At 65.9% G+C, this 115343-nt stretch carries 83 protein-coding genes, 1 pseudogene and 1 riboswitch (1 of these 85 running past the window's edge); of the genes and pseudogenes, 52 read left to right on the top strand and 32 right to left on the bottom strand.

Going from position 1 to position 115343, the window contains the following annotated elements; all coding sequences use genetic code 11:
* Positions 1 to 829 (bottom strand): annotated as a pseudogene (locus ACFPME_RS05420) (hypothetical protein); the annotation flags it as partial.
* The gene (locus ACFPME_RS05425) at positions 798 to 2315 is read right to left on the bottom strand and encodes an IPT/TIG domain-containing protein (RefSeq protein WP_465269168.1); all 1518 of its coding nucleotides are present in this window, start codon (positions 2313 to 2315) and stop codon (positions 798 to 800) included. The gene ACFPME_RS05425 and the pseudogene ACFPME_RS05420, both read right to left, overlap by 32 nt.
* Positions 2316 to 2596: 281 nt before the next feature.
* Between ACFPME_RS05425 and ACFPME_RS05430 the strand changes: the two genes are divergently transcribed.
* From ACFPME_RS05430 to ACFPME_RS05510, 17 genes are all read left to right on the top strand, one after another.
* Positions 2597 to 3070 carry a hypothetical protein gene (locus ACFPME_RS05430; RefSeq protein WP_377302891.1) on the top strand — a complete coding sequence of 158 codons (474 nt, stop codon included), beginning with the start codon at positions 2597 to 2599 and terminating at the stop codon, positions 3068 to 3070.
* Positions 3071 to 3075: 5 nt separating this feature from the next.
* The gene (locus ACFPME_RS05435; protein WP_377302893.1) at positions 3076 to 4194 is read left to right on the top strand and encodes a cytochrome-c peroxidase; all 1119 of its coding nucleotides are present in this window, start codon (positions 3076 to 3078) and stop codon (positions 4192 to 4194) included.
* A gap of 448 nt (positions 4195 to 4642) precedes the next feature.
* Positions 4643 to 5278 (top strand): LysE family translocator, encoded by a 636-nt coding sequence (locus ACFPME_RS05440; protein WP_377302895.1) that lies wholly within the window; start codon positions 4643 to 4645, stop codon positions 5276 to 5278.
* A gap of 804 nt (positions 5279 to 6082) precedes the next feature.
* Complete coding sequence (locus tag ACFPME_RS05445) at positions 6083 to 7039, top strand: hypothetical protein (RefSeq protein WP_377302897.1); 957 nt, start codon at positions 6083 to 6085, stop codon at positions 7037 to 7039.
* A 55-nt stretch (positions 7040 to 7094) separates the two neighbouring features.
* Complete coding sequence (istA, locus tag ACFPME_RS05450; RefSeq protein WP_377302899.1) at positions 7095 to 8636, top strand: IS21 family transposase; 1542 nt, start codon at positions 7095 to 7097, stop codon at positions 8634 to 8636.
* Positions 8637 to 8651: 15 nt separating this feature from the next.
* Positions 8652 to 9392 (top strand): IS21-like element helper ATPase IstB, encoded by a 741-nt coding sequence (istB, locus tag ACFPME_RS05455; protein ID WP_377302901.1) that lies wholly within the window; start codon positions 8652 to 8654, stop codon positions 9390 to 9392.
* Between the two features lie 968 nt (positions 9393 to 10360).
* Complete coding sequence (locus tag ACFPME_RS05460; protein WP_377302903.1) at positions 10361 to 14440, top strand: RHS repeat-associated core domain-containing protein; 4080 nt, start codon at positions 10361 to 10363, stop codon at positions 14438 to 14440.
* 1 nt (position 14441) lies between these two features.
* On the top strand, positions 14442 to 14894 hold the full coding sequence (locus ACFPME_RS05465; protein ID WP_377302905.1) for a hypothetical protein: 453 nt from the start codon (positions 14442 to 14444) through the stop codon (positions 14892 to 14894).
* Between the two features lie 276 nt (positions 14895 to 15170).
* Positions 15171 to 15293, top strand: coding sequence for a hypothetical protein (locus ACFPME_RS05470; RefSeq protein WP_377302907.1), 123 nt, complete (start codon positions 15171 to 15173; stop codon positions 15291 to 15293).
* Between the two features lie 490 nt (positions 15294 to 15783).
* Positions 15784 to 15963, top strand: a complete 180-nt coding sequence (locus ACFPME_RS05475) for a hypothetical protein (protein WP_377302909.1) — start codon at positions 15784 to 15786, stop codon at positions 15961 to 15963.
* Between the two features lie 969 nt (positions 15964 to 16932).
* Positions 16933 to 17940 (top strand): glucokinase, encoded by a 1008-nt coding sequence (locus ACFPME_RS05480; protein ID WP_377302911.1) that lies wholly within the window; start codon positions 16933 to 16935, stop codon positions 17938 to 17940.
* 34 nt (positions 17941 to 17974) lie between these two features.
* Positions 17975 to 21181, top strand: a complete 3207-nt coding sequence (locus tag ACFPME_RS05485) for a TonB-dependent receptor (protein ID WP_377302913.1) — start codon at positions 17975 to 17977, stop codon at positions 21179 to 21181.
* Positions 21182 to 21378: 197 nt separating this feature from the next.
* Positions 21379 to 22764, top strand: a complete 1386-nt coding sequence (locus tag ACFPME_RS05490) for an APC family permease (protein ID WP_377302915.1) — start codon at positions 21379 to 21381, stop codon at positions 22762 to 22764.
* A gap of 4 nt (positions 22765 to 22768) precedes the next feature.
* Positions 22769 to 25489: a glycosyl hydrolase 2 galactose-binding domain-containing protein gene (locus ACFPME_RS05495; protein ID WP_377302917.1), complete on the top strand. Its 2721-nt coding sequence runs from the start codon at positions 22769 to 22771 to the stop codon at positions 25487 to 25489.
* Between the two features lie 16 nt (positions 25490 to 25505).
* Positions 25506 to 26516: a LacI family DNA-binding transcriptional regulator gene (locus ACFPME_RS05500; RefSeq protein ID WP_377302919.1), complete on the top strand. Its 1011-nt coding sequence runs from the start codon at positions 25506 to 25508 to the stop codon at positions 26514 to 26516.
* Between the two features lie 77 nt (positions 26517 to 26593).
* Positions 26594 to 27439, top strand: a complete 846-nt coding sequence (locus ACFPME_RS05505; RefSeq protein ID WP_377302921.1) for a sulfotransferase family protein — start codon at positions 26594 to 26596, stop codon at positions 27437 to 27439.
* A 428-nt stretch (positions 27440 to 27867) separates the two neighbouring features.
* A complete protein-coding gene (locus tag ACFPME_RS05510) occupies positions 27868 to 28404 on the top strand; it encodes a hypothetical protein (RefSeq protein WP_377302923.1) in 537 nt (178 codons plus the stop codon).
* A 501-nt stretch (positions 28405 to 28905) separates the two neighbouring features.
* Here the strand turns inward: ACFPME_RS05510 and ACFPME_RS05515 are convergent.
* From ACFPME_RS05515 to ACFPME_RS05525, 3 genes are all read right to left on the bottom strand, one after another.
* On the bottom strand, positions 28906 to 29730 hold the full coding sequence (locus ACFPME_RS05515) for a DUF6988 family protein (protein WP_377302925.1): 825 nt from the start codon (positions 29728 to 29730) through the stop codon (positions 28906 to 28908).
* A gap of 585 nt (positions 29731 to 30315) precedes the next feature.
* Positions 30316 to 31731 carry a nitrilase-related carbon-nitrogen hydrolase gene (locus ACFPME_RS05520; RefSeq protein WP_377302928.1) on the bottom strand — a complete coding sequence of 472 codons (1416 nt, stop codon included), beginning with the start codon at positions 31729 to 31731 and terminating at the stop codon, positions 30316 to 30318.
* Positions 31728 to 32390, bottom strand: a complete 663-nt coding sequence (locus ACFPME_RS05525) for a TetR/AcrR family transcriptional regulator (RefSeq protein WP_377302930.1) — start codon at positions 32388 to 32390, stop codon at positions 31728 to 31730. The genes ACFPME_RS05520 and ACFPME_RS05525 overlap by 4 nt, the downstream gene beginning before the upstream one ends.
* A gap of 215 nt (positions 32391 to 32605) precedes the next feature.
* Here ACFPME_RS05525 and ACFPME_RS05530 point away from each other — a divergent pair, with 215 nt between their 5' ends.
* The 4 genes from ACFPME_RS05530 to ACFPME_RS05545 all read left to right on the top strand — a co-directional run bounded on the left by ACFPME_RS05530 (position 32606) and on the right by ACFPME_RS05545 (position 37513).
* Positions 32606 to 34471 carry a tetratricopeptide repeat protein gene (locus tag ACFPME_RS05530; protein ID WP_377302932.1) on the top strand — a complete coding sequence of 622 codons (1866 nt, stop codon included), beginning with the start codon at positions 32606 to 32608 and terminating at the stop codon, positions 34469 to 34471.
* A gap of 907 nt (positions 34472 to 35378) precedes the next feature.
* Positions 35379 to 36047: an XAC0095 family protein gene (locus ACFPME_RS05535; protein WP_377302934.1), complete on the top strand. Its 669-nt coding sequence runs from the start codon at positions 35379 to 35381 to the stop codon at positions 36045 to 36047.
* Positions 36048 to 36078: 31 nt separating this feature from the next.
* Complete coding sequence (locus ACFPME_RS05540; protein WP_377302936.1) at positions 36079 to 36249, top strand: hypothetical protein; 171 nt, start codon at positions 36079 to 36081, stop codon at positions 36247 to 36249.
* A gap of 988 nt (positions 36250 to 37237) precedes the next feature.
* Entirely contained in the window at positions 37238 to 37513 is a 276-nt protein-coding gene (locus ACFPME_RS05545) for a hypothetical protein (RefSeq protein WP_377302938.1), read from the top strand.
* 221 nt (positions 37514 to 37734) lie between these two features.
* On the opposite strand, the gene ACFPME_RS05550 is transcribed toward ACFPME_RS05545, so the two are convergent.
* Together ACFPME_RS05550 and glnA are read right to left on the bottom strand one after the other, a co-directional pair.
* Positions 37735 to 39954, bottom strand: coding sequence for a glycoside hydrolase family 20 protein (locus ACFPME_RS05550; RefSeq protein ID WP_377302940.1), 2220 nt, complete (start codon positions 39952 to 39954; stop codon positions 37735 to 37737).
* Between the two features lie 255 nt (positions 39955 to 40209).
* Complete coding sequence (gene glnA / locus ACFPME_RS05555) at positions 40210 to 41619, bottom strand: type I glutamate--ammonia ligase (RefSeq protein WP_377302942.1); 1410 nt, start codon at positions 41617 to 41619, stop codon at positions 40210 to 40212.
* A 262-nt stretch (positions 41620 to 41881) separates the two neighbouring features.
* Here glnA and ACFPME_RS05560 point away from each other — a divergent pair, with 262 nt between their 5' ends.
* A complete protein-coding gene (locus ACFPME_RS05560) occupies positions 41882 to 42679 on the top strand; it encodes an undecaprenyl-diphosphate phosphatase (RefSeq protein ID WP_377302944.1) in 798 nt (265 codons plus the stop codon).
* 56 nt (positions 42680 to 42735) lie between these two features.
* Positions 42736 to 44313, top strand: coding sequence for a winged helix-turn-helix domain-containing protein (locus ACFPME_RS05565; RefSeq protein WP_377302946.1), 1578 nt, complete (start codon positions 42736 to 42738; stop codon positions 44311 to 44313).
* Positions 44314 to 44316: 3 nt separating this feature from the next.
* Here ACFPME_RS05565 and ACFPME_RS05570 read toward each other — a convergent pair whose 3' ends face one another.
* Both ACFPME_RS05570 and ACFPME_RS05575 read right to left on the bottom strand, forming a co-directional pair.
* Complete coding sequence (locus ACFPME_RS05570; protein ID WP_377302948.1) at positions 44317 to 45441, bottom strand: serine hydrolase domain-containing protein; 1125 nt, start codon at positions 45439 to 45441, stop codon at positions 44317 to 44319.
* A 151-nt stretch (positions 45442 to 45592) separates the two neighbouring features.
* The gene (locus ACFPME_RS05575) at positions 45593 to 46564 is read right to left on the bottom strand and encodes a LysR family transcriptional regulator (protein WP_377302950.1); all 972 of its coding nucleotides are present in this window, start codon (positions 46562 to 46564) and stop codon (positions 45593 to 45595) included.
* Between the two features lie 143 nt (positions 46565 to 46707).
* Between ACFPME_RS05575 and ACFPME_RS05580 the strand changes: the two genes are divergently transcribed.
* The 5 genes from ACFPME_RS05580 (at position 46708) to ACFPME_RS05600 (ending at position 54576) form a co-directional block, all read left to right on the top strand.
* Positions 46708 to 47958: an efflux RND transporter periplasmic adaptor subunit gene (locus tag ACFPME_RS05580; RefSeq protein WP_377303643.1), complete on the top strand. Its 1251-nt coding sequence runs from the start codon at positions 46708 to 46710 to the stop codon at positions 47956 to 47958.
* Between the two features lie 167 nt (positions 47959 to 48125).
* A complete protein-coding gene (locus ACFPME_RS05585) occupies positions 48126 to 51317 on the top strand; it encodes an efflux RND transporter permease subunit (RefSeq protein ID WP_377302952.1) in 3192 nt (1063 codons plus the stop codon).
* Complete coding sequence (locus ACFPME_RS05590) at positions 51317 to 52765, top strand: efflux transporter outer membrane subunit (RefSeq protein ID WP_377302954.1); 1449 nt, start codon at positions 51317 to 51319, stop codon at positions 52763 to 52765. The genes ACFPME_RS05585 and ACFPME_RS05590 overlap by 1 nt, the downstream gene beginning before the upstream one ends.
* Entirely contained in the window at positions 52762 to 53499 is a 738-nt protein-coding gene (locus ACFPME_RS05595; protein ID WP_377302956.1) for an SDR family NAD(P)-dependent oxidoreductase, read from the top strand. The genes ACFPME_RS05590 and ACFPME_RS05595 overlap by 4 nt, the downstream gene beginning before the upstream one ends.
* A gap of 42 nt (positions 53500 to 53541) precedes the next feature.
* Complete coding sequence (locus tag ACFPME_RS05600) at positions 53542 to 54576, top strand: NADP-dependent oxidoreductase (RefSeq protein WP_377302958.1); 1035 nt, start codon at positions 53542 to 53544, stop codon at positions 54574 to 54576.
* Between the two features lie 30 nt (positions 54577 to 54606).
* Here the strand turns inward: ACFPME_RS05600 and ACFPME_RS05605 are convergent, their stop codons facing one another.
* The gene (locus ACFPME_RS05605; protein WP_377302960.1) at positions 54607 to 55038 is read right to left on the bottom strand and encodes a nuclear transport factor 2 family protein; all 432 of its coding nucleotides are present in this window, start codon (positions 55036 to 55038) and stop codon (positions 54607 to 54609) included.
* A gap of 427 nt (positions 55039 to 55465) precedes the next feature.
* Between ACFPME_RS05605 and ACFPME_RS05610 the strand changes: the two genes are divergently transcribed.
* From ACFPME_RS05610 to ACFPME_RS05625, 4 genes are all read left to right on the top strand, one after another.
* Complete coding sequence (locus ACFPME_RS05610; protein WP_377302962.1) at positions 55466 to 56419, top strand: TolB family protein; 954 nt, start codon at positions 55466 to 55468, stop codon at positions 56417 to 56419.
* Between the two features lie 179 nt (positions 56420 to 56598).
* Positions 56599 to 58386: a TolB-like translocation protein gene (locus ACFPME_RS05615; RefSeq protein ID WP_377302964.1), complete on the top strand. Its 1788-nt coding sequence runs from the start codon at positions 56599 to 56601 to the stop codon at positions 58384 to 58386.
* 120 nt (positions 58387 to 58506) lie between these two features.
* A complete protein-coding gene (locus ACFPME_RS05620) occupies positions 58507 to 59637 on the top strand; it encodes a sensor histidine kinase (RefSeq protein ID WP_377302965.1) in 1131 nt (376 codons plus the stop codon).
* A complete protein-coding gene (locus ACFPME_RS05625; protein ID WP_377302967.1) occupies positions 59634 to 60389 on the top strand; it encodes a LytR/AlgR family response regulator transcription factor in 756 nt (251 codons plus the stop codon). Before ACFPME_RS05620 ends, ACFPME_RS05625 begins: the two co-directional genes overlap by 4 nt.
* Before the next feature lie 219 nt (positions 60390 to 60608).
* Here the strand turns inward: ACFPME_RS05625 and ACFPME_RS05630 are convergent, their stop codons facing one another.
* Positions 60609 to 61721, bottom strand: coding sequence for an ABC transporter substrate-binding protein (locus tag ACFPME_RS05630; RefSeq protein WP_377302969.1), 1113 nt, complete (start codon positions 61719 to 61721; stop codon positions 60609 to 60611).
* A 299-nt stretch (positions 61722 to 62020) separates the two neighbouring features.
* On the opposite strand from ACFPME_RS05630, the gene ACFPME_RS05635 reads away from it, so the two are divergent.
* From ACFPME_RS05635 to ACFPME_RS05650, 4 genes are all read left to right on the top strand, one after another.
* Positions 62021 to 62392, top strand: a complete 372-nt coding sequence (locus tag ACFPME_RS05635) for a YciI family protein (RefSeq protein WP_377302971.1) — start codon at positions 62021 to 62023, stop codon at positions 62390 to 62392.
* A gap of 498 nt (positions 62393 to 62890) precedes the next feature.
* The gene (locus ACFPME_RS05640; protein ID WP_377302973.1) at positions 62891 to 63850 is read left to right on the top strand and encodes a TolB family protein; all 960 of its coding nucleotides are present in this window, start codon (positions 62891 to 62893) and stop codon (positions 63848 to 63850) included.
* A gap of 51 nt (positions 63851 to 63901) precedes the next feature.
* Positions 63902 to 64897, top strand: a complete 996-nt coding sequence (locus tag ACFPME_RS05645) for a TolB family protein (protein ID WP_377302975.1) — start codon at positions 63902 to 63904, stop codon at positions 64895 to 64897.
* A gap of 32 nt (positions 64898 to 64929) precedes the next feature.
* Positions 64930 to 65715, top strand: coding sequence for a hypothetical protein (locus tag ACFPME_RS05650; protein ID WP_377302977.1), 786 nt, complete (start codon positions 64930 to 64932; stop codon positions 65713 to 65715).
* A gap of 23 nt (positions 65716 to 65738) precedes the next feature.
* Here ACFPME_RS05650 and ACFPME_RS05655 read toward each other — a convergent pair whose 3' ends face one another.
* On the bottom strand, positions 65739 to 69626 hold the full coding sequence (locus tag ACFPME_RS05655; RefSeq protein WP_377302979.1) for a GH36-type glycosyl hydrolase domain-containing protein: 3888 nt from the start codon (positions 69624 to 69626) through the stop codon (positions 65739 to 65741).
* 215 nt (positions 69627 to 69841) lie between these two features.
* Here ACFPME_RS05655 and ACFPME_RS05660 point away from each other — a divergent pair, with 215 nt between their 5' ends.
* The 3 genes from ACFPME_RS05660 to gnd all read left to right on the top strand — a co-directional run bounded on the left by ACFPME_RS05660 (position 69842) and on the right by gnd (position 73694).
* Positions 69842 to 71161, top strand: coding sequence for a glucoamylase family protein (locus tag ACFPME_RS05660; protein WP_377302981.1), 1320 nt, complete (start codon positions 69842 to 69844; stop codon positions 71159 to 71161).
* The gene (locus ACFPME_RS05665) at positions 71161 to 72681 is read left to right on the top strand and encodes a mercuric reductase (protein WP_377302983.1); all 1521 of its coding nucleotides are present in this window, start codon (positions 71161 to 71163) and stop codon (positions 72679 to 72681) included. Before ACFPME_RS05660 ends, ACFPME_RS05665 begins: the two co-directional genes overlap by 1 nt.
* 107 nt (positions 72682 to 72788) lie before the next feature.
* Complete coding sequence (gene gnd, locus ACFPME_RS05670; protein ID WP_377302985.1) at positions 72789 to 73694, top strand: phosphogluconate dehydrogenase (NAD(+)-dependent, decarboxylating); 906 nt, start codon at positions 72789 to 72791, stop codon at positions 73692 to 73694.
* Positions 73695 to 73838: 144 nt separating this feature from the next.
* Here the strand turns inward: gnd and ACFPME_RS05675 are convergent, their stop codons facing one another.
* From ACFPME_RS05675 to ACFPME_RS05695, 5 genes are all read right to left on the bottom strand, one after another.
* Positions 73839 to 74399: a DUF488 domain-containing protein gene (locus tag ACFPME_RS05675; RefSeq protein ID WP_377302987.1), complete on the bottom strand. Its 561-nt coding sequence runs from the start codon at positions 74397 to 74399 to the stop codon at positions 73839 to 73841.
* A 3-nt stretch (positions 74400 to 74402) separates the two neighbouring features.
* Positions 74403 to 74615, bottom strand: a complete 213-nt coding sequence (locus tag ACFPME_RS05680) for a hypervirulence associated TUDOR domain-containing protein (RefSeq protein WP_377302989.1) — start codon at positions 74613 to 74615, stop codon at positions 74403 to 74405.
* A gap of 93 nt (positions 74616 to 74708) precedes the next feature.
* Positions 74709 to 75413: a LytR/AlgR family response regulator transcription factor gene (locus ACFPME_RS05685; RefSeq protein ID WP_377302991.1), complete on the bottom strand. Its 705-nt coding sequence runs from the start codon at positions 75411 to 75413 to the stop codon at positions 74709 to 74711.
* Positions 75413 to 76465, bottom strand: coding sequence for a sensor histidine kinase (locus tag ACFPME_RS05690; RefSeq protein ID WP_377302993.1), 1053 nt, complete (start codon positions 76463 to 76465; stop codon positions 75413 to 75415). The genes ACFPME_RS05685 and ACFPME_RS05690 overlap by 1 nt, the downstream gene beginning before the upstream one ends.
* Before the next feature lie 31 nt (positions 76466 to 76496).
* The gene (locus tag ACFPME_RS05695) at positions 76497 to 77159 is read right to left on the bottom strand and encodes an alpha/beta hydrolase (RefSeq protein ID WP_377302995.1); all 663 of its coding nucleotides are present in this window, start codon (positions 77157 to 77159) and stop codon (positions 76497 to 76499) included.
* 168 nt (positions 77160 to 77327) lie between these two features.
* Here ACFPME_RS05695 and ACFPME_RS05700 point away from each other — a divergent pair, with 168 nt between their 5' ends.
* On the top strand, positions 77328 to 77816 hold the full coding sequence (locus ACFPME_RS05700; RefSeq protein WP_417715022.1) for an REP-associated tyrosine transposase: 489 nt from the start codon (positions 77328 to 77330) through the stop codon (positions 77814 to 77816).
* 83 nt (positions 77817 to 77899) lie between these two features.
* Here the strand turns inward: ACFPME_RS05700 and ACFPME_RS05705 are convergent, their stop codons facing one another.
* Complete coding sequence (locus ACFPME_RS05705; protein ID WP_377302997.1) at positions 77900 to 80062, bottom strand: prolyl oligopeptidase family serine peptidase; 2163 nt, start codon at positions 80060 to 80062, stop codon at positions 77900 to 77902.
* 149 nt (positions 80063 to 80211) lie between these two features.
* Between ACFPME_RS05705 and ACFPME_RS05710 the strand changes: the two genes are divergently transcribed.
* The 3 genes from ACFPME_RS05710 to ACFPME_RS05720 all read left to right on the top strand — a co-directional run bounded on the left by ACFPME_RS05710 (position 80212) and on the right by ACFPME_RS05720 (position 83759).
* Positions 80212 to 82656 carry a S9 family peptidase gene (locus ACFPME_RS05710; protein ID WP_377302999.1) on the top strand — a complete coding sequence of 815 codons (2445 nt, stop codon included), beginning with the start codon at positions 80212 to 80214 and terminating at the stop codon, positions 82654 to 82656.
* Positions 82657 to 82772: 116 nt separating this feature from the next.
* Positions 82773 to 83315, top strand: a complete 543-nt coding sequence (locus ACFPME_RS05715) for a hypothetical protein (protein WP_377303001.1) — start codon at positions 82773 to 82775, stop codon at positions 83313 to 83315.
* A 102-nt stretch (positions 83316 to 83417) separates the two neighbouring features.
* Complete coding sequence (locus ACFPME_RS05720; protein ID WP_377303003.1) at positions 83418 to 83759, top strand: hypothetical protein; 342 nt, start codon at positions 83418 to 83420, stop codon at positions 83757 to 83759.
* 79 nt (positions 83760 to 83838) lie between these two features.
* Here the strand turns inward: ACFPME_RS05720 and ACFPME_RS05725 are convergent, their stop codons facing one another.
* The gene (locus tag ACFPME_RS05725; protein ID WP_377303005.1) at positions 83839 to 84195 is read right to left on the bottom strand and encodes a cupredoxin domain-containing protein; all 357 of its coding nucleotides are present in this window, start codon (positions 84193 to 84195) and stop codon (positions 83839 to 83841) included.
* 10 nt (positions 84196 to 84205) lie between these two features.
* Positions 84206 to 84736 carry a DUF4142 domain-containing protein gene (locus tag ACFPME_RS05730; RefSeq protein WP_377303008.1) on the bottom strand — a complete coding sequence of 177 codons (531 nt, stop codon included), beginning with the start codon at positions 84734 to 84736 and terminating at the stop codon, positions 84206 to 84208.
* A 161-nt stretch (positions 84737 to 84897) separates the two neighbouring features.
* On the opposite strand from ACFPME_RS05730, the gene folE reads away from it, so the two are divergent.
* Complete coding sequence (gene folE, locus ACFPME_RS05735) at positions 84898 to 85521, top strand: GTP cyclohydrolase I (protein ID WP_377303010.1); 624 nt, start codon at positions 84898 to 84900, stop codon at positions 85519 to 85521.
* A 55-nt stretch (positions 85522 to 85576) separates the two neighbouring features.
* Positions 85577 to 86278: an RNA polymerase sigma factor gene (locus ACFPME_RS05740; protein WP_377303012.1), complete on the top strand. Its 702-nt coding sequence runs from the start codon at positions 85577 to 85579 to the stop codon at positions 86276 to 86278.
* 7 nt (positions 86279 to 86285) lie between these two features.
* Here the strand turns inward: ACFPME_RS05740 and ACFPME_RS05745 are convergent, their stop codons facing one another.
* The 6 genes from ACFPME_RS05745 to zwf all read right to left on the bottom strand — a co-directional run bounded on the left by ACFPME_RS05745 (position 86286) and on the right by zwf (position 92905).
* The gene (locus tag ACFPME_RS05745; protein WP_377303014.1) at positions 86286 to 86921 is read right to left on the bottom strand and encodes a DUF998 domain-containing protein; all 636 of its coding nucleotides are present in this window, start codon (positions 86919 to 86921) and stop codon (positions 86286 to 86288) included.
* Positions 86922 to 87006: 85 nt separating this feature from the next.
* Positions 87007 to 87828 (bottom strand): redoxin family protein, encoded by an 822-nt coding sequence (locus tag ACFPME_RS05750; protein WP_377303016.1) that lies wholly within the window; start codon positions 87826 to 87828, stop codon positions 87007 to 87009.
* A gap of 100 nt (positions 87829 to 87928) precedes the next feature.
* A complete protein-coding gene (gene eda, locus ACFPME_RS05755; RefSeq protein ID WP_377303018.1) occupies positions 87929 to 88582 on the bottom strand; it encodes a bifunctional 4-hydroxy-2-oxoglutarate aldolase/2-dehydro-3-deoxy-phosphogluconate aldolase in 654 nt (217 codons plus the stop codon).
* 144 nt (positions 88583 to 88726) lie between these two features.
* The gene (edd, locus tag ACFPME_RS05760) at positions 88727 to 90544 is read right to left on the bottom strand and encodes a phosphogluconate dehydratase (RefSeq protein ID WP_377303020.1); all 1818 of its coding nucleotides are present in this window, start codon (positions 90542 to 90544) and stop codon (positions 88727 to 88729) included.
* Between the two features lie 70 nt (positions 90545 to 90614).
* Positions 90615 to 91328 carry a 6-phosphogluconolactonase gene (pgl, locus tag ACFPME_RS05765; RefSeq protein ID WP_377303022.1) on the bottom strand — a complete coding sequence of 238 codons (714 nt, stop codon included), beginning with the start codon at positions 91326 to 91328 and terminating at the stop codon, positions 90615 to 90617.
* Positions 91329 to 91441: 113 nt separating this feature from the next.
* Complete coding sequence (gene zwf, locus ACFPME_RS05770) at positions 91442 to 92905, bottom strand: glucose-6-phosphate dehydrogenase (protein ID WP_377303024.1); 1464 nt, start codon at positions 92903 to 92905, stop codon at positions 91442 to 91444.
* Positions 92906 to 93209: 304 nt separating this feature from the next.
* Here zwf and ACFPME_RS05775 point away from each other — a divergent pair, with 304 nt between their 5' ends.
* From ACFPME_RS05775 to nagA, 3 genes are read left to right on the top strand one after another with little or no spacing between them, the layout of a single operon-like run.
* A complete protein-coding gene (locus tag ACFPME_RS05775; RefSeq protein ID WP_377303026.1) occupies positions 93210 to 93962 on the top strand; it encodes a GntR family transcriptional regulator in 753 nt (250 codons plus the stop codon).
* A gap of 8 nt (positions 93963 to 93970) precedes the next feature.
* Positions 93971 to 95002 (top strand): SIS domain-containing protein, encoded by a 1032-nt coding sequence (locus ACFPME_RS05780; protein WP_377303029.1) that lies wholly within the window; start codon positions 93971 to 93973, stop codon positions 95000 to 95002.
* Between the two features lie 40 nt (positions 95003 to 95042).
* Positions 95043 to 96179, top strand: a complete 1137-nt coding sequence (gene nagA, locus ACFPME_RS05785) for an N-acetylglucosamine-6-phosphate deacetylase (protein ID WP_377303031.1) — start codon at positions 95043 to 95045, stop codon at positions 96177 to 96179.
* Positions 96180 to 96429: 250 nt separating this feature from the next.
* Here nagA and ACFPME_RS05790 read toward each other — a convergent pair whose 3' ends face one another.
* The 4 genes from ACFPME_RS05790 to ACFPME_RS05805 form a co-directional block, all read right to left on the bottom strand.
* Positions 96430 to 98049 carry a tetratricopeptide repeat-containing sulfotransferase family protein gene (locus ACFPME_RS05790; RefSeq protein WP_377303033.1) on the bottom strand — a complete coding sequence of 540 codons (1620 nt, stop codon included), beginning with the start codon at positions 98047 to 98049 and terminating at the stop codon, positions 96430 to 96432.
* A 36-nt stretch (positions 98050 to 98085) separates the two neighbouring features.
* Entirely contained in the window at positions 98086 to 99531 is a 1446-nt protein-coding gene (locus ACFPME_RS05795; RefSeq protein WP_377303035.1) for a tetratricopeptide repeat-containing sulfotransferase family protein, read from the bottom strand.
* A 310-nt stretch (positions 99532 to 99841) separates the two neighbouring features.
* Positions 99842 to 102898, bottom strand: a complete 3057-nt coding sequence (locus tag ACFPME_RS05800; RefSeq protein ID WP_377303037.1) for a TonB-dependent receptor — start codon at positions 102896 to 102898, stop codon at positions 99842 to 99844.
* 170 nt (positions 102899 to 103068) lie between these two features.
* Positions 103069 to 103344: a hypothetical protein gene (locus ACFPME_RS05805; RefSeq protein WP_377303039.1), complete on the bottom strand. Its 276-nt coding sequence runs from the start codon at positions 103342 to 103344 to the stop codon at positions 103069 to 103071.
* A gap of 24 nt (positions 103345 to 103368) precedes the next feature.
* A riboswitch (cobalamin riboswitch) is annotated at positions 103369 to 103598 on the top strand.
* 128 nt (positions 103599 to 103726) lie between these two features.
* Between ACFPME_RS05805 and btuB the strand changes: the two genes are divergently transcribed.
* The 3 genes from btuB (at position 103727) to ACFPME_RS05820 (ending at position 112363) form a co-directional block, all read left to right on the top strand.
* Positions 103727 to 105577, top strand: a complete 1851-nt coding sequence (btuB, locus tag ACFPME_RS05810; protein ID WP_377303041.1) for a TonB-dependent vitamin B12 receptor — start codon at positions 103727 to 103729, stop codon at positions 105575 to 105577.
* A 242-nt stretch (positions 105578 to 105819) separates the two neighbouring features.
* Positions 105820 to 109005, top strand: a complete 3186-nt coding sequence (locus ACFPME_RS05815) for an efflux RND transporter permease subunit (RefSeq protein ID WP_377303043.1) — start codon at positions 105820 to 105822, stop codon at positions 109003 to 109005.
* Positions 109006 to 109195: 190 nt separating this feature from the next.
* Positions 109196 to 112363 carry an efflux RND transporter permease subunit gene (locus ACFPME_RS05820; protein ID WP_377303045.1) on the top strand — a complete coding sequence of 1056 codons (3168 nt, stop codon included), beginning with the start codon at positions 109196 to 109198 and terminating at the stop codon, positions 112361 to 112363.
* A 128-nt stretch (positions 112364 to 112491) separates the two neighbouring features.
* On the opposite strand, the gene ACFPME_RS05825 is transcribed toward ACFPME_RS05820, so the two are convergent.
* Both ACFPME_RS05825 and ACFPME_RS05830 read right to left on the bottom strand, forming a co-directional pair.
* Complete coding sequence (locus ACFPME_RS05825) at positions 112492 to 113781, bottom strand: MFS transporter (protein WP_377303048.1); 1290 nt, start codon at positions 113779 to 113781, stop codon at positions 112492 to 112494.
* Positions 113782 to 113860: 79 nt separating this feature from the next.
* Entirely contained in the window at positions 113861 to 114445 is a 585-nt protein-coding gene (locus ACFPME_RS05830; protein WP_377303050.1) for a DUF2239 family protein, read from the bottom strand.
* A 156-nt stretch (positions 114446 to 114601) separates the two neighbouring features.
* Between ACFPME_RS05830 and ACFPME_RS05835 the strand changes: the two genes are divergently transcribed.
* On the top strand, positions 114602 to 115343 hold the 5' portion of the coding sequence (locus tag ACFPME_RS05835; protein WP_377303052.1) for a M16 family metallopeptidase. Its footprint extends 635 nt past the window's final position; 742 of the gene's 1377 nt are visible here — the first part of the coding sequence; its start codon is at positions 114602 to 114604; its stop codon lies beyond the right edge, outside the window.

The following is a 115343-nucleotide window of genomic DNA, read 5'->3' on the forward strand; positions in this document are numbered from 1 at the left end:
CCAGGTTCCACAGCGCAATCCGACAGCTCGGTCCGGCCGTGGCGTAACAAACGACACCGCCGGCCATATCGCCGCCCGTCGCATTGTAGACATTGACCCTTACGTAATAGGATCCCGCCACCGCCACGTTGCTCAACGTCAACTCCAGGTTGTCGCCCGTGTTCGCGTTGAAGGTGAGGGTCACGCTCTGGCCTGCCCCTGAGGCAACATGACTTTGAGATGATCCATCGGTCGGCAGCGTCCCCGTCCCGTAGCTCGGTGGAGGCCCGGCTGTATCCGACACCACGCTAAACTGCGCACTGGCCGGCAAGCCGTAGCTCGGTGCCACGATCACCGTGTAGTCGCCGCTCACCGGCAGGTCCGACAAGTTCACCGTCTGCGCCGAGAGCGGCCCGAACGAGGTGTACGCCGGCGTGTTTACTGTGATCGCGCCCGCATCCGGTCGATACACCAGGAACGCCACACCCTGACCGGCCGGTGTCGTCGTCACTCCCGCCACTTGCAGTGCCACCGTATCGCCCACGTTCGCATGGAACGTCAGTCGCTCCACCTGGCCCGCACCTAGCGCGATGCTCGTCGTGCCGTTCGTGGCTACCGCCGGGCCGGCTATGTCCGGCTGCAGCAATGCGTTGAAACTGGGTTTACCGCCCCAGACCGGCACCGCCACCACCGAGTACGTTCCCGCGGCCAGGTACCACAGATGTTGCGTGCAGCTCGCGCCTGGATTGGCGGCATAGCAAGTGAAGTTCGCGACCTGAGCCCCTGCCGCGTTGCCGATCCAGACATTGAATGCGTTATTACTGGATCCGACCGCACTCACGCCGTTCAACGTCAGCTCCAGGCTCTGCCCCTGTGTCGCCGTGAACGACAGGTACACGTTCTGGCCCGCNGATCCCCGGTAGCATTTCCACCTGCATCGCTCCGGTCACCCCAGTTCCCGGTGCGATCACGATCTGATAGATCCCCGCGGTCGGCAAGTTACCCAGATTGATCAATCCGGCGCCAGCCGTCGTACCCGAGGTATAACCTGCTCCATTCGGGCTGTAAACCGTATAGGTCACGGCGTGGCCGGAAGGTACCGTCGTCGCGCCCAGGATGTTGAAGGCGAGCGTCTGGCCAACCGTCGCCGGGAACAACACCCGCCTGCTTTGCCCCGGCGTGGTGGTGGTCACTGTGGTCGGCACGCTGGTCATGAGCGTGGCGTTCGACTGCACACCTACAGTCAGCTGGGCGCCAGCGGTGTTGGGTTGAAAGACTGCTATATACGTGCCGCTGACCGGAAGCCGAGGCAAATGGATAGACGGAGACGCCGCCGACACCGCGCCTTGCGCGATCAGCCGATTGCCTGGCGCATAAACGCTGTAGCTGATCGTACTTGCTGTTGTCGTGATGGCGCTGGCTTGCAGACTTAGCCAACTGCCACTAGTTGCATCGAATAGGACCGCACCGAATTGCCCAGCCACCCCAATGTTCAGGGTGGTCGAAGACTGATCAACGGTTGCATACCCGGAGCTGGTCACGTTGGCCGCAGCAATACCGTTGGGTAAAACCCAGACGGATTGCGCGCTTATGGCTTGACCGTAAGGGGTCTGTACGGCGACGTGACCGCTGGTCGCTGTACTGGTAACAGTGAATTGGAGTTGAGCGTCGGTGACAGCCGACGGCTGAACCGTACGGCCGCCTAAATAGACGTTCGTTTTGTCCGGCAAAGGTTTCAAATGCATGCCGGTCACCGCCACGGTATCGCCTACCGCTGCGACGGTGGGACTGACACTGCCGATAAGCGGCGGCAAGCCAGTACCGTCGACGACAAAAGGCGAGGAACTCGTGGCGGTTTGACCACCCACAGTTAACTCGATAGGTCCGGTACTCGTGCCAGGAGGCACCATAGTCACGAGTTGGGTGGTCGTGGCTGACGTTACGGTCGCCGCCGTGCCATTGAAACTGACCGCATCAGAGGCCAGCGTACTGCTGAAGCCCTGTCCGTTGAGAGTGACCGATGTGCCGGCCGTACCATGCGTGGGTGTAAAGGAAAAGATCGACAGCTTTCCCGTCGGAACTTGGCTCACCTGAAGCAGGTTGCCCATCGCATCGTAGGTGTATTGCGCGCTGGATCCATTGGTCTGAGTGACGGCGACCACACGACCGTTGGCGTCATAGACGTAACTGGTGGCTTGGGCTACACCGAGACTTAGCAATGCGCCCCAGAACAAGTAGCGTACAGTCATATGCCAGCGCGACGTGTTGGCGCGGGTCTGTGTTTTGGCTTGTCCCGTTATGCCCGCGCCTGTGGCGCGACTCCCCCGCGACTCCATACGCACATCCCCTTGTGTTGATCCCGCGACCAACCCGTCCCTACCCACCTTCTGTCCCAATAAGGAACAGAACCACCTATCGATCACTATACGTTACGTAATTTCCGTTTTTGCAACCAGCATCACAAAAGAAGACATATCGACGCGCTTGACTTCAATGCGAAATCCACGCGACCCCAACGGACTCGTTCGGATTGTGACCTGCTTGCAATTGAAGTAATTTGTAAAAGTAGACTCATTAAAGGGAAGCCATTGTGACCAAATCTGGATTCGTGTTGTGGGTGAGCATCATGGGCGCCGCGGTTGCTGGCTGCAGTCACCCGACCTCAAGTGCACCTCCAGCTGCCGCGGCGCGTGCCACAGGACCGCTCAAGCCAGCGGCGACGGCAGATGACAACGCGTGGCGAACCTATCTTTCCGAGCAGGGCAAAGTGCATGGCAAGGATGTCCAGGGTCATCCCTATATTTATCTGATCCCTGGCGGGGAAAGTGCCGCCGCGACGGCGCAACGCAAGAATGAAGTCCAGTCCGTTGCGTTCGCGGTCGGTCCAATCGTGATTTCCGGATCACTGCTCGTGATGGGAGGGCCGGATGCTCAACAGACCAACCAGTTCGCCATGACGCTGTCCAAGACGCTCAAAGCCCATGTACTCCGAGGCGTCGTTGTCTTGATCGTGAGCGATGCAACACAAGAAAAGGCTCTCACAAAGGCGTTTGAGCCTACTGATGCCGCGCTTCGGGTTGTCACGATGTAAGGCCGATGTCGCTGACAGGGCTCGAACGACTTCACGCAGCAACAGTGCGCGTAAAGATGCCCGTGCAAATCTTTCAATGGTGCGCGCGGCAGTGGCCGTTTGTGATCTTGGCGTTGGGGGTGCCATTAGCGGGCTCCACCAATGCCGTGCCCCCAAAAGCCCAAGCAGCGGTGCAGACGCCATCTGCTCCATCTTCTCTCATGGCACTAGGCCAGGAGCTTTTCAACGATACGCGACTGAGTTCGGACGGAACGGTCAGTTGCGCCTCCTGCCATATCCCTGCGAAGAATTTTTCGGATGGGCGACGTGTCGCCATCGGTGTGGGTGGAAGAGCTGGTACACGCAATACACCGAGTTTGTCCAGTAGTAGCCTTTCAGCCGGCTCAACATTTTTCTGGGATGGACGTCGCAACCGTCTTGACCAAGCAGTCATGGACCCCTTCACCAATCCCGTGGAAATGGGATTGGACGACCCTCGGATATTGCTGGATAAGATGGGACAGATTCCTGTCTATCGAAATTATTTCAAGGATGCAGCGCCTCGTGATGGGGGATCTCAGGAACTGGCGGAGATCGCGCTGGCTCTGTCTGCCTACGTGCAGTCGGTGGATCGTCCCATCAGCCCCTTTGATCGCTATGCAAGCGGACGCGACCCCACCGCGCTGAGTGCTCAGTCGCAACGGGGACTGGCGATATTCAGCAATAAAGGGCGATGTTCGCAGTGCCATCTACTGAATGGCACCTCAGCCCTGACCGACCACACCTTTCATCGCACGGGTGTTGGGTTCAGTGACGTTCAGTACGACCTGCCCAAGCTCACTTCTGGCGTCATCGAACGCTCGTTGCATGGCGCGGTCCTTGGCAATCGCGTGGCAACTCATGCCGAAGAAGCGCAGCTGGGCCGTTTCAATGTGACACACGAGGTGTCCGATATCGCGAAGTTTCGGACACCGTCACTGCGTGGTGTAGCACTTACAGCTCCGTACATGCACGATGGCAGCGTCAAGACCCTCGGCGAAGCCATCGATCGGGAGGTTTACTACCGGAGCTTGGATAGTGGTCGGCCCGTGGGTCTGACCATCGAGGAAAGGAACGATCTACTGGCATTCCTCAAGACGCTGTGACTTGGTGTCGATTCTTTTGCGCCGAGCTTCATCTTCCTGCGTAGCCGGCCTTGCTCGTTTCTTTGGTACAGAGCGAGCGTGCATACCCCCTCGGCATTCGATTGCACGCACTATGGGGCTGTATCGGGTAGTTTTTCCGAATTTACGCTAGGCGTAACCCATTGACTCAAAATCATATGCACAGACTATGCGTCCTGGCAGAACGCATAGTCTGTGGCCGCGTCCTGTCCAAGGCACAGACTATGGAGGCGTTAATCGGTACGGACTATGGAGTTCTGTCCAGTCGTGCACAAAACGCCACGAGCTTGAGTATCTTCCGGTCCACCCCGTAGAACTTGGGCCGTTCTGTCGGCGTTCCCTCGCCGATTACGGAACGAAAACAGGGCCAGCCCGCTGCCTGCTCGAATGAATCTGCGAAACTATCGCCCCCTTCCATCGAGCCACACCGATGCCTACGGCCCACGCCACGCTAGCGTTCGCCCTGCTTTGCCTGGGACTGGCGGTCACGCCTGGTCCGAACATGATCTACCTCGTCTCGCGCTCGATCAGCCAGGGAGCGTCCGCCGGACTCACCTCGTTGTCGGGCACCGCGCTCGGCTTCGTCGTGTACGCGTTGTGTTCGGCGCTGGGCTTGACCGCGCTGCTGTTCACGGTGCCGATCGCCTACGACGCGTTGCGGTTCGGCGGTGCGCTGTACCTGGCCTACCTGGCCTGGCAGGCGCTGAAGCCGGGCGGTCGTTCGCCCTTTGCGGTACGCGAGCTGCCGCAGGATTCGCCGCGCAAGCTGGTCGCGATGGGCTTCATGACCAACCTGCTCAATCCGAAGGCCGCCTTGTTGTACCTGTCGCTGCTGCCGCAGTTCATTGATCTGGCCGCCGGCCGGGTGCTGACGCAGTCGCTGGTGCTGTGCGCGATCCAGATCTGCATCAGCATGTTGGTCAACGGCGCGGCGATCCTGCTGGCCGGATCGATGGCGGGTTTCCTCGCCAGCCGGCCGCGCTGGTTGCTGCTGCAGCGATGGTTCATGGGCACGGTGCTCGCCGGGCTAGCCGTGCACCTGGTGGCGCAGGCGCGCAGCCGCTAGCGCCCGGTGTCATGGGCAGGGCGTTTTCATGCGTGCGCCGACAGCTTTCCGAGCTCCTTCCATGGCCCTGTCCAGCCACCCACGCGGTGCCAAGCCGCAGCTGAGCCGTAGATAGTCGACGCCATCGCCACAGCTGAAAAGTGCCCCAGTTAAATCCGAATCCAAGAACCTTCCGGCGCAGATAGCGATCCTGAACAACCGTGAGCGGCCGTACTGCGACCACCAAGTGACGGCGTAGCCCATGGCTCGCAGAGAACCCCGCACAAGTTCTCTCCTACGGTCTGCTGGCCGACCTGGCGGCCATGTGCCGTGCCGCCGGATCAGGTGCGCAACGTGTTCGGCGGGGCCTGCCAAAAGCACGGTCACGCTCGAAGGCACGGCCGGTGCGCTTGCTCATCTGAAGGCCCGGTGCGGTATCGCGATCGGCAGCTTTGTTTGATATGCGCGAGCTATGAGTGTGGGAACTGTGTATTCCGCTCAAACCCGCCACCGATTCCACTCTCAAGCCGGCCACCCGAAATGCTCTCAAGCCGGCCATCTGTAACACTCTCAAACCCGCCACCCAGAATGCTCTCAAGTCGACCACCAGAAATGTCCTCAAGCCGGCCGGTCACCGCGACCGCAGACAGTCTCTCTGATGTCAAATCTGTAATGCTGGAAGCGATGGGATGATGCTCATACTCTCGATGCTCACGGTGCAGGATGGTGCAGGATGGTGCATCGCCTGTTCTGACATGGCAGCTCTCGACGGTAGGTAGTCTAGCGAACATTGCTAACCTCCGCTAGAGTTAGTATTCTGCTGACATGTCCCCTGCTACCCAGATTCCGAGACCCACCGCCCCAGCCTCTATCGAAGGCAGCCTGAACACGTGGGGGCAGCTGGCTGCCTATCTGCTGGACGTCAAAGCGCGACAGACGTGGATCACTGAGGCGGCATCCTTTACCGAATGGGTAAAGCAGTGTGCCAAGCGTCTTTCTCGGACGGAGGCATCGTTGTGGCGATGTATTTCATCCGGGCGGTTTTATCGAGTTCGAGCCGCCTCCTTGGTGAAAAGGGGCATTGCATTGCCCGACCTACCACAGCTGCCACCCGCAGTCTCTTCAGAGTCGCTGGAGTTGCTGGCGAAGATCTGCCGCATTGCTCCGCCCGAACTCATTGAGGACATCGAGTTCAAGGCGCTGGAGGGCAAGATTGCCCGCGGTGACTTGCGGGCGATTTGGGAGACGTATCGGCCCGTGTTGAAAGGTCGGACGGCACGAGGCCGCAACGCAGAAGCGCCGTGTTTCGATGAGCGCGATCCTGGTCAGCGCGATGGCCGGGCAGAAGCGGACAGCATCATGGCGCTTCGCAAAGCGGGTCCAGCATGGACGGGACACCCTGATGCCAGCTACTACGGAGTCTTTCCAATGGATCATCCCTTACTACCGGCTCATTTCCGGGACATCGGCCTTGATGCGGTGGTGTTTGTAAAGCCGAAGAAGATGGATGTTCCGGAGCTTCACGGTGTGACTCATCGATCGTTGGATCAACTGCCGCGACCTTTTCATGCACAGTTGGCGCAAGCCGTTGATCGAGCCTGGGTTGTTATCCTTGGCGCGGAGAAGCCTGAAGTGACATCTGTACCGCAGGAACTGGGCGTTCTCTCCACTGAGTCAGGGGCGGTCCGGGTTGGCCGGGAACCGATTTCGTCCGAACACGAGCCGACTGTCGTGCGCGATCACCTGATAAGGGCGCTTCTTCTGCGCACCTTGACCGCCTGACCCATTTGATCCGTATAGTCTAGCGGATACTAGTATGTGCAATCGGAGAATGGCCATGCGTAATGTTCGCGAGGTACTTCGCCTCGCCTACGAGTTCAAGTACAGCCTGCGGGAAATTGCCCGTCGGACCGATGTCTCACGTGATTCCGTCAGTGCCTATCTGGCACGGGCGAAGCTGGCGAATCTGACATGGCCCTTGCCAGAGGATTGGGACGACGCGGTTCTCGAGACGCATCTCTTTCCGGAAAAGCGCCCGGATCAGGCGCGCAGGAAATTGGCCGAGCCGGACTGGGCCTATATCGAGAAGGAGTTGCGGCGAAAAGGGGCCACGCTCAAACAGCTGCATCTGGAGTATCTCGAAGAACATCCCGAGGGTATGGCCTACAGCCTGTTTTGTCAGCGTCACCGGGAGTACGCCAAAACGCTCGATCGTTCGATGCGTCAACGGTACGAGGGTGGTGATCGTGTCTTCGTGGATTTTGCCGGGGCTACCGTCCAGATCCATGATCTCAAAACAGGCGAGAAGCGCTCAGCCCAGATCTTTGTTGGATGTCTCGGTGCCTCCGGTTACGTCTATGCCGAGGCCATCCCCAGTCAAAAGGTCGAGGACTGGATCGCGGTCAACGTGCGGATGTTCGAGTTTTTCGGCGGCGTGCCTCGCGTGGTCGTCTGCGACAACCTGAAATCGGCGGTGGTGCATGCTGATCGCTACGAGCCGGAGCTGCACGAAGCCTATGCCAGCATGGCTCGCCACTACGGGACGATGATCATTCCTGCCCGGGCACGCAAGCCCAAGGACAAGCCGAAAGCGGAAGGCTCGGTCAACCACATCACGCGCTCGATCCTTTTCCCATTGCGCAACATCGTCTTCACGAGTTTTGATGAGCTAAACCGGGCCATCCAGAACCACCTCAAGCGCGTGAATGACACGAAGTATCAGAAACTCGACGTTTCACGGCGTGAATTGTTCGAAACCGTGGACCGCCCAGCCCTCCATCCGCTGCCCACCAGACATTTCGAACACGAGCAGTATTTCAAGCGCCGCGTCGGCCCCGATTACCACGTAGAGGTACACCGCCACGGTTACAGCGTGCCGCATACGCTGGTCGGGGAAGAGGTCGAGATCGTCCTGACCGCGGCAATGGTCGAGGTGAATCACCGCAACCGTCGCGTCGCCAGTCATATCCGCAGCCATGTCGTGGGCGGGTTCACCACCGAACCGGCCCATCGTGACCCGAAGCATGCTCACCTTCAGGACTTCTCCGCGGAGGCGTCCCTTGATTGGGCGCGGAGTGTGCACCCCGATGTGGCGGCGTTCCTCGCCACAGGGCTCGAGAAAGTCGCCGATCGACAGCTTCGCTATCGGTTCTGCATGGGCCTGAAAAAAATGGCCAGCAGCTACGAGACCCACCGGCTTGCCTTGGCGTGCGGGCGGGCAATACGCGTCAAAGCCTATGAACTGCGCTTCCTGCGCAACGTGTTGAAAGCCAACCTTGAGGGCGTCCCCGACGAGCCGATCTCGCCCTCGAAGGTAAGTCCCATCGGGGACCACGAAAACACGCGCGGTCCGCGCTACTACAGCAAGCAAACACCATAAGAAGGCCTCTTTAATATGCAAACAACCCAGACCACCCAGAAACTTTTCCAGTTGAAATTGCATGGCATGGCCCAGGCCTTCGAAGACCAGCTCGCCAGCGCCCACGCCCAGTCCCTCGGCTTTGAAGAACGCTTCGGCATGGTGGTAGATGCTGAGACCACCTACCGGGATAACGCCCGGCTGCAACGACTCCTTCGCCAAGCCAAGTTCCATGTTCCGGCCAGCGTCGATCAAGTCATCCAGTCGCCCGAGCGCAACCTCAAGTCCTCGACGGTGGAAAACCTTCGCACGTGTACCTGGATTGCCAAAGGTCAGAACCTGGTCATGACCGGTGCAACGGGCACCGGCAAAACCTGGCTGGCATGCGCGTTCGGTCACCAAGCGTGTCGGAAAGGTTACTCCGTGTTGTTCCAGCGTCTGAGTATGATGCTGGAGGACCTGAAGATCGCCCGAGCGGATGGAAGCTTCAAGCGCAAGATTGCCGCGCTGGCACGTTATGACCTGTTGATCCTTGATGACCTTGGCTCATCCGACACGTTCCTACCCGAATATCGCGAGTATCTACTCGAAGTGGTGGACGCACGGATCGGCATTCACTCGACGGTGATGACCAGCCAATATCCCGTGAGTCGTTGGCACGACTATCTGAGTGGCGGGAATCCCACCGTAGCCGATGCGATTCTTGATCGCCTGCTGAGTGGTGCCATTATAGTTGAACTGAAGGGTGACTCGCTCCGAAGCAAGCGTGTCGAGTAAACCGCCACCGGCGAGGCATGCACTCTCCAGCAGAATGCGATGGCGTATTCCGACCTCTTTGATCACACGCTCTGCGGCTACCGACCGCCGCCACGCCCGCGCTCCAGGCTGACCCAACGCGGTACAACGCTTTTCTGCGCAATGAGCTCGTGCGGGTCAAGGCACTCGCCTACAGCACCGACGCCGGGCCAAGCGCTCCTTCCAGGCGGATGTCTTTGCCTTTTGGGATGATCCTGAAGAACGTTGGCCATCGCTGGAATGACTGCGAATAGCGATCTCACGATCTGCCGTAGGAAAACCCTTACGGCACAGGTCGCAGCAAGCGTCACCAGGATTTGCTATAACGCATGACGTTGGGGCAGTTTCGATTGCGGGGAATCATTCCATCCACGCAGCAATCCACGTCACAGGGGAATCAAATGGACTTCGTTCGGTGCGTGTTGCTGGTGTTGTGCATCAGCGTATGTGGTGTTGCGTCAGCTTTTCCGACGAGCAGCCCGCCCGCCGCCGGACTGCGAGTGCCAAAACTGAAAGCAAGTGCGAACAATTCGAGTGGACCTTGGTACGGCGCACCTTTCTATACCTACAATCAATGGGAAGGTATCCTTTTGGATACTTCCGTCAGTGCCGCAGCTGCAGATTTCTTTGGGCATTGGGCGCCGAAGATGGCGCCAGGCTACCCACAACCATGCTCTTATTCAGTAACGATAGTAGGTAACGGCTCCCCAACTAATCTTATTGCTGTAGTACATGTAAGGCCATTGCTTACTATATGCGGCGATGATGAACCCATCTACGCTTGGACGGAGTATTTGTATGATCCAGCTAGAAATGTCGGTGATGGTGCCGGAAATGATGGAGGTGAAGGTTACGCGGGAGGCGGTGGCGGAAGTGGATCGGGAGGAACTGCCGCTTCGTCCGATTGCGCATGTGACGCAAATCTGGCGCCAAGCAATCAGGGTACTCCCATGGCGGGCGACCCCATCAATACGTCTACAGGGAACAAATTTCTCCAGGAAGACGACTACCCCAGCGGCGGTTGGCTGACATTCCGTCGGTTTTATAACAGTGCAGGAAGTGTCACATCCACATCTGTAGGGTCATTGTGGAGGCATAGCTTTGATCGTACGCTACAACTGTCGAACGCAAGTTCCACGCCAGAGACACCGCTTCAACCCAACCTGGCGGTGCTGTTCCGCCCCGACGGGAAGCAAGAAACATTTACCAAGTCCAGCGGTGTTTGGAGCACCGACCCGGACATTTCCGACACGCTGCTAGAAACCGACAATGCCCAAGGGGTGGCGACCGGCTACACGGTGTTCATCGCCGCGTTGCGTCACTTCGAGACCTATGACGCCAGCGGTTTGCTGCAGACTGTGACGGACGAAACAGGCGTGGGCATCACGCTGACCTACAGCACCACCTTGACCGCTCCTGCTGTTGCGCCTTCACCGGGCCTGCTGCTCACAGTCACCGACCCCAAGGGTCGGCAGCTCAACTTTACTTACGACAGCACCGGACATGTGCATCAGGTTACCTCGCCCGACGGCGGCACGCTGAACTACGCTTACGATACGACGGGCAATCTGCTTTCGGTCCAATACCCTGACACCAAGACGCGCCAGTACATTTACAACGAATCCTCGCTGACCGGTGGTGCAAATCTGCCCAATGCGATGACCGGCGTCGTGGACGAGGCAGGCGTACGCTACGAGAACACCACCTACGACAGCGCCGGTCGCGCGACGTCGTCCAGTTTTGCCAGCGGCGTGGGTACCACCCAGATCACCTACAACAGCAACGGTACGTCGACCGTGCAATACCCGCTCGGCCACAGCGCCACGATGGGTTTCACCACGGTGAACGGGCTGATTCGGGGCAGCACTCTCGATCAACCGTGTGGCCCGCAGTGTGAGCAGCCGTGGAAGACGCGCACCTATGATGCCAACGGCTACCCCGCTTCAGCGACCGACTTCAACAACAACCTCAACACGACACAATACGATACCAACGGCCTGCTGGATCAGCAGGTCGTTGGTTCGGGAAGCGCTGATCAGCGCACAACGAACACCACCTGGAACACCACGCTGCGCGTCCCACTGACGAGAACGGTGCTCGATGCCAGCGGCCACACGATCGCCAAGACCGCCTGGGTCTACAACACCATCGGTCAGCCGCTGGCACGTTGCGAGATCGATCCGGCGATAGCCGCCGCCGCGTCCTACACCTGCGCTGCTACCGGCACCGTGCCTGCTGGCGTACGTCGCTGGACGTACACCTACTGCACCGCCGTCAATGGCACCCAGTGTCCGATTGTCGGTGTGCCGCTGACCGTCAAAGGCCCGCGCACTGACCTCACGCAGACCACCACGTACAGCTACTACCTCACCAGCAGTGCCACCGGCTGCGGCACGCCCGGCTCGGCCTGCCACCAGGCCGGCGACCTCTATCGGATCAAGGATGCGCTGGGTCACCTCACGACCTACACCTCTTATGATGCCGCTGGCCGTGTGACGCGGATCACCGACGCCAACGGCGTCAACACCGACATGACCTATACGCCGCGCGGCTGGCTCGCCACGCGCATCGAGGGCGGTGCAACCACCACGTTCGGCTACGACGCGATGGGCGACGTGACCTCCGTCAAAGACCCCAGTGGGATCACCACTACCTTCACCTACGATGCCGCCCATCGTCTGACCGATATCACCGATGCGCAGGGCAACGTCATTCACTACACTCTAGATGCCGCCGGCAACAAGACCAGTGAACAGACGCGCACGGCGACCGGCACCGTGGTGCGCAGTCTGTCGCGTAGTTACAACGCGCTGGGCCAGATCACGGCCATCGTCGACGGTCTCAGCCATACCATGTTCAACGGCGGCTACAGCGACAGTTACGATGGAAACGGGAATCTCGTGCATAGTGCCGATGCGCTGGGTTTCCAGCATCAGCTGAGCTTCGATGCCCTGAACCGGCTGAACAGCACGATCGCCAATTACAACGGCGCCGACCCGGCGACCCAGAACACGCAGACCGCGTTCGACCATGACGCGCTGGATCGTCTGGACGGTGTAGCGGACGGCAGCGGGCTCAACACGCTCTATACCTACGATGGGTTGAGCAATCGCACGGAGCTGCAAAGCCCCGACACCGGCACCAGCAGCGATACCTACGATGCGGCCGGCAATCGGCTCACCCACACGGATGCGAAGGGAATCGTCAGCACGTCGACCTATGACGCGCTCAATCGTCGCCGCACCACCAGTTACGCCGACACCACGCTCAACGTCGCCTACACCTACGACGAAGCCAATACGGTCACCGGCTGCACCAGCTCCAAGCCGAAGGACCGGCTGACCCGCGTGGTCGAAAGCGGCGTCACCACGGTGTTCTGCTATGACAGCCGCGGCAACGTGATCCAGAAACAGCAAGTCACGCCGAGCCAGACTGATACCACCAAGTACACCTACACGGTCGCCGACCGACTGAGCACGGTAAGCGCGCCGGATCACACGCTCACCACGTATGCGTACAACAGTGATGGTCTGGTCAGCAGTGTCAAGGTCACGCCCAGCGGCACCACTTCCGCCTCGCCCACCGTGGTCAGCGCCATCACCTGGCTGCCGTTCGGGCCAATCAGCAGCTACAAGCTGGGCAACGGTCAGACAGTGACGCGCATCTATGACGCCAACTATCGCGTGACCGATCTCACCAGCCCGGCACTCAACCTGCATTTTGCTCGTGACGCCATGGGCAATATCATCGCGTTGGGCAATGCTCCCAGCGCCAATCCGGCCACCGAGACCTACAGCTACGATCCGCTGAATCGACTCAACGGCATCAGCGATGCCGGCACTGCATTGGAAAGCTACACCTACAATCCGACCGGCGACCGGCTCAGCAAGACGGCACCGGGCCTAGCCACGGGCGCATATCTCTACACCACCGGGACGCACCAGCTCGCCAGCGTTGGCAACGCCCCGCGCGCCAATGACGCCAACGGCAACACCACCGGAAGCGTGATCGGTGGCGAGACCTTCGGCTTCGGCTACAACGGACGCAACCGGCTGACCGTAGCGCAGCGCAACGGCCAGACCGTGGGTACCTATACCTACAACGCCCTCGGGCAGCGCATCGGCAAGGTGGCCACCTTCCCACAGGCAGTCACCGAGCGTTACGCCTACAACGAAGCGAGTCAGCTGATCGGCGAGTACGGCACCAGCAACCGTGACTACATCTGGCTGGGTGACATCCCTGTCGCGGTGATCGACAACACGATCAATGGCAGCGTTACGACCAGTACGGTCAACCACGTGACGGCCGATCAGCTGGATACGCCGCGGGTGGTGACCGACGGCACCGGCGCGGTGATCTGGTCGTGGGCCTATGCGGGGAATGCGTTTGAAGAACTGCAGCCCACGTCGTCGACAGGTTATGTGCTGAATCTACGATCCGCTGGCGAGTACTACGACGCTGAGACAGGGTTGAACAGCAACGGCTATCGCACCCGCGAGCCGAACACGTGGCGTTTCTTGCAAAGCGATCCGATCGGTCTAGCCGGGGGTATCAGCACGTATGCGGCGGTCGGAAACAATCCGCTGAGCTATGTCGATTCACTTGGTCTTCAAGAGGATGATATTGCTGAGATAAGCGACTATGAGCGGAATCGCTTGCAGGAAGCGTTTGCACCCAAGCTTATGCCTCAGCCTCAGTGGGTTCCTGCCACGGAACAAGAGCAGGAGGCTGCTGAAGGCACCTGTCCGGTCAATCCAAAGAGCTGGAGCACGGCAAGACGCGCATATTGGCGGAATGAGGCCAGCAATAACCCTTACAAATATAGCCAAGCAAACCTTGATCGCATGTGGCGCGGATTGCCGCCATTACATGATGAATTGAATGTTCAAATGGAATTGCATCACGTGATCCCTCAGCGTGATGGGGGTACGCATGATCCCAGTAACTTGCAGCCGCTTTGGCCATGGGAACACGCAGAGGTTGATCCATATAGGTACTACAACGGTCCGACACCTAGTGCGGGGAAGTAAAATGCCAATTGGCCAGAACCAGTTTCAGTTTCCTGCGACGCCGCTGAAGAGCAAATATTTCAGTGAAGCCGGTGACTCCGAAGTGGTGAAGTGGGACGTCATTCCTGTGGATGACGGTGAAAAGATAACGATCGTCTTTGAGTCTGTGTCGTCACCGTTCCGGCAGGGCATTTGGCTTAGGTGCGATGAAGGCATCGAAATCGATGGTGTCGTCTACCCACAGGCCACACTTTGGGCGGACACCGCGCCACCGCAAACAAAGTTTATCTGTCGCTCCAAAGAAGGTCGGCTGCACGTTTACAACGTGTGGGATGAAGGCCGAGGCCGTGAGTCCCAAACATGGAAGTCCGGCATGCGAATCGAAATGATCGATGATGGCTATCGCTACCACTGCACTGATGCGGGACGCGAAATCAATTTCAATACGTTGGTTTTCACGCTTACACGCGGCTAAGGTCACCTTCGGCATATAGAGTGACGAGTAACTACAACAGCGATGAAGTGCGGGCCGCCTGCAAAGGCGGCCTTTTCATTTGGTGGCCATGTTTCGGTAGCTATTTGATGATCGGTAAGCGTCCAACTGTGTAACTGCGGTTGAAGGAAGTGGGTCATGCGTCGACAGGCACGCGCTCCTCGCCGAAAAGGATCTGGAAGGTCTGCATGGCCTCCTTCCAGTGATGATCTTTCTGACCACCACCGCCATCGAGATCGACGAAGAACTGTTGAATCGTTGCTCGTGCTGATCGTGGACGAGGGGCACGAACAGACGCAGGCGATCCATCATCGCAAGCGCACCCGGCGCGCGCTCGATGGCCTGCTGACCCGTGAAGAACGCGAGCAAGGGCTTGTCTGACTGAGCGACTGGCTGGCGGTTTGCAGCATGCCTTGACCGCTTTCGGCATCGCCGGCTGTCAGGCTGTCACAAGTGGCCGGTTTGAGAGCATTTCCGGTGGCGGGTTTGGATCGTTAGGGGTGGCCGGTTTCGAGTGGAATATGCAGGAACGCATCCGGATAGGCAAGGACACCCGGTGCAAGCAGATAACCGGCTGGGACACCGCGCCGACATATCTGGGCGCGCATTCATCGCCGGCAATGGAGCGGTATAGGAAATCCCCTACACGCGCCGGCGCTTGCCGCCGATGTAGCACGTGGCTGCCGCTCGTACAAACTATGGGTGCCCCGTGAGTCAGGAACAAACCGACCGGACGTCTGGCATTGCCGACATCACAAGGTCAGGCGGAACCGATGAACCGGGGCGTTCTTCATGGTGGGGCTTTCATCCCCCGAAAGCTTCAACCCTTCGCGCCTGATATTCAGGCGCTGCTTTTTTTGGAGCGGCGGCCATGCTCGAAGTCCATCCCGCGCCCGACGGTTTCACGGTGTATGACACCGACGCCGGCGAAGCCGTGATCAAGTTCGCCAGCCGCGCGGAAGCGGACGAGATGATCGCCACGCTTCAAATTGCGGAGGTGCATGCCAAGCTGCAAAGGTGGGCACCTGACGCAGTGCCGCTGACATATTGACTTAGGGCGATCAGATCCGGCCGCGCAGCCGCGGCCTACGCGATCGGCCGCCGTTGCCGCACCAGCATTGCGGCGTGATGCTCTGTCCTTAAACCAGTTCGTGCTACTCGGATTGGGCGAGACGTCGAATAAAAGAATGGGAGCTGCGGGCTCTCCCTCAGGAGCCGCCCATCCCAATGTCGGGCAGCTACCGACCCGGATCGATCCAGCGCTTTCGTCCAGACATACGCGGCGTCCTAATCTGGGATTGGGGTGGTGCGTCGAATGCCTGATCGTCAAGCTGGATGTTCTTACATGCCGCTGCCATCCGCACGTAGCCCCTCACCATGGATTCGCGAAACCGGTGGAGTTTGCGCTCTGATGTGGATTCGAGGACACATGCGTATGGCGCGGTTCGCAGCTTGCGAAGTTCCGCTTCGAATCTAGTTCTGTCGAGCATCGGAACATTAAGGGTGTCGCAGATCTGCGAGTAGGAGCGCCATATCCCGGTGGCGGTTCGCTCCAGGTCGAAAGCATCGAACAGGCTATGAGTTCATGCGTCGAGCAAAGTCTGTATCGGAGAGCAATCAAAGAAACAAACTATGGTCTGCCAAAGCGAACAAACCTCGCTGTTCTGACCCCAATGTCGCTCGTGGAACGCGCGGGTGCACTCTTGGCGCCAGGGGCCATCGGCCGGCCGACAAATCGGCACCGGTGCGATTACCCAGTGCGATAGGCGGGCAGCGGGCGGAAAGGGGGAAAGCGTCTGCCCGCGTTCATTCGTGATGATTGGTGTCGCAGACCGGAATATTGCGACGCAGCGTAGTCCGCCAGGGCATTGCCGGACTTCGAATAAATACATCCTGCATATCAAATGATTACAGCACGCCGTTCTCAATAAGACGCGTGCCGCTTTGCAAGTTGACACCGGTGACAATGACTCGCAATCTGAGACCCGTTCCGGTGCGGGGAGACACAGTGAACCCGGCGATGCCCCATCCCGATCTACCAGTGCGCGTCCCGGCGATGCCGTTTCTGGCGGCGGATGTTGGCGGCACGTTTGCCCGCGTCGCGCTGATGCAGGCGTGCCATGACGAGGGGCGCCAGGTCGAAGTGCTCGCCTATCGCAAGCTCCCGTGTGCAGAGTTCGAAGGGCTGGCGGAGCTGCTGCAATCATTCGTCGACAGCGAGGTGCGGACCAGCGTGCGGCACGGCGTACTCGCCTGCGCCGGTCATGTGAAAGGCGACGAGGTGTTGAACGACAACTCCCCCTGGCCGATCCATCTGGCGCAGCTGCGCCATGCGATGGGGTGGGACGACGTTGCCGTCCTCAATGACTTCGAGGCATTGGGATACGCCCTCGGCAACGGGTCTGTTGGCGCATCCCGCCTGCTGTGCGGACCGGCGGCTCAGGCCGAAGGCCCGGTGTTGGTGATCGGACCGGGAACCGGCCTCGGCGCGGCCGTGCGTTTGCCCATCGCTGCAGGCGGCCACGTGCTGGCGACGGAAGCCGGCCAGATGGATTTCGCCCCCGGTTCGATTCGCGAACGCGAGGTTCTGGCCCACCTGGCGCCGCACGGCGGCTATGTGGCGTACGAACGCATCGTGTCGGGCCCCGGCCTGCTGACCTTGTATGCAGCGCTGTGCGCCTTGCACGGTGAAACGCCGGAGCTCGCAACGCCCGAGGCGATCACCGTCGCGGCAGCGGCCTGCAGCGACCCGCGGGCCGTGGAAGCCATGGAGATTTTTTGCGGGTCGCTCGGGAGTTTCGCCGGCAGCCTCGCGATGATCTTCATGACCACAGGCGGCGTGTATCTGGCGGGTGGCTTCCTGCATTCCATGTTCACGTTGCTCGAGCGCAGCGCTTTCGAAAAGCGGTTCCTGCACGGACGCAGCGTGCACGCATTCCTTTCGCGGGTTCCGGTGTGGGTCACCGAACACGGGCGCAACGGCGTGCTCGGCGCGGCCCAGTGGTATCTCAGGCGTGGCGTGCCTTGAGGGCGCGGCAGGCATCAACCAAGAGGTAAAGCTCATGTCCACCAAACATCGCAGGCATCCGTTGTCGTTGGCCATATCGATGTCCCTGTTCGCCGCCGTGGCGACATCGGCCATGGCGTCGCCGCAGACGGGCACCCCGGTGGACGCTGCGGGGACGCAAGCCACCGCTCCCCAGGACGCCTCCGCGACGCCTTCGCCCGAGGCAAAGCAGGCGGCTTCCCGCAATCAGAAAGACAAGCAGGCCAGGGATGCCGTCAACCTGTCGACCATCAACGTCGTCGGCGTGCGTGCCTCGCAGATGCGCGCGATCGAACTGAAGCGCCTGGCCCCGAACATCCAGGACAGCATCACCGCCGAGAGCATCGGCCAGCTTCCCGACGTGACCATCACCGACGCCCTGCAGCGCGTCACCGGCGTGCAGATCAACCGGGATGCGGGCGTGGGTACCACGGTGGACGTCCGCGGCCTGCCCCAGGTGGGCACCATGCTCAACGGCGAAGCTTTCATCACCGCCGACCAGATCGACTCGCAACAGCCCGACTTCGCCATGCTGCCGGCCACGCTGTTCCACGGCGTGGACGTGATCAAGTCGCCCACCGCCAGCACCACCGACGGCGGCATCAGCGGCGCGCTCGATCTGCATACGTATCGCCCGTGGGACCTGCCCAGCGGCTTCACCTACAGCTACTCCGCCGACAGCGAGCGCGGACGCAGCAGCAGCAAGTGGGGGCCTGAAGCCAACGGTCTGATCTCGTTCAACGACGAGGGGCGCTGGGGGCTGCTGGTTTCCGCCGACTATTCCGACACCACGCGTTCCAACTCCAACGAAGGCCTCGACCAGTACGGCGTGGTCCTGAACGGCGAGAACGCGGCCAGCGCCGGCGGCTACAACGGCTTTCTGACGCCGTGGAACGGCGCGCCGATTCCGCCGCAGATCGTGCAGAACGCCGATGGCAGCGTCGACGTCAACGGCGACGGGAAATCCAACGGCGTGTTCATGGGCAGCCAGAACATCGGCCTGTACGACACCACCACCCAGCGCAAGCGCAAGTCCGGCAACGCCTCGTTCCAGATGGATCTCGGCAGCGGCTTCACCCTCACCAGCGACTACTTCTACGCGCACCAGAACGAGTTCAACCGCACCGCCGGCATCCAGATCAATTCCACCAACTGGCAGGGCGCGACCTACGTGCCGCTGCAGTCGCGCGACACCGGCCGTCCGGTTGCCGGCTCCTACGGCACGCCCGAGCCGGGCTGGGACGGCACGCACCTGTACACCACCAGCGTCTACCAGAAGTGGCCGGGCGACGTCGAATCGTTCTCGCAGGTCATCCGCAAGGATTCCACCGCGAAGAACTTCAACATGCAGCTGGACTTCGACAACGGCGGCCCATTCACCGCCAGCGTGCGCGGCATCCACGACACTGCGCGCCAGTCGAACGCCGAGACCGACCTCAACATCTCCAATTCCAATGGCGAGCTCTGGGGCAACGTGCTCAAGGACGGCGTGCCCGAGGACGCCGTGCCGCCCGGCACCTATATCTATCCCGACGAACTGGGCGGCAACCGCGTCTTCAACGCCAACGGACTCGTGCAGAACACGGTGCCGGTCGTCGCCGACCTGCGCGGGCGGTATATCTCGGTCGGCATGCCGGCGTCGCTGGCCAGCCAGTTCGCCGATCCCAATGGCTGGACGATGAAGACGCTGGAATCGGCCGGCGACTACGACCGCAAGGTCGCGCTCAATATTTTCCGCTTCGACGGCCACTACGACTTCGGCAACGGCTTCAGGCTCGACTTCGGCGCGCGCAACAGCATCCGCCACGCCGACAACGTCGGCTACACCCTGGTCACACCGGTGTATGCCGGCATGGGTGCCAGCGATCCGAACGGATGCCTGGTGCGCTACGTGGCCGCCGACGTGGTCCTGAACAGTGGATCGTGCACCGCGGGCAATGCATTGGGGTACTACCGGGCCGGAGCGTTGTCCGCGTTGCCGATGCCCAGCACCGCCGCGCCGCTGTCCGGCAACTGGAAGCAGTACACCAACCTGCTCGGATCGGGCATCACCTTCTGGGCGGTCGATCCGAAGGCCATGGACAACCCCGAGGCGTACTGGAAGTCGCTCTATCCGAACACCATCCGGCAGGGCGAGCCGGGCACCACCTGGGCCGTGGGCCTCAAGGAAACCAGCGCCTACGTGCAGGCCAACCTGGACGGCACCATCGGCAGCATGCCGTACAGCGGCAACATCGGCTTGCGCGTGATCCGCACCAACCTGGGCGTGACCCAGCACCTGTCCGGCGAGCCGGGTGCCTATGGCACGGAGCCGGCCGATGCCGGCACCGCAGTGACCCTGCGCCACTACAAGGACTACCTGCCATCGGCGAACTTCGCGCTGGACGTCACCGACGACCTGAAGTTCCGGCTGGCGTTTTCCAAGAACATGATGCCGCTCGACCTCAGCACCTGGGGCGGCGGCCTGGAGCTCAACTATTCGCTGGTCGAAACGCCGCAAGGGCCGCTGTTCCGCGTCGCGGCAGGCAACTCCAACGGCAACCCGAATCTCGATCCGTGGCGCTCGAAGAACTACAACGCCTCGCTCGAGTACTACATCAACCCGACCAGCATGATCAGCCTGGCGCTGTTCCGCATCAACGTGCAGAGCTTCATCAAGAGCGGCAGCACCATCGACTGTACGCTGCCGGACGAAGATGGCGTCGTGCGCAATCATTGCGTCACGATCACCGAACCGGTGCAGGGCACCGGCAACAGCATCCACGGCCTGGAGTTCGACTACCGTCAGGGGTTCACCTTCCTGCCTGGCTTCCTGTCCAAGACCGGCATGGAGATCAACGCCACGTACGCGCCGAGCGATTCCGGGGCCACCGACCTGGCTGGGCACAAGATCCCGTTCCAGGACAACTCGACCAAGTCCGGCAACTTCATCCTGTGGTACCAGGACGACCGCTTCCAGGCCCGCGTCGCGTACAACTACCGTTCGCGCCGGGCTGTGTCGGAGGACGTCGGCGGGATCACCGGCATGGAGATGTACGAGGCGCCGCAGAAGTACCTGGATGCGTCGATTTCGTACAAGCTGGCCAAGTCCGCCGAGCTGTTCGTGGACGGCACCAACCTCACCAACGAGTACCAGCGCTATTACCTCGTGTGGCCCGACCAGCCGGCGCACTCCAATTTTTCGGAACGCATGTTCATGGTCGGCATCCGCGGGCAGTGGTGACGGAAAGAGGCGTTGAAGCCCGTCGCGTGCGACACGCGCGACGGGCGTGCGGATGAGCGCCTCCGCTTCCGCCGTTGCTTCGAATCCGCCACGGGTCGAGGCTGATGCGTGCCGCGCATGCCCAGCGGCCCTCAGGCAGGCCAGCCTCCACGCATTTCCCCCATCCGTTCCGACCGCGTCCTACGACGAAGGCTGACATGCAGGATCAAACCCGACCATCCACGCGCAGCAGCAGCTTCCATCGCTCCATCGGCCTGTTCACCGGCACCGCGATCAACATGACCCAGATGTGCGGCATCGGGCCGTTCATCACCATCCCGATCATGGTCGCCACGATGGGCGGGCCGCAGGCGGTGATCGGCTGGATCGTCGGCGCCATTCTCGCGGTGGCCGACGGCATGGTCTGGGCGGAACTGGGCGCCGCCATGCCCGGCTCCGGCGGAACCTATGTCTATCTGCGCGAAGCCTTCCAGTACCGCACCGGCAAGCTGATGCCGTTCCTGTTCATCTGGACGGTGCTGCTGACGATCCCCCTGCTGATGTCCACCGGCATCATCGGCATGGTCGAATACCTGGGGTTCTTCTTTCCGCACCTGGGCTGGTGGCCGGTGCATCTGACCAGCCTGCTGGCGACCGGCCTGGTCACCCTGCTGCTGTACCGGAGGATCGAATCGATCCGCGTGATCACCATCGCGCTGTGGGTGATCATGCTGCTCTCGGTCGTCGGCGTGTCGGCGGCCGGCTTCTCCGATTTCCACTCGAGCTTCGCCTTCAGCTACCCGCACGGCATGTTCGGCGGTCAGTTCTTCGTGGGCCTCGGCGCCGGGCTGATCATCGGCATCTACGACTACCTCGGCTACTTCACCACCGCGTACATGGGCGACGAGCTGCGCGACCCGGGCCGCACCATGCCCGGCTCCATCATCATCTCGGTGATCGCGATGATGTTCGTCTACCTCATTCTCAACATCAGCGTGCTCGGCGTGGCGCCGTGGCAGGAGATCGCGCAATCCAAATCCATTGCCTCGCTGGTGGTGGAGCACAGCTGGGGACATACCGCGGCCGCGGTCATGACCATCCTCATCATCGTGACGGCGTTCGCTTCGGTGTTCGCTGGCCTGCTCGGCGGCTCACGCGTACCGTTCCAGGCGGCGCACGAAAAGGTGTTCCTGTCCGTGTTCGGCAGGCTGCACGCGAAGCACGGCTTTCCGCACGTGGCCTTGTTGACGATGGGCGTGATCACGGCCATCGGCACCTTCTTCGACCTGGCCGAAGTCATCAACATGCTGCTGGCCGCGACCATCATCGTGCAGTTCATCGCGCAGATCGCCGCGCTGGTGGTGCTGCGCAAACGCCAGCCGGAGCTCCACCGGCCCTATAAGCAATGGCTGTACCCGGTGCCGTGCGTGATCGCGCTGGTGGGCTGGATCTATGTCTACGTATCGGCGTCGACGTTGTCGCTGATCCTGTCCGGCATCTGGATCATCGCCGGCCTGGTGGTGTTCGCGATCTGGGCCAGGGTGAATCACTCCTGGCCGTTCGCCGCCGTGGAAATCCACGAAACCTATCTTGAGAAGGACTGACGCCATGCGCATCCTGGCCGCCTCCGTGTTCTTGTCGATGATGGCATTGGCCGCATCGGCGGCCGCGCCGCCCGCTCGTACCGGAGCCGCCTCCACGCCCACGCGAGTGGACGGTGACGTCGGCTCCACGACCGCCGTGGCCGGCTGGCAGATCCAGTCCAGCGACAAGGCGCAGGAAGGCGGTGCCGAGATTTCCAGCGCCGGGTTCTCCACCCGCGGCTGGTACCCGGTGAGCGGCCGCGCCACCGTGATGGCGGGGCTGCTGGAGAACGGCACGTACAAGGACGTGTTCTACAGCGACAACCTGCGCGCAGTGAAGTCGCCCGATGCCAGCGGTACCGTGTTCGTGAACCCGTGGTGGTACCGCACCGAGTTCCTCCTCGCCGAAAGCGCGCCCGGACGGCACACCTTGCTGCGCACCAACGGCATGATCGCGAGCGCCGATGTGTGGGTGAACGGGCACCTGGTGGTCGACCACGCGACTCTCGCCGGCGCGTATCCCGTGCACGAGCTCGACGTGACGACGTGGGTGCATGCAGGCAGCAACATCCTCGCGCTGCGCGTACATCCCGACGATCCGCGCCGCAGCCTGTCGATCGGCTGGGTCGACTGGAACCCGACCCCGCCGGACAACAACATGGGCCCGTGGCGGGGCGTGGACATCGTGCAGACCGGCCCGATCCAGCTGCGCTTTGCGCATGTCACGCCGACGCTGTCGCTGCCCGGTCTCGCGCATGCCGCGCTGACCGTGAAGGTGGAGGCGCGCAACCTCGATGCAGAGGCGCACGAGGCAACGATCACCGGCGCGGTCGCCGGAGTGTCGCTGCGGCGGACGATCCACCTCGCCGCCGGCGAAACGCAGACCGTATCGTTCACCCCCAAGACCGATCCCGGCCTCGACCTCAGCTATCCAAACGTCTGGTGGCCCGCCGGCATGGGCGGGCAGCCGCTGTATGCGTTGCAGCTGGCCGCCACCGTCGATGGCGCGACCTCCGACAAGGCCGCCGCGACGTTCGGCATACGCAGCGTCAGCTCGACGCTGACCAGGCAGGGCTATCGCCAGTTCTTCGTCAACGGCAAGCCGGTGCTGATCCGCGGCGCCGGCTGGGCGCCGGACATGTTCCTGCGCGACGACCCCGCGCGCATGGAGGCCGAGTTCAGCTACGTCCGCAACCTCGGGCTCAACACCATCCGCAGCGAAGGCAAGCTGGAAAACGCGCGCTTCTACGAGCTGGCCGACCGCGACGGCATCATGATCCTGGCCGGCTGGGAATGCTGCGACAAATGGGAATCGGCGGCCAAGACCGGCGGCGCACCGTGGGATGCGGCGGACATGAAGGTGGCGCAGGCCTCGATGGCGAGCGAAGCGCGCCTGCTGCGCAACCATCCGTCCGTGATCGGCTTCCTGATCGGCAGCGACAATCCGCCGCCGCCGCCCATCGCCAAGATGTATGTCGATACCCTGCACGCCGAAGACTGGGCGATGCCCATCATCGCGGTGGCCACCGACCAGGGCACGGCCGAGACCGGTCTTTCCGGCATGAAGATGACCGGACCCTATGCCTGGGTGCCGCCGTCGTACTGGTACGCCGACCAGCTCGGCGGCGCGTTCGGCTTCAATTCCGAAACCAGTGCGGGCGCCGACATCCCGCGGCTGGAAGACCTCACCCGCATGCTGTCGCCGCTGGAGCTGGAGACGCTGTGGCGGCACCCGCAGCTGCGCCAGTTCCACGCCGCCGCGGACTGGTCCACGTTCGCCAGCATCGAGCCGTTCGACACGGCGCTGGCCAAACGCTACGGCGCACCGAAGAGCCTCGCCGACTACGTGGCCAAGGCGCAACTGGAGAATTACGACAATGTGCGCGCGCAGTTCGAGGCATACAACGCGCACCGGGATGCGGCCAACCCCTCGACCGGCGTGATCTACTGGATGCTCAACAACGCCTGGCCCTCGTTGCACTGGCATCTGTACGGCTACTACATGAATCCGGCCGGCGCCTACTTCGGCGCCAAGAAGGCCAACGAGCCGGTGCACATCCAGTACTCGTACGACACGCGCGACGTGGTGCTGGTCAACCAGACGCTCACCGACGAGCACGGCCTGCAGGCACGCCTCCGCGTGCGCAACCTGGACGGCAGCGTGCGCCACGAGCGGCGGGTGCAGAACATCGACCTGCCCGGCAACGGCACGCGCCAGGTGGCGACCCTGCCGGCGCCGGCCGGCCTGTCGCCGACGTACTTCATCGAGCTCGAACTGGCGACCGCCGATGGCCGCCCGATCAGCCGCAACGTGTACTGGCTCCCGACGCAACCGGACCAACTCGACTGGGCGCATTCGAACTGGTACCTCACGCCGGTGACGCGCTACGCCGACCTCACCGCGTTGCAGTCGCTGCCGGCGGCGACCAGCGAGGTCCGGGCCACGATGCAGCACAGCGGAGCGGAAGACGTGGTCACCGTCACCCTGGCGGTTCCCGCCTCGTCCCACGCCGTGGCGCTGTTCCAGCACGTGTCGATCAAGCGGTCCGCGGATAATGAACCCGTGCTGCCGATCCTGTGGAGCGACAACGGCGTGACGCTGTGGCCCGGCGAATCGATTACCCTGACCGCGCGCTACGCGGGGCAGGGCACGGCGGCACCGGTCGTCGAAGTGAGCGGATGGAACGTACCCGCCCGGCGCTTCCCGGTCGCCCGCCGGAACGCTTCGCAGGAACACAGCCATTGAACAAGGCCAGACTTTCATGACGCGCGTGACCATCACCGACGTCGCCCGTGCCGTCGGAACCTCGAAGAAAACCATCTCGCGGGTGCTCAACAACGATCCGAACGTGAGCCAGTCCATGCGCCAGCGCGTGACGGACGCCGTGGCCGCGCTCAACTACCGGCCGCTCACCTCGGCGCGCAGCCTCGCGGCCAATCGCTCCTTCATGATCGGCCTGCTGTACGACAACCGTTCGCCCAGCTACATCATGGAAGTGCAGGCCGGCGTGCTGGAAGCGTGCGAGGCGCAGCACTACAGCATGATGGTGCAGCCGCTGGTCTCCACCGCGCCGGATTTCGTCGAGCGCGTCGAGGACATCCTGTCGCGGCACCGGCCCGACGGGCTGATCCTCACGCCGCCGCTCACCGACCACCCGCAGCTGCTCGAGTGCCTGCAACGACAGGGTGTGCCGTTCGCCTCGATCGCGCCGCGCCATCGTCCCGAGGATTGCATCGGCGTGATGCTGCGCGAGCGCGAAGCCGCCGCGGCGATGGTGGATCACCTGGTATCGCTGGGTCATCGGCGCATCGCCCACATCATCGGCGACCTCGAACACGGCGCCGGCGTCTGGCGCCTGGCCGGCTACCGCGACGGCCTCGCGCGCGCCGGGCTGGAGGAGGACCCGGCGTACATGGTGCAGGGACGGTTCTCGTTCGAGTCGGGCGTGGCAGCGATGCGCCAGCTGCTGGCGCTGCCGGGTCGGCCCACCGCGGTCTTCGCAGGCGACGACGACATGGCCGTCGGCGCGATCTGGGCCGCCGCGGAAGCAGGCGTGTCGATTCCCCGCGACATGTCGATCTGCGGCTTCGACGACACCACCATCGCGACGCAGGTGTGGCCGCCGCTGACCACCATCCATCAACCCGTGCGCGAGATGGGCCGCCGCGCGACCCAGGAACTGCTGCTTCGCGTACTCAACAAAGGCGAGGCCAGGATGGTCGAGGTCGACTACCAGATGCGCATCCGCGCCTCGACGGCGCGCATCGCCTAGCCGATCGCCTTACCATCGGGCGGAGCCCGCCGGGCGTCTTTCCGTAATCCACGCCACCGCCAGAGGAGAGTGCCCGCATGCCTGCCGCACACGACGCCGCCAAGCCGGCCCGGACGTTCCATTTCATCTCCGGCCTGCCACGCTCGGGCAGCACGCTGCTGGCCGCCATCCTCAACCAGAACCCGCGCTTCCGCGCCGGCATGACCAGCCCGCTGGCCGACATCATGGGCGTGGTGATCGCGGAGGCGAGCAGCAAGAACGATTTCTCGTTCGACGTCTCCGACGAGCAGCGCGCCGCGATGCTGCGCGGCCTGGTCGAGAACTTCTACGCCGGGCAGGCGGACGCCGGCGTCGTGTTCGACACCAGCCGCCTGTGGTGCAGCCGGATGCCGTTGCTCGACGCGCTGTTCCCCGGAGCTAAGGTGATCGCGTGCGTGCGCCAGTTGTCCTGGGTGCTGGACAGCATGGAGCGGCTGGTGCGCAAGCAACCGGTCAACGTCAGCAAGGTATTCCGCTTCGACACCAACACCACGGTGTACTCGCGCGTCGAGGCGCTCACCGATCCGCGCGGCATGGTCGGCTTCGCCTTCCAGGCGACCAAGGACGCGTTCTACGGCCAGTACGCCCCGGGCCACCTGCTGCTGCTGACCTACGAAAGCCTGGTGCGCAATCCCTCGGCGGCCATGCGCGCGGTCTACCAGTTCATCGGCGAACCCTGGTTCGAGCACGACTTCGACAACCTCGCCTTCAGCGCGGACGAGTTCGACGCCCGTGTCGGGATGCCCGGGCTGCACAGCGTGCGGCCGAAGGTGGAACCGATCGAGCGCACCTCGATTTTGCCGCGCGAAATCTTTGCGCGGTTCGTCAACGAGTCGTTCTGGATGGATCCTAAGAACAATGTGAGTCAGGTGCCGATTGTGTAGCGCGGCCCTGCCACTTATGGAGCAAGAGCGTTTCGTCCTCCTGCGGAGGCCGAGTGGCTTTCTCTTGCGTGGCCAAGAGAAAGTCACCAAAGAGAAGGCCACCCTCCTCGGCGCTTGCCGGGCTGCGCCCGGCAAGTCCGTGAGCCGCGGCCGGGCTTTTCGACAGCACATCCCTGTGCTGTCGAAAAGGAGTCGACATCGTGTCGACTCCCCTGCGGGCCTGTCGTCCACGACTCACCGCCTCACAAGGGAGTGGAGATCAAAATCAAAGGCAACAGCCAGAGCAACGGGCTAAAGTGCAAGCCTGCCCAAGTTGTGAGCCAGTAACAAAAACAAGACCTGCTCCTTGGCTCCGGGAGCTATACCCGAAGCCGCTAGCGATCCGTGGAATTACCACTCACCAACGCCGACAAGGGCCGGGGGAAATCATGAAGAAGGCTTTGAGTGTGCTGCTGTTCTTGTTGCTGAGCGCGTCTGCTTCCGGTCAGCAGGGCTGGAGAGACCAGCACGGACAGGTGTCGACTAACACGGATGCCCGCAAATCCATCGACGGATTCGGCGGCTGGTTGGTCGTAACTCCGGACGCGGACTGGAAGGCTAAATGGGAGACGTCTGCCGACACCGTGCCCCGCTTCGCCGTGGCCAACACCGTCGCGCGGGGAAAGCAGCTTTTCGTGCTCATATTTTTCGCAAACCCAAAACTGGATGGCAGCAACGCTGCCGACATCAGTTGCGATATCGACATACTGAAGCCGGATGGCGAGCCATCATTTCACCAGACCGGCATGACCTGCTTCAAAGGCGCCATCCATGAGCCCGCAACACACACGTTCCTGTCCGCACCAGTGATCGGCTGGACCGGCGACGCCACCGATCACTCCGGCTCATGGGTCGTGCAGGTCACCCTCAAAGACACTCTGCGGCAGGTGACGATCCCGTTGCAGACGTCGTTTGAGCTGAAGTGAGATCAGCCGGTTGCGAGGTGGGATCGAGTGGATCGTTTGGTCGAATCCGCTTTCGATCCAAAGCAAACTTAGGACATTCCTAAAGCGCCAAGGGGATTTATGCATCGAGAAATGCGTCGTATGGGTGCAAGCGCGCGAGTCGCAATCTTTGCTCTTCTGAGTGTCATCTCTACACATTGTCTTGCGGACGTGGACGGGTGCACCGAGATGACCAAGGAGAGCTCAGAGCGAGCCCTTCCGCCGATCAGAAGGGCATTTGAAGATGCGCAGCGCTTTCCAATGGATCGGGTTGATGTGTCACGTGGGCGAGACTGCGGCGGTAGTGTCTACTTTGTCTTTGAAGCGAAGCCAGCGTTTAGAAACGTCGGCTCACATTGGATTGTGTCCATGGATAAAACGAGCGGAAAGATCGACATCCAAGACGGAATTTAGAGTTTCCCTAACGGCCGCTCTTGGCCGACAGCGGACCTCAAAATAGCCGATGGTCACCGGTTGGATTGGTCACTGGTCACCATCTATATGGCGTTGCATATCGTGCAGACCAACCGAACGGAGTCTCGCGTTGTGCTGCTCTACGAACAGATGAAAGCGCCTAAGAGGCGCATCCAAGGCTGAATTTTCCTGCTGGCCACCCCAGCCGGAAATGGTGCACGCGGCTGCTAGGCAGAAATTTACGATGGCGACCGCGTTTACAGTCACTTGGTACTGGACGGGGGCGGGCACTGAGCAGCCAATCTGACGCTGTCCGTCAACGTAGAGCTCATGAACCGCGCGGCCGCCGTGCACCATTCCGCACAGAGGATCCCAGGCGTTGGCAACCATGCGCCCGAGGTTGCCAGTTCCCGGCTCTGCTTTCTCAGTGCAAGCGAGTTGTTCTTGAACCTCAACAGCGAGGGCTGGGACCGAAATTTTTACCCACTTACCTCGATCCGTTCTGTGCCGCGGCCCTTGGTCGTTGTCAAAGAAATCCGTCAGCTCATCCTCGGTTGCGAGCTGTGAAAAGAAGACGGCGCGGAGGAACGACTCGATCTGGGCACGGTGTAGGACTAAGGCGGCACCCGCCAAGTCCACAGGGTTGTTTGCGAAAAGGAATGCCAGCGCCCGGGCATAGTCGCACGACGCGCGTAGTAGCTGGAGTCCCAAGAACATGCGCTCGGACATGGCCGGAGTTGTGATTTCGGCAATGGCACTCATCACTACCTCGATGCAATCCAAAGCGTCTTGGGCGTCTTCGGCGAGCTGTTGAGGCGTCGGGTCGACAGATATCTTCCGAAGCTGCGCGATACCGGCTCGGATGGCAGCGGTGAGTGCGTTGGGTGTCGTCATGCTGCCAGCGTGCCGGTCCCAGCTAGATGTGTCTACGTACACGCCCCATCCGCATTACTGGACGCGTCACAATAGGGCCCGGTTTTCCATGGAGGTCGGCTATCGACCCGAAGGCGACGTCCGCGACCGTCTGCCTTGCGGCAGCCAAGTTGAACAGGCGAATGTTTGGAGTTGCGCGACAGGGCGACCGCTGGTTGGCACCTGTCGCCCTATCGCCGCTGTACGACCAAAAGTGGTCGCTCGGACACGCCAACCATTGGCGCGGCGAGCTATCAATGCGTGCTCAGCTCAGCCAGTCGAGCTCCTGTTCCACCTGGCGATAGGCATCGTCACCGATCTATCCACTGTCGCGTAATGTATCGATTGCCGTGCGCGCATGTCGTGCGATTTTCAGTCGGAGCGAGTTGTCCGCCGAAGCAGGGGTTTCACCCGGCAACGTCACGCCCTGTTGGCGCTCGCTGAAAACTGACCACCTCTGCGCGCCGAAGGCCGACCGCCCTGCGAGTACTTGCCGGGCCAAAAAACCCGCAGACCAAGTTGGAATTCCGTGGTCGATCTTCAGCGCGCAGGACCGCGCCTTTCTGGTCAGTTTTCAACGCTCGGCGACGGCGCGGCGCTTCGCCGCCGCCGGGCCGACAGCCCTGCGCCAAGCGCGAGAGCGAAGATCCCGCAGAGCCACGGGAAGGCGTTGCCGATCCGCGTATAGAGCGTTGGCCCGGATCCCAGCGGCAGGTCGGCGACGATCATGGTCAGGCCCGCGGGCGCATCCTTCTTGAGAGCGACCAGGCGTCCTTGCGCGTCGCTGGCGAACACCAGGCCGTCATGGGCAGCCCGCACGATCGAAAATCCGCCTTCGACACCACGCATCACGGACATGATTCCGTGCTGCCAGCCATCGATGCCCATGTCGCCCGCGGGTACGCCCATCAGGCGGATGCCCTTGGCGGCATCGGAACGGATGGTGTCGGGGAAATCCATGTCCTTGCAGATCTCCATGGCACGGCCATCGCCCAACCAGCCAGAGACATGCCCCGGCGTGAAATCGTCCTCCAGGCCCGGCACAGGATGGCGCTTGTCGTAGCGCTGAGTCCTGCCATCGGGTGTGATCGCGAGCGTGAAGTCGGCGGCCGGCGTCACGGAATGGAAGCCGGCAATGATCTGCACACCCGTATCCCTGGCGGCGGCAACCAGCGGCGCAATGATCGCGCTCTGTCCGGCAGGGGTCGATGCCATGCCGCCTTCCGGCGTAACCACGAATCTGGCGCCTTCCCGGGCGGCTGCACGGATCTCGCGCGCATAGGTTTCGGTCACCGCCGTCTGGGCGGACACGGTCTTCGCCCGCCAGGAATCCGCTACGGCCGTCTCATCGACGATTCCCGCCACCCGCAGCACGTCGGGCTGCGGGTGTGCGAGCCGCACGATACCGAACACCAAGTTGGCGGCACAGATCGTCAGGCCGAGGCCGACCGCGGCCGTGTTCCGTTTGAGCCGCAGCGCCATGGCGAGGGTATTGGCAAAGAGGCAGATCAGGAACGTAACGGCGTACATCCCCAGGAGCGATGCACTCTGGATCAGGACGGGCGCCGACATCGTGCTGTAGGCGAACGATCCGTAGGTGCCGTTCGGGGACTGCAGTTCAATCAGGAACTCGAAGGCTGTCCAACAAGCCGGAAACGCAAACAGCGTGAGGAGCGGTGATACCCGGTGCTGCACGAAGCGCGCGAACCATACCGCGACGCAAAATAGCCCGATGTCGACCACCAGAACCGACGTGAGGACGAGCGGCGGTATGAGGTGGAGGTAGGGTGATTGCAACAGGTAGCCTGCGCCGCCAAGGAGCGCGATGGCGCTTGCCCCGATCACTTGCCACGTGCGCGCATTGCCATAGGCAAGCCACAACAGCGGCACGGGCGCGAGCCAGACCAGGGCCCAGACGTGGTCGTATCCCTGTGAGAGATAAAACATGATGCCGCTCAGCACGGCGGCCAGCAGGGTGATCATTCGTTTTTTCCGGACGGTTTGAGGGAATCGAGGAACTGGCGCTGCGCCGCGCGGTACAGCGCCTTGAACTGTTTGTCGCTGGCGAAACGCCTGGCGCGCTGCATGGACACGAATCCCTGTCCGTAGGCCACGAGCGCCATGGCGATCCCGAATGTAGGCTCGTCGCGGAACCGGCCATCGGCCTTCGCCTGATCGATGCGAGCCATCACCAGCGCAATCGCCGGCGAGCGGCCCGCGGCGAAATCATCGGGGAACCGGCGCGCCGCGGGTGCGGGCAGGAAGAACGCCGCGTCGAACCTGTGCGGCTGCGTGAGCGCGAAATCGAGATAGGCCTTCATGAGCGCCTCCAGCCACTTCACCGGGTCTTGGGCGCGGATGCCGCGAACGATCGTCTCCCATGCGGAGATGCCGTCCTGCATGAGGGCGTTGACCAGCTCATCCTTGTTCTTGAAATGGCGGTAGAGCGCCATCGGCGAAAGGCCAGCCCGCTCGGCGACCCTGCGGATGGTCAGCCCCTCGAAGCCTGCGGATTCGAGCACTGCTTTTGCAGCGGAGAGTATGCGGTCCCTGGTCATGCGTACGTTGTACACTAATGTGTACGAAGTACACAAGCTGGTCTCGTGGCCATGGTCCCAGGCACCCGAGGTGCTCAGGTTCATGCCATTGTTCTAAGTAATCCATGCCAACACAGTTGATCAGGCGCGCCGGACAACTCAACCGGCATCGTCAGCCAGTTGACGATCCTGCTGAAGGCCGCCTGTCGACCCGTCGCTGACGGTGACGAACGACTGCTTTCGGCTAGGCGGGCTGCCTATGGCGGGGCGACTCCAGCGGATCTCGCGCATGCCAGCCTCGTCCGCCGACCGGCCCGGCCGTGCTGCGGCGGGCCGGCGCTATACTCGCCGAGGCTGGGGAGCGGAGCCATGCGGTGGAAGAATTCTTCGCACGACTGAAAGAACACAAGCTGGTGCAATGGCTGCTGGGCTATGCGGCGGTGGCAGTAGCTTTGATACCCGTGCTGGATATCGTTGCGGCGCAGTTTGGTTGGCCGGAGAGTTTGCGTCGCGGTATTACGCTGGTGCTGATCATGGGTTTCTTCGTGGTGCTGGTGCTGGCCTGGTATCACGGTGAGCGCGGGGCCCAGAAAATGCCGCGCTCGGAGAAGTTGATTTTGGTGGGGTTGATTGTCGTGAGTGGTGTGCTGTTGTGGCGCTTTGCGCCGCCTGCGCAGCAAGCCATGGCGGTGGACAGCAGCGCGGCAAACACCGTTGATGCCAAGGCTGTTGCCGCCAAGCCCCCGGCGAAAAATTCGATCGCCGTGATGCCGTTTGCCGACCTCAGCGTAGCGCAGGACCAGGCACTGTTCTCCGAAGGCATGGCCGAGGAAATCCTCAACGCGCTTACCCGGATCAAGAGCCTGCGCGTGCTCGGTCGTAGTTCGTCATTCCAGTTCCAGGGCAAGGACATCCCACCGCAAACAGTTGGCCAGCAACTCGGCGTGGCCCATGTGTTGACTGGCTCGGTGCGCAAGCAGGGCAATGAACTGCGCATCACGGTGGAGTTGGTGCGCACCAGTGACGGCGTGCAGCAGTGGTCGAACCAGTACGACGGCAACCTGGCCGATGTGTTCAAGCTGCAGGACGCCTGCGCACGAGACGTGGCCAGCGAGCTGGATATCACCCTCAGCGATGCCGGTGCCCGACGTCTGGTCGACAAGGTGACCGACAATTCGCAGGCCTATGCGAAGTTCATCGAGGCGCAGGAACTGGTGACGAAACGGGTGGGTGACAGCCTGCCGCGAGCGATCGCCCTGCTGGATGAAGCGACCGGGCTGGACCCGCGTTTCACACGCGCCTGGTCGACGCTGGCCGTGGCCTACGCCGTGCTTCCCCAATACAGCAACGCCGACTGGCAGACCAGCTGGCTGGCGTCTGATCAAGCAGCACAGCGCGCGCTCGCGCTCAATCCGAATGATGCGGATGCTTACGCCGCCCTGAGCTACAACCAGTTCTCGCAGCGGCACTACAGTTCCATGGTGGAACCGATGCAGCGCGCGCTGGAACTGGCTCCAGAGAATTCCGCAGTGAGTTACTGGGCAGCGAACGAGCTGGCCGCCATGGGCCGTAGCCGCGATGCCGAAACACGGCTTGATGCCGCGCTGGCCAACGACCCCGCCAACCCCCTGTTGTTGTTTTACAAGAGCATGCTTCGCTGGCGCGAAGGCGACCAAGCGGGCGCACTCGATTTCATCCACCGTAGCGGCACGGCCGACTCTCCGTTCGGCGAACTGATGCTCGGGTTTTACGATGCGGCTCACGGTGACAAAGAGGGAGCCAAGCGAAGCTTCGCAAGATCCACTCGCCACATGGGTTCAACGATCCCCGACCAGGAACTGCAGGCAATCTATCTCGGCACGTTCGGCACCATCAGCCAAAGGCAGATGGCGCTGAAGATCGTCGATGCGCACGCGGGTGATGAGTGGGCACCCACCTTGCTGTTGCAACTGGGCGAAGCGGGGCGCTCGTTCGACCTGTACGAGCACGGCCACAGCGGCTTGTCCGATGCCTACCTCAACTGGCTGTGGCAGCCGGAGCCGTGGGCGCGCAAGGCGCGTCAGGAGGTCGCCTTCCAGGGCTTCGCCAAGCGGCTGGGCATGGTCGACTACTGGAAGCGCAACGGCTGGCCGGATCTGTGCAAGCCGGCCCCAAGCGCAGGCCAGAACGCATTCACGTGCCGATAATGCCGATCCTGCCTCCTTGCCGAACTCAAGCGAAGCCATCTGTGCTCAGGGCCCCCATCATCACGCGGGCCGGTTTGCCACTCCCGGTCCGACGGTTCCCGCGGCAGCCGATTCGAGCCAGCAGAGCGACGCGGACTCGGCCAAACGAGAGCCTCGAACGCCGTGGCACATCACGAGCAGCGCTGCGCAAGCGAGATTCCCATGCCCGAGTAGTCAGGCGTATGTGGCAAAACAAGACCTGGCCCTGAGGTCTTCACCGGCCGGGCTTTCCACCCCGCTGACCAGCGAACTTGTCCGGCCCGCGGAGCTATTTGCTCGGCCGGCCGGGCATTTTTCTCCACCCGCCGAGCCAAGAACCCGGACCGTCGAGCTATTTGCCCGGCGCACCGAGCAACTGAACTCGGCGCGCCGAGCTGTTTGCTCGACATGCCGAGCCTTTTTCCCGAGCCGCCGAGCTAGTTGCTCGACCGTTCGAGCCTTTTTCCCGGCGCGTCGAGCACCTGAACTCGGCACGCCGAGCTTTTTGTCCGAACCTCCGGGTTTTTTGCTCGACCTGCCGGGCCTTCTCAGCATGCGTTTCTGAAAGGTGTCAGGGACAATTTCGGAGCGCCATTCGACGATAACCGATGGCCATGGGTCTGTCTTGACACCCCTCCACGGCAGTAGCAGACTCGAATTCAAGGAGCGTAGAAACTCCCCCTTAGAGCGGTACCCACCTCCGACAAACCGGTGGGTTTTTTGTGCCTGCACCCGTGGGCGCAACCGACGTGACACCTGCGTCGGGAGGGCGGCTAATACAACACCCGCAAGGGGAATATGCCCGCCGACTCTAAGCGGTTTCTAACCTCCCGACTTCCCGTCCGCCGTCATTGCGCGGACGGCCATTTCATGGAGTGAGGAGGCGACCATGTCGACGTTCGATTCGGATGATCTGGAAAGGACCGGCTATTTTCTGCCGGAGGACAGCCAGTTCCGGCTGAAGAAGCTGCGCGAGTACCTCGAATTTCTGTCGCATCTGGCGCAACCGCGGATAGCGGACGAGGAGCGGGAAGGAGTCCCCGAGATTCGCCCGGGTGAAGTGGCGATCTGCCTGGAACTGCTGGAGGAGCAGATCGCTCAGGTGCTGGGCGAACTCTCCTGGCCGGCAAAGCGTGGTGAAACGGCGGCAGCAGGCGAGGCCGATGCGGACGCGAAGGCTTGCACGCAAGCCGAGCAACCGGAGGTCGCCGGGCCCCTGATGGATGAGGCCGGCAACCGCCTCCTCGCCGGCGTCACCCTGGATCAAATCGACGAGGTCAACCTGCTGCTGAGCAGCCTGCGGGCACTGGGCAATGTGGTGACCTGCAGCGATCACGCCGAGTTATCCGACGTCACGTTGTCGATCATGGGCGATGCCATCGTCCGCGACGTGGAAAAGCTGCGCGACATCATGCGCGACGTGCAGGGGCAGACGCTGAAGTCACCGCACGCTACGAAAACCGGTGTGCGCGAGGAGTGGGCCACTTACGTACTCCCACCGTGCTTGCCCATGGGCAGCGTGCCGCCCATCGTGGGGCAGTTGCCCACCTACCAGTAGCGGGGCAGCACGGTGCGCCAGCGAACCGGCCGTGTCCGCTGGCGCGTGTCCCGCCCCCTTTATCGGTCCGGTGTACTCGCACGTCGAGGCGCTGACCGATCCGCGCGGCATGGTGGGGTTTGCCCTCCAGGCGACCAAGGACGCGTTCTACGGCCAATACGCCCCGGCCATCGGGCTCGAGACTGAAACGAATCGTTACTGACTGCGATTGTCGGCTATCACCGGGCGCTCACCGGATCTCAGCGAGATTGGGGCGTCCGGTTTCGACCCATTTTGAGCCGGTCGCGAAGGTCCGCTTTGCGGAAGCCCATTTCCCGGGAGTGACTGCAGGCACCTGGCAATGCGAGGGGTGCAATGCGCGAGGTTCGTCCTTCCGGACAACCACCGCATGCATCTCACGCGCGTGGCTCTTGAGCTTTGGCCCCTAGATGAACCACTCGTCCATCCGACGTCGATCTGCCCGGAGCGCAAACTGTCATTTTGACGCGTAACTGCCCGCGAATTTTGTCGAATAGGTAAGTAACAGGTGCAGTCGGGAGGGGCCGTATATCCCCGCGGATTGTGATGGATAAAAGATAGCACCCCGGATAAAAAGGTTTGCGTGGCAGCAAAGCGTCGATGCCGACTCCGGGGACATCGGGTAAATCGTTGATCTCGTGTAGGATTGGGGCGGAAGAAGGGGCGCATGGAAGCTGAACATCCCGTGCATATTGCCGAATCAAGGCACTACTGAGGCGTTAGGTGGCACGTGAAATTGCTCGGTACATCCACACAATGCTCTATCGCGCTATCGCTTGTGCTGGGTATCTCCGGCTGCAGTTCTGTACCAAAAATCGACGGCAGTTCTGACGCTTCTTTCGATCGCAGCCATGCTCGGCTCGTTGAATCCATTTCACCGCAAGACCGCATGCGTCTGAGTTTGGCAGAGCTTATTGTTCTCGCTCCACTTGGTTGCCTCTCCCCCAAGCCAATTCCTGGGCAGCCCTTCTTAACCAAGAGTCTTGGCGGTCAAGCCAGCCTCAGATCCTGCCGTAAGGAGCTGGATGGCCAAACATTCAAAGACATCATGAGTCATGCGTATCCCGGGTAACATCGCTGGTGGTAGCCGCACGTTGGTGCCACCTAACCACTCGTTCGAGGCGGACGGCTCCGCCGCCGCTCAACTCAAGCGTTAGATGCAGGGAGCGCACATGTCGCAGGAAACTGATAGCACTCATCGCGCAAAGGAAGGCATAGTCATCTGCCTTCGCGACCTCGGTGACGGCAGTTCTCGATTGATATTCGATGACGTTGTCGCGGACGACCCGGCTGCGCGGCAGCGAGTCTGGAGGCATAAAGTTTTCTTCACTCACAATGCGTACCCCAACGAGTCCTTAGACAACATGGAACTGTCAGACGAGCAGTTTCAAAAAATAGGCGAGGCGGTCGTTGCGCGCCTTTTAGCGATCAACAAACGTGTCAAATAGGTGGCTGCTCGGCAGGCATCTAACTCATCGTTCGAGGCGGACGGCTCCGCCGCCGCTCAACTCAAGCGTTAAATCTCACGACAGTGGCTGCTTTTCGGCATGCTCTTGTAGCAGGCGACCGGCTGTTGTTGGCCGAAAGCCGCCTTCGAAACTCCTCGCTTGTCATCCGACTCCCCTGACGCCCACTGACCGAACTCCCGAGCCAAAGTCACCCGTGCGTTTTACCGCACGAGAATCTCGTCAGTAAACAAATGCGCCGGCTTCCCCGCGCCCTCATGGCCGGGCGGCAGCATGCCGTAGTTCTGCGCGGTGACGCGCAGGTAGCGGGCGGTCACCGGGGTGGCGGTGTCGAAGCATACGGTGCGGATCATCGCGCGCAGGTCCATCGGGTCCACTGCAATCGGCGTGGACTGCAGCGTGCGCCAGGTCTTGCCGTCGTCCGACACGGCGTAGGTGACGCGGCGCGGCAGCAGCGCCCAGGAACCGCTCTGCTGCAGGAAGCGCATCTGGATGCTGTGGAACGGCGTGGCGGGCTGCAGGTCGAGGGTGGCGTCGAGGTCGTTGCCGCGCCAGCCCACCCACAGGCCGTCGTTGAAGTTGTCGTCGCCGATCACGCCGTCGACCAGTTGCGTGGCGGCACCCGCGTAGTGCGGGTCGGGCGCGGTGAGGTAGGTGACCGGTTTGCCCAGCGCCTTGTTGTCGACGGTCTGGAAGGTCTGGCTGGGCAGGTACGGCACGCCGTGGCGGAAAGGCGCGACCTTGAGCGTCGCCGGTGTGTAGCGGTCCAGCACGTCGCCGAAGGTGGGCGACTGCGCGGTCGGTTCGCTGCCGTCCACGGTGTAGTGCAGTGCGATGTCGTCGAAACCGCGCGCGGCACGCACGCGCCAGCGATGGTGCGGCGGGTTGTAGTCGAGCTTGTAGTCGACCAGGTCGCGATCTTCCGGGCCGTAGGCAATGTGCTGTGCATCCAGCCACGGGTATTGCGCGCGCAGGCGCCGCTGGAAGTCGGCGTAATCGTGGACGTCGGGGTTCCACAGGCGCTCGGCCAGCGCGAGCACGCGCGGATAAAGCATCGCTTCCAGGTTGCGCGGCGTGACGTATTCGCTCCACAGCGGCGCCTCGGCGCCGAGCACCTGGTCCTGGTGTCCCGCGAAAGCCGGCGATGCAAACGGGTTGATGCGGTAGATGTCCTGCGTGGTGAGCTCCTCGATCGGCGTGTCCAGGTAGAACGGCCCGGCGACGATCAGCCGGTTGCCGTTGGCCAGCGCCTTGGCCGCCTCGGCGTCGCCGCGCCACATCTCCACCACCGCGTTGTGGTCGGCGCCGCCTTCGAGGATCTCGTCCCAGCCGACCAGGGTCTTGCCGCGCGCTTCGAGATCGCGCTGGATGCGCTGGACGAACCAGCTCTGCAGTCCGTCGACATCGACCATTTGCTGATCATGCATGCGCTGCTGCGAGGAAGCGCTCTGCGCCCATTGCTGCTTGGGCACCTCGTCGCCGCCGATGTGGATGTAGGGCGCGGGGAACAGCGCGGCCACCTCGTCGAGCACGTCGTGCAGGAACGCAAACGTCGCCTCGTCGCCCGCGCAGTAGATGTCGGTGAACACGCCCCAGGTGGCCGGCACCGCAATCGGCTGCTTCGGGCAGGACAGCGACGGGTAGGCCGCGACCGCCGCCGACGCATGGCCGGGCATCTCGATCTCCGGCACCACCATCACGTTGCGCTGGCGCGCGTATTCGACGACGTCGCGGATGTCCTGCTGGGTGTAGAAGCCGCCGCTGCGGCTGCCGTCGGCCTCGCTGCGCCAGGCGCCGACGCTGGTGAGCTTCGGGTATTTGCGGATGGCGATGCGCCAGCCCTGGTCGTCGGTGAGGTGCCAGTGCAGCACGTTGAGCTTGTAGCGCGAGAGCAGGTCGATCTGCTGCCTGACCAGCGCCACCGGAATGAAGTGCCGCGCCGCGTCCAGCATCACGCCGCGCCAGGCGTAGCGGGGCGCGTCGTCGATGCGCACGGCGGCGATCGACAGGCTGGCGTGATGCCCGGGCGGCAGCAGCTGCCGCAGCGTCTGCACGCCCCAGAACAGGCCGCGGTCGTCGGCCGCCGCGATCACGATGCGCTGCGGCGTCACGGCCAGCCGGTAGGCCTCCTCGCCTTGCACCGAGGGGTCGGTGCGCAGCTCGATGCGCGGTTGCCTGGTGGTGGCCACGCCGATCCGCAGCGCGATGCCGCTGTCCTCGCGGATGCCATCGCGCAGGAAGGCCGCGATTTCCTGCGCACGTCGATCGGCCGGCGCGACGATGCGTACGTTCCGGTTCAGCGCAAAGCTGCCGTGGCCTGCCTCGATCCGGTCCGGTTGCGGGAGGAGCGCTGCCTGCGCGTACGCTGCTTGAGCGAATGCCGGGAACGCGAGAAGCATCAGGGCAAGGGCGTGTCTGCGCATGGCCGATCTTCCAGGAAGGTAGCTTGCTCGTACGGTGGAACGATGCTGGTGCGAGGCCTCCGCTAAATCAAGCAACGAGGCTCACGGAGAAAAGCGGTCGGTCTGCTGTCGCTGGATGTGAAAGCGGTGGCGGAGGCGGAGCCAGTGGCCATGCCGCAGGGTACGAGCGAGCGGACCCCGGGGAGCTCGTTCGGCGCTGCCAGAAATGACAACGGGCGCCATGGCGCCCGTTGTCGTTCGCGCTGCCGCAGTGGCTTACAGCGAGTAGTACATCTGGAACTCCAGCGGGTGCGTGCTGGCGCGGTACTTGGTGACCTCCTTCATCTTCACCTCGATGTAGGCGTCGATGAAGTCGTCGGTGAACACGCCGCCGGCCTTGAGGAAGTCGCGATCCTTGTCCAGCGCTTCCAGCGCGGCGTCGAGGCTGGAGCACACCTGCGGGATGTTCTTCTCCTCTTCTGGCGGCAGGTCGTACAGGTCCTTGTCGGCCGGCGCGCCGGGGTCGATCTTGTTGATGATGCCGTCCAGGCCGGCCATCATCAGCGCGGTGAACACCAGGTAGCCGGAGTTCATCGGGTCGGGGAAACGCACCTCGATGCGGCGGCCCTTGGGGCTGGCCACGTACGGGATGCGGCAGCTCGCCGAGCGGTTGCGTGCGGAGTAGGCCAGCATCACCGGCGCCTCGAAGCCCGGCACCAGGCGCTTGTAGCTGTTGGTGGTGGAGTTGGCGAACGCGTTGATCGCGCGCGCATGCTTGAAGATGCCGCCGATGTACCACAGCGCGGTCTGCGACAGGCCGCCGTACAGGTCGCCGGCGAACAGGTTCTCGCCGTTCTTGGCCAGCGACTGGTGCACGTGCATGCCGCTGCCGTTGTCGCCGACCAGCGGCTTGGGCATGAAGGTGACGGTCTTGCCGTTCTGGTGCGCCACGTTCTTGATGACGTACTTCATCGTCATCAGCTCGTCGGCCTTCTTCACCAGCGTGTTGAAGCGCACGCCGATCTCGCACTGGCCCGCGTTCGCCACTTCGTGGTGGTGCACCTCGACCTTCTGCCCCAGCGACTCCAGCACCTTGCACATGTCGGCGCGCAGGTCGCCCAGCGAGTCGACCGGGCTGACCGGGAAGTAGCCGCCCTTCACGCCCGGACGGTGGCCGGTGTTGCTGCCCTCGTACTTGTAGCGCGAGGACCACGCCGCTTCCTCGGAACCGATCTCGTAGAACACGCGGCCCGGGTCGTTCTGCCAGCGCACCGAGTCGAAAATGAAGAACTCCGGCTCCGGACCGAAGAACGCGGTGTCGGCGATGCCGGTGGATTTCAGGAACGCCTCGCCGCGCTTGGCGATCGAGCGCGGGTCGCGGCCGTAGGCCTGCATCGTCGACGGCTCCAGCACGTCGCAGTGCAGGATCAGCTGCGGGTGCGCGCTGAACGGATCGAGGTGGGCCGTCTCCGGATCGGGCAACAGCACCATGTCCGATTCGTTGATGCCCTTCCAGCCGGCGATCGAGGAGCCGTCGAACATCTTGCCGTCCTCGAACGTGGACTCGTCGATCGCATGGGCCGGGAAGGTGACGTGATGGTGCACGCCGAGCATGTCGGCGAAGCGGAAGTCGACGAATTCGACCTCGTGTTCCTGGATCAGGTCGAGCACTTTGTTGGCGGACATGGCGGAGCCTCGGGATGGGGTAAGGGATGAAGCTGTTTAGCAAACCCTGTGCCACGATGCGGAAAGCTATTGTGTACGGGGAAGCGAGGGTTGTGGCCGGTCGGCGAACAGGCAAGATAGCACCAACACCACACCTGCCTTTCGATGGTTTGCACTGGCGTGGTGCGTTCGGCGCGATCATCCCTTGCGCCGGCAATATCCGTAAGCTATGCCGCTACCGACGGCTGCCGTCGGGCACGAATCACTTCCCCGGAACCCACCCGTGACCGACCTGCTCCGCGTCATCCTGCTCGGCATCATCGAAGGCATTACCGAATTCCTGCCGATCTCCTCGACCGGCCACCTGCTGATCGCCGAGAAGTTCGGGCTGGGCGCTCGCTCGGACCTGTTCAACATCGGCATCCAGGCCGGCGCGATCCTGGCGGTCACGCTGATCTACTGGAAACGCATCTGGCAGCTCCTCACCCAGTGGCGCGACCCGGCCAACCGCGACTACCTGTTGAAGCTGGTGGTGGCGTTCGCGATCACCGCCGTGCTCGGTTTCGTCGCGGTGAAACTGGGCTTCAAGCTGCCGGAGACGGTGACCCCGGTGGCCTGGGCGCTGGTGATCGGCGGCCTGTGGATGATCGCCGCCGAACGGCTGGCCGCGCGCCAGCCCGATCGCAGCGAGGTGACCTGGAAGGTGGCGATCCTGGTCGGTATTGCGCAGATGCTCGCCGGCATCTTCCCCGGCACCTCGCGCTCGGCCGCGACGATCTTCGCGGCACTGCTGTTCGGCACCAGCAACCGCGCGGCGGCGACCGAATTCGCCTTCCTGGTCGGCATCCCGACGATGTATGCGGCGACCGGCTACGAACTGCTGAAGGTGGTGAAGGGCGGCGGCGCGGCGCACGAGGACTGGACCGCGCTCATCGTCGGCTTCGTGGTGTCGGCGATCGTCGCGTTCATCGCGGTGAAGTGGCTGCTCGGCTACATCCGCAGCCACAGCTACACGCCGTTCGCGGTCTACCGCATCGCGTTCGGCGTGGCGCTGCTGTTGCTGGTGCCGGCCGGAGCGTGAGCGCACCTTGCGATCCGTGACATAGTTCCTGGCACTTCTTTACGGCGACGACTCGCGTGGATCAGCCGCCTTCCTACCAGTTGCTGGACCTGGACATCGACCTTGCCCGCCAGCGCGTCAGCCGCGCCGGCGAAGTCCTCGACGTGCAGGGCCTGAGCTTCCGGCTGCTGGCCTGCCTGCTGCGCCACGGCGATGCCGTGGTGGACTTCGACACGCTGATGGCCGAGGTGTGGGCACCCGCGCTGGTCAACGAGGAGACCGTCACCCAGCGCGTGAAGCTGCTGCGCCAGGGGCTGGGCGACGACGGGCGCCGCCCGCGCTACGTCCGCTCGGTGCGCAGCCGGGGCTACCAGTTGTGCGAGGCGCCACGGCTGGCTGCGGCGCCGGGGCAGGACCCGCCTCCCGTCCGGCGGCGACGGCGGGCTCCATGGGCCGCGGGCCTGGGCGCGCTCGTGTTGGTGGCGGGCGGCGCATGGTGGTGGCAGCGCCCTTCGGCGGACACGATCCGCTCCGATCCCGCGCAGGTACTGCTCAGCCGCGCCGCCTACTACGCCGGCATCGGCCAGAAGGACAACAACGAACGCTCGATCGGCCTGTACCGGCAGGTGCTGGCGCGCGCTCCCGCCGACACGGCGGCGCGGATCGGCCTCAGCCTCGCGTATGGCGCACGGGTCTGCCTGTACAACTTTCCCTACGCGTGGACGACGCAGGCGCAACGCGAGGCCGAAACGGTGCTGCGGGCGGAGCCGCGCAACGCTGGCGCCTGGGCCGCGCTGGCCTATGCGCACGATTGCCGCGGCGATCTGGCCGCCGCGTTGAAGGCCTACGAGAAGGCGGTCGCGCTGGATCCGGCGAACGACCGGGCACGCGCCTCGGCGGCCTACCTGTACCAGGAGCAAGGCCGGCTGGCCGAGGCGCTGCGCGCCAACCTGGACATCCGCGGCGATCCGGCGCGCCTGCGCTTCCGCGAGGTGCAGATCGCGCGCGAACTGGAACTGCTCGGCTTCGAGGACGCGGCCGAACAGCGTTTCCGCGCCAGCTTCCAGCTCTACCCCGACAACGTCTTCTCCAATATCGCCTGGCCGCGCCACCTGTTCCTGCAAGGGCGCTTGCGCGAGGCGCAGGAAGCGCTGGACGAGGCCATGGCGCGCCACACGCCGCACGTGGACCTGCACGTGCTGGCTGGCGAACTGGCCTTGCTGCGCGGCGATCGCGCCGCCGCGCAGGCGGCCTTCGAAGAAGCGCACCGGCTGCGCCCGCAGATGAGTTTTCCCGCCACCCTCGCCATGCTGTACGGCGGTACGCCGCCCTCCGCCGCCTGGCTGGACGAACGCATCGCGGACATGCAGCGCCAGTTCGGCGAGGGCCGGGGCTTTCCCGGCGACCGCCTCGAACTGGCGCTGCTGCAGGAGGCGCGCGGCCTCCGCGCCGAAGCGTTGCGAAGCCTGGACGCGGCGGTCCAGGCGGGCTACAGCGACCGCGCCTACGTGCAGACCTCGCCGCTGTTGCATCGGCTTGCCGGCGACCCTGTCGTTGCCGCGGCGATCGACGCGCTGAGCCGCCGCGTCGCGATGCAGCGCGCGCAGGTGCTGGCCGCCGGCTGGCGACCGGCCGATCTGCGCGGCGCACCGTGAAGCTCAGCGCGGCAGCGCCTTCAGCACGTACTCGCGGAAGATCTCCTGCGACTGCGGATGCGCGTAGCGCTGGTTGTAGGCGGTGCTGGTGATCACCGCGACTAGCCGCCGCGACGGCACCACGAAAACGTAATTGCCGCCGTTGCCGCCCATCGCCCAGACCGGCTCGTCGGTGCCGGTGACCGGCTTGCGAAAATTCCACCAGAGGTAGCCGTAATCGGCATCGTCGCGCGCCCGGGCATGGGCGGTGAGCATGGCGCGCATCCACGCTGCGGAGATCACCTGGCGGCCGTGCCAGCTGCCTTCGTCCAGCGCCAGCTGGCCCAGCTTGGCGAGGTCGCGGCTGCGGTAGCGCGTGCCGCCGCCGCCCATGCCGATGCCGAGCGGCGCGGCATTCCATTGCGCATGCCCGATGCCGAGCGGCTTTTCGAGCGCCTCGCCGGCGAAGCGCGCCAGCGGCATGTGCGCCGCCCGCTCCACCACCGCCCCGGCGACGAAGGCGCCGGCGGTGCAATAGGCGAATGCCCGGCCGTGCGGACTGTCCTGGGGCTTGGCCATCCAGGGGGCGAAGCCCTTGATCGGCAGGTCCAGGGCAAATTGCAGCCAGTCCTCGGTCACGTACATGCGCTCCTCGTTGCCCGAGGAGAACGCGTTTTCGTCGTCGCACTCCCACAGGGAACTCATGGTGAGCAGGTCTTCCAGCGTGATCGCCTGCTTGCGCGGGTCCGGGTGCTGCAGCGGCCGCTTGTCGGGGAAATAGTCGTAGACCTTGGCCTGCGCGCCGGGAATCAGCCCGCGGTCGATCGCCGCGCCGACCAGCAGCGCGGTGACGCTCTTGCTGGCCGAGCGCACGTCGTTGAGGCGTTCCGGGTCGCCGCCGTTGAAATAACCCTCGTAGACCAGCCTGCCGTCGCGGGCGACCAGCACGCTGGTGATGCCCGGGTAGCTGCCGCTGCGGATCTTCGTTGCGAGGGCGGCCAGGCGGGCGACATCCGCATGCAGGGTACGGGCATCGGCCACGGGCCAGCCGTCGTCGCGCGCAGCAGGCGCACGGTAGTCGGCGGCGTGGAGAGGGAGGACGCAGGCGGCCAGCAGGCCGGCGAGGAGGTGAAAGCAGGCATGTCGCATCGGTGGACTCCGTGGTGGGTGCCACGGAGTTCAGCCGGCCGGCGAATGAAGTGCCGGAAAGGCGAATGAAGAATTCCAAAGGCCAGCCGTTTTCCCCGGCCTGGCGCAGGGCATCCGCCTTCCGGCCGGCCGCGGTGGCCGCGTGCTGCGTCTATGCCGCTTCGACCAGCACCTCCTCGGGCTCCGTTTTCGGCATGGCCTTCTGTGCACCGATGGCGCACTGGCCCGGCTGGTTGGTGCGGTCGAACAGCTCGCGCACCCATTCGATGAAGGCCTGCACGCGGGCCGACAGGTGCTTCTTCTGCGGGTACACGATCCACACCGGCTTGCCGGTGGAGCGGGTATCGGTCATCACCAGTTCGAGCATGCCCTTCTCCAGCATGCACGCGGCCAGCATGCGCGGCACCTGGGTGATGCCGAGCCCGGCCGCCACCGCCTGCAGCACCGACTCGCCGTCGTTGATCAGCATGTGCGCATCGATGTCCACGCTCACCTGTCCACCCGGCGTGTCGAACTGCCACTGGCGCGGACGGCCGTTCGGATAGACGTAGTTGATGCAGCGGTGATCCTTCAGGTCCTCGATGCTGTGGGGTGCGCCGTACTTGCGCAGGTAGTCCGGCGAGGCGCACACCACGTTGCTGAGGTAGCCGATCTTGCGCGCGATCAGGCTGGAGTCCTCCAGCTGGCCGACCCGGATCGCGCAATCCAGGCCCTCGCCGTTGAGGTCCATCGGCGTGTCGCTCATCGACAGCTCCAGCCGGATGTCCGGGTAGCGCTGCTCGAATTCGCTCAGCCGCGGGATCACCGCGGCACGGCCCACCGACAGCGAAATGCCCACGCGCAACTTGCCGGTCGGCTTGCTGTTGGCGAAGTTCAGCGCTTCGGTCGCCTCGGCCAGGTCGGCGAGGATCTCCTTGCAGCGTGCATGGAACGAGGCGCCCTCGTCGGTGAGCCGCAGCGAGCGGGTCGAGCGGAACAGCAGGCGCGCGCCAAGCTGGGTTTCCAGCCGCGCCACCGCGCGGCTCACGCCGGAGGGGGTCATGCCGAGCTGGGCGGCGGCCGCAGCGAAACTCTTGGCCTCTACCACGCGGACGAAGGTCGAAATTGCGGAAAAGTCTTCCATTGTTTCAATTCCTCGTGGATTCGTGACTAAGGCTCACGAGTGTAATGCGCAAGAAACGGATTTTCTATACCACGAAGTACACCTATTCTCTCGACCCTTCGCCGGACGACCTGCGTCCGGCCAACAAGATTCGGGAGCGTGAGATGAAAAGACAATGGATGCTGGTCCCCCTGATCGCCGCTGGTGTCCTGGGCAGCTGGGTTCTCCTGCACGGCGCCAACAGCCAGGCGCAAACCCCCGCCGCCGGCGCGCCGCCCGAAGTCACCGTGGCGCAGGCGCTGAGCCGCAAGGTCAGCGACAGTGCCGAGTTCACCGGCCGGCTGCAGGCGGTCAATACCGTGCAAGTGCAGCCGCGGGTCGGCGGCTTCGTGGAGTCGGTGCACTTCCAGGAAGGCGCGCTGGTGCACAAGGGCGACGTGCTGTTCCAGCTCGACGCGCGGCCGTACCAGGCTGAAGTGGACCGGCTCAGCGCCAACCAGGCGCAGGCCAAGGCCGAATTGAGCCTGGCCGAGACCAACCAGCGCCGCGCCCAGATGCTGCTGGCCCAGCACGCGATCTCGCAACAGGAAGCCGACCGCCAGGCCACCACCGCGCAGAGCGCACGCGCCCAGCTGGGCGCCGCCACCGCGGCGCTGGCCGCGGCGCGGCTGAACCTGGACTTCACCCAGGTGCGTTCGCCGATCGAGGGCCGCGTCAGCAATGCCCGCGTCACCCCCGGCAACCTGGTCACCAGCAGCGACGTGCTGACCAGCGTGGTTTCGGTCAATCCGGTCTACGTCTATTTCGACGTGGACGAACAGACCTGGCTCAAGCTCGATCACCTGCGCAGCGGCGCGGCCAAGGCCGGGCGCAGCGCCCGGATCGAGGCTGCGATGGGACTGGCCGACGAGTCCGGCCATCCGCATCAGGGCCGCCTGGACTTCGTCGACAACCAGTTGCACAGCGGCTCCGGCACGATGCGCCTGCGCGCGGTATTCGACAACGGCGACGGCCTGTACACGCCCGGCCTGTACGCCCGCGTGCAGCTGCAGAGCGGCCAGGCCAGGCCGCGCGTGCTGGTGGACGATCGGGCGATCGGCACCGACCTCGGCAACCAGTTCGTCTACGTGGTCGGCAAGGACCGCAAGGTGCAGTACCGCAAGGTCGATACCGGCGCGCTGTTCCACGGCCTGCGTGTGATCGAGAGCGGCCTGGACGCGAACGACATGGTGATCGTCAACGGCCTGCAGCGCGTGCGTCCGGGCGCCGAGGTCAATCCGCAGAAGGTGGCGATGTCGTACCGGCTCGACGCCGCCGACAAGGCCCTGGTCGAACGCGGCGATGCACCGGCCGCCATCGATTCGCGCACGGCGCAGACCGGCCCGGCGGCGCCGCAAGGCGAGCCACAAGGCTGAGCACCCGCATCCTCTGCTGCGCGCACAGGGATGGCGCAAGGCCCTTCGGGTGAACCGCGAAGCATCGCCCCGGCTGGGGGATTCCCATCGGACATCAACCTTCTCCTGACGCAGGAGGAGGAGCAAAAAAGACCGGGGCTCACCGAGCCTCGTCGAGGATCCATTGCATGAAAAACGTCGCCCAATTCTTCGTCGACCGGCCGATCATGGCCGCCGTGCTGTCGCTGCTGTTCGTGATCACCGGTTCGATTGCGGTGTTCAAGCTGCCGATCAGCGAATACCCCGAGGTGGTTCCGCCCACCGTGGTGGTGCGCGCTGCCTACCCCGGCGCCAACCCCAAGGTGATCGGCGAAACCGTCGCCACGCCGCTGGAGGAACAGATCAACGGCGTGGAGGGCATGCTGTACACCTCCTCGCAGGCGACCAGCGACGGCGCGCTCACCCTCACCGTGACGTTCGCGCTGGGCACCGACCTCAACACCGCCCAGGTCGACGTGCAGAACCGCGTGGCGCAGGCGTTGCCGAAGCTGCCGGAGGAAGTGCAGCGGCTCGGCGTCACCACCCAGAAGAGCTCGCCCGACCTCACCATGGTGGTGCACCTGACCTCGCCGGATCAGCGCTACGACATGCTGTACCTGTCGAACTACGCGCGCCTGCACGTCAAGGATGTGCTGGGCCGGCTCGACGGCGTCGGCGACGTGCAGATCTTCGGCGCCGGCGAATACTCGATGCGCGTGTGGCTGAACCCGCAGAAACTCGCGCAGCGCGGGCTCACCACCGGCGACGTGATCAACGCGATCCGCGAGCAGAACGTGCAGGTCGCCGCCGGTGCGCTGAACGCGCCGCCCGGCCCGGGCAACTCGGCGTTCCAGCTCAACATCAACACGCGCGGCCGGTTGATCAGCGAGGACGACTTCCGCAACATCATCGTGCGCACCGACGCCAACGGCGGCGTCACCCATCTGAACGACGTCGCCAAGGTCGACCTGGGTTCGAACAACTACGCGCTGCGTAGCCTGCTCGACAACAAGCCGGCGGTGGCGTTGCCGATCTTCGCGCGGCCCGGCTCCAACGCGATCCAGATCTCCGACGAAGTGCGTTCGACCATGACGCAGCTGAAGAAGGAGTTCCCGCAGGGCGTCGACTACTCGATCGTGTACGACCCGACCGTGTTCGTGCGCGGTTCGATCGAGGCGGTGGCGCACACGCTGCTGGAAGCGATCCTGCTGGTGGTGCTGGTGGTGATCCTGTTCCTGCAGACCTGGCGCGCCTCGATCATTCCGCTGGTGGCGGTGCCGGTATCGCTGATCGGCACGTTCGCGGTGATGTACCTGGCCGGCTTCTCGCTCAACGCGCTGAGTCTGTTCGGATTGGTGCTGGCGATCGGCATCGTGGTCGATGACGCGATCGTGGTGGTGGAAAACGTCGAACGGCATATCGAACTGGGGCAGTCGCCGCGCGAAGCCACGCGCAAGGCGATGCACGAAGTCACCGGCCCGATCGTGGCCACCGCGCTGGTGCTGTGCGCGGTGTTCATCCCGACCGCCTTCGTCAGCGGCCTCACCGGCCAGTTCTATCGCCAGTTCGCGCTGACCATCGCGATCTCCACGGTGATCTCCGCGTTCAACTCGCTGACCCTGAGCCCGGCCCTGGCCGCCGTGCTGCTGAAGGGTCACAACGCGCCGAAGGATCGTCTCACCCGCGGCATCGACCGCGCGTTCGGCTGGCTGTTCCGTCCATTCAACCGCCTGTTCCATCGCGGTTCGGAGCGCTACGTCGGCGGCGTCAAGCGCATCGTCGGCAAGGGCAAGCTGGCGCTGGTGGTGTATGCCGGCCTGATCGCGCTGACCTGGTTCGGCTTCTCGCACGTGCCGACCGGTTTCGTGCCGGGCCAGGACAAGCAGTACCTGGTGGCGTTCGCGCAGCTGCCCGACGCTGCCTCGCTCGATCGCTCCGAAGACGTGATCCAGCGCATGGGTGCGATCGCCTTGAAGCAGCCGGGCGTCGAGCATGCCGTCGCCTTCCCTGGCCTCTCGATCAACGGTTTCACCAACTCGACCAACTCCGGCATCGTGTTCGTCACGCTGAAGCCGTTCGAGGAACGCCGCAGCGCGGATCTCTCGGCCGGCGCGATCGCCGGCGCGCTGAACCAGAAGTTCGCCTCGATCCAGGATGCGTACATCGCGGTGTTCCCGCCGCCGCCGGTGATGGGCCTGGGCACGATCGGCGGCTTCCGCCTGCAGCTGGAGGACCGCAGCGACCGCGGTTTCGACGAGCTGTACAAGCAGACCCAGAACCTGATCGCCGCCAGCCGGAAGGATCCGGCACTGGCCGGACTGTTCTCCAGCTTCCAGGTCAGCGTGCCGCAGGTGGATGCGGACGTGGATCGCGAGAAGGCCAAGGCCGAAGGCGTGAACCTGGGCGACGTGTACCAGACCATGCAGGCCTACATGGGCTCGCTCTACGTCAACGACTTCAACCGTTTCGGGCGCACCTACCAGGTCAATGTGTCGGCCGACCCGGCGTTCCGCCACACGCCGCAGGACATCCTGCAGCTGAAGACGCGCAACGCGCAGGGCCAGATGGTGCCGCTGGGTTCGTTCGTCACCGTGCAGCAGGGTGCCGGCCCGGATCGCGTGCAGCACTACAACGGCTACCCGACGGCCGAAATCAACGGCGGCCCGGCGCCGGGCTACAGCTCCGGCCAGGCGCAGGCGGCGATGGAGAAGCTGGCCAAGGACAACCTGCCCAACGGCATCAGCTTCGAGTGGACCGAGCTGACCTACCAGCAGATCCTCGCCGGCAACACCGCGATCCTGGTGTTCCCGCTGTGCGTGCTGCTGGTGTTCCTGGTGCTGTCGTCGCTGTACGAAAGCTGGTCGCTGCCGCTGGCGGTGATCCTGATCGTGCCGATGGTGCTGCTGTCCGCGATCGCCGGTGTGTGGCTGAGCGGTGGCGACAACAACATCTTCACCCAGATCGGATTGATCGTGCTGGTCGGGCTGGCGTGCAAGAACGCGATCCTGATCGTGGAGTTCGCCCGCGAACGCCAGCATGAAGGCATGAGCCGGCACGAGGCGGTGCTGGAAGCGGCCAAGCTGCGACTGCGCCCGATCCTGATGACCTCGTTCGCCTTCATCATGGGCGTGGTGCCGCTGGTGACCTCGCACGGCGCCGGCGCCGAGATGCGCCATGCGATGGGCGTGGCGGTGTTCTCCGGCATGCTGGGCGTGACCATCTTCGGGCTGATCTACACGCCGCTGTTCTACGTATTGATTCGCGCCCTGGTCGAACGCCGCGAGGCGCGCGCGGCCGAACGTGCCGCCGCGCATGCGCTGCCGGCGCTGGAGAACCACTGATGAAGACGATGCTCAAGGTGGCCGCGCTCGCCGCGGCCCTGGCTCTCGCCGGCTGCGCCAGCGTGGGCCCGAACTACCACGAAGTGAAACCTGCCGCGCCGCAACTGCAGGGCCTCGACGCCGCGCAGGAAAACAACGCGCAATTCCAGGCCGCGTGGTGGAAGCAGTTCAACGATCCCGTGCTGGACGCGTTGATCCAGCGCGCCGCGGCGAACAACCTCGACCTGCGCATCGCGGTGGCGCGCCTGCACGAATCGCGGGCGCTGCTCAGCGGCGCCAAGTCCGACCAGCTGCCGACGATCGACACCAACGTGAACTACACGCGCAGCCGCGGCCAGCAACCCGGCTTCGGCACGCAGCGGCAGACGGTGACCACCTACCAGGCCGGCTTCGATGCCTCGTGGGAGCTGGATCTGTTCGGCGGCGTGCGCCGTTCGGTCGAGGCGTCCGGTGCGGACCTCGGCGCCAGCGAGGCGGCGCTGCACGACGCGCAGGTCAGCCTGCTCGCCGAAGTGGCGCGCAACTATTTCGAATTGCGCGGCAGCCAGCTGCGGCTGGACATCGCCCGGCGCGACATCGACAGCGAGCAGCAGACCGTGCACCTGACGGATCTTCGCCAGCAGCTCGGCTCCGGCTCCGAGCAGGACGCGGCCAGCGCGAAGGCCCGCCTCGCCGCGGTGCAGGCGCAGTTGCCGCTGCTGCAGACCCAGGCCAGCGCAAGCGAGTTCCGGCTCGCCGTACTGCTCGGCGAAAGGCCCGGCGAGCTCGACATCGACGTGTCGCCGAAGAGCTTCACCCCGATCGCGGCGAGCCTGCCGATCGGCGATGCCGGCGACGTACTGTCGCGCCGTCCGGACGTCCGGATGGCCGAACGCGAATACGCCGCCGCCACCGCGCGCATCGGCGTGGCCAAGGCGGATTTCTTCCCGCACATCACGCTGGGCGGCTTCCTCGGCTTCCTGTCCGGGCGCAGCAACGACTTCGGCAGCCCGGCGACGCGCGCGTGGTCGCTGGCGCCGAGCATCAGCTGGCCCGGCCTCAACGTGCAGCGCGTGCGCGCCAACCTGCATGCCAGCGAGGCGCGCGCCGATGCGGCGCAGGCGAACTACCGGCAATCCGTGCTGCTGGCGATCGAGGACATCGACAACGCGGTCACCGGCTTCAACCAGCAGCGCGTGCGCGTCGATCACCTGATCGAGCAGGGCACGCAGAGCAAGCGCGCCGCCGACCTGGCCCGCGTGCGCTACCAGGAGGGCGCCACCAGCTTCCTCGAACTGCTCGATGCCGAGCGCACCCAGCTCGCCGCCGAAGACGACCTGGCCCAGGCCGAGGCGGCGATCAACACGCGTGCCGTAGCGCTGTACAAGTCGCTCGGTGGCGGCTGGCAGGCCTGCGGCGACGAGCACTGCAGCGCCATCGCCAAGGCTGACCCAAGCGCCGCGCCATGAGCCGGCCGGCCCGCCGCGTACCGGTCACCGCGACCGCGCCGGTCTACCGCGTGGCGCTGGTCAGCGGCGCCAACCGCGGCCTCGGCTTCGAGGTGGCGCGCCAGCTCAGCGAGCGTGGCATGACCGTGCTGCTCGGTGCGCGCGATTTCGACAAGGGCCTGCACGCGGCACGCAAGCTCGCCGGCGCGGCCGGCGAGGTGATCGCGGTGCAGCTCGACGTCACGCAACAGGACCAGGTCGACACGCTGGCGCGCTGGATCGAGATCACCTACGGCCGGCTCGACGTGCTGGTCAACAACGCCGGTGCGCACTACGACCCCGCGACGCGTCCGGCCACCACCGACATCGCACCGGCGCGCGATGCGATGGACATCCATCTGTTTGGCAGCTGGCGGCTGTGCAGCGCGCTGCTGCCGCTGATGCACCGCCACCATTACGGCCGCATCGTGAATGTCTCCAGCGGTTGCGGCGCGACTGCCACCGGAGGTGCCGGCTGTCCGGCCTACCGGATCTCCAAGGCGGCTCTGAACAGCTATACCCGCTCGCTCGCCGCCGAACTCGACGGCAGCGGCATCGTGGTCAACGCGGTGTGTCCCGGCTGGGTCGCCACCGACATGGGCGGATCCGGCGGACGACCGGTGGCCGATGGCGCGGCCGGCATCGTCTGGGCCGCCTGCCTGCCGCAACCCATCACCGGCGGATTTTTCCGCGACGGCCAGCGCATCGCCTGGTAACCGCCAGCACCGCCCGGATAGATCCCGCACAGGAGTCCGTACATGCCCCAGATCGACACCATCAATCGCCGCATCGTGCTGGCCGCCCGCCCGCGCGGCCTGCCGACGACGCAGGATTTCCGTCTCGAGCAGGCGCCGGTTCCCGAGCCCGCCGACGGCCAGGTGCTGCTGCGCACGCTGTACCTCTCGCTCGATCCCTACATGCGCAACCTGATGGAAGAAGGCGGGACGAGCTATGCGCCGGCGGTGCCGCTGGGCGAGCCGATGGTCGGCGGCACGGTCAGCCGCGTGGTCGCCTCGCGGCATCCCGGGTTCCATCCCGGCGAGCTGGTCCTTGGCAATACCGGCTGGCAGGACCATGCGCTGTCCGACGGCAGCGACCTCACGCCGCTGGCCGAGACCGCGCAACCCTCGCTGGCGCTGGGCGGGCTGGGCATGCCCGGCTTCACCGCCTACGTCGGCCTGCTCGACATCGGCCAGCCACGGCCGGGCGACACCGTGGTGGTGGCCGCGGCGACCGGCGCGGTCGGTGCGGTGGTGGGGCAGATCGCCCGGCTCAAGGGTGCGCGGGTGGTCGGCATCGCCGGTGGCGCCGAGAAGTGCCGCTACGCGGTCGACGAGCTGGGTTTCGACGCCTGCCTCGACCATCGCGCGCCGGCGCTGGGCGAGCGCCTCGCCGCGGCTTGCCCGGACGGCATCGACGTGTACTTCGAGAACGTGGGCGGTGCGGTGTTCGACGCCGTGCTGCCGCTGCTCAACATCGGCGCGCGCGTGCCGGTGTGCGGGGTGATCGCGCACTACAACGACCAGCAACCGCCGCCCGGACCGGACCGGCGGCCGCAGCTGATGACGACCGTGCTGCAGAAGCGCATCCGCCTGCAGGGCTTCGTCATCCTCGACCACTACGGCGAGCGTTTCGAGGCGTTCCGTCGCGACATGCAGGCGTGGCTGGACGCTGGCCAGCTGAAGCTGCGCGAGGATCGTGTCGACGGCCTGGAAAACGCCGCGGAGGCCTTCATCGGGCTGCTCGAAGGACGCAACTTCGGCAAGCTGGTGGTGCGCGTGGCGGATGCCTGACGCGCGCCGAACCGCGCCGCCCGTGCCGCCTCAATTGTTCCGTGCGCCGCTGTGCTGCGAATACAGCGCATGCCAGCGGCCGTGCACATAGACGAAGATATCGGACGAACGCACATCGCTGGCCGCGCCCTTGCCCGGGTCGTAGAACGACAGGATCGCGGTGTCGCCGTGGATCACCACGGCCTTGCCCGATGGATGCGCCTTGATCCAGGCCTCGACCTTGCGCCGCTCGGTGTCGGAGCCGCGGTTCTTCGCCGCGTGCGCCACGATCGCGGACTTCGGATGCACCGCGCCGTCGGCGCCGACCGAGCGGTACTCGGGCAGCAGCATGTCGTCGAGCCATGCCGTATCGCCACCGAGCTCGGCCTCCAGCCAGTGCTGGTCGACCGCGATCACCGCTGCCTCGGTCCTGGCAGTTTCGTCCACGCCGGTCGCCTGCGTGGCGGAAGTCGCCGCGATCACGCCCGTCGTCCCCATCGTTGTCGCGGCAAGGCACGCCAAGCCGGTCCGGAAGAGAAAGTGCTTGCGCATGCTGCTGCCCTCGTCCGCGGCGACATTGCCGCTGACGCAGCCTGCCTGGCCTGGTGCTGCGCGGCACCGTTCTTGTGACGACCGACGGCGACGGCGTGACAAACGGTCGCGAGACGTTCCCCGGCGGTCGCGATGACCGGTGCGCGAGCCACGCGGATATCGGCATTCGCCGCCGTCACTTTCGGCCGGCTGCGCGCGCACGCGTGCCGTTCGTCACCTCCGCGGCGCCTTCTGTCACAAGTTGGGCGCCGCCGCGGATTGTCCGTGCCAGCCTTGCCTCACCTTCTACATCGACGCCTTGCCTGATGGCTCGTGCAGCGGACACGCGGCGAGAGAGATGGATAGGCGGGAGAGCGACGTGCGATTGCCGGCAATTTTCGTGATCTTCGCAGCCACCGTGGCGCTCGCCGGCATGGCCGACGCGGTCCACGTCACGCCAGCAGATTCCCCGCCAGCGGTCACGATCTTCGCGCCAGGCGCGATCGCCGGACCCGCCAACGATGGCGCGGCGGCGTTCACCCCGGATGGCGCGACGGTGGTCTTCATGCGCGACACCGGCGGTGGCCCGGTCCTGATGGAATCGCAGCGCGAACATGGCCGCTGGTCGGTGCCACGCGCGGCGTCGTTCTCGGGACATTGGCACGACCTCGATCCGGCGATGGCGCCGGACGGTTCGTTCCTGCTGTTTGTCTCCAACCGTCCGGCCACGCCAGGCGGCCCGCCGATCGACGCGGTGCGTGCCGGCAAGCGCCGCGCCGGGCAGGGCATGAACCTGTGGCGGGTGAACCGGCAGGGCGACCACTGGGGTACGCCCGTGCGTCTGCCCGACTCCGTCAACGTCTGCTCGCTGATCTCCTCCCCGAGCATCGCCGCCGACGGCAGCATCTATTTCATTGGCTGCGCTGGGCCCAACGGCGACTTCAAGCTGTTGCAGTCGTCGTATCGCGAGGGCCATTACGCGGCGCCTCACGTGGTGGCACTCGGTGGCACGGACGCGACGATCCGCGACCCGGCGATCGCGCCCGACCGCTCGTTCATCGTCGTCAGCGTCAAGCATGCGGCGCAGGGGCCGTATCGCCTCGCCATCGCGTTTCGCACGCCCAATGGCTGGAGCACGCCGCGCGATCTCGGCGACGCGGTCAACGGCGGCGAAAGCATGGGCGCCCAGCTGGGCCCCGATCACCGCACGCTGTACTTCTACAGCGATCGTCGCCTGCCGGCATCAGACCCGCATGCCGCAGCGACGTGGAACAACGGAGCCGACCATATCTGGCAGGTATCACTGGCACCGTGGCTGGATGCACGCGGGTAACGGCGCGCCACCGTCGCGTTCGGCCATCCGCACATGCACGCATGCCGGTCGTCACCACCACGGCGCCGGTCGTCACAAGACCGGCGACGTGATTGATCCTCTGTGCCAGCGTTGCCTGGCCATCCACAACGACACCATCGCCCACGCTTGCCCAGCGACGTGCGGCAAGGGAGACAGACATGCGATTGCCGGCAATCTTCATGGTCCTTGCAGCCGCGGGCGCGCTCGCCGGCACGAGCGGCGTGGTGCGTGCCACGTCACCGGATGCTCCGCCGACGCCGACGATCTTCGCGCCCGGCGCCATCGCCGGAGCCGATGACGATGGCGCCGCAGCGTTTACGCCGGACGGCGCGACGGTGATCTTCATGCGCGGCACCGACAGTTTCACGCTGGTGGAATCGCATCGCCAGGACGGCCGCTGGTCGGCGCCACGGGCCGCGTCGTTCTCGGGGCAGTGGCGCGACCTCGATCCGGCGATGGCGCCGGACGGTTCGTTCCTGCTGTTCGTCTCGAACCGGCCGGCCGCGTCGGGCGGCTCGCCCATCGACGCAGTCAGCGCGGGCAAGCGTTACGCGGGCCGCGGCATGAACCTGTGGCGGGTGGATCGGCAGGGCGACCATTGGGGCGTGCCGGCGCGCTTGCCCGACACCGTGAATGGCTGTCCGATGACATTCGCCCCCAGCATCGCCGCCGACGGCAGCATCTACTTCATCGGCTGCGCCGCGCCGGCCGGCAGCCTTCAGCTGTTGCGCTCCGTGTACCTCGACGGGCATTACCTGGCACCCCGCGCGGTGAAGCTCGGCGATGCGGGCATGCAGATCCGCGATCCGGCGATCGCCCCCGATCAATCGTTCATCGTCGTCAGCACGAAACCCGCGGGCAGCCAGCAACCCTATCGGCTGGCCATCGCGTTCCGCACGCCCGCCGGCTGGAGCGCACTGCGCGACCTCGGCGACACGGTGAACGCCGGCAAGCACAGCATGGGCGCCCAGCTGGGTGCCGATCACCGCACCCTGTATTTCTACAGCGACCGTCGCCTGCCGGCCTCGGACCCGGATGCCGGGGCAACCTGGAACAACGGGGCCGATCACATCTGGCAGGTGTCGCTGGCACCGTGGCTGGGCGCGCCTTCCGCGGCGGCTCCCGCAGCCTCCGGTTCGCTCCCGGCGGAGCTGCCGTGGGGAACGGGCAACGATGCCTCGCCCGCGTTCACACCGGACGGCCAGACGGTGGTGTTCGCGCGCGGGCAAGGGCCGACGCGGCGGATCTACCTTGCGCATCGACAGGCGGGGAGCTGGTCGACGCCGGAACGTGCGCCGTTCTCGGCGCAGTGGATGGACCTGGAACCGGCGATGGCGCCCGATGGTTCGTACCTGGTCTTCATCTCCAACCGGCCGGCCACGGCCGGCGGCAAGGCGCTGGACGGCTACTTCGGCGGCAAGCCGCAACCCGGCCGCGGCGGCAACCTGTGGCGGGTGAACCGCGAGGGCGCTGGCTGGGGCACGCCGGTACGGCTTCCCGATATCGTCAACGCCAGCCCGGCGACCTATTCGCCAACCGTGGCGGCGGACGGCAGCCTGTATTTCATGAAGCCCGATCCGCAGAGCCGACATCTGCGGATCTACGTCAGCCAGTTTGCCGGCGGGCGGTTCCAGCCGCCGATGCGGCTGCCGTTGCCCTCGAACGACGGCGTGGCCGACGATGTGGATCCGGCGATCGCGCCGGACAAATCCTTCATCGTGTTCAGTTCGAATCGCAAGCCCGCCGCCGCGGACACGAACGATCTGTTCATGGCCTTCGCCACCCCTGCGGGCTGGGGCCCACCGATCCATCTCGGGCCGTCCGGCGAGGAGGCGCGTCTGGATCCGGACCTGTCCACGCTGTATTTCACGGCGGCGGACAAGCACATCCATCACCTGTCGATCGCACCCTGGCTGGCGGAACACGGGGCGACCAGACCCCGATGAGGCAGCGCGATGATGTACTTGCTGCCGAAACGGCAACGCTGCGCTGAATCCGGGCTCGCGCCCCGCCCGACACCGCTTCCCGCCTATCCGCCGGACGCACGGCTTGGGCATACTGCGCGGATGAACAGAGCGCCAGCGGCGGGCATCGCCAGCAAGCATCCCGTGCCGGACCACATCACCTCGCGAGGGCCAAAGACCTGGAGCCTGGCGTTCGTTTTCTGGACGCTGCTGGCGCTGTCTTACGCGCTGAGCTCGGGGCTGTCCGCGCTCAGCGAAGGGCACGAGCCGTCGTGGCTGCGCGGGCTCGTCTGGAACGCTGCCGACTTCTATCTGTGGATGCTGCTGACACCGGCTATCGGCTGGCTGGGCCGGCGCAGTGCCGGTCGCAGCTGGCCACGCTTCCTGCTCCTGCACGCGCCCGCCAGCATCGGCGTGGCGCTGGCGCAGACGGTGCTGCAGCTGCTGATCTTCTGGACCGTGAGCGGTCCGGGCAAGATGCCGGTGACGTCGTTCGTCGGCTTCGTCCAGATGGAATTTGCCTACAAGTTCCAGCAGGCGCTGGTGATCTACTGGGTGATCCTGGCGGTGCTGCGCGGGATGGAATCGCGCCGGCACCTGCGCGACGAGCGGTTGCGCCGCACCCAGCTTGAAACGCAACTGGCGCAGTCGCAGTTGCAGGCGCTGCGCATGCAGCTGCAACCGCACTTCCTGTTCAACACCCTCAACGCGATCTCGGCGCTGGCGCTGGCCGATCCGCTGCAGGCACGGTTGATGATCGCGCGGCTCAGCGACTTCCTGCGCCTCACCCTGGAAGAGCGCCACGCGCCGCAGGTACCGCTGGCGCGCGAGCTGGAATTCCTCACCTGCTACCTCGGCATCCAGCAGGTGCGCTTCCAGGATCGGCTCAGCACGCGACTCGACGTGGCCGACGACACGCTCACGGCGGCGGTGCCCAACCTGATCCTGCAGCCGCTGGTGGAGAACGCGTTGCGCCACGGCCTGCAGGACAAGCCCGGCGCCGGCACCCTGCGCATTTCCACGCGCCGCGACGGCGACCAGCTGCAGCTGCGCGTGGATGACGACGGCCTCGGCCTGCCGCCGGCCGGCACGGCCGAAGGCATCGGCCTGGGCAATACGCGCTCGCGCCTGCGCATGCTGTTCGGCGACGCGGCACAGCTCCAACTCAGCCCGATCCCCGGTGGCGGCACGCGCGCCGAGGTGCGCCTGCCGTTCGCCGAGCACGTCGCATGAACACGCCGCGCCTGCGCACCGTGCTGGTCGACGACGAGGTGCTGGCACGCCTCGCGTTGCGCCAGGCACTGGCCACCCACGACGAAGTGGCGATCGTGGGCGAATGCGGCAACGCCGCCGAGGCGATGCAGGCGGTGCGCGCACTGCAGCCGGACCTGCTGTTCCTGGATATCCAGATGCCCGGCATGGACGGCTTCGAACTGCTGCACGAACTGGCGCCCGACCGTCTGCCGCTGGTGGTGTTCACCACCGCGTTCGCCGAACACGCGCTGCGCGCGTTCGATGCGATGGCGCTGGATTACGTACTCAAGCCGATCGACCAGGCGCGCTTCGACCAGGCGATGGCGCGGGTGAATCGCCACTGGATCGGCCTGCACGCCGGCACCGCTGATGCGTCCGCAGCGATGCCCGCCGACGGCTACGTGCAACGCCTGAGCGTGCGCCACGGCGAACACATCCGCGTGCTCGCCGTCGACGACATCGACTGGATCCGCGCCGACGGCAACTACCTGCACATCCACATCGGCCCCACGCGCTACCTGCACCGCGACACCCTGCGCCACCTGCTGCTGCAACTCGACCCCGCCCGCTTCCTGCGCATCCACCGTGGCACCCTGGTCAACCTGTCGCGCATCTGCGAGGTGCATCCGTTGTTCAAGGGCGGCGCGGAGATCGTTCTGCACGATGGCACCCGATTGGATCTCAGTCGGCGGTTTCGTGCGGGTGCACGCAGCGTGCTTGGCCTGCCCTGAAGCTTCCGTGCCTGTCCGTTGAACCCTGCGTGGCGGGGCGAGTGCCATCTCATCAACCACGACCGGGCCAGAGATCGTCGCCGACGCCATCCATCAGGCGTTGGCCATCGCTGCGGAACAAGCGGTCCTTCACCGACAATGGCCAAAAAAACAATCGGGTTGCCGGGTGAGTCATCACCGCTTGCCGACTGTAGCAAGCGACGGACTTCGTCCATGCACTCAGCTGGCGTGAAGGATCCGAAAGCGATCGGGTTGCGCCGGATCCCGGTCAACCACCTGGATGGGCGCCCAAGCCCATTGCCAGACGCTGATATCTGGTGTGCGGCTGAACTGGATCAGCCCGCGGGTACCTTCGACTGCAACGTGCGGCCAGGCTTCAGCCATGCGTGCCCGGTCCGCGCCATGCAAACGCAGCACATCGGCGAGGACGGCGATGGTGTCGTATCCCTCGAAGGCGACAAAGGAAGGTGCCTGGGCCAGGCGCTCGCACAGGGCCGTTTCGACGCGCTCACCGAGTGGGCTGAGGCGCTCGGGCAGGTAGCGCAAGAACGGGATCGCAGCGCCGTCGTTACCCAGCAGCGCCGTCCATTCGGCGAACTCCGGTTGCCCGGCCGGAGCACCTATCAGGATTCCGGCGAGGCGCGGGTCGTGACGCACGGATTTGACGATCGACACCGCCGGCTCCGGGAAGCCGACCAAGAGAAGAAGCGCCGTCGCGCGATGCTCGACGAGTTGGTCGCACGCCGCCGCCGGGTCGAGCGCGCCCATGTCGAGTTCGATGACCGTGCCGCCGCGCGGCGCGAGGTAGTTCCGCAGAATGCGGGCGCCGGCGGCCCAGTAGACACTGGCCTGGGCTGCCAAGAGGATTCGACGGTGGCCCGCGCCGAGGAGGAAGTCCGCGTAGAGCTGCCAGCCGCGAGACTGCGGCGGCGCCAGGCGCGCGACCCATTCCGTCGGCCGTTCGGTGAGCGCGTCGAGAACCGCTGATGCGCAGAGGAACGGCAGGCCGAGAGCGTCGGCCCTGGCCGCCGCGGCGCGAGCGACGACGCTGTGGTACTCACCCGCCAGGGCCGCCACGCCCAGGCCAGCCAGTTCATCCACGGCCGCCTTGGCTGCCTGTGGATCAGCCGCGGTGTCTCGAACGACCAGTTCGATTGGTCTTCCGGCGATCCCGCCGGCGTCATTGACGTCGCGAACGGCCAGCTCCATTCCGGCGAGCAGGTGTCGGCCCGCCTCGACCCAGCCAGGCCGGGTGAGCGGAACGAGCGCGCCGATATGGATGGCCGATTCGTCAGTCCGCTCCGCTGCGGATGACGATGGTGGCGTAAGCATGCGTTGGCATCTCGAATTGGCAGTGAATCGGGGGCGGCTGCGACAGGATGTTGAAAGGACCGGGGACTCGAAGTTCATCCCCGCTCTGGGATGCAGTTGCACTCGGCATGGACGTCACCACCACGGTCACCCGTCGGCGATACTGCTCGAAATCGTCGAGCACGCTACGCCTTGAGCAAGACCTGCTGGTCGGACGGACTGTATCAGGCCGTTGTCGGCCCGCTATCAACTCCCCAGAGCAATGTCGATTTCCGATCACCAGCTTCGTCGTCAGTACATACCCACCCAAAGGATCTCCCATGAAATACCTCGGCCTGGCCTACTTCACCCCCGAAAAATTCGCCGCGATGGCGCCGGACGATGTCAAGCAACTGGTGAGCCAATGCCCGGCCTTGGACGAGAAGATGCGCGCTACCGGCAAGGTCCTGGTTTCCGCGTCGCTTGGCGATCTGGACAGCTGGAGGACGCTTCGCCCGCGCCGCGGCAAGACGCACGTCAGCGATGGGCCTTACACCGAGTCGAAGGAGGTGGTGGGCGGCCTGTTCATCATCGAGGCGGACAGCCATGACGAGGCGCTGCGCATCGCGGCCATGCACCCGGCCGCCACGCTCGGCGAAGAATGCGGATGGGCCGTCGAGCTTATCCCCATGGATTTCTACCTGGCCCAATGATGGCTTGGGCGCCTGCATCAGGAATGCTTCGGCGCCCCTTTATCCACAGACACCCTTGCGGCTTCGTGAGTCATCGGGGCGACGTCCGCTTCTGGCGATGGCAGACACTCACCCGGTGTCCGAAGAAGGCGAAAAGTCTTTGCCTTGAAGCAGCAACTGAGCGGCAAGCCATCGCCCGTGAGCGGGCTCCTGCAGGAAGGTCGCGATGTGAGGTGGCCTGGCTGCCGAAGGCAAACGGAAGCTCCCGCTCCGAAAGCCCGAGGCCTGGCACACCTGACAAGCAAGAGCATCGCGACTGAAGCCGCCCCCGCAAGGGGCCCCTCGCTTCGAGGGGCAATGTTCGCCGCGACGGGCCGCGATTCCCCGACGAGAACGAACCGGCTGCCCCACGCGGACAACCGCTGGTCCCAGCGAATCCCCACTCGTCACAAAGTGCCAGCGCCGCGCCGACGTCGCCACGCAGACTCGGCCACACCATCGTCCTGTCGAGGCACACGCATGGCCCGCCGCGCATCCAACCTGTTCGCCTGCAGCCTCCTCGCGCTGGCCCTGTCCGGCCTCGCCGGCGCCCACGCCGCCGACACGACACCCGCCACACCGGAAATCTTCGCGCCCGGCGCGATCTCCGGCCCGTCCGGCGTGGACTGCCTGACCTTCGCGCCCGATGGCGCCACCGTCTACTTCGACCAGCAGGCGCTCTGGAACGGTTTCATCATGGAATCGCATCGCGTCGGCAACGGCTGGTCGACGCCGCAGATCGCGCCGTTCTCCGGGCAGTGGCAGGACCACGATCCGGCGATGGCGCCCGACGGCTCGTTCCTGGTGTACACGTCCAACCGCGCCGATGTGGCCGGCGGTCCGGCAGTACGCGGCGGCCATCTGTGGCGCGTCGACCGCCGCGGCGATGGCTGGAGCGCGCCGGTGCGGCTGCCCGATGCGGTGAACGACGCGGCGAGCATCTACGCGCCCAGCGTGGCGGCGAACGGCGACGTGTACTACCAGCGGCGCGACGAGCCCGAGCACGAGTTCCATCTGTATCGCACCGCCTGGCGCGACGGCCGCTACCAGAAGCCGCAGCGGCTCGCGCTGGGCGATCCGGCCGCGCACGAGCTGGACCCGGCGATCGCGCCGGACCAGTCGTTCATGGTGTTCGACGCGAACTACGCCGGCAAGGACAAGCCGGATCGGCTGTACCTTGTTTTCCGCGAAGGCGATGACTGGAGCAAGCCCGTCGACCTGGGCGATGCGGTGAACCGCTACGAACCCTGGGGTTCGCACCTGGGTCCGGACGCCCGCACCCTGTACTTCACCAGCAACTACATGGCGAAGACGAGCTACCCGCGCTCGCCCGCGCAGGCGCGCGCGGACCTGGCGCGCATGCGTGCGTGGGACAACGGCAACAACCACATCTGGCGGGTGTCGCTGGCGCCTTGGCTGGACGCGCGCCGCATGCCGTGAACCTTTCATTCGGTGTCGCCGACGCGGCCCACGTCCCACCCTGGAGAAACCATGTTGCCACGCAGCCTCATTCTTGCCGCCTGCCTCGCGGCCACGTCCACCGTGCTCCCCGCCGCTGCCGGCGAACTGCTCGGGCCCGGCGTGATTTCCACCGGACTGCAGGAAACCTCGGCCGCGCTGACGCCGGACGGCCGGACGCTGTACTTCATGCGTTCGGATTTCGCCGAGGCCGACGACACCGTCATGGTCTCGCAACTCGCGGGCGGGCGCTGGTCGACGCCGCGGGTGGCCGCGTTCTCCGGTCAGTGGCACGACTCGGAACCGGCGCTGTCGCCTGATGGCCGGCGCCTGTACTTCGTCTCCAACCGGCCGCCGCAGCCGGAGGCCGCGCCGGTGACCGCGGCGATGAACGGGCACACCTTCCCCGGCACGAATCTCTGGGTCGTCGAACGGCAGGCAGGCGGCGGATGGAGCGCACCGATCCACGTCGACGGCGCGCTCAACGACGGCGCGATGATCTACAACCCCACGGTGGCGGCGAACGGCGACGTCTACTTCTCGGCGCATCGCCCGGATTCCGGCAAGGCGTACCAGATCTACGTGGCGCGCGACCACGGCCACGCTGCACCCGAACGGCTGCCGCTGGGCGACCTCGAGCACAACCGGATGGATCCGGCGATCGATCCGCAAGGCCGCTTCCTGCTCTACGCCGGCAACGAGGGCGATGCGCTGGGCAGCGCCGACATCTACATCGTGTTCCGCCAGCCGGACGGCGGCTGGGGCAAGCCCGAGCACCTGGGCGGCGACGTCAACAGCCGCGTGCTGGAGAACGCGCCGTCGCTGGGCGCGGCGTTCGGCGAGCTGCTGGTGTCGAGCGCGCGCCGCGACGAGGTGTCCTTTCCGAAACCGCGCGACGACGCAGCCACCCTGCAGCGACGCCTGCAGTCGCCGCTGAACGGCTCGCGCAACCTGTGGCGCTTCGACATCTCCGCCGTGCTGCGTGCGCACGGCGTCGCGCCGCCCGCTGGCGCACCGGCCGGCGCGTGATCCATCCGTTCCCCATCCACAGAGGCATCCGCATGAAGTCCTTCATCGTGACCCTGCTGGCGGCACTGGCCGGTGCTTCGACCCCGGCCAACGCGGCCATGCCCGCGGCCACCGCGTACCTGGCGCCGGCGTTCCATGCCGGCGACCGCTTCGACAACGTGTTCTCGCGCACGATCGCCTACCGCGCCAGCGGCTACGACGAGAGCGTGCGGCGCATCAGCGGCAGCGCCAGCTACACCGTGCTGGACAGCGCGACGTCGCAGCCACGCCTGCATATCGACTACCGCTACGACGGCGCGCATCAGGGCAGCGGCGCGGTCGAGTTTCGCGACGGCGGCGCCACCTCCTGCTTCGACGGCAAGTGCACGCCGAACACCGACGCCAGCGGACTGGCGTGGAACCCGCGCCTGTGGGGCAAGCCGCCGGCGACGCTGCGGGTCGGCCAGAGCTGGAGCGTGCGGATCGCCGAGCCGTGGGAGCTTGGCCCGGCCGGCACGCAGAAGGTGACGGTGATCGCGCTCGATCCGTCCAGCCAGCGCATCACGCTGTTGCGCGATGGCAGCGGTGCGGGCGCCTACCTCGGCGACAAGCTGGAAACGACGCTGACGCGCGGCGGCCAGAGCTGGCCGGTCACCGTGGAGCCGGGCCGCTCGCACTGGTACGGCTACACCACGTTTCGTGCCGGCGTAGTGGTCAGCGACGAGCTGATGGTGGAGCGGCCGGTGACCCTGGTGTCGGACAAGCTCGGGCGCATCAGCGCCAGCGAGCGCGAATACATCCTGCTCAACGCGATGCCGCCGGCCTCGGGCGGCGGCTGAATCGTTCGGCTGCTGCCCGGGGTTCAGCCCAGCCTGATGCGCAAGCGGTGCGTCAGCCCGTCGTCCGGCAGCCTCACCGCCGCGGAAGCGTCCAGCGCCTGGCCGTCCATATCGATGTTCGCCACGCCACGGCAGACCCCGTGCGGGTTCTCCACGCTGACCTCGTAGCAGGTGAGCCGCTGCTGGCGGCGATGGCGGTAGGTGAGCTGAAAGCCGGGCCAGTGCTTCGGGATGCACGGGTCGATGCGCAAGGTATCGCCCTGCAGGTGGAAGCCGAGCACGGCCTCCAGTCCGGCGCGATACAGCCAGGCGGCCGAGCCGGTGTACCAGGTCCAGCCGCCGCGGCCGACGTGCGGCGCCACCGAATAGACGTCCGCGCAGGCGACGTAGGGCTCGACCTTGTAGCGCTCCACCGCGGCGGCATCGGCGCTGTGATGGATCGGGTTGAGCAGGTCGAACAGGCCGCCGGCGCGGTCCCCGTCGCCGAGGCCGGCCCAGGCGAAGATCGACCAGATCGCACCATGCGTGTACTGGCCGCCGTTCTCGCGCACGCCCGGCGGATAGCCCTTGATGTAGCCCGGATTCTCTTCGGGATGGTCGAACGGCGGGGTGAACAGGCGCGCGATCGCATTCGGGTGATCGATCAGCAGGCGGTCCACCGAAGCCATCGCCCGCGCGGCATGCAAGGGATCGGCGGCGCCCGACATCACGCTCCACGATTGCGCGATCGTGTCGATGCGGCATTCGTTGCTCTCGTGCGAGCCCAGCGGCGTGCCGTCGTCGTAGTAGCCACGGCGATACCATTCGCCGTCCCAGGCTCGCTCCAGCGCCTGGCGCAGCTGATCGGCGTAGCCGCGCCAGCGTTGCGCGCGTGCGTTTTCGCCGCGCCGTTCGGCGAGCGGCGCCAGCATGGCGATCGTGCCTAGCAGGAACCAGCCGAGCCAGCTGCTCTCGCCGCGGCCCTGCGCGCCAACCGCGTTCATGCCGTCGTTCCAGTCGCCGGTGCCGATCAGGGGCAGGCCGTGTGCGCCACGAGTGAGGCTGACCTCCAGCGCGAGCGCGCAGTGCTCGTAGACGGTGGCTTGCTGCCCGGAGATGGACGGCTGAAAGAATGCATCGGTGGCGCCGTCGGGGATCGGCGGGCCGGCGAGGAACGGCAGCACCTGGTCCAGCACCGCGGTGTCGCCGGTCACCCGCACGTAGTGCATGGCGACATAGACCAGCCAGTTGCGGTCGTCGCTGATCCGGGTGCGGATGCCCTGGCCGCGAGGCGGCAGCCACCAGTGCTGCACGTCGCCTTCCGCGAACTGGCGGCCGGCGGCGCGCAACAGATGCGCGCGGGCGAGGTCGGGCCGGCTCACGCACAGCGCCATCACATCCTGCAGTTGATCGCGGAATCCGTACGCGCCACTGGCCTGGTAGTACGCCGTGCGTGCCCACAGCCGGCAACTGGTGACCTGGTACAGCAGCCAGTCGTTGAGCAGGATGTCCATCGCGCGGTCCGGCGTGCGTACCTGCACGGTATCCAGCATGCCGTTCCACTGGGCCGCCAGCTCGGCCAGCACCGCGTCGATGCCGGTGGCGCGGTACTGGCCGATCAGGGCTTGCGCCGTCGCTGCGTCGGCGGCATCGCCGAGCATGAAGACGATGTCCACCTGCGTATTCGGCGGCAGCGCGATGCGCGTCTGCAACGCACCGCAAGGATCGAGCCCGGCGCCGAGCCGACCGTTCAACGGCGCGCCGTCGCGCAGTGCCGCCGGTTGCGCCACGCTGCCGAGCGGACCGAGGAAACCGGCCCGATCGCCACTCATCGAGTGCTGCGTGCCGGCCAGGTCGATGAAGGCCACGCGTTCGCCGAAATCGGCACGCCAGCGATTGCGCGCGAACAACGCGCCGGTCATCGCATCCCGCTCGGTGGCCACGTACGGCGCAGGCGTGGTGCCGTTGGCGCCCAGCGCCCATTCGACATAGCCGGTGACCGACAGGTGGCGCGGACGGCTGGAACGATTGCGCAGGCGCAGCCGCGACAGCTTGAGCGAATCGCGGACCGGGACGCACTGCAGCAGCTCCAGCTCGATACCGTGCGCGGTACTGGCGAAGCGGCTCCAGCCCTTGCCATGGGTGGCCACGTACTTCGCACCGGCCACCCGTATCGGCGATGCGGTGGCGCTCCACAACACGCCGTTATCCTCGTCGCGCAGATACAGCACCTCGTGCGGGCTGTCGCTGACCGGGTCGTTCGGCCACGGCGTCAGCGGATTCTGCTGGCTGTTCAGCGACCACGCATAGCCACCGCCCTCGGCCGACACGACAAAGCCGAACGCGGGATTCGCGATCACGTTCACCCAGGGCGCCGGCGGTCGGCGATCCCCGTCGAGATGGATTTCATAGGCGCGGCCAGCGTCGGTGAAGCCGCCGTAGCCGTTGGCGAACTCCGCTGCCGCCGCGGTGGCCCTGGCCGCGACGGGGACCGGCGCGCTGCCGGGCGGCGGTGCCATCGGGGTGAGCGGTGCGGCGGCCGGCGCGCTCGCGGCATGCGTCGTCGCCGCGAGATCGAGCAGCACGCGTGCGGCGGTGAGCAGGCCATTGCGCAAGTCCTCCGGGATCGCCTGCTCGCGCAGCGCGAACAGTTCCGCCTTGGGCAACTGCTCGCCGGCCTTCAGCTGCGCCTGCTGCGCGCCGGCCAACGGCGCCAGCAAGTCGTGCAGCGCATCGCCCGCCGCGCCGTCGGCGCCGTTCAACAGCACCACGTCGACCGCCAGCCGCTGACTGCGCCAATGACTCTGCGCACGCAGCACGTCCTGCACGCGGGCCAGCCGGGAGCGGTCATCGAGCCGCAGCAGCATGATCGGGCGATCGCCGGAAATACCCGCCGCCCACAGCGTGGGCGGGCCGCCGCGGCCGCGCGCCAGCACGTCGGGGGCGGCGCGCTGACTGGCATCGCTGCTGATCAGCGCACTCATCCAGCGGGTAAAGCACGCGGCCTGCACCGCGTCGATGCCGGCGTGCTGCTGCGCGGCCTCGGCGTACGCTGCGGCATCGGCGAACAGCCGGTCGGCGATGGCCGGGTCGTCCAGCTGCGCGGCAAGCGCCAGCGCACCCTCGCGGGTGTCGGCCAGCCGCGTCCACAGCAGCAGCGTGATGCTGGCGCCCGGGTCCAGCGTCACGGATTGGCGCAGGCTGAAGATCGGGTCGAGCACGCAGCCGCTGCTGCGCGACAAGGTGGCGCCCGGCTGCATCGCCAGCGCGTCGCGCAAGCCACGGCCGCGGCCGAGAAAGCGGGCGCGGTCGGTCTCGAAATCGCACGCGGTCCCGGCGTCGACGGAGGGCCCGTGCACCCGCAGCGCCTGCGCTGCCCAGATCGCCGGCTCGCTGCTGTCGCGCTGGCGGCGGGTGGCCAGCAGCATGGCGCCCGGCGCGTCCCATTCGGTCTGCACGAACATCTTGGAGAACGCGGGATGCGCGTTGTCCGCGCCGATCGCTCCCAGCACCAGCTCCGCATACGTGGTCACCGACAGCGAGCGCGTGCGGTCGCCGTGATTGCTCAACGTCAACCGGCGCAGCTCGGTGTCGCCGGTGCAGGCCACGGCGATGTCGAGCACGCTGTGCACGCTGAGGTGGCGGCGGCTGAAGCTGGCGCGGCCAGGGCTGAAATCGACCGCATCGTCCGGAGTGTGGTGGCCGTATGGCTGCCGACTGGCCGACCACGGCGCACCGCCGTCCTCGTCGCGCAGCAGCACATAGCTGCCCCAGCCGTCGACCGTGGGATCCTCGCGCCAACGGGTGACCGCCAGGTCGCGCCACCGGCTGTAGCCGGAGCCGCTGTCTGCCAGCGCCACCGCGTAATCGCCGTTGGATAGCCAATGCATGGTGGGCGTGCTGCTGGCGCTGGGCAACGGGCGGCTGGGCATGGAGGGTTTTCCTTGGGATGGATCGGCGCAAGAACCTGCAGCGTGATCGTCGATCGGGTGGCATGAGGCACGCGCAGCCCTCGATGAAAGGCGATGCGGCATGAAAGGCGCGACTACGCTCCGTTAATTTCACGCGCGCCGATGCAAGCTGCACAGGCTCGATGCGTTCCGCGCATCACCGTTGAACGACTGCACGGACAATCGGATCCCACGGCATGACATCTAGTGCGACACCCGCGGACGACACCTGGCTGGACGGCATGCAGCGCGCGGCCTTCGACTATTTCGCGCAGTGGGTCGATCCGCACAACGGGCTGGTGCCCGACACCTCCCGCGCGAATTCGCCGGTCAGCATCGCCGTGGTCGGCTTTGCGCTGTCGGCCTATCCGGTGGGTGTGACGCGTGGCTGGATGAGCCGCGCCGACGCGTTGCGCCACAGCCTCGCCGCCTTGCGCTTCTTCCTCGACAGCGACCAGAGCGGCACGCCGCAGGCCACCGGCTTTCGTGGTTTCTACTATCACTTTCTGGACATCCATAGCGGCGCCCGCGTGTGGCAGTCGGAGCTGTCGATGATCGACACCGCGCTGCTGATCGCCGGTGCGCTCACTGCGGCAAGCTTCTTCGGCGACGACACGCCCGACGAGATCGAGCTGCGCCGCATCGCCGATGTGCTGTACCGGCGGGTCGACTGGTGCTGGGCGCAGGACGGCGGCGACACCATCCGCCAGGGCTGGAAACCCGAGTGCGGTTTCCTGGATTACGGCTGGGAGGGTTACAGCGAGGCGATCGTGCTGTATGCGCTGGCGATGGGTTCGCCGACCCATCCGATCACCGGCGACTGCTACCACGCATGGACCTCCACCTATCAGTGGGAAAACCTCTACGGCACCGACTTCCTGTATGGCGGCCCGTTGTTCGTGCATCACTTCTCGCATGCGTGGGTCGACTTCCGCGGCATCCGCGATGCCTTCATGCGCGAGAAGCGTTCGGACTATTTCGAAAACAGCCGGCGCGCCGTGCTGATCCAGCGCAAGTATGCGCGGCTCAATCCGCACGGCTTCGCCGGCTACGGCGACAACGGCTGGGGCCTGAGCGCCTGCGATGGGCCCAGCGACGAGCGGCAGGACGCGGCCAACGAGGAGCGCCATCTGTTCGGCTACGCCGCGCGCGGCGTGCCGTACGGGCCGGACGACGGCACCTTGTCGGCGCCGGCGGTGCTGGCCTCGCTGCCGTTCGCGCCCGAGCTCGCCCTGGCGGGCGTGCGCTGCATGCTGCGGCGCTACCCGCAGATCCTCACCGACGGCCGCCTCGCCAGCGCGTTCAACCCGTCGCTTGTGCAAGCTGGCGGCGCGCCGTGGGTGTCTGCCGGCCACTACGGGCTGGACCAGGGCATCGTGCTGATGATGATCGAGAACCACCGCAGCGGTTTCCCGTGGCAGCTGATGCGCGGTTGCCCGTATCTCGCCGATGGTCTGCGCCGCGCCGGATTCCGCGGCGGCTGGCTGTTGCAGCCCATCCATCACGGAGCAGCCTGATGCCGCACTTCGACGCCACCGTTACCACCCCGCAGGACGGCTACGAGCAAGAACGCCTTGCGCACGTGCATCCGCGGGCGTGGAACAACCCCACCCCGGCCGGGCGCTACCAGCTGCTGATCGTCGGCGCCGGCTCGGCCGGTCTGGCCGCGGCGGAGGCGGCGGCGGCACTGGGCGTGCGGGTGGCCCTGGTCGAGCGCCATCTGCTCGGCGGCACCTGCCTCAACACCGGCTGCGTGCCGTCCAAGACGCTCATCCGCACCGCGCGCGCGTATGCCGAGATGCGCGACGCCGCGCGCTACGGCGCCCGCGTGCCCGGCGATATCCAGGTCGACTTTGCCGCGGCGATGGAGCGCGTGCGGCGCGTCCGCAGCCACCTCAGCGGCGGCGACTCGGTGCGCCGGCTGGCTGACGAAGGAGTCGACCTGTTCTTCGGCAACGCGCAGTTCAGCGGCGCCGACAGCCTCACCGTCAACGGTATCCGGCTGTGTTTCGACAAGGCCATCGTCGCCACCGGCGCGCGCCCGCAGGTGCCGCCCACGCCCGGCCTGCGCGAGGCGGGCTACCTGACCAATGCCAACGTGTTCAATCTCACAGAACTGCCGCGCCGCCTGCTGGTGATCGGCGGCGGCCCGCTGGGCTGCGAACTGGCGCAGGCGTTCTGCCGGCTCGGCGCGCGCACGACCATCGTGCAGAACCAACCGCTGTTCCTGCCGCGCGAGGAGCGTGATGCGGCGCAGATCCTGTCCGACGCCTTCGCCCGCGACGGCATCGAGGTGCGGCTCAATACCCATGTCGTCAACGTGCGCGTGGAGAACGGCGAGAGACTGGTCGATCTGGTCAGCGACGACTACCGCAACACCATCGCGGTCGACGCCATCCTCGCCGGCGTGGGCCGCGTGGCGAACGTGGAAGGGCTGCAACTGGAGGCGGCCGGGATCGCCTACGCACCCGGCACCGGCATTCGCGTCAACGACCATCTGTGCACCAGCAACCCGCGCATCTACGCTGCCGGCGACGTCTGCCTCGAACAGCAGTACACCGATATCGCCACCGCGTCGGCGCACATCGCGCTGCAGAACGCGCTGTTCGGCGGGCGCGAGCGGCTGAGCAAGCTGGCGGTTCCGTGGTGCACGTACACCGACCCCGAGATCGCCCACGTCGGCCTGTACGTGCGCGAGGCGAACCAGCAGGGCATTCCGGTGAAGACCTTCACCGTGCCGATGCATGCGATCGACCGCGCGGTGACCGACAGCGAGCAGGTCGGCTTCGTGAAGATCCACGTGCGCGAGCACAGCGATCACATCCTCGGCGCCACCATCGTGACCCGCCATGCCGGCGACATGATCAACGAGATCACCCTGGCGATGGTGGCGGGCGTGGGTCTGCGCACGCTGGCGCGGGTGATCCACGCCTATCCCACGCAGGCCGCGGCGATCCGCCGCGCCGCCGATGCGTACAACCGCACGCGGCTGACTCCGCGGGTACGCGCGCGGCTGCAGCGCTGGCTGGACCGCTGAGCCGACAGCACGGCGACCGGCATCGCATCACGTCCACTTGTCGCGGCCTGCCTACAATGGGTGGAATTGATCGACACAAATCTCCCCACGCCACACAAGGAAACCCTATGGAACTCGGCATGATCGGCCTCGGCAAGATGGGCGCCAACATGGTGGAACGCCTGCAGCAGGGCGGCCACAAGATCACCGGCTTCGATCCCAGCGCGGACGCGCGCAAGGCGGTGCAGGCCGCTGGCGCCGATGCGGTCGATTCGCTGGCCGCGCTGGTCAAGGCGCTGCCCGCGCCGCGCGTGCTGTGGATGATGGTGCCGTCCGGCAAGATCACCGACGACACGGTCGATGCGCTGCTGCCGCTGCTGGCCAGGGGCGACACCGTGATCGACGGCGGCAACTCCAACTACAAGGACACCTTGCGCCGCGCGAAGCTCTACGCCGAGCACGGCCTGGGCTACGTCGACTGCGGCACCAGCGGCGGCGTGTGGGGCTTGAAGGAGGGCTACAGCATGATGATCGGCGGCGACGAGCAGGTCGTCGAGGCGTTGCGGCCGATCTTCGAAACGCTGGCGCCGGCGAAGGAGCAGGGCTGGGGCCGCGTCGGCCCGGTCGGTTCGGGCCACTTCACCAAGATGATCCACAACGGCATCGAGTACGGAATGATGCAGGCCTACGCCGAAGGCTTCTCCATCCTCAAGCACAAGCGCGACTTCGGCCTCGACCTGCACCAGGTCGGCGAGATCTGGCGCTACGGCAGCGTGGTGCGCTCGTGGCTGCTCGACCTCACCACCGACGCCCTCGAAAAGAACCCGAACATGGACGGCGTCGCGCCGTATGTCGTGGATTCCGGCGAAGGCCGCTGGACGGTCGATGCCGCCCTCGAACTCAGCGTGTCCGCCCCGGTGATCACCCTGTCACTGATGGAGCGCTACCGCTCGCGCGACGACGATTCGTTCGCCGACAAGCTGCTGTCGTCGATGCGCAACGAATTCGGCGGGCATGCCATCAAGAAGGAGTAGGGCGCGCGCCCCGTTCCCTGGCCGCGGCGAAAGCCCGGGAGCGGGTCGGGCCCAGCGGCTGGCGATCCGGCCGGCAGCCGCGCGTCGTGCATCCCCTTGCGGGGCCCGGGCGTGCAGCAGCAGCGCCGAGCCGGGCGGCTTTGCCTACAGCAGCTCGGCCTGCGCCGGTGCGTAGCTCAACCGGCCGTCCACGATGCGCGCCGGTGAGGTATAGGGATGCACCGGCGCATGCGTGGCGTCGATGATGTGGATCACCTCGATTCCGCGCAGCTTCAATACATCGGCGATCAGCGAGCGGTGGCAACGCCACCACACGGCTTCGGCGCACATCAGCGCGGTGCGCCGGGCCGCGGCGAGCTCCAGCAGTTTCTCCAGTCCCCTGGAAAATTCCGGACTGGCCAGGTGATCGGCATAACCCTGGAACGAAGCATTGCGCCACGCCGTGTTCGGCGACCCCGGCTGCACCTTGCGCCGCCCGCCCAGCTCGGGCAACCACCGATACGCGATGCCGTGGGCGGGCAGGGTTTCGGCCAGCGCCTCGCTGGCGAAATGCGGGTAGCGGCGCGAGCCGGGAAAGCGGCGCACATCGGCGATGGATTCGATGCGGTACTCGTCCAGCAGGCCGAGAAATTCCTCCAGCGTGCGGGTCGAGTGGCCGATCGTCCAGACCGTCTGCACCGCGGCAGTGGCGGGCACGGATGCCATCGCTCAGTCGAGCTTGTGCAGCGCCGCGCCCTTGTGCATGGCGACGTGGTCGGTCTTGTCGCTCTTGATCTCGTACTGCGGATCGGCCTCGCTGCAGCGATGCATGTGGCCCTTGTAGTCGGTGTCGCGCGTGTGCACCTTGATGATCCTGCCGCTCACGTGCCCGGCTTCGGAATTCCAGCGCACGTGATCGCCGACTTTGAAAGCATGGCTCATGGCAGTCTCCGCAAAGCCGAGGTCGAGTGACGAGTGGGCCATTGCACCGCATCGCGCGTGGACCTGAGGTGTAGCTCCGTCGCAGCCCTCTGCTCACCCCAGCCGCAACAGCTTCCTCACCGCCGGCAAATTGCGCCGGCTGATTTCCGGGCTGAGTTCGGTGCCGTCCAGCCGGGCCAGTACGCGGCCGTCGGCAAGGGTCTTGATGCCGAGCAGCCGCGGCGGCGGCACCAGGCAGTTGCGGTGCAGGCGGATCAGCTGGTCGGGGTGGGCTTCCTCCAGCTGGCGCAGGGATTCCTCGATCAGCAGTTCGCCGCGGCGGTGCTGCACGACGACGTATTTTTCGTCGGCGAGCAGGCAGATCACTTCGGCCAGGGCGATGCGCACCTGTTCGCCGCGCAGGCGCCCGCGCAGGTACGTGGTCGGCTCGCGCGGCGCATCGGCAAGGCGGCGTTGCGCGCGCTGCAAGGCATCGCGCAGGCGCTCCAGCCGCACCGGTTTGAGCAGGTAGTCGACCGCGCCCAGTTCGAATGCCTGCAACGCGTGTGCTTCGTAGGCGGTACAGAAGATCACCTGCGGTCGCGTGCGGCCGGCCAGTCGCTGCGCCACGGCGGTGCCGCTGAGGCCGGGCATGTTGATGTCCAGCAGCAGCACGTCCGGCTGCAGTTCGCCGAGCGCGCCGAGTGCGGCTTCGCCATCGGCGAGGCTGCCGACAAGCTCCACTCCCGTGCAGTCGCCCAGCAGCGCGGCCAGCCGAGCGCGCGCCAGCGGTTCGTCGTCGACGATCAGTACGCGCATCACGCCGCGGCTCCGGGCAGCTGCAGCAGCACCACGAAGCGATCCTGCTGCGGCCCGGCCTGCACGCTTGCCAGCGGACCGTAGCGATACGCGATGCGTTGACGCACGCTGTCCAGCCCGTGGCCGTTGCCGCGTTCGGGCGGCGTGGCCGGCAGCGGGTTGATGATCTCGATGCGTACGCCATCGCCCTCGCGGCGGCCGCGCAGGATCACCTCGCCGCCTTCGCGCAGCGGCTGCACGCCGTGGCGCACGGCGTTCTCCACCAGCGGCTGCAGCAACAGCCGCGGCAGCGGGAAGTCCGCAGGCAGCTCATTCAGTTCGCGCCGCACGTGCAGGCGCGCACCCAGGCGCAGCTGCTCGATCGCCAGGTAGCGCTCGACCAGCGCCAGCTCCTCGCCCAGCGTGCCGTCGCCGGTGTCGTGCTGGCCCAGCGCGGCGCGGAACAGTTCGGACAGATCCTCCACCGTGCGTTCGGCCGCGGCCGGATCGACCCGGATCAACGCGGCCACCGTGTTCATGCTGTTGAACAGGAAGTGCGGGCGGATGCGTGCCTGCAGCGCTTCGACCTGCGCCCGGGTGACCGCAGCCAGCCGCGCCTGCCACTGCGCCAGCACGTAGAAGTAGCGCAGCATCGCCGCGCCGAGCAGCGCGGCGATCAACACGTTGTCGCGCACGAACACGCGCAGGCTGCTCTGGATCAGGTTCATCTGCAGCGAGCCATCGAGCCAGCGTGCCATCGCGCTGGCGAAGCTTACGGTCAGCACGATCAGCAGCCACACGCCCGCATACGGCAGGCGCCCGGGCAGGCGCTGCAGCCAGGGGCGCAGTTTGCACACGGTCACCGCGATCACCAGCGCCAGCCACGTCACGAACAGCATGCTGACGCTGTAGGCCGGCCAGTCGCGCTGGTTGTCGCGTGCCAGCCACATCACCGTCACCGTCAACGCGCCGACCACGAACAGCGCGAACAACGCCGGCAGCCGGCAGAAGTCCGGCAGCGGGCTGTGCTCGACGCGGCCGCGCGGGCCGCCGATGGGCTTGGGTTCACGCATGCGGGCAAGTATGCCGCATGCGCGGGCATCGTCAGACCAGCCGCTGGCCCAGCCAGCGGCGCAGGTCGTCGATCTCCTCCGGGCACACGGCGTGGCCCATCGGATAGGTATGCCATTCCAGCGCATAGCCCAGCGATTGCAACAGCTCGCGCGAGGCCACGCCGCGCTGCAGGATCACTACCGGATCGGCGATACCGTGGCCCCAGAAAATCGGTGTGGCCCCGTTCGCCGCGTCGCGCTCGCCGGCGAGCGCCCCATGCAACGGCAGATAGGCCGACAACGCGATGATGCCCGCCAGCTTCTCTCGATGACGCAGGCCCGCGGCCAGCGCGATCGCGCCGCCTTGCGAAAATCCGGCCAGCACGATGCGCTCGCTGGGCACGCCGCGGCTGCGCTCGCGCTCGATCAGGGTTTCCACCTCGCCGATCGAAGCGCGCATGCCGGCCTCGTCCTGGCGTGCATCGAGATCGAACGCCGCGATGTCGTACCACGCGCGCATCGACATCCCGTTGTTGATCGTCACCGGCCGCACCGGCGCATGCGGAAACACGAAGCGCAGCGGCGGCCACGCCGGGTCCACCAGCTGCGGCACGATCGGCGCGAAGTCGTTGCCGTCCGCGCCGAGGCCGTGCAGCCAGATGATGCTGCAGCGTGGATGGGCGGCGGTTTCGTGTTCGACGGTGGGGAGGGTCATGGAAGGGATCGACGGCGGGAGGCGAACTGGCATCGTAGCAGTGTCGATCACTCCGGCTCGATGCGTAGAGCCCGCCAGCGGGCTCCTGCATGGTGCGGTGGATCTGACGGACGGGGGGTGATGCTGACGCATGATGTGTGTTGCCGATGTCCACGGCAGTCTGCACGCATGCCTGCTTTTCCATCCATTGGCCGCCGTGCCTTGCGCCAGGGCCGGGTGTCCATTCCCGGCCAGATGTATTTGCTGACGACGGTGACCCGTCATCGTGAGTGCCTCTTTGCGGATCCGGCGCACGCACGGGCAGCCAGTCGGGTCATCCACGCGGCATCGACCTGGGCGGGTTCCTGCCTGCTCGCATGGGTGCTGATGCCCGACCACTGGCATGGCCCGCTGCAACTCGGCGATGAACCGCTGGGCCGGGTCATGAATCGGTTCAAGGCATGCGCATCGCGTGCGCTGCACGAGTCATGCGGGCTGGATGGGCCGCCGTGGGATCGCTGTTTTCATGACCATGCGTTGCGTGTCGAGGAGGACATCAGGGTGGTTGCGCGATACATCATCGCCAATCCGGTGCGCGCCGGCCTGGCCGACAGCGTGTTTGCCTACCCCTGCTGGGATGCCGTCTGGCTCGATCGCGACGCATCGCTGATCTTGTAGGAGCCCGCTGGCTGGCGATGCCTTTGCTCTGATGCCAGAAACAAGAGCATCGCCCGCCAGCGGGCTCCTACAACGGGGGTGATTTATTTCTCGACGTCCAGCCCCAGCTCATGCGCGAAGAAGGTCAGCCCGATCGCGGCATCGCCGACGCGCTGGCTGAACGGGGCGCCGATGCCGTGGCCGGCGTTCGTGCGGGTCAGCAGCAGGACCGGCCGCGTCGACGAGGTGGCGTTCTGCAGTGCGGCGGCGAACTTGCGCGACTGCCACGGCGCCACCCGCGAATCGTTCTCGCCGGTGGTGAGCAGCACCGCCGGGTAGGCGGTGTTCGGGCGCACGTGCTGCAGCGGCGAGTAGGCCAGGGTGGCCTTGAACTGCGTCGGGTCCGCGATGCTGCCGTATTCGGGGATGTTGTACGGGCCGTTGGCGAAGTCGGTCTCGTGGCGCAGCATGTCGTAGATGCCCACGCGCGCCACTACGGCGCGGTAGTCGCCGGGATGCTGCACGATCTGCGTGCCCATCAGCAGGCCGCCGTTGCTGCCGCCGAGAATGCCCAGGTGCGCGCGGTCGGTCCAGCGCGTGTCGATCAGCGCCAGCGCGGCGGCGTGGAAGTCGTCGAACACGTTCTGCTTGTGCAGTTTCTGTCCCTGCGCGTGCCACTGCTGGCCGTTCTCGTTGCCGCCGCGGATGTTGGCGTAGGCGAGCACGCCGCCGTGTTCCAGCCACGCCAGGTTGGAGCCGATGAAGCCCGGCTTCACCGGCAGGTCGAAACCGCCGTAGCTGTACAGGATGGTCGGCCGCGCGCCGTTCGGGGTGATGCCCGGCAGCGACAGCACGGTCACCGGAATCTTCGTGCCGTCTTTCGAGGTGCCGTCGATGCGTTGCACGACGACGCGGGAATAATCCGCCGCGGGCTTCACCTCGAACACGGTCTTCAGGCTGCCGCTGCGGCCGTCGTACTCGGCCCAGCGTGCAGGCGTGGTCCAGCCGCTGTAGCTGATCAGCGCCTTGTCCCGGCCGGATTCGGAGGCGATCTCGCCGATGTCGACGCCGCGCTCGGGCAGCGGCAGCCGGCGCACGAAGCTGGCGTCGGCGCCGTACTGCTCGACCCACCAGTCCGGGCCCCAGCTGCGCACCACCAGGAAGCCGTTGCCGAGCGGGGCGATCTGCTGGATCGCGCCCTCGCGCTCGGCCAGTACCGGCACGGCCTTGCCATCGTCGCCGATGGCCACGATCGCGCCGCGCGGCGCCTCCCGGAACGATGCCGCGTATAGACGTCCATTCACCCAGGCGGCCGTGCGCACGTTGGCGCTGCGGTCGAGCACGCGCCGGAAACTGTCGCCGCGACGCAGGAACACTTCGGCCGGGCCGCCATCGCCGTCGTAGGCGAGCACCGCGGCCTGTGCCGTGGCCGGCGCATTCACCAGCACGTACTCGGCGGTCTTCGAGTAACCCTTGCCGAACACCACGGTGTCCGCCGTGGCGGCCTGGCCCAGCGCGTGGTGCACCAGCGTGGCGTGGAACTGTTCCACCGCCTGGCCGGCGGTCGGCGGCGCGAAGCGCACGTAGCTGAAGCCGCGCTCGTCGGCGTCCCAGGCCAGGCCCTGCGGCGTGGTGCCGCTGCCGGCCCAGGGCAGGGTGTCGGGCAGGGTCTTGCCGGTGCCGACGTCGAGCACGTGGATGGTGGTCAGTTCGCTGCCGCCCTCGGCGGTGCCGTAGGCGAGATAACGCCCGCGCGGCGAGGGCCAGTAGGCGGTGATCGCGGTGCCGCCGTGGTCCGCGTTCGGGTCCACCAGCACCTTCGCCGCACCGTCCGGCCACGCCTGTGCGATCAGCACCGGTTGCGGCTGCGGCGGGGTCTGCTGCAGGTAGAACAGGGTGCCGCCGGCCAGGGTCGGGCCGGAGCGCGTGGTCGAGGTGATCGCCAGCTGCTGCACCCGCGCGGTGAGCGCCCTGCCTTGCGGCATCGCCGCCAGGGCGGCTTCGGTGTACGCGTTCTGCGCCGCGATCCACTGCCGCACCGCCGGAGCGTTCGGGTTCTCCAGCCAACGGTACCGGTCGGCCACGCTGACGCCGTGGAATGTGCCGGACGCGGCCTGCTGCGGCGTGGGCGGCGGCAGCGGCTGCGATTCGCCGATCAGCGCGACCTCGCGCGACGGCTTCGACGACGGACTCACGGGCGGCAGCTGCGCCGCGGCGGCGCTGCCGGCGGCGAGCATCAGGGTGGCGACGAGGGGAGCGAGGCGCATGGCGGGGTTCCATTGATGAAGACTGCGGAAGCTGAGGAGAGTAGCAACGCGCCGCTGCCGTTGCAGCCATCCGCGTCTGACTTTCGGCAGGGGTGGCCGCGTGGCGGCGGTGGGCTCGGCTATGCTGGTTTTTTTGCCCGGGAAGAACCATGCGTCGATTGCTGCTTGCCGCCCTCGTAGCCTTCGCCATCGCGCCGGCCGCGGCGGCTGCCGCGCCGGTCTCCACGCCGCTCGACCTGGAAACCGTCATGGCCAATCCCGACTGGATCGGGCAGGCGGTGGAGCAGCCGTACTGGGGCGTGGACGGCCGCCACCTGTACTACTCGCTGAAGCGCGATGGCAGCCAGGTGCGCGACCTGTACCGGGTCGATCCTGCGGGCGGGCCGGGCGCGGCGCTCGATCCGGCGGCGACGGCGCAGGCCGATGGTCCGGCGGTATTCGACCGTGCGCACCAGCGCGCGGCGTTCATCCTGCACGGCGACGTATTCGTGGTGGAGCTGGCCAGCGGCCGGCGCACCCAAGTCACCCGTACGCCGCAGGAAGAATCCGCGCCGCGCTTTTCCGCCGATGGCCGCGCACTGCAATTCCGCGACGGCAACGACTGGTACACGCACGACCTCGCCGGCGGCGCAACCGCGCCGGCGGCGCTGCTGAAATTCGCCGACGATCCGCAGGGGAAGCAGCCCGACGCGCTGGGAGCGCGGCAGCTGGCACTGTTCAAAACGCTGCGAGAAATCAAGGACGGCAAGCAGGCACAGCGCGATCAGGACAAGGCGCTGGCTGCCGCCGACCCCGGCCGCGCGCCGCAGCCGTTCTGGCTCGGCGACAAGCTCGTGCCGGTCGACACCGAGCTGTCGCCGGACGGCCGCTGGATGCTGCTGGTCACCGTTCCGAAGGGCGATGCGGCGGGGAGGGCGCCCAAGCTCACCCGCTACGTCACCGACTCCGGCTATGCCGAGCAGGAGGACGCGCGCGTGTATGTGGGCCGCAACGATCCGGCGCCGCAGTCGCTGCTGCTGCTCGACCTGGCCAACCACGCGACCTACCCGCTGGCGACCGACACGCTGCCCGGCGTCAAGGACGATCCGCTCAAGACGCTGCGTGCGCGGGCCATCGCAGCGCAGGAGAAGGCTGGCAGGCAGGACGAGGCGAAGGCGTTGAAAGCACTCGCGGTGCGCCCGGTGCGCATCATCGCCGACTCGGAGGATGGCGGTGGCGGCGGCATCGTGTGGAGCGACGACGGCAGCCACCTCGCCGTGCAGCTGCGCGCGATCGACAACAAGGACCGCTGGATCACCAGCGTCGACTTCGGCAACCACATCCTGGTCAACCAGCAGCGTTTGCACGATGACGCCTGGATCAACTTGAACTTCAACGATTTCGGCTGGCTCAAGGACAACCACACGCTGTGGTACACGAGCGAGGAAACCGGCTATTCGCAGCTGTACAGCAAGACGCTCGATGGCAAGGCGAAGGCATTGACCTCCGGCAGGTTCGAGGTCAGCCATCCGCTGCTCAGCGACGACGGCAAGTGGTTCTACGTGCGCACGAACAAGGTCGCGCCCTACAGTTACGACGTCTATCGGCTGCCGGTCGATGGCGGCGCGCTGAGTCGCATCACCTACTATCAGGGCATGGACGACTTCAAGCTGTCGCCCGATGGCACCCGGCTGGCGGTGCTGCATTCCGCGCCGTACATGTTTGCGCAGTTGGCCGTCCAGCCGTCCGCGGGCGGGGCGCCGCGCGAACTGACCAGCACGATGAAACCGGCGTTCGCCGCACGCGACTGGATCGCGCCGAAGATCGTCGAGGTGAAGTCCGGCCATGGCGCCGGCAGCATCTACGCCAAGTACTACGGCCCCGCCGACGAGAGCGGCGCATCGAAACCGGCAGTGATCTTCGTGCACGGCGCCGGCTACCTGCAGAATGTCACGCTGTCGTCCACTTACTACTTCCGCGAGCAGATGTTCCACAACCTGCTGGTGCAGCAGGGCTACGTGGTGCTGGACATGGACTACCGCGCTTCCGAGGGTTACGGCCGCGCCTGGCGCACCGCGATCTACCGCCAGATGGGCCACCCGGAACTGGAAGACCTGCTCGACGGCAAGGCCTGGCTGGTGCAAACCCATCACGTCGATCCGCGGCGCGTCGGCATCTACGGCGGAAGCTATGGCGGCTTCATGACCGAGATGGCGCTGCTGCGCGCACCCGGCGAATTCGCCGCCGGCGCCGCGCTGCGCCCGGTCAGCGACTGGACCTTGTACAACCACGAGTACACCGCCAACATCCTCAACGATCCGCAGCTCGATCCCGACGCGTTCAAGGCCAGTTCGCCGGTCGAATACGCCGACCAGTTGCAGGATCCGCTGCTGATCGAACACGGCCTGATCGACGACAACGTGCTTGCGGAAGACTCGGTCCGCCTGTACCAGCGCTTCATCGAGCTGCACAAGAAGAACTTCTGGATGTCGCTGTACCCGCTGGAACGCCACGGCTTCGTGCATTCCGATTCGTGGCACGACGAGTACCGCCGGATTGATGAATTGTTCAATACGTATGTGAAGCCGGTGAAGGATGCTGTGGAGGCGCATTGATCGTGCGTCGTCATCCGCAGTGCATGACCGGCTTGCACCGCGTGCTGCTCCGTGCCGCCGCGCGTTCGTGAAGGACAAACGCCAGGTCCGCGAGACACACTGCAGGGGGCATCCAAGTGCATAACCCGTATCAGGCTCCAGCAACTCCGCTGGAAGAACTCGAGCAGCCAGGGGAACTGGTCTTTTTTCCCGTTTCTGTCGTCAAGCTTCTCGTGCTTTCACTGTGCACGTTCGGGCTTTACGAGATTTACTGGTTCTATAAAAACTGGCAGCTGGTCAAGCGTCGCGAGAACTCGAATATCATTCCGGTGATGCGGTCGTTGTTCGGTGTGTTGTTCTGCTACTCGCTGTTCGAGAAGGTCAGCGACCAGGCGAAGAATGCCGGCACAGGCTCGATCGCCGCCGGTTTGCTGGCTGCAGGATGGATCGTTCTGACGATACTTTGGAGGCTGCCGGATCCGTATTGGCTGGTAACATTCCTGGCCGTCTTGTTCATGCTGCCCGTGCAACAAGCGATCAATGCGATCAACAGCCAAGCCGCACCGGGCCACGATCCGAATCGAACCTTCAGTGGCTGGAACATTGCGGCGGTGATCATCGGCGGCCTGTTTTTCGTTCTGGCCCTGGTGGGTATTTTTCTTCCAGCCGAGCAGGCCTGACGATTCCGCAGGTGACGCACGTCAGCGCCGCCTTGGCATTGTTTGTGAGTGGCTGAGTGACCGCCGGCATGCCGGCCGGGGCTTCGACCCAAAGGGGGATGCATGCGCAAGTGGCTGTGGGGTGTGGTGACCTGCTGTTTGCTGCTGGCCGGTTGTGCCCAACCGTTGCCACCGGACAAGCTCGCCTATGCGGGGCAGTGGCGTTCGGCAACGATGAATCTGCTTATCACCGAGAGTGGCAACATCCATTACCGAAGGGTGGACGGCAACGCCAGCAAGTCCATCAATGGACCACTGCAAAGCTTCGAAGGAAGCAATTTCGTGGTGGGCATCGGCCCGGTCAAGACGACATTCGTGGTCGCGGCCGCGCCGCACGAGGATGGCGGCGCGTGGAAGATGACGGTCGACGGCGTGGAGTTGACCAAGGTGCCGCCGGGCGAATGAGCCGAAGCCGGAATCGGGCCGCCGTCGGCACCACAAGGCCGCGACGAAGCGCGGCCTTGTGGCGCTTGGATCCGGCGTGTTACTCGATCACCAATGTCGCCGTCATGGTGGGGTGGAACTTGCAGAAGAAGGTGACGCTGCCGGCGGTGGCCGTGATGCGTCCGCTGGCGCCGGGTTTCAGATCGACGTCGAAGCTGCCGTCGCGCGCGGTGGCGCTGTGTTCGAGGATGTCGTGATTGGTCCACTCGATGATGTCGCCGGCGCGCACGCCGGTCGGCATCGGGCCGTACGCCATCTTGTCGATCACGATCACGATCACGTGCACGCGATGGGCCTGCGCCATCGTTGGCTGCTTCGCCGTGCTGGCGGCGTTGGCCGGCGCGAATCCGCCGGCCAGCGACAGCACGATGGCGAGCAAGGTCATCATGCGGAGCATCAGCCGCTCCTTACTTCAGGCTCTGCGCGAGATGCTCGGCATGCATCTGGTGCGACTGGAACAGCTTCAGGCCGGTTTCCAGCAACGACTTCAGCTCGGCGTTCTGCGCCGACGGGATCAGCGTGCCGCTCAGCGCGCCGTTGACGGCCTTGTGGAACGCCACTTCGTTCGCGGCATAGGCCTTGTCGTAGGCGGCGCCGCTGAGCGCGGCCAGCTTGGTCTGTTCGGCGGCGCCGCCCTTGGCCAGCGACTGGCTGGTGGCGTTGTCGGCCGGGGTGACGCCCAGCTTCTTGGCCAGCGCCAGGGCCTGGTCGTTCACGGCGGCGTGGTCGCGCGCCATTTCCTTGGCGAACTCGATCACCGCCTTGTTGTGCGACTTGCTCAGCGCCTGCTTGGCGGCGGTGACGTCGATCGCGCCGGCGGTATAGGCGATATGGGCGATCTGCGCGTCGTTGATGGCCGGCGCCGGGGTGGCGGCGTGCACGCCGGCGAGCGAGCCGAGGCCGAGCGCGACGACGAGGGCGAACAGGGATTTGTTCATGAGCGGTGTCTCCTTGGGATGGATGAAGGGCGAGCGAAGCTTGCCGGTGCCCATGTGATGCAGCAGCGGCGCACAGGTTCCGGCGGGTACGCGGAGCGCAGCGGGAACCTCGGACGCAGACGCCGCGTCGGATCGGCTGTCACCCCAGCGAAACCTTCCCCATGCTCGAACTCGATCAATCCATCGCTTCCACCGCCGCGCCGATGCCGGTCGCGGAAACCCCCCGTCCCACGCGCGCCGAGGCGGAGGCCGCCGTGCGCACGCTGATCCGCTGGGCCGGCGACGAACCCGCGCGCGAAGGCCTGCTGGCCACGCCGGCACGCGTGGTGCGTGCCTACGAGGAATGGTTTGCCGGCTACCGGCAGGATCCGGCCGGCCTGCTCAGCCGCACCTTCGGCGAAGTCGGCGGCTACGACGAACTGGTCATCCTGCGCGACATCCCGCTGCAGTCGACCTGCGAACACCACATGGCGGCGATCCGCGGCGTGGTGCACATCGCCTACCTGCCGAACCAGCGCGTGGTCGGCATCTCCAAGCTGGCGCGGCTGGTCGAGGCGTTCGGCCGGCGCCTGCAGATCCAGGAGCGGCTGACCGTGGAGATCGCCGATACCCTGGCCCAGGTGCTGCATCCGCGCGGCGTGGCGGTGATCGTGCAGGCCAGCCATGAATGCCTGTCCTCGCGCGGCGTGCGCCTGCACGGGGTATCGATGCAGACCCGGCGCCTGCTCGGCGAATTCGCGCAGGAACCGCGGCGCGGCGAGATCCTGGCCACGCTGGCCGGCTGACCCGGGAACCTCGGGCCACCCCGCTGCATCGGATCAGGTGTAAAAGGAGAAAGTCATGTCAGCCCATGCCCATGTTGCACCCGTCGACTACGCCGCGCTGGACGACCATGCGCTGGTGGCGCAGGTCCGCGACGGCCATCGCGAGGCGTTCCGCCACATCATGCAGCGCTGCAACCAGCGCCTGTTCCGCGTCGCGCGCGCGGTGATCGGCGAGGATTCGGAAGCGGAAGACGTGCTGCAGGAATCGTATATGCGTGCCTATCACAAGCTGGATTCGTTCCGTGGCGACTCGACCCTGCTGACCTGGCTGACCAGCATCGTGCTGAACGAGGCGCGCGGCCGGCTGCGCAAGCGCCACACCATGGTCGGCCTGGAGCAGGTCGACGCGGCGGTGGACGATACCCACCAGATCGTCCAGTTCCCCTCGAAGTTCGGCAGCGAGGATCCGGCGGTCTCGGCCGCGCGCACGCAGATCCGCCACCTGCTCGAACACGCCATTGACGAACTGCCCGAATCGTTCCGCACCGTCTACATGATGCGCGAGGTGGAGGAGTGCTCGGTCGAGGAAACCGCCAGCCTGCTGGCGATCAAGCCGGAGACGGTGAAGACCCGCCTGCACCGCGCGCGCCGGCTGCTGCGCAGCTCGCTGCAGGGCACCCTGGCCGAGACCATGAGCGAGGCGTTCCCGTTCATGGGCCAGCGCTGCGCCCGCGTCACCGACGCGGTGATGGCGCAGCTGGAGACCGAAACGGCGTAAGGCGTTTTCACGCGGCACGCTGGCATCGCAGCCAGTTCGCCGCCAGCAGCAGCCACGCCAGGATCAGCGCGATCACCAGTCGCTGCTCCAGCCCGCGCGGCATGCCGTGCCACAGCGCGTCCACCCAGATCCCCGCGAAGCAGGCCAGCGCCAGCGCGAACGCCGGTGCGAAGCGTGAACGCCAGCGCGGGTTGGCGCGCAGCCACCACGACTGCAGCAGCATCGCCACGCTGACGCACAGGAAGGCCGTCTGCGCCGCGATGCCGTGCACGAAACCCTCCAGCGTGGGCGCGCGGCCGGGCAGGTTGCTGTGCGCCAGCGCGGTCGTGCACAGGCCGACGCCGGCACAGACGAACAGCAGCCATGGCGCCGCGCTGTGGCGCCCATCCCGCAACGCGAGGTAATAGCCCGCGCCAAGCGAGGCCAGCGCCAACGCCAGCACGATGTATGCCGTCTGCAGCCAGTGGCCGTAGGCATCCAGCAGGTAGAAGCTGAGCGGCGCGTCCAGCCAGTCCAGGTCGCCGCGCAACGCCTGCACGGCCACGGCGACGAAGCTGAAGAGCAGCAGGCCGACCAGCGCGATGTTGCCGAGTGCGCGGCTGCTCGAGGTGTCCGGATGGGCGGATGGGTCGGGGTTGTCCATGGACCGTGTCATCTGAGGGTGGTTGAGTCGTTCGTGCGGAGAGGGCGGCAGGCGGGCGTCGCCGAGGCAGCCTGCGGCGAAGCGGTCAGCGGGGCGCCGGTGCGGCCGGCGAACGGATCCGCTGCAGTCGCTCGGCCAGCGTGGCGCGCGACAGTTCGCCGATGTGCATGTCGCGCAGGCGACCGTCGGCGTCGAGGAACAAGGTGGTCGGGTAGCCGCGGGCGTTGTAGTGGTTCGACAGCTGCAGGTTGCCGTCGATCAGCACGTCGTCCAGCGCGAGGCGCTGCACCTGCATGAACTGCTTCACCGCCGCCGCCGATTCGCCCTGGTCGGCGAACACGAAGCGGATCTGCGGCATCGCTCGCTGCGCCTCGGCCAGCATCGGCATCTCGCGCCGGCACGGGCCGCACCAGGTGGCCCACAGGTTGATCACGGTGGGCCGGCCGCGCAGCTTTTCCAGCGCCACCTCGCGGCCGTCCAGGTCGCTCAGCACAAGGGCCGGCAAGCCGGGATGGGTCGTCGCGGTCAGCTTGTACGCGACCAGTCCGGCGAAGGCCCATGCCGCAAGGCCGACCGCCACGCCGGCAGCCAGCGGTCGACGCAAGGGTGGCGTGCGCCAGCCGATCAGCAGCGCCGCCAGCACCAGCCCCAACGCTCCGGCAATTGGATCGAAACCGCCATCGCGGATGTTCAGCATGCTGCTCGGCTGCTGCACGTACTGCGGCCACCAGCCGGCCACGTAAGCGCCGCGCGCGCCGAGCAGGCCGATGCCGAGCGCCAGGTACAACGCATTGCCCGCGTCGGCGTAGCCGCGCCGGGCCAGGAAGCCGGCGACGGCGAGTGCGGCGATCACGCCGAACAGCAGTGCCAGCAGGGCCGACGAGAGCGCCAGCGGTCCGATATTCAAGTGCTTCCATCCTTGCCGATGAGGACTCGCGCCGATGGCGACGAGCGCGTGCAAGGCGAAACCTTACCCGGTATCGCGTGGCCGGGTAGCGCGGGCGTCGTCAGTCCGCCCGGCGCAAGCCGGCCGCTTCGCGCGCCAGCAACTCAACGCCGGCCCAGTCGCCGGCGGCGAGCTTGTCGGCGGGGGTGAGCCAGGAGCCGCCCACGCAAAGCACGTTCGGCAGGGCGAGGAAGTCGGGCGCGCTGCTCAGGCTGATGCCGCCGGTGGGGCAGAAGCGGATCTGCGGCAGCGGGCTGGCCCAGGCGCCGAGCAGCTTGAAGCCGCCGGCCGGCACCGCGGGGAAGAACTTCAGGTGGCGATAGCCGCGCTCGAGCAGGGCCATCGCCTCGCTGGCGGTGGCGACGCCGGGCAGCAGCGGCAGTTCGCTGTCGTCGGCGGCGTCGAGCAGGCGCGGCGAGGTGCCGGGCGAGACGGCGAAGCGGGCGCCGGCCTGCAGCGCAGCCTGCAGGTCGCGCGCGGTCAGCGCGGTGCCGCAGCCGACCACGGCGCCTTCGACCTCGGCGGCGATCGCGCGGATCGCCTCCAGTGCCGCCGGCGTGCGCAAGGTGACCTCGATGGTCGGGATGCCGCCGGCCACCAGCGCGCGCGCCATCGGCACCGCGGCGCGTACATCGTCGATCACCACTACCGGAATCACCGGCGCCAGCCGCATCGTGGTTGCGATCTGTTGCTGCTTGAGTTCGATGCTGCTCATGGATTCACTCGCGGGCGGAAGGTGGTGGTGATGCGTGTGCAGGGCTGGCTCTTTGCAGGAGCCCGTTGGCCGGCGATGCTCTTGGCGACGTGTGCAGAGAGCATCGCCCGCCAGCGGGCTCCTGCAGGAGATGTGGGTGGTTGTTCACAGCACGCCGGCGCCGAGGTCGGCGTTGGCGGCGGCCTGGCGGAACAGGCCGAACAGTTCGCGGCCCATGCCGCTGTGTTCGCGCGACAGATCGGCGACATGCGGCAGGCGGGCATCCAGTTCGTGCGCTTCCATCAGGACGTCCAGACGTCCATTCGCCGCGTCCAGCCGGATCATGTCGCCGTTGCGGATTTTCGCGATGTTGCCGCCGGCCACCGCTTCGGGGGTGATGTGGATCGCCGCCGGCACGCGGCCGGAGGCGCCGGACATGCGGCCATCGGTGAGCAGGGCGATGCGGTGGCCGCGGTCCTGCAGCAGCGCCAGCGTGGGGGTGAGCTTGTGCAGCTCGGGCATGCCGTTCGCGCGCGGGCCCTGGAAGCGCACCACCGCCACGAAGTCGCGGTTGAGCTCGCCGCGCTTGAATGCGCCGGCGACCTCGTCCTGGTCGTCGAACACGATCGCCGGCGCTTCGATCAGCAGGCGATCGTCCGGCACCGACGACACCTTGATCACCGCGCGGCCGAGGTTGCCCTCGAGCATGCGCAGGCCGCCGTCGGCGCGGAACGGTTCGTCGATGCCGCGCAGCACGCCGCGATTGCCGCTCTGTTTCGATACGGGTGCCCAGCGCAGCGCACCGCTGTCGTCGAGTTGCGGAATCTGCGCGTAGCCGTCCAGGCCGGTGCCGAAGATGGTCTGCACGTCGCCGTGCAGCAGGCCGGCGCCGAGCAGCTGGTCGATCAGGAAGGCCATGCCGCCGGCGTCGTGGAACTGGTTCACGTCGGCGTAGCCGTTCGGGTAGACGCGCGCCAGCAGCGGGATCACGCCGGACAGCGCGTCGAAATCGTCCCAGCGCAGCTGGATGCCGGCGGCCTGCGCGATCGCCACCAGGTGCAACAGGTGGTTGGTCGAGCCGCCGGTGGCGTGCAGGCCGATCACGCCGTTGATGATCGCGCGCTCGTCGATGATGTGGCCGAGCGGAAGGAATGCATCGCCCAGCGCGCTGTGCGCGGCGACGCGGTGCACCACCTCGGCGGTGAGCGCGTCGCGCAGCGGCGTGTCCGGCGCGGTGAAGCTGGCGCCGGGCAGGTGCAGGCCCATGATCTCCATCAGCATCTGGTTGGAATTGGCGGTGCCGTAGAAGGTGCAGGTGCCGGCGGTGTGGTACGAGGCGGCCTCGGCTTCCAGCAGTTCGGCCTTGCTCGCCTTGCCGTCGGCGAACGCCTGGCGCACCTTGGATTTCTGTTCGTTCGGGATGCCGCTGGGCATCGGCCCTGACGGCACGAAGGCGCCGGGCAGGTGGCCGAAGCTGAGCGCGCCGATCAGCAGCCCCGGCACGATCTTGTCGCAGATGCCGAGGAACAGCGCGCCGTCGAACATGTCGTGCGACAGCGCCACCGCGGTGGCCATCGCCACCAGGTCGCGCGAGAACAGCGACAGCTGCATGCCGGGGCGGCCCTGGGTGATGCCGTCGCACATCGCCGGCACGCCGCCGGCGACCTGGGCGGTGAAGCCGGCGTCGCGGGCGACCTGGCGGATCAGCGCGGGATAGCGCTCGTACGGCTGGTGTGCCGACAGCATGTCGTTGTAGGCGGTGACGATGGCCAGGTTGGCACGCCGGCCGCTGCGCAAGGCGGCCTTGTCCTCCGTGCCGCAGGCGGCGAAGCCGTGCGCCAGGTTGCCGCAGGACAGGTGCTCGCGCTGCGGGCCGCTGCGGTCGATCGCGTCGATCCGGCGCAGGTAGGCCGCACGCGTCTCGCGGCTGCGCTCGCGCAGGCGTTCAGTGACTTCGGCGACAACGGGATGCAGCGTGCTCATGCGAAAGCTCCGGGACGGCCGCGTCGCGTGACGCGGTGTGGTTATCAGATGGACGACGGCTTGTGCGCGCTCACGGGCACCAGTACACCGCCACCGGCACCCGCGATTGAATCAGCACCGCGCGCACCGGGTAGTTCTGCGCGGCATCGAGGCCGAGCCGCACGTCGGCGAGCAGGTCGCGTTTCTTCTCACCGGAGACCAGCAGGTACAGTGCGCGGGTTTCCAGCAGGGCGGGCAGGCTCAGCGTGATGCGCGGCTCGCCGGCGGCGGGGGCACGCATCGGCAGCACGCGGGCGCGGCCCTCCTGGTCCAGCGCCTCCGCCAGGTGATCGCCGCCGGGGAAGAACGAGGCGGTGTGGCCGTCGTCGCCCATGCCCAGCACCACCACGTCGAACGGCAGCGGCAGCGCATCGATGCGTGCTTCGGCAGTGGCCAACCCGGCTTCCGGCGTGGCGTCCCCGGTGTACAGCGGGATGAAGTGCGCGGCGCTGGCGGCATGCTGCAACAGCCGTGATCTCACCAGCTGCGCGTTCGAGCGCTGGTCGGTTTCAGGCACCCAGCGTTCGTCCACCAGGGTGACGTACACCTTGGCCCAGTCCAGGGGTTCGCGTGACAGGCGGGCGAAGAAATCCTTCGGCGTGCTGCCGCCGGACACCGCCAGCACGGCGCGCCCGCGCTCGGCCAGCGCGCTGCGCAGACGCTCGGCGACCCGCTCGGCCAGCGCCAGGGCTTGCGCTTCGCAATCGGTAAAGCTGTGGGTTGTGACGTTCAGAGGGGTAGTCATGATGGTGCTGCTGCGCGGCCGATCAGGGGCGGACGCGTGCCTCGTGGGAAAGGGAAAACCAGTCTGCGGTACGCACCGGCATGTCCGGATGAAGCGATGCCGGCCACGCTGGCCTATTCACTGTCTTCGTTCCAGGTGCGGCCGTCGCGTTCGATCAGCGCCACCGCCGCGCTCGGGCCCCAGCTGCCGGCGGTGTACGGCCGCGGCGCCTCGCCGCTGGCCGACCAGGCGGCGAGCACCGGGCCGGCCCAGCGCCATGCCGCCTCGACTTCGTCGCGGCGCATGAACAGGGTGGGGTTGCCGCGCACCACGTCCAGCAGCAGGCGCTCGTACGCATCCGGTTGCTGCACGCCGAACGCTTCGGCGAAGCTCATGTCCAGCGGCACGTGGCGCAGGCGCAGGCCGCCGGGGCCGGGGTGCTTGATGGTCAGCCACAGCTTCACGCCCTCGTCCGGCTGCAGCCGCAGCACCAGCCGGTTCTGCGCCAGCTGGCCGGCGTCGGCGCTGAAGATCGAGTGCGGCACCGGCTTGAAGGTGACCACGATCTCCGATACCCGGCTCGGCAGGCGCTTGCCGGTGCGCAGGTAGAACGGCACGCCGGCCCAGCGCCAGTTCGCGATCTCCGCCTTCAGCGCCACGAAGGTTTCGGTGTTGGACTTGCTGTTGCCCAGTTCGTCCGGATAGCCCGGCACGCTGGCGCCTTCGGCCACGCCGGCGCGGTACTGGCCGCGCACGGTGAGCTGGGCGGCGTTGCTGTCGTCGATGGCTTTCAGCGAGTGCAGCACCTTCAGCTTCTCGTCGCGCACCGCGTCGGGCGCCAGCGATGACGGCGGCTCCATCGCCACCATGCACAAGAGCTGCAGTATGTGGTTCTGCACCATGTCGCGCAGCGCGCCGGCGCGGTCGTAGTAGGCGCCGCGATGGCCGACGCCGAGGGTCTCGGCCACGGTGATCTGCACGTGGTCGATATGCGCGGAATTCCACAACGGCTCGAACAGCGCGTTGCCGAAGCGCAGCACCAGGAGGTTCTGCACGGTCTCCTTGCCGAGGTAGTGGTCGATGCGGAAGGTCTGCGATTCGCTGAAGACCTTGCCGACCGCGTCGTTGATCTGGTTCGCGCTGGCGAGGTCGCGGCCGATCGGCTTCTCCAGCACCACGCGCGAGGCGCCCTGGTTGAGCTTGTACTGGCCGAGCCGGTTGCAGATATCGACGAACAACTCCGGCGAGGTGGACAGGTAGAACACACGGATGTGCTCGGGCTGCGCGCCGATGAAGGCGGCGAAATCGTCCCAGCCGTCGTCCTTGCGCGCGTCCAGCGGGCGGTAGAACACCTGCTGCAGGAACACGTCGAGCTTGCCCGCCTCGCAGATGCCGATCAGCGCCTCGCGCAACTGCGCGCGATAGCCGGCGTCATCCAGCGCCTCGCGGGCGACGCCGACGATGCGGCTGCTGGCCGGGATCTGGCCGTCGACAAAGCGATGGAACAGGGCCGGCAGCAGCTTGCGTACGGCGAGATCGCCGGTGCCGCCGAAGATCACCAGGTCGAACGGTTCGACCGATTGGGAGGAAGCAGTCACGAAACACCTCGACACGATGCCGGATGGCGGGCAGCGACCTGACGGCGCGTCTTGCCCGGGGTGTTGCTGATCGTACCAGTGAAATACCAGACCAGCTAGCCGTCTGCATACGAATTCATGGGATCGCCGGATGGCTGCGTTGCCTTCCCCCATCCTGTTCGGCTCGGGTATGGGTCGCAGGCCCGGACCGAAGGTGCTTCCGGCATCTGCCGTGCACAATGTCGTTGGCGCTGGCCACGGCTGATGCGAACAGGATCCGGCGAAGGCTTGCGGCCATTGGTTCGCTATTGGTATCGTTCGCCGCATGGAAGCTGCGCTCACCAACGAATACCGCCGGATCTGCCAGGATCCGGCTACCCACCAGCCGCTGGCCTACCTGCGCCTGCGCCGGGCGATCCGCAATATCGTCGAGCATCGGGATATCGAGCCGGGCCAGGCACTGCCCAGCGAGCGCGATCTGTCGCAGGCATTGAAGCTGTCGCGGGTGACCGTGCGCAAGGCGATCGCCGGGCTGGTCGAGGAGGGCTTGCTGACCCAGCGGCACGGTGCCGGCACCTTCATCGCCGAGCGCATCGTCAAGCCGATGTCGCGACTGACCAGCTTCACCGAGGACTTGCGCGAGCGCGGGCTGCATCCACGTTCGGAGTTCTTCGAGCGCGGCATCGGCGAGGTGACGCCGGAAGAATCGATGGCGCTCAACCTGTCGCCGGGCTCGCTGGTGGTGCGCCTGCACCGCGTGCGCTACGGCCAGGACGAGCCGCTGGCGATCGAGCGCAGCGTGGTACCGGCCAGCGTGCTGCCCGACCCGCTGCTGGTGCACGACTCGCTGTACGAGGCGCTGGAGAAACTCGACGCCCGCCCGCGTCGCGCACTGCAGCGCCTGCGCGCGGTGTTGCTGAATGCGCAGCAGGCGCGGCTGCTGCACGTCAACGTGGGCAGCGCGGGGCTGAGCATCGAACGGCGCAGCTTTCTGGACGACGGCCGCGTGGTCGAATTCACCTGTTCCTGGTATCGCGGCGACATCTACGACTTCGTTGCCGAACTGCAGACCGACTGAGGATGCCGATGATTGCCCGCGACACTCTGATGTACCAGGAAGCCCATGAGGCGGCTGGTGTGGTGGCGCGCCAGTTCGTCGCCAACGAGGCTGTGGTCAGCGCGCTGGCGCAGTCGCTGCGCGCGCAGCCGCCGCGCTTCATCGTCACCTGCGCGCGCGGCAGCTCCGATCACGCCGCGGCATATGCGAAGTACGTGTTCGAGACTCAGCTCGGCATCGCCACGGCCTCGGCCTCGCCGTCGGTGACCTCGGTCTACGCAGCCGAGCAGCAGTGGCAGGGCGCGCTGTTCATCGTGATATCGCAGTCGGGCAAGAGCCCGGACCTGTTGCGTAATGCGCAAGCGGCGAAGACGGCGGGTGCGCGCGTGGTGGCGCTGGTGAATGTGGCGGACTCGCCGCTCGCGGCGCTCGCCGATACGGTGATCCCGCTGCATGCCGGGCCCGAGCGCAGCGTGGCGGCGACCAAGAGCTATATCGCCGCGCTGGCGGCGGTGTTGCACCTGTGCGCGCGCTGGCGGGGCGATGCCGAGCTGGGCGCGGTGCTGCAGGCGTTGCCCGATGCCTTGCGTGCCGGTTGGGACGCGGACTGGTCGGCGTTGAGCGAAGGTCTGGTCGGCGCACGCAACCTGTTCGTGGTCGGTCGCGGCTTTGGCCTCGGCATCGCGCTGGAAGCGGCACTGAAGTTCAAGGAAACCTGCGGACTGCACGCCGAGGCGTTCAGTGCCGCCGAGGTGAAACACGGGCCGATGGCGCTGGTCGGTCCGGACTTTCCGGTGCTGTGTTTCGCGCAGGCCGACGACACGCTCGAGAGCACGTTGGCGGTGGCGCGGGAATTCCGCGGCCGGGGCGCGCAAGTCTTCGTGGCGGCGCCTGGCATGCAGGGCGCGGGAATGCTGCCGGTGAGCGGCGGCCTGCCGGCGCTGTGCACGCCGTTGCTGATCATCCAGAGTTTCTATCGAGCGGCAAGCGAACTGGCCCTGCGCCGCGGCTTCAATCCCGACCTGCCGCCGCATCTCAACAAGGTGACCGAGACGGTCTGAACGGGGGGCCGCTCAACGCCGACATTCAACAGGACCCGCCATGACCGTCGCCCTCACCAACGCCCGTGTCCTCGCTGCAGACGGCTGGCGCAACAACCTTGCCGTGCTGCTGGATGGCGAACGCATCGTCGATCTGTTGCCGCCGTCCGACCCGCGCGTGCGCAGCGCGCGGCAGCACGACCTGCATCGCGCGATGCTGCTGCCGGGCTTCATCGATGTGCAGGTCAACGGCGGCGGTGGCGTGCTGTTCAATGAAGCACCCACCGTGGAGACGCTCCGGCGAATGGGTGCCGCGCATCGGCGCCATGGCACCACCGGGTTCCTGCCGACCCTGATCAGCGACGACGCGGCCACGATGCGCGCCGCTCTGGCCGCGGTGGAGCAGGCCCTGGCCGAAGGCGTGCCCGGCGTGCTCGGCATCCACCTGGAAGGCCCGTACCTGGCGCCGGCGCGCAAGGGCGTGCACGATTCGAAGTATTTCCACGCGCCGGACCGCGACGAGCTGGCGATGCTGTGCGCACCGCATCGTGGCGTGCGCCTGCTCACACTGGCGCCGGACCAGGTGCCGCCTGCCGCCATCGGCGCGTTGGCCGCCGCCGGCGTGATCGTCTGCGCCGGGCACACCGCGGCGGACTACGCGACCACGCGTGCCGCGCTGGCTGCGGGCGTGCGCGGCTTTACCCATCTGTTCAACGCAATGACACCGTTCGGCAGCCGCGAACCGGGCGTGGTCGGCGCGGCGCTGGAAGACGCCGACAGCTGGTGCGGCATCATCGTGGACGGTCACCATGTGCACCCGGCCAGCCTGCGCGTGGCGATCGCCGCCAAGCCGCGCGGCAAGATGCTGCTGGTCACCGACGCGATGCCGCCGGTGGGATCGGATCACCCGGACTTCGTGCTCAACGGCGAAACCATCACCGCGAAGGGCGGCATCTGCCAGACCGCGCAAGGCGTGCTGGCCGGCTCAGCGCTGGACATGGCCACCGCCGTGCGCAATACGGTGCAGCTGCTCGGCGTGCCGCTGGACGAAGCCGTGCGCATGGCCAGCACCTATCCCGCCGACTTCCTTGGCCTGGGCGCCAGCCATGGCCGCATCGCAGCCGGCTGCCGTGCTGACCTGGTGGTGCTGGATGACGACTATCGGGTGCAGCACAGCTGGATCGGCGGCATGACCTGAGGTTCGCGCTCCCCTTGGAGTGTCCATGCGAGCGCGAACCTTCGTCCGTCGCTGCCTGCCTTTCTCATCCGCGAGAAGGCTTTCCTGGTCCCGGGAGAGGGAAGGACACAGCCATTTGCGTCTGCCCGAATAGCCGTCCAATGGTTGAAAGACGGCGCGATTCGGTGTCTGCGAGGCACGGCACCGAAGGATGAATCGGAAAGCGGGTACGCGGCGGCTCGGCCGGATTTGCGCCAGGGTGTTCGGCCCGTCAGACAGGCGCGGCGGATGCGAGCTCCGTGGCAAGCGCCTGCCGCAACGGCTCCAGCTGTTTCGCGTAATGGCGCCACTGTGCGATGCCACGGGTGTGGATCGATTCACGCACTTGCGCACTGCTGGGTGTCGCGACCGGCGAAGTGTTGAGTTCCGGCCGCAGGCAGGCCGCCTCGATCTCCAGCCCGCAGTGCCCGAGCACCCGACGCATGGCGGTTTCCGGATCGCGTACCAGCGCGGCATACGGAATATCGAGCATGGCGCTGGGCAGCGTGTCGCGCCAATGGTTGGCCAGGCGTGCATACTGCCCGTAGTAGTGGCTCACTGCCTGCATGTCGTAGCAGTAAGGCGAGGCGCTGCCGAACATGATCTTGAGGTTGGAGTAGCACACGTCCATCGGATCGCGTACCAGGTGCAGGATGCGCGCCCGCGGCAGCGCACGGCGTATGAAAGGCACCATCCGCACGTTGATCGGCAGCTTGTCGATGAAGTATCTGCGGCCCTGTGCCCGCCACTGCGTCTGCATCAGGTAGCGCGCACCCAGCTCATCGAAATCAAGCTGCCCGGCGCGATCGAGAATGTTCAGCAGACTCGCGTTGCCGCGTGGCGCAACGTCGGCGACCCAATGCAGCTGGCGCTGGAAATCGTTGATCTCGCCGGCGGAGGTCACTGCGGAATGGGCGGACAGCATGTGATCGAGCAGCGTGGAGCCGGACCGTGGCATGCCGACAATGAAAATGGGCATGGGGCCGTCGAATGCTGTCGATCCCGGCTTCCCGCTCATCGGGGTCGCCGCAACCTCGATGAGCGCATCCGTTACCGCAGCTTCGCTGGCGGCGTCGTACGGCAGGAACGAATGCATCAGCGCATTGCTTCGCTCCAGCGCCTGCCAGGCCTCGTCGTGGCGTCCCAGGTCATCAAGAATCTTGAAGATCGCCGACTGGAATTTTGCGCGCGTCAATCCAGCGCGCATGTCGGCATTGCCCTCCGGAAGCCGCCCAAGTCGTTCCTGCAGGAAGGCGAGGTGGTTCGTGGTGGGGGTCTGCCTGCGCAGGTTCGCCAGGATGACCGCGGCATCCCCATAGTCGGGCCAGCGCCGCAGGGTTTCCAGCAGCGCCACCTCGGCCTCGGCGAGCCGGCCGGTAAACTGCAGCAGCATGGCGTTGAGGTAGTACTCGGACTGGGAGTCGATCCCGGCCGCGACCGCCCGGTCCATCCTGGCGCGGGACGCGGGGATATCGCCCAACATCCACCGCAGGTGCGCCTGCTCGGCGAACACCCAGCCCGGTGGGTCGGGTGCGCGCTCCAGATGCTCGGCGCAGGCGCGCATGGCCAGGGTTTCGCCCGTCGTGGACAACCGCCATGCGAGCTGCGCAATCATCGGCACATCGTTGGGCAGCGCAGGAACAGCCTGCAGGAGCTGACCGGCCGCCGCGCGCATCCGGCCGCGACGCAGCATCAGGTCAGCCAACTCCATGCGCAGCGGGACATCATGAGGCGCTCGTTGCACGAGTTCCTCGAAAGCCGCCTGTGCACCATCCCATTGGCCGGCCTCGATGAACTGCCTGGCCTGCTGCCGCAGGCGGGCTTCCCGCGCGCGATCGTCTGCTGAAGTCATCGACCGGTTACCTTGCCGTGAACTGCAGGTGGCACATCATGCGGGCCCACCCAGCAACCGCCGCAATGGTTCGAGATGGTGCGCATACGGCTGCCAGGTACCGAGCCCCCGAGTGTGAATCGGCTCCCGCACCTGCATGCTGCTGGGCGTGGCAACCGGCGCTGCATTGCGTTCCGGATGCAGGCAAGCTTCCTCCTCTTCCAACCCGCAATGCTTCAGGACGCTGCGCAGCACGGCGGCGGGCTCGCGCACCAGGTCCGCGTAATGCACATCGAGCATGGCATCGGGCAGGGACGCGTGCCATTCATTGGCCAGGCGCCGATACAGTCCATGGTAATGGGCCAGGGCCTGCATGTCGTAGCTGTAGGCGGAAACATTGCCGAACATCGCCCTGAAATTGGAAAAGCACACATCCATCGGATCGCGGACCATGTGCAGGATGGGTGCATGCGGCAGCGCCTGTCGTATGAAGGGCACCACCTGAATGTTGACCGGCAGCTTGTCGATGTAGAAGCGACGGCCGCGCGCACGCCACCGGGTTTGGGCCAGGTAGCGCTCGCCCACTTCCGCCAGGTCCATCTTCGGGATGCGCCGCAGGGTCGCCAGCATTCCGGCCACGCCGATCGGCGGCACATCGGCGACCCAGTGCAGCTGGCGCAGGAAGTCGTTGATCTCTCCGGCGGACGTCACCTGCGAATGGCTCGACAACATGCGGTCGAGCAAGGTCGTGCCGGAACGTGGCATGCCGACGATGAAAATGGGCATGGGACCCGTCGGCGTTCCGGCGGGCCGGATTGGTGGCGGCCGGAGGGCGCTGGCCACATCGATGAGCCCCTCGGCTATTGCTGCCTCGCCGACTCCATCGTAGCGGTTGATCGAACTCATCAACGCGTTGCTGCGAGCCAGCGCCGGCCAGGCTTCCTCGTGGCGACCGAGGTCGTCCAGTTCCTTGAAGAGGGCGGACTCGAACTCCGCACGCGCGAATCGCGCTCCCGGCGCACCGTCATCCGCGGGCAGGCGATGCAGTTGCCCGCGCAGAAAATCCAGGTGGTTCGACGCCGTCGTCTGTTTGCGCAAGTTCGATCGCGCTGTGGCGGCATCGCCGAACTCCGGCCAGCGGCGCAGGCAGGTTTCCAGAACCTCGCCGGCGCGCCCGACGTCCCCGGTCACCTGGAGCAGGGTCGCATGCAGATGGAACTGATCCGGGCTATCGAGGCCAGCCGCCGCCGCACGATCCATCAGTTGCTTGGCCGCGGCGAATTCGCCGAGCGTCCATCGCAACTGTGCCAGCGCGACCAGCAGCGGCACCGATGCATTCGCCGCCTGCCCGACGCGCTCGAGGCAGGTACGCGCGGCCACGATCTCGCCGCTGAAACAAAGCCGCTGCACAAGCTGGATGTCCAGCAGGTCGCCAGCCGAAGGCGCCGCCGCAGCATTCAGCAGCTGGCTGGCCGATGCGCGAAACATCCCCTGCCGCAACATGGCCCAGGCAAGCTCCAGCCGTGCCGGTACATCTTTCGGTGCATGGTGTAGCAGGGATTCGAGAGCGGCCTGCGCAGCAGCCCAATGTTGCGTGGCCATATGCGCCCGCGCACTCTGCCGGAGGTCCTCTTCCACCGTGGGCATATTCCGCTGGTTCATCCAATGAGCTTAACCCAGCCCCGGGCCATCGAAGGCGGGCGGCCTGATGATTCCGTGGCGTCCGCCAGCGCGGGCCGGTGACGCGGGCCGGCCAGAAAAAAAACCACCGGCCGAAGCCGGTGGTTTCCAGGTTGAAACTCAACCGAAGCGGTCAGTAGTCGTAGGTGACCGACAGGCGCACCGTGCGGGGGGGCTGGAAGAAGATCCCGTCCCCATAGCTGTTGCCGATGGAGATGGTGTTGCTGCCCGGGTCGTAGGCACTTTCGCCGGTCGGGTCGGTTTGCACGGGCTTCTGCCCGTTCAGCGCGTTGAAGATGTCCAGGTTGATGCCGAGCTTGTGGTCGGCGAACGCCGGGGTGTAATGCACGCCCAGGTTCAACTGCTTCGTCCACGGCGTGTGGCCGATGGAGCCCGCCGGCATGCGTACGCCATGGCACCAGTGATAGTTGCCGCTGCCATAGTTGTTGTAGCCGCTCGGATCGCCGGGGGCGCCTACACCGTAATAGGCGTCGCCCGAACCGCCCGTGCCGTAATAGCCCAGGCACTCCTTCGGATAGCCGGACTGGGCCAGCAGGGTGCCGGAGACCAGCCACTCGTCCGATATCTGGTAGGCACCGCGGATACGGAACTGGTGTTTGCGGACGTTGGCCAGCTCGCCGTTCGCGCCGTCCATCAGCTGCCACGAATCCCAATCCTCGGTCTTGGAAACGTCTGCCTGGCCGAAGTCGGAACGCACCTGACCTTCGGTGTTGCCGAAGCCGCGGGTGAAGGTGTAGTCGATACGCGCCTGCCACTTGCCGTCGAACGGATGCTCCAGGTACAGATTCAGCGAGCCGGTCTTGCGCTTCACGCCCTGGATATAGCCCCAATCCTGCTGGCTCATCGAGATGAGGTGACTCTGGGTGCCGTCATCCGACTTCACCAACATGGTGTTGGTCTGGCCCGGATTGATCAGGCGGCAGTAGGAGGCGCCGTACAAGGAGTTGTAATACCCGGAATTGGCATCGAACAGGTCGGTCGTGGTGATCAAGCCCATCTTCTGCATCTTGGTCTCGATCTTTGTCGGCGAGCACTCGTCGTCGATCGCCGTCTTCAGGTCGCGCCACATCGCCTTGGCACCGTAGTTCCACTCGTCGTTGAGCTTCTTGTCGAAGCCGAGGATGAATTCATCCAGGTATTCCGGCTTCAGGTTGCGTGCGGTGACCTCCTGGGTGTCCTTGGGGAGCCCTTGTTCGCCATCGGGCGAGGTCGTCGGTCCCAGCGCCACCACGCCGGTGGGCACACCGTTGGCGTCGATGCCGGTGTAGCTGTAGTTGGTGGTGAGGTAGGTCGAGATGTTCGCCGCGCGCTCGGCCGCGTTGTCCGGCAGTGCAAGGTAGTAGCGGCCCACGTTGCCGTAGATCTTGAACGACGAATCACCGTTCACGTCCCAGCTGGCGCCGATACGCGGCTCCCACTGATTCTTCTCGTCGACGAACGCTTTGCCCAGATCGTTGAAGTTGGTGAAGTGGTCGTTGCGGATGCCGATGTCCAGCAACAGGTTGGGGGTGACCTGCCAGTCGTCCTGCAGGTAGTAGGCCTTCTGGGTCATGGTCATGCTGGTCTGCCAGCCGATCTCGCGCTTCTGTACCCGGTTGCCGGTGAGATAGCGCCAGTAGTAATTCAACGCCGGGTTGAACGGGTTCTGCTGGTTGGGACCCTGGTTGCGGGCCTGGTAGGACATGTTGTCGATACCGACGGCGAGGTCATGGTCGCCCAGCTTGTAGTCGAAGTCGACGCGCAGGCCGTGGGTGCCGTTGCTCGCCTTGTCCGAGGACCAGCTGGTGTTGGTCTGGCCGTTGGTGATGCCGTTCGGGCCCGTGCCCGGCGGCAGAAGAGCCGGATTCTGGTTGTACGGGCGGGAAATGTACGGGAGCGAACTGACGCTGCTCTCACCGTAGATCGTCGGATCCTGGAAGTGGGCCTTGCCGTAAAGGATGCTCAGCGTGGCCGCGTCGGTGATGTAGCTGGTGAAGTGCGCGAGGTAGAACTGGGCGTTGTCCTTGACCACGTCGTTGGGTGTGACGAAGGCGCCCGACTTCAACGTGCTGTAGTCGAACTGGTAGGTCTTGCCCGCGCCGGTGGACGAGCGGTTGTCCAGCGCCGTCAGCTCCAGGATGTTGCTGTCGGTGATGTTCCAGTCCAGTTTGCCGTAGAACTTCGTGTCCTTGTCGGTGTTGTACTGGACAAGGCCGGCAGACGCGACTTCCACGTTGTTGGACTGCGTCTTGGTGGTCTCGGCCGCCAGGAACATGAACAGCTTGTCCTGGATCAGCGGACCGCCGAGGTACGCCGAATAGATCGTCTCCCACTGCTTGTTGTCATTGCGATACTGGTGCAGCGTGCCCGCCAGGGCCGGGTTCTCCAGTGCATAGTTGACCTGGCTGGTCGATGCAGGAACCGCTGGATGGCCGTAATAATTGTTGGTCGGAGTGGATTGGAGAAACCGCGGCTGCCAGGTCACCTGGCCGCCGAAGTGCCACTCGTTGGTGCCGCGCTTGCCGATCTGGTTGATCACGCCGCCATCGGAACGGCCGTACTTGGCGTTGTAGCCGCCGGTGAGCGTTTCCTGCTGGTCGATCGCGCCGTAGGGCAACTGGAAGCCACCCAGGTTCTTGTACGGCTCGCCGGTGTTGTAGCCGTTCACGTAGTAGGCGTTCTCGGTCACGCTCGAGCCGCCGAACGCGACGAGGGCATGATTGCCCGGGCCGTTGAAGTAGCCGCTGCCTGAGGTGGTGCCCGGGGACAGCAGTGCAATGGATTCGGCGTTGCGGGCGACCGGCAGCTTGCGAAGTTCAGCCGCGGTGATGATCGTGCTGGAGTTGACGCTGGAAACATCGATCGACGGAAGCGCATTGGCCGACACGGTCACTGCACCCAGCGATGTCGTTCCCGCCGGAGCCGCATTGAACGAGATCGAGGCGCCCGCGCCAGGCGACAGTGCCACATCTTTCCGCGTATCGACGATGGCGCCATCCTTCTTGAGCGAGACCGTATAGACCCCCACCGGCACGTTGCTGATCTGGAAGCGCCCCGAACTATCCACGGCGACTTCGCGAGTCAGGCCCGAGCTGTTGGTGGCGACGACGGTTTCACCCGCGGCCGCTGGCGCCTGGCCAAAGATGGAGCCCGTCTGGGACTGCGCCACGGCGACGCCGCCCAGGCTCATGCTAAGCGCCACGGCGAGGGCCGTATGGCGCCACCTTGGAATGCGGTTATTGCTGTGATTGCTCATTATGAAAAATCTCCCCGGATTTAAATGACCAAATAGCCGAATGACCTAACTCGCAAGTCCGTCCGGCGCAAGCCGGATGCATGATGGCAGCCGATTTCTCCAAGTCAGCGGCAGAAAAGCCCGCGCCATTCCTCAGGCATGGAACAACTTGCCTCCCGAACATAAGGCCGTGTAAATGGCTGCGTCAACAAAATATTTATGTGCAGGTCACAGGCGCCGCAATTGTTTGCGAATTCATTATCAAAACCGAAAGAAGTTTCGCCATTGCCCGCTTTTTCGTCGACATAGAGGGCTAATACTTTTCTAAATGTCCATAATCGGAACGATGGAAATTCTTCCGCAAAATTCTCTTTTAACGTAATGCGCAGCCCGGTGCGCAACTTGCAGGGCCTTTTGCGCGGCGCTAGAGTGCGCCCTGTTCAGGTGTCCCGACGGCAGTCGCCCGAGGGATGAAACGGGAAGCCGGTGCGCGGGTGTTTCGACACCGCAAGGCCGGCGCTGCCCCCGCAACGGTAAGCGAGATCCACGAACGGCGAATGCCACTGTGCTGAGCACGGGAAGGCGCCGTCCGGGGCATGCGGTTCACCGCACGCCGCTCGCCAGCCCGGAGACCGGCCCGAACGATTCCTGGTGGCTCGCGGTGGGCGAGGCCGAACCACGTGTTGGGTGATCGCGCCTGCCCGTCGTTCCGTCTTTCCGCCCGCGTGCCGCCAGCCCATTGAACAATGGTGCCGTGCGCGGGTGCGCGGCCAAGGAACGACATTGAAAAAGACTTTGCTGGCAACCGCGCTCCTGAGCTGCGCGGTCACCGCCCATGCAGCGGATCAGAACGACGCGTCATCGCTGAGCCCGGTGATCGTCACTGCCACGCGTACCGCGATCACCGCCGACGAGGCGCTGTCATCGGTCAGCGTGATCACCCGCGCCGATATCGAACGATTGCAGCCCATCTCGGTGCCTGATCTGCTGACCGGCCTGCCCGGCGTGAGCTTCGCCAACAGCGGCGGCTACGGCCAGCAAACCTCGCTGTTCCTGCGCGGCACCAGCTCTTCGCACACGCTGGTGCTGATCGATGGCGTGCGGATCGGCTCGGTCGGCAACGGCCTCGCCGCGTTCGAGCAGTTGCCGGTGGAACAGATCGAGCGCATCGAAGTGGTGCGCGGTCCTCGTTCGAGCTTGTACGGTGCCGACGCGATCGGCGGGGTGATCCAGATCTTCACCCGACACGGAGTCCACGACAGCGGCCTGCTGCCATCCTTCAGCGTGACCACCGGCAGCGACAACCTGCTGCGTGGTCAGCTCGGCCTGGCCGGCGGCGATCAACATGCCTGGTACAACCTCGGCGTCGGCGCGCAGCATACGCGCGGCATCAACTCATGCCGTATCGGCGCGGGCGAAGCATTCGCAGGCTGCTTTGCCGACGAGCCTGACCGCGATGCCTACGGCAACAAGAATCTCAGTGCGAATGGCGGCTATCGCTGGGACAACCAGGCGGAAGTGAGCGGAACGTGGCTGCGCAGCCTCGGCGAGATCCATTTCGACGGCAGTTACCAGAACCGCAGCCGCACCGTGCAACAGGTGGTCGGCAGCCGCCTCAGCTTCAACCCGCTGCAGGCGTGGAAGACCACGCTGAGCGTGGGCCAGAACCTGGATCGCTACGACAATTACGAGAACCGGGATTTCGTCGGCTACATCTATTCGCGCCGCAACCAGGCGTCATGGCAGAACGACCTCGGCGTGGCCGACAACCAGTTGCTGACCTTGGGCCTCGACTGGCAGGGCGAGCATATCGACAGCGACACCGGCTTCCTCGCCACCCGCCGCAACGATACCGGCGGCTACCTGCAATACCAGGGCACGTTCGGCCGCAATGAGGTGCAGCTGTCGGCGCGGCGCGACCACAACAGCCAGTTCGGCAACTACAACACCGGTGCGGCCGCGTGGGGCTATGGCCTTGACCACGGCCTGCGCCTGTCCGCCAGCTACGGCACCGCGTTCCACGCGCCGACCTTCAACGATCTGTACTACCCCTACGGCAGCGGCAACCCCGATCTGAAGCCGGAGGAGTCGCGCAGCGCCGAATTGGGACTTAGCCAGCGGCTGGATGGGTGGGACTGGGCGGTAAACGCCTACCAGACCCGCATCGACCAGTTGATCGCGCTGGACAGCAACTACTTCCCGTCCAACATCAGCAAGGCACGCATCCGCGGCGTGGAAGGCCAGCTCGGCGCGAACCTCGCCGGTTGGCGGATGCAGGCGTACATGGGCTGGCTGCAGCCGCGCAACGAGGACGGCGGCGTCAACGACGGCCGGACCTTGCCGCGCCGCCCCGGTCGCACGGCGCGGGTGGATCTGGACCGTCGTTTCGGCGGGTTCGGCGTCGGCGCCACGGTATACGCGGCCGGCCGCAGCTACGACGACGCGGCCAACCGGCACCCGCTGGCGGGCTATTCGACCAGCGACCTGCGCGCGAGCTATCACTTCGCACCGGACTGGCAGGTCGAGGTACGGCTGGCGAACGTGTTCGGCCGCCACTACGAAACCGTGTACTACTTCAACCAGCCCGGCCGCAGCGCGTTCCTGACCCTGCGCTACAGTCCGGCCACGCGCTGAGCCGACGCAGCCCACAACGGCGGCAGGGCAGCCGGCGTCGTGGGCTGCGGGCTCGGCGAGATGCGCCACGACAGGAGGCAGGGCGGACTTCAGGCACATCCCCGGCGCGGGTGCCTGGCCTAAAGTTGGCATGATCCGGGGATCGTTCCGCGAGCAGGTCCGCACATCCGCACATGGCGTGCGCCGTGGCGACCGTCTGTTCGCGAGAACTCGCCGCCATGCTTGCGCGTCAGGGAGACCGCTTGAACATTTTCGCGCCATTGATCCGCCGCCCCGCCGGCACCTCGCTACTCGCCATCGGGCTGATGCTGGCCGGACTGTGGGCGTATCTGCTGCTCGGCGTGGCCGCGCTGCCCACGCTGGAGTTTCCCGGCGTTTTCGTGGCCGCGCAGATGCCCGGCGCCGGCGCGCAGACCATGGCCAGCACGGTGATGGCGCCGCTGGAGCGGCACCTCGGGCGCATCCCCGGCGTCAGGCAGATGTCGGGAACCTCGAACGAGGGCAATGCGCAGATCATGGTGATGTTCGATTTCGGCATCAGCACCGACGCGGCCGCCCGCGAGGTGCAGGCGGCGATCAATGCCGCCGCGCCCGACCTGCCGGCGGTAGGCGATGGCGGCATGCCGTCGCCCCCGCAATACTTCAAGTTCGATACCTCGCAGATTCCGGTGCTGCTGGTGGCGATGACCTCCACCAGCCTGCCGCCGGACAAGCTGTACGATCTCACCGATACCTTGCTGAAACCGGCTGTGGCCCAGGTCCCTGGCGTGGCGCGCGTGCAGGTGTTCGGTGGTGCGCCGCATGCCGTGCGGATCGAGCTGGACACTGCCGCGCTGGTCGCCAAGGGCATCACCGCCAACGATGTCGCCAACGCGCTGCGTGCGGCCAACGTCACCTCGCCGCAAGGCACGCTCAGCGACGGCCAGACGCAGATGGCGGTAACCGCCAGCGACAGCCTGCATGATCCAGCCGAGTTCGGCCGGCTGCTGATCGCGATGAAGAACGGCACGCCGGTGCGCCTGTCCGACGTGGCCACGGTCAGCAGCGGGCAGGAGGACCAATACCAGGCCGCCTGGTTCAACGGCCACCGCGCGGTGACCATGCAGATCAGCAAGCGCGCCGAGGCGAACGCGGTGGCCACCGCCAATGCCGTGCGCGCCAAGCTGCCGGAGTTCCGCGCCCTGCTGCCGGCCGATGTGCAGATCACGCCGATCTTCGACCTGACCCAGACCACCCAGTCAGCCCTGCACGAAGTGGAAGTCGCGTTGCTGCTCAGCATCGTGATGGTGGCGCTGGTGATGCTGGTCTTCCTGCGCCGGCTGCGGCCGACCCTGATCGCGATGCTCAGCGTGCCGCTGTCGCTGGCCGGCGCGTTCGTGGTGATGTGGTCGCTCGACTTCTCGCTCAACACCTTGTCGCTGATTGCGCTGGTGCTGTGCATCGGCTTCGTGGTGGACGACGCGATCGTGGTGATCGAGAACATCGTGCGCCACATGGAACAAGGTACGCCGCCACTTGAGGCGGCGTTGACCGGCGTCGGCGAAATCGGCTTCACGGTGATATCGATCACGCTGTCGCTGATTGCGGTGTTCGCGCCGATGCTGTTCGGCAACAACATGTTCACCATGCTGATGCGCGAGTTCTCGATCACGCTGACCGCGGCGGTGGTGATCTCCGCGCTGGTCTCGCTGACGCTGACCCCGGCGTTGTGCGGTCGCTACCTCAAGCTGGAACACAGTGCCGGGCAACGCGAGCCGAATCGCCTGCAGCGGGCGCTGGAGCGGTTCGACCGCGGCCTGCACCAGCGCTACGAGCGGGCGCTGGACTGGGCCATGCACCATCGCCGCGTGATGCGCTGGCAACCGGCCCTGCTGCTGGTGCTGACCGCGCTGCTCGCCGTGGCGGTGGCGCTGACCGCCGGCGGCGGCATCATGCCGGATGAGGACATCGGCCTGATGCAGGCCAACATCACCGCCGAGGCCAACATCTCGCCGACCCTGCTGGCCACGCGCGCGCAACGGATCGCCGACGTGATGCAGGCCGACCCGGCCGTGCTGGACGTGTCCACCGTGCTCGGCGGCAACGGCGGCGCGGTGGGCAACAACGCGCAGATGTTCATCGATCTCAAGCCGTTCGGCAGCGGTCCAGGCGATCGCCACGCCACCGTCAAGCAGGTGATCGAGCGGCTCGACAAGCAGTACAAGCGGCTACCCGACATCGACGTCTCGCTGACCCCGGTGCAGTTCTTCGGTGGCGGCAACGGCGGCAACGGTGGACAGGGCCGCTACCAGTTCCAGCTCACCAGCAGTGCCGGCGTCGGCCTGCAGCGGCCCACCCTCAAGCTGGCGCAGCGCATGCGCGGCATGAAGGAGTTCCGCGACGTCAGCACCAGCTTCGACAGCATCGGCAAGCAGCAACTGCTGTCGGTGGACCGCGCAACGGCAGCGCGCCTGCACGTGAGCATGGCGAGGGTCGACACCGCGCTCAGCGACGCGTTCGGCGAGCACCCGGTGTCCACGATCTATTCGGACATCAACCAGTACCGCGTGGTGCTCACCTCGTCGGGCGCCAGGTCGCTGAGCCCGGCCACGCTGCTCAACACCTACGTTCGCACCAGCCGCGGCACGATGATTCCGCTGTCGGCGGTGGCGCGCATCGCGCCCAGCATCGCGCCGATCAGCATCGACCACTTCAACCAGCTCGAATCGGCCTCGATCAACTACAACCTGGCCAAGGGCGTGACCCAGTTGCAGGGCATGAAGCTGGTCGATCAGGTGATCGCCGCCGCGCAATTGCCGGCCGGCGTGCAGAAGAAATATGCCGGCAACAACCAGCAGCTGGTGGAGGCGATGACCGGCGCCGGGCTGATGCTGCTGGCGGTGATCCTGGTGATGTACATCGTGCTGGGCGTCCTCTACGAGAGCCTGATCCATCCGCTGACCATCCTGTCCACCTTGCCCGCGGCCGGCATGGGCGCGTACCTGGCGATGCTGGTCACGCATACGCAGCTCACCCTGATGTCGATCATCGCGATCCTGATGCTGATCGGCATCGTCAAGAAAAACGCGATCCTGATGGTGGACTTTGCGCTGGTCGCCGAGCGCGAGCGCGGCCTCTCGGCGCCGGAGGCCATTCGCGAGGCGGCGCTGGTGCGCTTCCGCCCGATCACCATGACCACCTTGGTGGCGATGGGTGCGGCGCTGCCGCTGGCGATCGGTTTCGGGGTCGGTTCGGAAATGCGCCAGCCGCTCGGCATCGCCATCTTCGGTGGCTTGCTGGTGTCGCAGCTGCTGACCTTGCTGAGCACGCCGGCGATCTATCTGTGGCAGCACGACCGCGAACAGCGCAAGGCCGCGCGCCGGCAACTGCGCGCCGAGATCAGGCGTCAGCAGGCGTTGCAGCAGCAGATGCCCGCGCTGCCGAAATAGCTCGTTTCCGCGCCCGGCAAACCACCCCTGCCTTCCGACACGGTGTGGACTTCAGGCACATACATGGGTGCACGGCGGCTGCCATAAAGGCCGGCATGAACGGAACTCCCGCCCCATCCCCACCGGTGTCGCGCGCATCGAACGCGCACGCGCCGTGTCTGGCGTCATACTTGTCGGCCACGGAAACGCCATGAACATTTTCGCGCCCCTGATCCGCCGCCCGGTCGGCACCTCGCTGCTCGCCATCGGCCTGATGCTGGCCGGGCTATGGGCGTACCTGCTGCTCGGTGTGGCCGCGCTGCCGTCGCTGGATTTTCCCGGCGTCTACGTGGTGGCCAACCAGCCCGGCGCCAGCGCGCAGACCATGGCCAACACCGTGCTGGCCCCACTGGAACGACACCTGGGACGCATTCCAGGTGTCGACGAAATGTACGGCAACGCCAGCGAAGGTGCCGCGTCGGTGATGGTGCGCTTCACCATGAGCCGCACGGCCGACAGCGCCGCTCGCGACGTGCAGGCCGCCATCAATGCCGCCGCGGTCGACCTGCCCCCCGGCATGCCGTCGCCGCCGCAGTACTTCAAGTTCGACACGTCGCAGATCCCGATCCTGTTCATCACGCTGACCTCCGACGGCATGCCGCAGGACCAGCTGTTCGATCTCGCCGACACGCTGCTGAAACCGGCGGTGGCGCAGATCAGCGGCGTGGCGCAGGTGCAGGTGTTCGGTGGCACGCCGCATGCGGTGCGCATCGAGCTGGACAACAACGCGCTGGCGGCCAAGGACCTCACCGCCAATGACGTCGCCAACGCGCTGCGCGCGGCCAACGTCACTTCGCCGCAGGGTGTCCTCAGCGACGGCCGCACGCAGATGACGGTCAGCGCCACGGACGGCCTGCAGACTGCACCGGAGTTTGCTCGCCTGCTGATCTCGGTGAAGAACGGCACGCCGGTGCGACTGTCCGACGTGGCTCGCGTGTACAGCGGCCAGCAGGACCAGTACCAGGCGGCCTGGTTCAACGACCGGCACACCGTGGGCCTGCAGATCAGCAAGCGACCGGAAGCGAACGCGGTGGCTACGGTGGAGGCGATTCGTGCGCGGCTGCCGCAGCTGCGCGCGTCGCTGCCGTCGAACATCACCATGACGCCGGTGTTCGACCTGACCCAGACCACCAAGTCGGCGCTGCATGAAGTGCAGGTGGCGCTGCTGATCTCGATCGCGATGGTGGTGCTGGTGATGCTGGTATTCCTGCGCCGGTTGCGGCCAACCCTGATCGCGATGCTCAGCGTGCCGCTGTCGCTCGCCGGCGCGTTCGTGGTGATGTGGACGCTCGGGTACACGCTCAACACGCTGTCGCTGGTGGCGCTGGTGCTGTGCATCGGCTTCGTGGTGGACGACGCCATCGTGGTGATCGAGAACATCGTGCGGCACATGGAAAAAGGCACGCCGCCGCTGGACGCCGCGTTGATCGGCGTACGCGAGATCGGCTTCACGGTGATCTCGATCACGTTGTCGCTGGTGGCGGTGTTCGCGCCGCTGCTGTTCGGCAACAACATGCTGGTGATGCTGCTGCGCGAGTTTTCGGTGACGCTGACCGCGGCGGTGGTGATCTCGGCGCTGGTCTCGCTCACGCTGACCCCGGCGCTGTGCGCCTGGCTGCTGACCCACGAAACGCAAGAGCGCAAGCCGGCCGGGCGGATCGAGCGCGCGGTGGAAAATTTCGACCGTGGCCTGCTGCGCATCTACGAACGCTCGCTGGACTGGGCGATGCACCATCGCCGCATCATGCGCTGGCAACCGCTGACCCTGCTGATCCTCACCTTCGTACTGGGTTGGGCGGTGGCCCAGACCGCCGGCGGCACCTTCATGCCCGACGAGGACACCGGTCAGCTGCAGGTGGATATCGACGCCGATGCCAACATTTCACCGGCGCAGATGACCGAGCGCACGCTGGCGGTGGCCAGGATCATGCAGGCCGATCCGGCCGTGCTCGACCAGCTGACCATGCTCGGCGGCAACAACGCGGGCGGCGCCGTGGGCAACAGCGCGCAGATGTTCGTCGACCTGAAGCCGCGCGGCAGCGGGCCCGGCCAGCGCGGCGAAGGCATCAAGCAGGTGGTGGAGCGGTTGTCGAAGCACTACGACAAGCTGCCCGACGTGAAGGTCTCGGTCAGCGCGGCGCAGTTCCTCGGTGGGGGCGGCAGCGGCGACGGCGGCGGCCAGTACGAGTTCCAGCTGCTCAGCACCAATGGCGGCGATCTGCAGCCATGGGCGCTGAAGATGGTGCGGCAGCTGCGCACGCTGAAGGAGTTCCGCGATGTCGGCAGCAACTTCGACCAGGTCGGCAAGCAGCAGCTGCTGAAGATCGACCGTGCGGCCGCCGCGCGCCTGCATGTAGGCATGGGCACCATCGACTCGGCGCTGTACAACTCGTTCGGCCAGCGCCAGGTGTCGCAGATCTATTCCGACATCAACCAGTACTCGGTCGTCCTCACCGCCGGAGCGGCGCAGAGCGTGAGCCCGCAGTCGCTGCTCAACGTGCGCGTGCGCAACGAGCGCGGCCAGATGATCCCGCTATCGGCGCTGGCGCATATCGAGCCCAACATGAGCCCGATCAGGGTGCGTCACCACAACCAGCTTGAAGCGGCCACCATCAGCTACAACCTGGCCAAGGACGTGCCGCAGGATCGCGGCGTCAAGCTGGTCGAACAGGCGGCCTACGCGGCGGGCCTGCCGGCCGGCATGAAGGTGGATTTCACCGGCGCCAACCAGCGCCTGAAGCAGGCACAGTCCAACGGCATGGTGCTGCTGCTCGGCTCGATCCTGGCGATGTACATCGTGCTGGGCATCCTCTATGAAAGCCTCGGCCATCCACTGACCATCCTCTCGACGCTGCCCGCTGCCGGCGCCGGCGCGTTCCTGGCCATGCTGGTGACGCAGACGCAGATCTCGATGATGGCGATCATCGCGATCCTGATGCTGATCGGCATCGTCAAGAAAAACGCAATCCTGATGGTCGACTTCGCCCTCGTCGCCGAACGCGAACGCGGCCTGTCCGCACCCGAAGCGATCCGCGAAGCGGCGCTGGTGCGCTTCCGCCCGATCACCATGACCACCCTGGTGGCGATGGGCGCGGCGTTACCGCTGGCGATCGGTTTCGGCATCGGCTCGGAAATGCGCCAGCCGCTCGGCATCGCCATCGTCGGCGGGCTGCTGGTATCCCAATTGCTGACCCTGCTGAGCACGCCGGCGATCTATCTGTGGAACTACGACCGCAAGATTCGCAAGGCCGCAAGGCGCGAGCGCCGTGCTGAAAAGAAGCGGCTCAGGGCGTTGGGCGAGCAGCAGACCGCGTCCTGACCAGTCCGCGTGGTTGTTCATTAGACAGCCGGCTGTCCGGTCAACCAGCCTGAATATAAATCTGTGAACTCGCATCGCCGCGCGACTGCGGCAATGCGATGGTCGGCGGAGGGAACACGGTGTCGCGATCAGGCCGGTGCGGTCTCTGCCCGTGCCACACCGATGCTGCGCAGTGCCGGGTTGGTCATGCAGCTCAAGGCAATGGCTGTCAGCGTCAGGCCCGCCGCAGTGAACATGGTCGCCAGCGAGATCATTTTCAGCAGGTTGCCGGCGATGGCGGCCGACAGCGGGCCGAGTCCCATGAAGGTGAACATCAGTACGCTCATGGTGCGGCCCATCATCTCCGGCGCGACGCGGCGCTGGATCCAGCTGACGATGGCGATTTGCGCAATGCCGGCGAGTACGCCGACGCTGGCCAGCAGCACGGCGCCGGCCAGCGTCGAGTGCACCAGGGCCATCGCCACCAAGGCCAGTCCAGCGAGGCTGTCGATACCCAGCACCATCAGGCCGAGCCGGCCGCGGACCAGTTTCGCTGTGATGCCGGAAAGAAAACTGCCCAGCAGCATGCCGCCGCCGTTCGCGGCCATCAGGATGCCCAGCGACGCGGCGCCCAGATCCAGCCGGGTATCGGCCAGCACCGGCAGGCCGACCTGGATCGGGCCGCCGACAAACACCGACACCACGGCGGCGTAGAGGATGAACGCGCGCAGCGGCAGGTCGGCCCAGATATTCCGGATGCCGCTGGCGACGTTGGCCAGCACACTGCCGACCGACACCTTCGGATGGTGATCGCTGTGGATGCGGATCAGCATCAGCGAGCCCAGCGAGAACAGGAAACTCACCGCGTCAGTGCCGAAGGCGAGTCCGAGCCCGGAGGAATCGGCTACGCCATTGCCGTGACCAGCGTGCGCGCCGGTGCTGATCAGCAGTCCGGCGATCGCCGGGCCGACAATCATGCTCAGCTGGCGCATGCCCATGAACAGCGCGTTGGCCGGTTGCAGCTGCTGCGGCTGGATCAGCTGCGGCAAGATCGCCGAACCCGCCGGATAGGCGAACGCGGTGGACAGGCCGATGCCCAGCCCGATCGCGTAGATCATCCACATCTGGATCGCTCCGGCCAGCACCAGCACGGCGAGCAGGCTGACCAGCAGCGCATTGATCCCGCGCGCACCCAGCAACACCCGTCGCGGCGACATGCGGTCCACCACCGCGCCGCCGATCAGCATGAAGGCGGCGCGCGGCAGCGCCATCGCGGCGAGTACCAGGCCGAGTGCGGCCGGATCGCCGGTGAGTTTCAGTACCAGCCACGGCAATGCGACCAGGGTGAACTGATCGCCGATCGCCGAAATCGTGCTGCCGCCGAACAGCAGGGTGAAGTTGGGATTGGCGAACAGTGAACTGCGAGAAGAGAGCTGCATCGTAAAGGCCTTGGGCGCCGTTGACGGGCTGGCGTCGTGATGGAACGAGTCGGTGTGATGCGAGTATCGGCCGTCGCGATCAGCGGGTTGCCATGTCGTCCCACGCTGCGGCGGCCAACCGGCGCAGGTGATCGCGCACGTCGCGCGGCCATGGTTCGGTCAGCGTGATGAAACGCTCGCGCTCATGCCGGTAGAACGCGCGCGACGCTTCTTCGTGTTGGCTGAGGTCACCGGTCAGCGCGAGCATGAAGCGATCGACCGACTCCTGCGCAAGCCGTACGCGGTCCTTCGCGCCATGAGTGCGCATGGCTTGTTCAACCAGTCGCCGCAACACCGCTGAAGCGCCGCCCGGCTGTCCGGCAAGCCAGTCCCAGTGACGCGGCAGCAGGGTGACTTCGCGCGGCACCACGCCAAGCTTCGGCCGGCCGGGGCCGCGCGCGATGGTGGCATCGGTACCCGGCAGGCGGGCCAGCACCTCGGTCAGCGTGCCGCGAAAATCCACTTCGATCTGGCGGCTGTCGTGATCGTCGAAGATCAGCAGCGGTTCGCTGGCGCCGGCATCGAGGGCCAGCTTCGCTGCGCGCACGACGTCCGCCAACGGGCCGCTGGCGATCAGGCGATGGTGATCGAATGCGGTGCAGGTGACCGTGGCGGGCGTCGACATGAGATTTATCCGGGTGAATTGAGCGCCGCATTCTACCCGGATCAAACAAGCTGTCAATATCATCCGGGTGAAAGATCGACACTGGCCCAGAAGTCATGCATGACCGCGCAAGCCGCCTTGCTAAGGTGAGCCCCTTTCCTTCCGAAAGGACTATCCATGCGCTTGAGTGCTGCCGCCTTGCTGGCCTCGTTCACGTGGCTGGCCGCCGCGCCGCTCGCCGCGGCCGAGCTGACCATTCCGCCGATCCAGTATCACCAGCGCACCCTGCCGAACGGCTTGCAGGTGCTGAGCGTGGAGAACCACGCCAGCCCGAACGTGGCCGTGCAGATGTGGTACCACGTCGGTTCGAAGGACGATCCGCAGGGGCGCTCCGGCTTTGCGCATCTGTTCGAGCATCTGATGTTCAAGAGCACCAGGCACATGCATGCCGAACAGTTCGACCGGCTGACCGAGGATGTCGGCGGTGCCAACAATGCGTCCACCGGCGACGACGTCACCAACTATTTCGAGGTGGTGCCGAGCAACCATCTGCAGACCCTGCTGTGGGCCGAGGCCGAGCGGCTGTCCAACCTCAACGTGGACGAGGCCAACTTCAAATCCGAGCGCGCGGTGGTGGAGGAGGAATACCGCCAGAGCGTGCTGGCCGATCCCTACGGCAAGCTGTTCAATGCGATCGACCCGAGCTCGTACACGGTGCATCCGTACAAGCGCCCCACCATCGGCAGCATCGAGGATCTGGAAGCGGCCTCGCTGCAAAACGTGATCGCGTTTCACAATACGTTTTACCGGCCGGACAATGCCACCCTGATCGTCGCCGGCGACTTCGATCCGAAGCAGCTCGATGGGTGGGTCGACCGGTATTTCGGCGGCATCGCGAAACCGGCCGCGCCGATTCCGC

It is taken from the genome of Rhodanobacter umsongensis, from assembly GCF_042654965.1.
Classification (GTDB): Bacteria; Pseudomonadota; Gammaproteobacteria; order Xanthomonadales; family Rhodanobacteraceae; genus Rhodanobacter; species Rhodanobacter umsongensis.

Bases quoted from the DNA above. Each gene is read 5' to 3' on its own strand.
- ACFPME_RS05625 (WP_377302967.1), top strand. From the start codon at position 59,634: ATGAACACGCCGCGCCTGCGCACCGTGCTGGTCGACGACGAGGTGCTG.
- ACFPME_RS05720 (WP_377303003.1), top strand. From the start codon at position 83,418: ATGCGCAAGTGGCTGTGGGGTGTGGTGACCTGCTGTTTGCTGCTGGCC.
- ACFPME_RS05570 (WP_377302948.1), bottom strand. From the start codon at position 45,441: ATGCGACATGCCTGCTTTCACCTCCTCGCCGGCCTGCTGGCCGCCTGC.
- gnd (WP_377302985.1), top strand. From the start codon at position 72,789: ATGGAACTCGGCATGATCGGCCTCGGCAAGATGGGCGCCAACATGGTG.
- ACFPME_RS05645 (WP_377302975.1), top strand. From the start codon at position 63,902: ATGTTGCCACGCAGCCTCATTCTTGCCGCCTGCCTCGCGGCCACGTCC.
- ACFPME_RS05740 (WP_377303012.1), top strand. From the start codon at position 85,577: ATGTCAGCCCATGCCCATGTTGCACCCGTCGACTACGCCGCGCTGGAC.
- ACFPME_RS05545 (WP_377302938.1), top strand. From the start codon at position 37,238: ATGTCGCAGGAAACTGATAGCACTCATCGCGCAAAGGAAGGCATAGTC.
- ACFPME_RS05460 (WP_377302903.1), top strand. From the start codon at position 10,361: ATGGCGGGCGACCCCATCAATACGTCTACAGGGAACAAATTTCTCCAG.
- ACFPME_RS05575 (WP_377302950.1), bottom strand. From the start codon at position 46,564: ATGGAAGACTTTTCCGCAATTTCGACCTTCGTCCGCGTGGTAGAGGCC.
- ACFPME_RS05595 (WP_377302956.1), top strand. From the start codon at position 52,762: ATGAGCCGGCCGGCCCGCCGCGTACCGGTCACCGCGACCGCGCCGGTC.
- ACFPME_RS05475 (WP_377302909.1), top strand. From the start codon at position 15,784: ATGCTCGAAGTCCATCCCGCGCCCGACGGTTTCACGGTGTATGACACC.
- ACFPME_RS05445 (WP_377302897.1), top strand. From the start codon at position 6,083: ATGTCCCCTGCTACCCAGATTCCGAGACCCACCGCCCCAGCCTCTATC.
- ACFPME_RS05590 (WP_377302954.1), top strand. From the start codon at position 51,317: ATGAAGACGATGCTCAAGGTGGCCGCGCTCGCCGCGGCCCTGGCTCTC.
- ACFPME_RS05830 (WP_377303050.1), bottom strand. From the start codon at position 114,445: ATGTCGACGCCCGCCACGGTCACCTGCACCGCATTCGATCACCATCGC.
- ACFPME_RS05725 (WP_377303005.1), bottom strand. From the start codon at position 84,195: ATGCTCCGCATGATGACCTTGCTCGCCATCGTGCTGTCGCTGGCCGGC.
- ACFPME_RS05780 (WP_377303029.1), top strand. From the start codon at position 93,971: ATGATTGCCCGCGACACTCTGATGTACCAGGAAGCCCATGAGGCGGCT.
- edd (WP_377303020.1), bottom strand. From the start codon at position 90,544: ATGAGCACGCTGCATCCCGTTGTCGCCGAAGTCACTGAACGCCTGCGC.
- ACFPME_RS05655 (WP_377302979.1), bottom strand. From the start codon at position 69,626: ATGCCCAGCCGCCCGTTGCCCAGCGCCAGCAGCACGCCCACCATGCAT.
- ACFPME_RS05705 (WP_377302997.1), bottom strand. From the start codon at position 80,062: ATGCGCCTCGCTCCCCTCGTCGCCACCCTGATGCTCGCCGCCGGCAGC.
- nagA (WP_377303031.1), top strand. From the start codon at position 95,043: ATGACCGTCGCCCTCACCAACGCCCGTGTCCTCGCTGCAGACGGCTGG.
- ACFPME_RS05495 (WP_377302917.1), top strand. From the start codon at position 22,769: ATGCGCATCCTGGCCGCCTCCGTGTTCTTGTCGATGATGGCATTGGCC.
- ACFPME_RS05615 (WP_377302964.1), top strand. From the start codon at position 56,599: ATGCGATTGCCGGCAATCTTCATGGTCCTTGCAGCCGCGGGCGCGCTC.
- pgl (WP_377303022.1), bottom strand. From the start codon at position 91,328: ATGACTACCCCTCTGAACGTCACAACCCACAGCTTTACCGATTGCGAA.
- glnA (WP_377302942.1), bottom strand. From the start codon at position 41,619: ATGTCCGCCAACAAAGTGCTCGACCTGATCCAGGAACACGAGGTCGAA.
- ACFPME_RS05700 (WP_417715022.1), top strand. From the start codon at position 77,328: ATGCCTGCTTTTCCATCCATTGGCCGCCGTGCCTTGCGCCAGGGCCGG.
- ACFPME_RS05825 (WP_377303048.1), bottom strand. From the start codon at position 113,781: ATGCAGCTCTCTTCTCGCAGTTCACTGTTCGCCAATCCCAACTTCACC.
- ACFPME_RS05600 (WP_377302958.1), top strand. From the start codon at position 53,542: ATGCCCCAGATCGACACCATCAATCGCCGCATCGTGCTGGCCGCCCGC.
- ACFPME_RS05635 (WP_377302971.1), top strand. From the start codon at position 62,021: ATGAAATACCTCGGCCTGGCCTACTTCACCCCCGAAAAATTCGCCGCG.
- ACFPME_RS05435 (WP_377302893.1), top strand. From the start codon at position 3,076: ATGTCGCTGACAGGGCTCGAACGACTTCACGCAGCAACAGTGCGCGTA.
- ACFPME_RS05680 (WP_377302989.1), bottom strand. From the start codon at position 74,615: ATGAGCCATGCTTTCAAAGTCGGCGATCACGTGCGCTGGAATTCCGAA.
- ACFPME_RS05585 (WP_377302952.1), top strand. From the start codon at position 48,126: ATGAAAAACGTCGCCCAATTCTTCGTCGACCGGCCGATCATGGCCGCC.
- ACFPME_RS05695 (WP_377302995.1), bottom strand. From the start codon at position 77,159: ATGACCCTCCCCACCGTCGAACACGAAACCGCCGCCCATCCACGCTGC.
- ACFPME_RS05800 (WP_377303037.1), bottom strand. From the start codon at position 102,898: ATGAGCCTGGGCGGCGTCGCCGTGGCGCAGTCCCAGACGGGCTCCATC.
- folE (WP_377303010.1), top strand. From the start codon at position 84,898: ATGCTCGAACTCGATCAATCCATCGCTTCCACCGCCGCGCCGATGCCG.
- ACFPME_RS05665 (WP_377302983.1), top strand. From the start codon at position 71,161: ATGCCGCACTTCGACGCCACCGTTACCACCCCGCAGGACGGCTACGAG.
- ACFPME_RS05620 (WP_377302965.1), top strand. From the start codon at position 58,507: ATGAACAGAGCGCCAGCGGCGGGCATCGCCAGCAAGCATCCCGTGCCG.
- ACFPME_RS05520 (WP_377302928.1), bottom strand. From the start codon at position 31,731: ATGATCACCCTGCTGGCCGCCGTGCTGAGCGGCATCATGTTTTATCTC.
- ACFPME_RS05775 (WP_377303026.1), top strand. From the start codon at position 93,210: ATGGAAGCTGCGCTCACCAACGAATACCGCCGGATCTGCCAGGATCCG.
- istB (WP_377302901.1), top strand. From the start codon at position 8,652: ATGCAAACAACCCAGACCACCCAGAAACTTTTCCAGTTGAAATTGCAT.
- ACFPME_RS05485 (WP_377302913.1), top strand. From the start codon at position 17,975: ATGTCCACCAAACATCGCAGGCATCCGTTGTCGTTGGCCATATCGATG.
- ACFPME_RS05465 (WP_377302905.1), top strand. From the start codon at position 14,442: ATGCCAATTGGCCAGAACCAGTTTCAGTTTCCTGCGACGCCGCTGAAG.
- ACFPME_RS05505 (WP_377302921.1), top strand. From the start codon at position 26,594: ATGCCTGCCGCACACGACGCCGCCAAGCCGGCCCGGACGTTCCATTTC.
- eda (WP_377303018.1), bottom strand. From the start codon at position 88,582: ATGAGCAGCATCGAACTCAAGCAGCAACAGATCGCAACCACGATGCGG.
- ACFPME_RS05730 (WP_377303008.1), bottom strand. From the start codon at position 84,736: ATGAACAAATCCCTGTTCGCCCTCGTCGTCGCGCTCGGCCTCGGCTCG.
- ACFPME_RS05525 (WP_377302930.1), bottom strand. From the start codon at position 32,390: ATGAACCTGAGCACCTCGGGTGCCTGGGACCATGGCCACGAGACCAGC.
- ACFPME_RS05710 (WP_377302999.1), top strand. From the start codon at position 80,212: ATGCGTCGATTGCTGCTTGCCGCCCTCGTAGCCTTCGCCATCGCGCCG.
- ACFPME_RS05820 (WP_377303045.1), top strand. From the start codon at position 109,196: ATGAACATTTTCGCGCCCCTGATCCGCCGCCCGGTCGGCACCTCGCTG.
- ACFPME_RS05685 (WP_377302991.1), bottom strand. From the start codon at position 75,413: ATGCGCGTACTGATCGTCGACGACGAACCGCTGGCGCGCGCTCGGCTG.
- ACFPME_RS05690 (WP_377302993.1), bottom strand. From the start codon at position 76,465: ATGCGTGAACCCAAGCCCATCGGCGGCCCGCGCGGCCGCGTCGAGCAC.
- istA (WP_377302899.1), top strand. From the start codon at position 7,095: ATGCGTAATGTTCGCGAGGTACTTCGCCTCGCCTACGAGTTCAAGTAC.
- ACFPME_RS05580 (WP_377303643.1), top strand. From the start codon at position 46,708: ATGAAAAGACAATGGATGCTGGTCCCCCTGATCGCCGCTGGTGTCCTG.
- ACFPME_RS05500 (WP_377302919.1), top strand. From the start codon at position 25,506: ATGACGCGCGTGACCATCACCGACGTCGCCCGTGCCGTCGGAACCTCG.
- ACFPME_RS05535 (WP_377302934.1), top strand. From the start codon at position 35,379: ATGTCGACGTTCGATTCGGATGATCTGGAAAGGACCGGCTATTTTCTG.
- ACFPME_RS05515 (WP_377302925.1), bottom strand. From the start codon at position 29,730: ATGACGACACCCAACGCACTCACCGCTGCCATCCGAGCCGGTATCGCG.
- ACFPME_RS05550 (WP_377302940.1), bottom strand. From the start codon at position 39,954: ATGCGCAGACACGCCCTTGCCCTGATGCTTCTCGCGTTCCCGGCATTC.
- ACFPME_RS05440 (WP_377302895.1), top strand. From the start codon at position 4,643: ATGCCTACGGCCCACGCCACGCTAGCGTTCGCCCTGCTTTGCCTGGGA.
- ACFPME_RS05790 (WP_377303033.1), bottom strand. From the start codon at position 98,049: ATGACTTCAGCAGACGATCGCGCGCGGGAAGCCCGCCTGCGGCAGCAG.
- ACFPME_RS05795 (WP_377303035.1), bottom strand. From the start codon at position 99,531: ATGTTGCGGCAGGGGATGTTTCGCGCATCGGCCAGCCAGCTGCTGAAT.
- ACFPME_RS05630 (WP_377302969.1), bottom strand. From the start codon at position 61,721: ATGCTTACGCCACCATCGTCATCCGCAGCGGAGCGGACTGACGAATCG.
- ACFPME_RS05650 (WP_377302977.1), top strand. From the start codon at position 64,930: ATGAAGTCCTTCATCGTGACCCTGCTGGCGGCACTGGCCGGTGCTTCG.
- ACFPME_RS05640 (WP_377302973.1), top strand. From the start codon at position 62,891: ATGGCCCGCCGCGCATCCAACCTGTTCGCCTGCAGCCTCCTCGCGCTG.
- ACFPME_RS05480 (WP_377302911.1), top strand. From the start codon at position 16,933: ATGCCCCATCCCGATCTACCAGTGCGCGTCCCGGCGATGCCGTTTCTG.
- ACFPME_RS05490 (WP_377302915.1), top strand. From the start codon at position 21,379: ATGCAGGATCAAACCCGACCATCCACGCGCAGCAGCAGCTTCCATCGC.
- ACFPME_RS05510 (WP_377302923.1), top strand. From the start codon at position 27,868: ATGAAGAAGGCTTTGAGTGTGCTGCTGTTCTTGTTGCTGAGCGCGTCT.
- ACFPME_RS05675 (WP_377302987.1), bottom strand. From the start codon at position 74,399: ATGGCATCCGTGCCCGCCACTGCCGCGGTGCAGACGGTCTGGACGATC.
- ACFPME_RS05660 (WP_377302981.1), top strand. From the start codon at position 69,842: ATGACATCTAGTGCGACACCCGCGGACGACACCTGGCTGGACGGCATG.
- ACFPME_RS05745 (WP_377303014.1), bottom strand. From the start codon at position 86,921: ATGGACAACCCCGACCCATCCGCCCATCCGGACACCTCGAGCAGCCGC.